107 protein-coding genes, 4 tRNA genes, 1 pseudogene and 1 riboswitch (2 of these 113 running past the window's edge) are annotated in these 114,559 nt (G+C 62.3%); of the genes and pseudogenes, 43 read left to right on the plus strand and 69 right to left on the minus strand.

The window, feature by feature from the left end:
- Both IB272_RS17295 and IB272_RS17300 read left to right on the plus strand, forming a co-directional pair.
- Positions 1-397: the 3' portion of a hypothetical protein gene (locus tag IB272_RS17295; protein ID WP_060522202.1), read on the plus strand. Its footprint begins 173 nt before the window's first position; 397 of the gene's 570 nt are visible here — the last part of the coding sequence; its start codon lies beyond the left edge, outside the window; its stop codon occupies positions 395-397.
- An 83-nt stretch (positions 398-480) separates the two neighbouring features.
- Entirely contained in the window at positions 481-948 is a 468-nt protein-coding gene (locus IB272_RS17300) for a DUF5680 domain-containing protein (RefSeq protein WP_034795326.1), read from the plus strand.
- 169 nt (positions 949-1,117) lie between these two features.
- Here the strand turns inward: IB272_RS17300 and IB272_RS17305 are convergent, their stop codons facing one another.
- From IB272_RS17305 to IB272_RS17430, 26 genes are all read right to left on the minus strand, one after another.
- On the minus strand, positions 1,118-2,428 hold the full coding sequence (locus IB272_RS17305) for a lipoprotein-releasing ABC transporter permease subunit (protein WP_113135670.1): 1,311 nt from the start codon (positions 2,426-2,428) through the stop codon (positions 1,118-1,120).
- 167 nt (positions 2,429-2,595) lie between these two features.
- A complete protein-coding gene (locus IB272_RS17310; protein WP_192444582.1) occupies positions 2,596-3,282 on the minus strand; it encodes an ABC transporter ATP-binding protein in 687 nt (228 codons plus the stop codon).
- A gap of 16 nt (positions 3,283-3,298) precedes the next feature.
- On the minus strand, positions 3,299-4,609 hold the full coding sequence (locus IB272_RS17315) for a lipoprotein-releasing ABC transporter permease subunit (RefSeq protein WP_060580865.1): 1,311 nt from the start codon (positions 4,607-4,609) through the stop codon (positions 3,299-3,301).
- A 19-nt stretch (positions 4,610-4,628) separates the two neighbouring features.
- Positions 4,629-5,957, minus strand: coding sequence for a proline--tRNA ligase (gene proS, locus IB272_RS17320; RefSeq protein WP_034803555.1), 1,329 nt, complete (start codon positions 5,955-5,957; stop codon positions 4,629-4,631).
- Between the two features lie 748 nt (positions 5,958-6,705).
- The gene (locus IB272_RS17325) at positions 6,706-6,975 is read right to left on the minus strand and encodes a DUF1467 family protein (RefSeq protein ID WP_034803557.1); all 270 of its coding nucleotides are present in this window, start codon (positions 6,973-6,975) and stop codon (positions 6,706-6,708) included.
- 130 nt (positions 6,976-7,105) lie between these two features.
- Complete coding sequence (mce, locus tag IB272_RS17330; RefSeq protein WP_034803559.1) at positions 7,106-7,510, minus strand: methylmalonyl-CoA epimerase; 405 nt, start codon at positions 7,508-7,510, stop codon at positions 7,106-7,108.
- A gap of 57 nt (positions 7,511-7,567) precedes the next feature.
- Entirely contained in the window at positions 7,568-9,235 is a 1,668-nt protein-coding gene (locus IB272_RS17335) for a ribonuclease J (RefSeq protein WP_192444584.1), read from the minus strand.
- Positions 9,236-9,260: 25 nt separating this feature from the next.
- On the minus strand, positions 9,261-10,025 hold the full coding sequence (locus IB272_RS17340) for a biotin--[acetyl-CoA-carboxylase] ligase (RefSeq protein WP_162727209.1): 765 nt from the start codon (positions 10,023-10,025) through the stop codon (positions 9,261-9,263).
- Positions 10,025-11,467 (minus strand): NADH-quinone oxidoreductase subunit NuoN, encoded by a 1,443-nt coding sequence (gene nuoN / locus IB272_RS17345; RefSeq protein WP_034803562.1) that lies wholly within the window; start codon positions 11,465-11,467, stop codon positions 10,025-10,027. Before nuoN ends, IB272_RS17340 begins: the two co-directional genes overlap by 1 nt.
- 19 nt (positions 11,468-11,486) lie before the next feature.
- On the minus strand, positions 11,487-12,998 hold the full coding sequence (locus tag IB272_RS17350) for an NADH-quinone oxidoreductase subunit M (protein ID WP_034803564.1): 1,512 nt from the start codon (positions 12,996-12,998) through the stop codon (positions 11,487-11,489).
- Positions 12,998-14,992 (minus strand): NADH-quinone oxidoreductase subunit L, encoded by a 1,995-nt coding sequence (gene nuoL / locus IB272_RS17355; protein WP_034803566.1) that lies wholly within the window; start codon positions 14,990-14,992, stop codon positions 12,998-13,000. The genes IB272_RS17350 and nuoL overlap by 1 nt, the downstream gene beginning before the upstream one ends.
- 7 nt (positions 14,993-14,999) lie before the next feature.
- Entirely contained in the window at positions 15,000-15,308 is a 309-nt protein-coding gene (nuoK, locus tag IB272_RS17360; protein ID WP_034803568.1) for an NADH-quinone oxidoreductase subunit NuoK, read from the minus strand.
- A gap of 28 nt (positions 15,309-15,336) precedes the next feature.
- Positions 15,337-15,951, minus strand: a complete 615-nt coding sequence (locus IB272_RS17365) for an NADH-quinone oxidoreductase subunit J (protein WP_034804235.1) — start codon at positions 15,949-15,951, stop codon at positions 15,337-15,339.
- Positions 15,952-16,089: 138 nt separating this feature from the next.
- Positions 16,090-16,581, minus strand: a complete 492-nt coding sequence (gene nuoI / locus IB272_RS17370) for an NADH-quinone oxidoreductase subunit NuoI (protein ID WP_025426590.1) — start codon at positions 16,579-16,581, stop codon at positions 16,090-16,092.
- A gap of 64 nt (positions 16,582-16,645) precedes the next feature.
- The gene (gene nuoH / locus IB272_RS17375; protein ID WP_034803570.1) at positions 16,646-17,689 is read right to left on the minus strand and encodes an NADH-quinone oxidoreductase subunit NuoH; all 1,044 of its coding nucleotides are present in this window, start codon (positions 17,687-17,689) and stop codon (positions 16,646-16,648) included.
- Between the two features lie 20 nt (positions 17,690-17,709).
- Positions 17,710-19,791, minus strand: a complete 2,082-nt coding sequence (nuoG, locus tag IB272_RS17380) for an NADH-quinone oxidoreductase subunit NuoG (RefSeq protein WP_060580868.1) — start codon at positions 19,789-19,791, stop codon at positions 17,710-17,712.
- Between the two features lie 109 nt (positions 19,792-19,900).
- Entirely contained in the window at positions 19,901-20,551 is a 651-nt protein-coding gene (locus IB272_RS17385) for an NADH:ubiquinone oxidoreductase (RefSeq protein WP_034803576.1), read from the minus strand.
- 7 nt (positions 20,552-20,558) lie between these two features.
- Positions 20,559-21,863 (minus strand): NADH-quinone oxidoreductase subunit NuoF, encoded by a 1,305-nt coding sequence (gene nuoF / locus IB272_RS17390; protein ID WP_034803581.1) that lies wholly within the window; start codon positions 21,861-21,863, stop codon positions 20,559-20,561.
- Between the two features lie 11 nt (positions 21,864-21,874).
- Positions 21,875-23,005: an NADH-quinone oxidoreductase subunit E gene (locus IB272_RS17395; protein WP_060580869.1), complete on the minus strand. Its 1,131-nt coding sequence runs from the start codon at positions 23,003-23,005 to the stop codon at positions 21,875-21,877.
- A gap of 16 nt (positions 23,006-23,021) precedes the next feature.
- Positions 23,022-23,279: a hypothetical protein gene (locus IB272_RS17400; RefSeq protein WP_060580870.1), complete on the minus strand. Its 258-nt coding sequence runs from the start codon at positions 23,277-23,279 to the stop codon at positions 23,022-23,024.
- A complete protein-coding gene (locus tag IB272_RS17405) occupies positions 23,279-24,469 on the minus strand; it encodes an NADH-quinone oxidoreductase subunit D (protein ID WP_060522193.1) in 1,191 nt (396 codons plus the stop codon). Before IB272_RS17405 ends, IB272_RS17400 begins: the two co-directional genes overlap by 1 nt.
- Before the next feature lie 57 nt (positions 24,470-24,526).
- Entirely contained in the window at positions 24,527-25,132 is a 606-nt protein-coding gene (locus tag IB272_RS17410) for an NADH-quinone oxidoreductase subunit C (RefSeq protein ID WP_034803588.1), read from the minus strand.
- An 18-nt stretch (positions 25,133-25,150) separates the two neighbouring features.
- Complete coding sequence (locus IB272_RS17415; protein ID WP_034803591.1) at positions 25,151-25,729, minus strand: NADH-quinone oxidoreductase subunit B; 579 nt, start codon at positions 25,727-25,729, stop codon at positions 25,151-25,153.
- A complete protein-coding gene (locus IB272_RS17420) occupies positions 25,720-26,085 on the minus strand; it encodes an NADH-quinone oxidoreductase subunit A (RefSeq protein WP_034803593.1) in 366 nt (121 codons plus the stop codon). The genes IB272_RS17415 and IB272_RS17420 overlap by 10 nt, the downstream gene beginning before the upstream one ends.
- 299 nt (positions 26,086-26,384) lie before the next feature.
- A tRNA-Asp gene (locus tag IB272_RS17425) sits at positions 26,385-26,461 on the minus strand.
- Between the two features lie 76 nt (positions 26,462-26,537).
- A tRNA-Asp gene (locus IB272_RS17430) sits at positions 26,538-26,614 on the minus strand.
- Between the two features lie 458 nt (positions 26,615-27,072).
- Between IB272_RS17430 and IB272_RS17435 the strand changes: the two genes are divergently transcribed.
- Positions 27,073-27,148, plus strand: a tRNA-Val gene (locus IB272_RS17435).
- 225 nt (positions 27,149-27,373) lie between these two features.
- On the opposite strand, the gene IB272_RS17440 is transcribed toward IB272_RS17435, so the two are convergent.
- The 3 genes from IB272_RS17440 to IB272_RS17450 form a co-directional block, all read right to left on the minus strand.
- The gene (locus IB272_RS17440; protein WP_034803594.1) at positions 27,374-27,772 is read right to left on the minus strand and encodes a cupin domain-containing protein; all 399 of its coding nucleotides are present in this window, start codon (positions 27,770-27,772) and stop codon (positions 27,374-27,376) included.
- An 87-nt stretch (positions 27,773-27,859) separates the two neighbouring features.
- Positions 27,860-31,315, minus strand: coding sequence for an AAA family ATPase (locus tag IB272_RS17445; RefSeq protein ID WP_192444586.1), 3,456 nt, complete (start codon positions 31,313-31,315; stop codon positions 27,860-27,862).
- On the minus strand, positions 31,315-32,595 hold the full coding sequence (locus IB272_RS17450; protein ID WP_060580872.1) for an exonuclease SbcCD subunit D: 1,281 nt from the start codon (positions 32,593-32,595) through the stop codon (positions 31,315-31,317). The genes IB272_RS17445 and IB272_RS17450 overlap by 1 nt, the downstream gene beginning before the upstream one ends.
- Before the next feature lie 379 nt (positions 32,596-32,974).
- Between IB272_RS17450 and IB272_RS17455 the strand changes: the two genes are divergently transcribed.
- Both IB272_RS17455 and IB272_RS17460 read left to right on the plus strand, forming a co-directional pair.
- A complete protein-coding gene (locus IB272_RS17455) occupies positions 32,975-34,813 on the plus strand; it encodes a methyl-accepting chemotaxis protein (RefSeq protein WP_089044033.1) in 1,839 nt (612 codons plus the stop codon).
- Positions 34,814-35,041: 228 nt separating this feature from the next.
- On the plus strand, positions 35,042-35,518 hold the full coding sequence (locus tag IB272_RS17460) for a MarR family transcriptional regulator (protein ID WP_034803611.1): 477 nt from the start codon (positions 35,042-35,044) through the stop codon (positions 35,516-35,518).
- Positions 35,519-35,613: 95 nt separating this feature from the next.
- Here the strand turns inward: IB272_RS17460 and IB272_RS17465 are convergent, their stop codons facing one another.
- From IB272_RS17465 to IB272_RS17505, 9 genes are all read right to left on the minus strand, one after another.
- Positions 35,614-37,821, minus strand: coding sequence for an esterase-like activity of phytase family protein (locus IB272_RS17465; RefSeq protein WP_192444588.1), 2,208 nt, complete (start codon positions 37,819-37,821; stop codon positions 35,614-35,616).
- 67 nt (positions 37,822-37,888) lie between these two features.
- Positions 37,889-38,803 carry a DMT family transporter gene (locus IB272_RS17470; RefSeq protein ID WP_060580962.1) on the minus strand — a complete coding sequence of 305 codons (915 nt, stop codon included), beginning with the start codon at positions 38,801-38,803 and terminating at the stop codon, positions 37,889-37,891.
- Positions 38,804-38,890: 87 nt separating this feature from the next.
- Positions 38,891-39,073: riboswitch (FMN riboswitch) on the minus strand.
- Positions 39,074-39,197: 124 nt separating this feature from the next.
- Positions 39,198-39,473, minus strand: coding sequence for a DNA-binding protein HupB (hupB, locus tag IB272_RS17475; RefSeq protein ID WP_034803616.1), 276 nt, complete (start codon positions 39,471-39,473; stop codon positions 39,198-39,200).
- A gap of 220 nt (positions 39,474-39,693) precedes the next feature.
- Positions 39,694-42,114 carry an endopeptidase La gene (lon, locus tag IB272_RS17480; protein ID WP_060522188.1) on the minus strand — a complete coding sequence of 807 codons (2,421 nt, stop codon included), beginning with the start codon at positions 42,112-42,114 and terminating at the stop codon, positions 39,694-39,696.
- A 384-nt stretch (positions 42,115-42,498) separates the two neighbouring features.
- Positions 42,499-43,776 (minus strand): ATP-dependent Clp protease ATP-binding subunit ClpX, encoded by a 1,278-nt coding sequence (gene clpX / locus IB272_RS17485; RefSeq protein ID WP_034803621.1) that lies wholly within the window; start codon positions 43,774-43,776, stop codon positions 42,499-42,501.
- A 284-nt stretch (positions 43,777-44,060) separates the two neighbouring features.
- Positions 44,061-44,693, minus strand: a complete 633-nt coding sequence (locus IB272_RS17490; protein WP_034803630.1) for an ATP-dependent Clp protease proteolytic subunit — start codon at positions 44,691-44,693, stop codon at positions 44,061-44,063.
- A gap of 287 nt (positions 44,694-44,980) precedes the next feature.
- A complete protein-coding gene (locus IB272_RS17495; protein ID WP_060580873.1) occupies positions 44,981-46,540 on the minus strand; it encodes a phospholipase D family protein in 1,560 nt (519 codons plus the stop codon).
- Between the two features lie 19 nt (positions 46,541-46,559).
- Positions 46,560-47,417, minus strand: coding sequence for an endonuclease/exonuclease/phosphatase family protein (locus IB272_RS17500; RefSeq protein ID WP_034803635.1), 858 nt, complete (start codon positions 47,415-47,417; stop codon positions 46,560-46,562).
- Between the two features lie 159 nt (positions 47,418-47,576).
- Complete coding sequence (locus IB272_RS17505; protein WP_060580874.1) at positions 47,577-48,224, minus strand: VOC family protein; 648 nt, start codon at positions 48,222-48,224, stop codon at positions 47,577-47,579.
- 205 nt (positions 48,225-48,429) lie between these two features.
- Between IB272_RS17505 and IB272_RS17510 the strand changes: the two genes are divergently transcribed.
- Positions 48,430-49,668 carry a cytochrome P450 gene (locus IB272_RS17510; RefSeq protein WP_060580875.1) on the plus strand — a complete coding sequence of 413 codons (1,239 nt, stop codon included), beginning with the start codon at positions 48,430-48,432 and terminating at the stop codon, positions 49,666-49,668.
- Between the two features lie 35 nt (positions 49,669-49,703).
- Here IB272_RS17510 and IB272_RS17515 read toward each other — a convergent pair whose 3' ends face one another.
- From IB272_RS17515 to IB272_RS17525, 3 genes are all read right to left on the minus strand, one after another.
- Positions 49,704-50,048: a cupin domain-containing protein gene (locus tag IB272_RS17515; RefSeq protein WP_060522184.1), complete on the minus strand. Its 345-nt coding sequence runs from the start codon at positions 50,046-50,048 to the stop codon at positions 49,704-49,706.
- A 50-nt stretch (positions 50,049-50,098) separates the two neighbouring features.
- Positions 50,099-51,382, minus strand: a complete 1,284-nt coding sequence (locus IB272_RS17520; RefSeq protein WP_060580876.1) for an O-acetylhomoserine aminocarboxypropyltransferase — start codon at positions 51,380-51,382, stop codon at positions 50,099-50,101.
- Between the two features lie 204 nt (positions 51,383-51,586).
- Positions 51,587-52,015 carry a CoA-binding protein gene (locus IB272_RS17525; RefSeq protein ID WP_034803659.1) on the minus strand — a complete coding sequence of 143 codons (429 nt, stop codon included), beginning with the start codon at positions 52,013-52,015 and terminating at the stop codon, positions 51,587-51,589.
- Positions 52,016-52,201: 186 nt separating this feature from the next.
- On the opposite strand from IB272_RS17525, the gene IB272_RS17530 reads away from it, so the two are divergent.
- A complete protein-coding gene (locus IB272_RS17530; protein WP_034804240.1) occupies positions 52,202-53,038 on the plus strand; it encodes a DMT family transporter in 837 nt (278 codons plus the stop codon).
- A 3-nt stretch (positions 53,039-53,041) separates the two neighbouring features.
- On the opposite strand, the gene IB272_RS17535 is transcribed toward IB272_RS17530, so the two are convergent.
- Entirely contained in the window at positions 53,042-53,863 is an 822-nt protein-coding gene (locus tag IB272_RS17535) for an enoyl-CoA hydratase (RefSeq protein WP_192444590.1), read from the minus strand.
- A gap of 167 nt (positions 53,864-54,030) precedes the next feature.
- Between IB272_RS17535 and IB272_RS17540 the strand changes: the two genes are divergently transcribed.
- From IB272_RS17540 to IB272_RS17555, 4 genes are all read left to right on the plus strand, one after another.
- Positions 54,031-54,462: a PaaI family thioesterase gene (locus IB272_RS17540; protein WP_043611470.1), complete on the plus strand. Its 432-nt coding sequence runs from the start codon at positions 54,031-54,033 to the stop codon at positions 54,460-54,462.
- A gap of 224 nt (positions 54,463-54,686) precedes the next feature.
- Positions 54,687-55,151, plus strand: a complete 465-nt coding sequence (rplM, locus tag IB272_RS17545) for a 50S ribosomal protein L13 (protein WP_057252379.1) — start codon at positions 54,687-54,689, stop codon at positions 55,149-55,151.
- A gap of 2 nt (positions 55,152-55,153) precedes the next feature.
- Positions 55,154-55,621: a 30S ribosomal protein S9 gene (gene rpsI / locus IB272_RS17550; protein WP_034803667.1), complete on the plus strand. Its 468-nt coding sequence runs from the start codon at positions 55,154-55,156 to the stop codon at positions 55,619-55,621.
- Between the two features lie 102 nt (positions 55,622-55,723).
- On the plus strand, positions 55,724-56,062 hold the full coding sequence (locus IB272_RS17555) for an antibiotic biosynthesis monooxygenase (protein ID WP_060580878.1): 339 nt from the start codon (positions 55,724-55,726) through the stop codon (positions 56,060-56,062).
- Between the two features lie 36 nt (positions 56,063-56,098).
- Here IB272_RS17555 and IB272_RS17560 read toward each other — a convergent pair whose 3' ends face one another.
- A complete protein-coding gene (locus tag IB272_RS17560; RefSeq protein WP_060522181.1) occupies positions 56,099-56,572 on the minus strand; it encodes an Lrp/AsnC family transcriptional regulator in 474 nt (157 codons plus the stop codon).
- A gap of 113 nt (positions 56,573-56,685) precedes the next feature.
- Here IB272_RS17560 and IB272_RS17565 point away from each other — a divergent pair, with 113 nt between their 5' ends.
- The 3 genes from IB272_RS17565 (at position 56,686) to argC (ending at position 59,645) form a co-directional block, all read left to right on the plus strand.
- On the plus strand, positions 56,686-57,477 hold the full coding sequence (locus IB272_RS17565; protein WP_034803671.1) for a phenylalanine 4-monooxygenase: 792 nt from the start codon (positions 56,686-56,688) through the stop codon (positions 57,475-57,477).
- 127 nt (positions 57,478-57,604) lie between these two features.
- Positions 57,605-58,567 carry an agmatinase gene (gene speB / locus IB272_RS17570; protein ID WP_060580880.1) on the plus strand — a complete coding sequence of 321 codons (963 nt, stop codon included), beginning with the start codon at positions 57,605-57,607 and terminating at the stop codon, positions 58,565-58,567.
- Positions 58,568-58,712: 145 nt separating this feature from the next.
- Positions 58,713-59,645 carry an N-acetyl-gamma-glutamyl-phosphate reductase gene (gene argC, locus IB272_RS17575; protein WP_060580964.1) on the plus strand — a complete coding sequence of 311 codons (933 nt, stop codon included), beginning with the start codon at positions 58,713-58,715 and terminating at the stop codon, positions 59,643-59,645.
- A gap of 77 nt (positions 59,646-59,722) precedes the next feature.
- Here the strand turns inward: argC and IB272_RS17580 are convergent, their stop codons facing one another.
- Positions 59,723-60,826 (minus strand): COX15/CtaA family protein, encoded by a 1,104-nt coding sequence (locus tag IB272_RS17580; RefSeq protein WP_060580881.1) that lies wholly within the window; start codon positions 60,824-60,826, stop codon positions 59,723-59,725.
- Positions 60,827-60,999: 173 nt separating this feature from the next.
- On the opposite strand from IB272_RS17580, the gene IB272_RS17585 reads away from it, so the two are divergent.
- From IB272_RS17585 to IB272_RS17595, 3 genes are all read left to right on the plus strand, one after another.
- On the plus strand, positions 61,000-61,212 hold the full coding sequence (locus IB272_RS17585) for a DUF2842 domain-containing protein (RefSeq protein ID WP_034804246.1): 213 nt from the start codon (positions 61,000-61,002) through the stop codon (positions 61,210-61,212).
- Between the two features lie 33 nt (positions 61,213-61,245).
- Positions 61,246-61,986, plus strand: coding sequence for a metallophosphoesterase family protein (locus tag IB272_RS17590; RefSeq protein ID WP_060580882.1), 741 nt, complete (start codon positions 61,246-61,248; stop codon positions 61,984-61,986).
- A 173-nt stretch (positions 61,987-62,159) separates the two neighbouring features.
- On the plus strand, positions 62,160-63,383 hold the full coding sequence (locus IB272_RS17595; protein ID WP_246810374.1) for a GNAT family N-acetyltransferase: 1,224 nt from the start codon (positions 62,160-62,162) through the stop codon (positions 63,381-63,383).
- A 57-nt stretch (positions 63,384-63,440) separates the two neighbouring features.
- On the opposite strand, the gene IB272_RS17600 is transcribed toward IB272_RS17595, so the two are convergent.
- A complete protein-coding gene (locus tag IB272_RS17600) occupies positions 63,441-65,624 on the minus strand; it encodes an exopolysaccharide transport family protein (protein ID WP_060522175.1) in 2,184 nt (727 codons plus the stop codon).
- A 203-nt stretch (positions 65,625-65,827) separates the two neighbouring features.
- On the opposite strand from IB272_RS17600, the gene IB272_RS17605 reads away from it, so the two are divergent.
- Genes IB272_RS17605 through IB272_RS17625 form a run of 5 tightly spaced genes read left to right on the plus strand, consistent with a single transcriptional unit; the run spans position 65,828 to position 71,640 of the window.
- Complete coding sequence (locus tag IB272_RS17605; RefSeq protein ID WP_034804249.1) at positions 65,828-66,403, plus strand: polysaccharide biosynthesis/export family protein; 576 nt, start codon at positions 65,828-65,830, stop codon at positions 66,401-66,403.
- Between the two features lie 5 nt (positions 66,404-66,408).
- Positions 66,409-67,581 (plus strand): glycosyltransferase family 4 protein, encoded by a 1,173-nt coding sequence (locus IB272_RS17610; protein ID WP_113135665.1) that lies wholly within the window; start codon positions 66,409-66,411, stop codon positions 67,579-67,581.
- A 59-nt stretch (positions 67,582-67,640) separates the two neighbouring features.
- Positions 67,641-69,203, plus strand: a complete 1,563-nt coding sequence (locus tag IB272_RS17615) for an undecaprenyl-phosphate glucose phosphotransferase (protein WP_060522173.1) — start codon at positions 67,641-67,643, stop codon at positions 69,201-69,203.
- Positions 69,200-70,444, plus strand: coding sequence for an O-antigen ligase family protein (locus tag IB272_RS17620; protein ID WP_060580885.1), 1,245 nt, complete (start codon positions 69,200-69,202; stop codon positions 70,442-70,444). The genes IB272_RS17615 and IB272_RS17620 overlap by 4 nt, the downstream gene beginning before the upstream one ends.
- Before the next feature lie 2 nt (positions 70,445-70,446).
- Positions 70,447-71,640: a glycosyltransferase gene (locus tag IB272_RS17625; protein WP_060580886.1), complete on the plus strand. Its 1,194-nt coding sequence runs from the start codon at positions 70,447-70,449 to the stop codon at positions 71,638-71,640.
- Between the two features lie 95 nt (positions 71,641-71,735).
- Here the strand turns inward: IB272_RS17625 and IB272_RS17630 are convergent, their stop codons facing one another.
- On the minus strand, positions 71,736-72,029 hold the full coding sequence (locus tag IB272_RS17630) for a hypothetical protein (protein WP_034803714.1): 294 nt from the start codon (positions 72,027-72,029) through the stop codon (positions 71,736-71,738).
- A gap of 335 nt (positions 72,030-72,364) precedes the next feature.
- Positions 72,365-72,441 (minus strand) — tRNA-Pro (locus IB272_RS17635).
- A 373-nt stretch (positions 72,442-72,814) separates the two neighbouring features.
- Here IB272_RS17635 and IB272_RS17640 point away from each other — a divergent pair.
- Positions 72,815-72,979 (plus strand): hypothetical protein, encoded by a 165-nt coding sequence (locus IB272_RS17640; RefSeq protein ID WP_089043959.1) that lies wholly within the window; start codon positions 72,815-72,817, stop codon positions 72,977-72,979.
- A 191-nt stretch (positions 72,980-73,170) separates the two neighbouring features.
- Here IB272_RS17640 and IB272_RS17645 read toward each other — a convergent pair whose 3' ends face one another.
- The 6 genes from IB272_RS17645 to IB272_RS17670 form a co-directional block, all read right to left on the minus strand.
- A complete protein-coding gene (locus IB272_RS17645) occupies positions 73,171-73,707 on the minus strand; it encodes a MerR family transcriptional regulator (RefSeq protein ID WP_060580887.1) in 537 nt (178 codons plus the stop codon).
- 139 nt (positions 73,708-73,846) lie between these two features.
- Entirely contained in the window at positions 73,847-74,185 is a 339-nt protein-coding gene (locus tag IB272_RS17650; protein ID WP_034803721.1) for an integration host factor subunit alpha, read from the minus strand.
- A gap of 92 nt (positions 74,186-74,277) precedes the next feature.
- Positions 74,278-75,249 (minus strand): beta-ketoacyl-ACP synthase III, encoded by a 972-nt coding sequence (locus IB272_RS17655; protein WP_034803724.1) that lies wholly within the window; start codon positions 75,247-75,249, stop codon positions 74,278-74,280.
- A 4-nt stretch (positions 75,250-75,253) separates the two neighbouring features.
- Positions 75,254-76,312: a phosphate acyltransferase PlsX gene (plsX, locus tag IB272_RS17660; protein ID WP_034804255.1), complete on the minus strand. Its 1,059-nt coding sequence runs from the start codon at positions 76,310-76,312 to the stop codon at positions 75,254-75,256.
- A 202-nt stretch (positions 76,313-76,514) separates the two neighbouring features.
- Positions 76,515-77,066: a DUF177 domain-containing protein gene (locus IB272_RS17665; RefSeq protein WP_034803727.1), complete on the minus strand. Its 552-nt coding sequence runs from the start codon at positions 77,064-77,066 to the stop codon at positions 76,515-76,517.
- Between the two features lie 88 nt (positions 77,067-77,154).
- Positions 77,155-77,694 carry a ubiquinol-cytochrome C chaperone family protein gene (locus tag IB272_RS17670; protein ID WP_034803730.1) on the minus strand — a complete coding sequence of 180 codons (540 nt, stop codon included), beginning with the start codon at positions 77,692-77,694 and terminating at the stop codon, positions 77,155-77,157.
- A gap of 138 nt (positions 77,695-77,832) precedes the next feature.
- On the opposite strand from IB272_RS17670, the gene IB272_RS17675 reads away from it, so the two are divergent.
- A complete protein-coding gene (locus IB272_RS17675) occupies positions 77,833-78,339 on the plus strand; it encodes an outer membrane protein assembly factor BamE (RefSeq protein WP_034804258.1) in 507 nt (168 codons plus the stop codon).
- Between the two features lie 68 nt (positions 78,340-78,407).
- On the opposite strand, the gene IB272_RS17680 is transcribed toward IB272_RS17675, so the two are convergent.
- The 4 genes from IB272_RS17680 to ribH all read right to left on the minus strand — a co-directional run bounded on the left by IB272_RS17680 (position 78,408) and on the right by ribH (position 82,914).
- Complete coding sequence (locus IB272_RS17680) at positions 78,408-80,543, minus strand: sodium-translocating pyrophosphatase (protein ID WP_060522169.1); 2,136 nt, start codon at positions 80,541-80,543, stop codon at positions 78,408-78,410.
- A gap of 195 nt (positions 80,544-80,738) precedes the next feature.
- On the minus strand, positions 80,739-81,944 hold the full coding sequence (locus IB272_RS17685; RefSeq protein ID WP_113135675.1) for an MFS transporter: 1,206 nt from the start codon (positions 81,942-81,944) through the stop codon (positions 80,739-80,741).
- A gap of 29 nt (positions 81,945-81,973) precedes the next feature.
- The gene (gene nusB, locus IB272_RS17690) at positions 81,974-82,456 is read right to left on the minus strand and encodes a transcription antitermination factor NusB (RefSeq protein WP_034803740.1); all 483 of its coding nucleotides are present in this window, start codon (positions 82,454-82,456) and stop codon (positions 81,974-81,976) included.
- Entirely contained in the window at positions 82,453-82,914 is a 462-nt protein-coding gene (gene ribH / locus IB272_RS17695) for a 6,7-dimethyl-8-ribityllumazine synthase (protein ID WP_034803742.1), read from the minus strand. The genes nusB and ribH overlap by 4 nt, the downstream gene beginning before the upstream one ends.
- A gap of 230 nt (positions 82,915-83,144) precedes the next feature.
- On the opposite strand from ribH, the gene IB272_RS17700 reads away from it, so the two are divergent.
- From IB272_RS17700 to IB272_RS17715, 4 genes are all read left to right on the plus strand, one after another.
- Positions 83,145-83,837, plus strand: coding sequence for an HAD family phosphatase (locus IB272_RS17700; RefSeq protein ID WP_060580888.1), 693 nt, complete (start codon positions 83,145-83,147; stop codon positions 83,835-83,837).
- Positions 83,838-84,028: 191 nt separating this feature from the next.
- Entirely contained in the window at positions 84,029-84,529 is a 501-nt protein-coding gene (locus IB272_RS17705; RefSeq protein ID WP_060580889.1) for a cupin domain-containing protein, read from the plus strand.
- Positions 84,530-84,553: 24 nt separating this feature from the next.
- The gene (locus IB272_RS17710) at positions 84,554-85,129 is read left to right on the plus strand and encodes a GNAT family N-acetyltransferase (protein WP_192444594.1); all 576 of its coding nucleotides are present in this window, start codon (positions 84,554-84,556) and stop codon (positions 85,127-85,129) included.
- 282 nt (positions 85,130-85,411) lie between these two features.
- Positions 85,412-85,762: a hypothetical protein gene (locus IB272_RS17715; protein WP_034803749.1), complete on the plus strand. Its 351-nt coding sequence runs from the start codon at positions 85,412-85,414 to the stop codon at positions 85,760-85,762.
- A gap of 73 nt (positions 85,763-85,835) precedes the next feature.
- On the opposite strand, the gene IB272_RS17720 is transcribed toward IB272_RS17715, so the two are convergent.
- From IB272_RS17720 to IB272_RS17750, 7 genes are all read right to left on the minus strand, one after another.
- Positions 85,836-86,456: a riboflavin synthase gene (locus tag IB272_RS17720; RefSeq protein ID WP_060580891.1), complete on the minus strand. Its 621-nt coding sequence runs from the start codon at positions 86,454-86,456 to the stop codon at positions 85,836-85,838.
- A complete protein-coding gene (gene ribD, locus IB272_RS17725) occupies positions 86,456-87,559 on the minus strand; it encodes a bifunctional diaminohydroxyphosphoribosylaminopyrimidine deaminase/5-amino-6-(5-phosphoribosylamino)uracil reductase RibD (protein ID WP_060580892.1) in 1,104 nt (367 codons plus the stop codon). Before ribD ends, IB272_RS17720 begins: the two co-directional genes overlap by 1 nt.
- Positions 87,560-87,577: 18 nt before the next feature.
- Entirely contained in the window at positions 87,578-88,051 is a 474-nt protein-coding gene (gene nrdR, locus IB272_RS17730; RefSeq protein WP_034803756.1) for a transcriptional regulator NrdR, read from the minus strand.
- 10 nt (positions 88,052-88,061) lie between these two features.
- Positions 88,062-89,357, minus strand: a complete 1,296-nt coding sequence (gene glyA, locus IB272_RS17735) for a serine hydroxymethyltransferase (RefSeq protein ID WP_034803759.1) — start codon at positions 89,355-89,357, stop codon at positions 88,062-88,064.
- A gap of 184 nt (positions 89,358-89,541) precedes the next feature.
- Complete coding sequence (locus IB272_RS17740) at positions 89,542-90,870, minus strand: murein L,D-transpeptidase (protein WP_034803761.1); 1,329 nt, start codon at positions 90,868-90,870, stop codon at positions 89,542-89,544.
- A gap of 493 nt (positions 90,871-91,363) precedes the next feature.
- Positions 91,364-91,876: a MarR family winged helix-turn-helix transcriptional regulator gene (locus tag IB272_RS17745; RefSeq protein WP_034803764.1), complete on the minus strand. Its 513-nt coding sequence runs from the start codon at positions 91,874-91,876 to the stop codon at positions 91,364-91,366.
- Positions 91,877-92,006: 130 nt separating this feature from the next.
- A complete protein-coding gene (locus IB272_RS17750; protein WP_034803767.1) occupies positions 92,007-92,444 on the minus strand; it encodes a DUF6163 family protein in 438 nt (145 codons plus the stop codon).
- Here IB272_RS17750 and IB272_RS17755 point away from each other — a divergent pair.
- The 5 genes from IB272_RS17755 to IB272_RS17775 all read left to right on the plus strand — a co-directional run bounded on the left by IB272_RS17755 (position 92,443) and on the right by IB272_RS17775 (position 96,072).
- Positions 92,443-92,631 (plus strand): hypothetical protein, encoded by a 189-nt coding sequence (locus tag IB272_RS17755; RefSeq protein ID WP_060522162.1) that lies wholly within the window; start codon positions 92,443-92,445, stop codon positions 92,629-92,631. The genes IB272_RS17750 and IB272_RS17755 overlap by 2 nt on opposite strands.
- On the plus strand, positions 92,628-93,644 hold the full coding sequence (gene hemB / locus IB272_RS17760; protein WP_060580893.1) for a porphobilinogen synthase: 1,017 nt from the start codon (positions 92,628-92,630) through the stop codon (positions 93,642-93,644). The genes IB272_RS17755 and hemB overlap by 4 nt, the downstream gene beginning before the upstream one ends.
- Positions 93,645-93,732: 88 nt before the next feature.
- Entirely contained in the window at positions 93,733-94,197 is a 465-nt protein-coding gene (locus tag IB272_RS17765) for an RDD family protein (protein WP_034803777.1), read from the plus strand.
- Positions 94,198-94,383: 186 nt separating this feature from the next.
- Positions 94,384-95,172 carry an arginyltransferase gene (locus IB272_RS17770; protein WP_034803779.1) on the plus strand — a complete coding sequence of 263 codons (789 nt, stop codon included), beginning with the start codon at positions 94,384-94,386 and terminating at the stop codon, positions 95,170-95,172.
- 3 nt (positions 95,173-95,175) lie between these two features.
- Positions 95,176-96,072: a DMT family transporter gene (locus IB272_RS17775; RefSeq protein WP_060580894.1), complete on the plus strand. Its 897-nt coding sequence runs from the start codon at positions 95,176-95,178 to the stop codon at positions 96,070-96,072.
- A 126-nt stretch (positions 96,073-96,198) separates the two neighbouring features.
- On the opposite strand, the pseudogene IB272_RS17780 reads toward IB272_RS17775, so the two are convergent.
- Positions 96,199-96,501, minus strand: a pseudogene (locus IB272_RS17780) (helix-turn-helix domain-containing protein); the annotation flags it as partial.
- Positions 96,502-96,665: 164 nt separating this feature from the next.
- A complete protein-coding gene (parC, locus tag IB272_RS17785) occupies positions 96,666-98,942 on the minus strand; it encodes a DNA topoisomerase IV subunit A (protein WP_034803783.1) in 2,277 nt (758 codons plus the stop codon).
- 446 nt (positions 98,943-99,388) lie between these two features.
- On the opposite strand from parC, the gene IB272_RS17790 reads away from it, so the two are divergent.
- From IB272_RS17790 to groL, 5 genes are all read left to right on the plus strand, one after another.
- Positions 99,389-100,588 carry a hypothetical protein gene (locus tag IB272_RS17790; RefSeq protein WP_034803785.1) on the plus strand — a complete coding sequence of 400 codons (1,200 nt, stop codon included), beginning with the start codon at positions 99,389-99,391 and terminating at the stop codon, positions 100,586-100,588.
- Positions 100,589-101,172: 584 nt separating this feature from the next.
- A complete protein-coding gene (locus IB272_RS17795; protein ID WP_226020675.1) occupies positions 101,173-102,501 on the plus strand; it encodes a cytochrome P450 in 1,329 nt (442 codons plus the stop codon).
- Positions 102,488-103,495, plus strand: coding sequence for a hypothetical protein (locus IB272_RS17800; RefSeq protein WP_060580896.1), 1,008 nt, complete (start codon positions 102,488-102,490; stop codon positions 103,493-103,495). Before IB272_RS17795 ends, IB272_RS17800 begins: the two co-directional genes overlap by 14 nt.
- A gap of 135 nt (positions 103,496-103,630) precedes the next feature.
- Positions 103,631-103,864 (plus strand): hypothetical protein, encoded by a 234-nt coding sequence (locus IB272_RS17805; RefSeq protein ID WP_060580897.1) that lies wholly within the window; start codon positions 103,631-103,633, stop codon positions 103,862-103,864.
- Positions 103,865-103,959: 95 nt separating this feature from the next.
- Positions 103,960-105,585, plus strand: coding sequence for a chaperonin GroEL (groL, locus tag IB272_RS17810; protein ID WP_060580898.1), 1,626 nt, complete (start codon positions 103,960-103,962; stop codon positions 105,583-105,585).
- A gap of 22 nt (positions 105,586-105,607) precedes the next feature.
- Here the strand turns inward: groL and IB272_RS17815 are convergent, their stop codons facing one another.
- Together IB272_RS17815 and aspS are read right to left on the minus strand one after the other, a co-directional pair.
- Positions 105,608-105,811: a hypothetical protein gene (locus IB272_RS17815; RefSeq protein ID WP_060580899.1), complete on the minus strand. Its 204-nt coding sequence runs from the start codon at positions 105,809-105,811 to the stop codon at positions 105,608-105,610.
- Positions 105,812-106,009: 198 nt separating this feature from the next.
- The gene (gene aspS, locus IB272_RS17820) at positions 106,010-107,797 is read right to left on the minus strand and encodes an aspartate--tRNA ligase (protein WP_060580900.1); all 1,788 of its coding nucleotides are present in this window, start codon (positions 107,795-107,797) and stop codon (positions 106,010-106,012) included.
- A 327-nt stretch (positions 107,798-108,124) separates the two neighbouring features.
- On the opposite strand from aspS, the gene IB272_RS17825 reads away from it, so the two are divergent.
- The 4 genes from IB272_RS17825 to IB272_RS17840 all read left to right on the plus strand — a co-directional run bounded on the left by IB272_RS17825 (position 108,125) and on the right by IB272_RS17840 (position 113,321).
- Positions 108,125-109,366: an MFS transporter gene (locus IB272_RS17825; protein WP_060580901.1), complete on the plus strand. Its 1,242-nt coding sequence runs from the start codon at positions 108,125-108,127 to the stop codon at positions 109,364-109,366.
- 93 nt (positions 109,367-109,459) lie between these two features.
- Complete coding sequence (locus IB272_RS17830) at positions 109,460-110,860, plus strand: multicopper oxidase family protein (RefSeq protein ID WP_060580902.1); 1,401 nt, start codon at positions 109,460-109,462, stop codon at positions 110,858-110,860.
- Between the two features lie 77 nt (positions 110,861-110,937).
- Positions 110,938-112,110 carry a ribonuclease D gene (gene rnd, locus IB272_RS17835; protein WP_060522151.1) on the plus strand — a complete coding sequence of 391 codons (1,173 nt, stop codon included), beginning with the start codon at positions 110,938-110,940 and terminating at the stop codon, positions 112,108-112,110.
- A 161-nt stretch (positions 112,111-112,271) separates the two neighbouring features.
- Positions 112,272-113,321 carry an adenylate/guanylate cyclase domain-containing protein gene (locus IB272_RS17840; RefSeq protein WP_034803810.1) on the plus strand — a complete coding sequence of 350 codons (1,050 nt, stop codon included), beginning with the start codon at positions 112,272-112,274 and terminating at the stop codon, positions 113,319-113,321.
- A gap of 46 nt (positions 113,322-113,367) precedes the next feature.
- Here the strand turns inward: IB272_RS17840 and IB272_RS17845 are convergent, their stop codons facing one another.
- Positions 113,368-113,775: a DUF2000 family protein gene (locus IB272_RS17845; RefSeq protein WP_060522237.1), complete on the minus strand. Its 408-nt coding sequence runs from the start codon at positions 113,773-113,775 to the stop codon at positions 113,368-113,370.
- On the opposite strand from IB272_RS17845, the gene IB272_RS17850 reads away from it, so the two are divergent.
- Positions 113,774-114,559, plus strand: the 5' portion of a protein-coding gene (locus IB272_RS17850) for an AraC family transcriptional regulator (RefSeq protein ID WP_113135661.1). The gene runs 111 nt beyond the window's last position; 786 of the gene's 897 nt are visible here — the first part of the coding sequence; its start codon is at positions 113,774-113,776; its stop codon lies off the right edge, out of view. The genes IB272_RS17845 and IB272_RS17850 overlap by 2 nt on opposite strands.

Here is a 114,559-nt window from a genome sequence, read left to right on the forward strand (position 1 = left end):
CGGCATCTATCTCTACCTCACCGGCGACAACGGCGCGCTGGCATTAAAGTCGGCCATTCCGAACAAGGTCTGGGGTCAGTTCGAACTCGTCGGCCAAGCGCCGTCGATCGAGGCGCTGCCGAGCGGCTCGTTGCTCATCACCAGTCAGAACGATGCCATCGGGCGCGACCGCTGGGAACAGAAGCTGACGGTCGCCTATCGCAACTTCGACTTCGTCGTGGCGGGCTACACCTACTCGTCCTACGATACGCTCGATCCGGACAACACCGCGCAATGCGACCTCAACGTGCTGACGGGCAAGGGCAAATCGAACGACAAGCCAATCACCGCGAAAGGCGAGCTCATCCTTCTCAAGGACTGGAGCGACGATCGCGGGCAGAAGGCGTGCGGTCTGTAATAACTGGGTGATTGTTCTCTATTTGTTCTTTACAACTTCAGCGGATCGCGACATCCTCCGGCGCGAACGTATGAGGAACAATCATGGCCGCGCTCGAAGCACTCAGAGAATTCATCGTTGAAGCCAAATCAAAAACCTATGTCGGCGGCGGCGGGCAGCGACCGTCGTCACGCCCGGGTTCCCACGACATCGGCTACGAGCGGGATAGCTGGCGCTACCTCGACAGCTATTTCGGCGGGACCGATTTCGCAGGCCAGGAGACCGTGTGGCAGAATGACGAGCCGCACTGGGCGATGAACTACTTCGGCCGGATCATCCGTCCTGACCTCATAAACGGCGAAAAGGCAGGCGTCGTCATCAGGGCGGCGCTTCAGGCGATGTACCGCGACAAGCGGCATTTCCTCGGCGGCACGGAGTTCCGGCACGCCCATGGCTACTACATCGACAACAGCCGCGGCGACACCTCACATTTTTCCGGGCATGAGGTCATCTTCGTCGACGGCGAGGAAGCCTACGAGCTCGACTATCGCGGCGGTCTGATCAGGCGTTGAGGGCAAGGCCCGCAGCAAGTGACGCAAGAGCGCGCAGCGGTTCGCGAATCTGAAGGATCGCGGCGCGCTTTGGACGCCAAACGCCGCGGATCGCCGGCGAAGCTTGGTAATCGCTGTGTCAGACGCACGCATTCATTCAAGAAACGACGTTGCAAGTCACAGCGTGGGGTCAATCGTAACGCAAGGCTTGCACCGGATCGAGGCGCGAGGCGCGCCAGGCCGGAAAGATCGTGGCGAGGAAGGAAAGGGTCAGCGCCATGACGACGACGAGTGCGGTCTCGTCTGCGTTCATATCGGCCGGGAGCTGGTTGAGGAAATAAAGCTCAGGGCTGAATATCGTCGTTCCCGAGATCCAGGAGAAGAACTGTCGGATGGATTCGATGTTGAGGCAGACGACGACGCCGAGCGCCACGCCCGCGACCGTTCCGGCAACGCCGATTGCAGCCCCCGTCATGAAGAAGATGCGCATCACCGAGCCGGAGGTCGCGCCCATGGTCCGCAGGATCGCGATGTCGCTGCCCTTGTCCTTCACCAGCATGATCAGGCCGGAGATGATGTTGAGTGCCGCGACCAGCACGATCAGCGACAGGATCATGAACATCACGTTGCTCTGGACCTCGAGCGTCGAGAAGAAAGTCTTGTTGCGGTCGCGCCAGTCGGTGATGAAGATTTGCCGTCCGGCCGCATCCTCGATCGGCTGGCGCAACTCCTCAACGACATCAGGATGCTCGACGAAGATCTCGATCGACTGGACCAGTCCCTCGGCGTTAAAGAACAGCTGCGCTTCTTCAAGCGGCATGAAGATGATCGTCGCGTCATACTCCGACATCCCGATCTCGTAGATTGCCGAGACGGTATAGGCCTTCACACGCGGGTTCATGCCGAGCGGCGTCACGTCGCCGTTGGGCGAGGTCAGCGTGATGGTACCGCCGACCGTTATGCCAAGCTGTTCGGCCATGCGCGAGCCGATCGCGACACCGGAGCCGGAGGCAAAGCCGACGAGATCGCCGGACTGGATGTGGTCAGAAACCGACTTCATCTTGCTCAAGTCGTCGGCGCGGATGCCGCGCACCAGCGCGCCGGTCGAACTGTCACCGACCCCTTGCGCCAGAACCTGGCCTTCGACCATCGGGATCGCCATGGTGACGCCTTTGACGCCCGAGAATTTAGTCGCCAGTTCCGGATAGTTGTTGAGCGGACCGTCGATCGGCTGGACGATCATGTGGCCGTTGATGCCGAGGATGCGGGAGATGAGTTCGGTGCGGAAGCCGTTCATGACGGCCATGACGATGATCAGCGTCGCCACCCCGAGCATGATGCCGATGAAGGAGAAGCCGGCGATGACAGAGATGAAGGCTTCCTTGCGTCTGGAGCGAAGGTAGCGCCACGCCACCATACGCTCGAAGGCGGAAAAGGGTCGGCTGGAGGACTTTTCAGGCCGCTCCGCGGCCTGCACCCGATCTTCGGTCACGGCGGTCATCCTGCCTTCCTTCGCCTCATCACTTCGTTGCGACCAGCTTGTCGATCACCGCTTCGACGATCATCGAGGGCGGTCTAGATTTACGTCGAGAGACTGTAGGTGCGCCAGCGAGAGGCAGGCTGACGTGGCGGCGTCCGAGTGGTCGTCGCATCCGCCCTCCGGCACACTCAATTCATCTCGACGACCTTGCCGTCTTCGATCGTCACCCGCCGATCCATCAGTCCGGCGAGCTCGTGATTGTGCGTCGCGATCAATGCCGCGAGGCCCGACTGCCGTGCCAGCGCTTCCAGCGCCTCGAAGACATAACCGGCGGTCTCCGGATCGAGATTGCCTGTCGGTTCGTCGGCAAGGAGAACGAGTGGCGCGTTGGCAACGGCGCGCGCAATCGCAACGCGCTGCTGCTCGCCGCCGGAAAGTTCCGCCGGGCGGTGATCGGCGCGGTGGCCGATGCGCATATAGTCGAGCAACGCCCCAGCCCGCTCCGCGGCTTCCGCCTTGGGCAGACCGGCGATCAACTGCGGCATCATGATGTTTTCGAGCGCCGAGAACTCAGGCAACAGGTGGTGGAACTGGTAGACGAATCCGATCTCGTTGCGACGGATCGCCGTGCGCCGATCGTCATTGAGCCCGCCGCAGGACACCCCGTTGACCAGCACCTCGCCGCTATCGGGGCGTTCCAGCAGACCCGCCACATGCAGCAGCGTCGATTTTCCGGTCCCTGACGGCGCGACCAGCGCCACAGTCTCGCCGCTTCTCAGCGTGAAGTCCGCACCCTTGAGGATGGAAAGGAACGTCTCGCCTTCCCCATAGTGTCGTTCGACGCCGGAAAGCTGCAGTGCCACGCGCGCATTCATTGAGGTGATGTCCTTGTCATTCGTAACGCAGGGCCTGCACCGGATCGAGGCGCGAGGCGCGCCAGGCCGGAAAGATCGTGGCGAGGAAGGAAAGGGTCAGCGCCATGACGATGACGAGTGCAGTCTCGTCGGCGTTCATGTCGGCCGGAAGCTGGCTGAGGAAATAAAGCTCAGGGCTAAACAGCGTCGTTCCGGAGATCCAGGAGAAGAACTGTCGGATGGATTCGATGTTGAGGCAGACGACGACGCCGAGCGCCACGCCCGCGACCGTTCCGGCGACGCCGATGGCAGCCCCCGTCATGAAGAAGATGCGCATGACAGAGCCCGAGGTCGCGCCCATGGTCCTTAAGATCGCGATGTCGCTGCCCTTGTCCTTCACCAGCATGATCAGGCCGGAGATGATGTTGAGCGCCGCGACCAGCACGATCAGCGTCAGGATCATGAACATCACGTTGCGCTCCACCTGTAGCGCGGAGAAGAAGGTCTTGTTGCGGTCGCGCCAGTCGGTGATGAAGATCTGCCGTCCGGCCGCGTCCTCGATCGGCTGGCGCAACTCCTCGACGACATCTGGATGTTCGACGAAGATCTCGATCGACTGAACCAGTCCCTCGGCGTTGAAGAACAGCTGTGCCTCTTCAAGCGGCATGAAGATGATTGTTGAATCATATTCCGACATGCCGATCTCGTAGATCGCCGAGACGGTATAGGCCTTCACACGCGGGTTCATGCCGAGCGGCGTCACGTCGCCGTTGGGCGAGGTCAGCGTAATCGTTCCGCCGACCGTTATGCCAAGCTGCTCGGCCATGCGCGAGCCGATCGCGACACCGGAGCCGGAGGCAAAGCCGACGAGATCACCGGACTGGATGTGGCCGGAAACCGACTTCATCTTACTCAGGTCGTCGGCGCGGATGCCGCGCACCAGCGCGCCGGTCGAACTGTCACCGACCCCTTGCGCCAGAACCTGGCCTTCGACCATCGGGATCGCCATGGTGACGCCTTTGACGCCCGAGAATTTAGTCGCCAGTTCCGGATAGTTGTTGAGCGGACCGTCGATCGGCTGGACGATCATGTGGCCGTTGATGCCGAGGATGCGGGAGATGAGTTCGGTGCGGAAGCCGTTCATCACCGCCATGACGATGATCAGCGTCGCCACGCCGAGCATGATGCCGATGAAGGAGAAGCCGGCGATGACAGAGATGAAGGCTTCCTTGCGTCTGGAGCGCAGGTAGCGCCACGCCACCATACGCTCGAAGGCGGAAAAGGGTCGGCTGGAGGACTTTTCAGGCCGCTCTGCGGCCTGCACCTGATTTTCAGTCACGGCGGTCATCCTGCCTTCCCTCGCCTCGTCACTTCGTTGCGATCAGCTTGTTGATCGCCGCTTCGACGGTCATCGTCTCGCGCTCGCCGGTCTTGCGGTCCTTGACCTCGACTTCGCCATTGGCGATCGAACGCGGTCCGACGATGATCTGGACCGGAACGCCGATCAGATCAGCCGTCGCGAACTTCGCACCAGCGCGGTCGTCCCTGTCGTCGAGCAGCGCCTCGAATCCAGCCTTGCCGAGTTCAGAATAGAGCGTCTCGCAGGCGCCGTCGCAAGCGGCATCGCCCGCTTTCATGTTGATGATGACGCCATCGAACGGCGCGATCGACTTCGGCCAGATGATGCCGTTGTCGTCATGCGAGGCTTCGATGATCGCCGGCACCAGACGGGTCGGGCCGATGCCATAGGAGCCCATGTGCACTGCATGCTCCTTGCCGTCGGGGCCGAGAACCTTGGCGCCCATGGCTTCGGAGTACTTGGTGCCGAAATAGAAGATGTGGCCGACTTCGATGCCGCGGGCCGACAGTCGGTCGCCCTCGGCAACCGCGTTGAAGGCTGCCTCGTCGTGCATTTCCGACGTCGCCGCATAACGCGAGGTCCACTTGTCGAAAATCGTCTTCAGGCCGGCAACGTCATCGAAATTCGTGTCTTCGCCCGGAATGTCGAAGCCGAGGAAATCCTTATGGCAGAACACTTCGGACTCGCCGGTGTCGGCGAGGATGATGAATTCGTGGCTGAGATTGCCACCGATCGGGCCGGTATCGGCGCGCATCGGAATGGCGCGAAGGCCCATGCGCGCGAATGTGCGCAAGTAAGCGGCAAACATCCGGTTATAGGCGTGTTCGGCCCCTTCCCGATCGAGATCGAAGGAATAGGCGTCCTTCATCAGGAATTCGCGCGAGCGCATGGTGCCGAAGCGCGGACGGATCTCGTCACGGAACTTCAGCTGGATGTGGTAGAGATTGAGCGGCAGGTCGCGGTAGGACTTCACGTAGGAACGGAAGACGTCCGTGATCATTTCCTCGTTCGTCGGACCGTAGAGCATCGGCCGGTCCTGCCGGTCCTTGATGCGCAGCATTTCCTTGCCGTAGGCGTCGTAGCGGCCGCTTTCCTGCCACAGCTCGGCAGACTGGAGGGTCGGCATCAGAAGCTCGATCGCGCCGGAGCGGTTCTGCTCCTCGCGGATGACCGCGTTGACCTTGTCGAGAACCCGCTTGCCCAGTGGCAGCCAGGTATAGATGCCCGAAGACTGCTGCCGGACCATGCCCGTGCGCAGCATGAGGCGGTGGGAAACGATTTCCGCTTCCTTGGGATTTTCCTTCAGGATGGGCATAAAAAAGCGGGACAGGCGCATGACGGGTTCCAGAACTTGATGAACGTCGCACTATCGGCGGATTCGGGCGAAATGACGTTGAGCGAGATGCCGGCTTCACCTTTTGATTGATAAAGGCGACCGCTGCTTCTCGGGTCGGGCTCTCCATTTTCCATCACCGGCAAAGCCGGCAGGAACCTTTAGGAGCCTTGCGTTCATAGCTGCTTCGCCGGCGGAAGAAAACCCTGCTCTCCGTTGTCACGGGCAGAGAAAGCATCCACGGATTTTCAGGGGGAACTCGACGCCGTTCCTGCGTCAAAAGAGCACGCTAGTAACAAGATTACGACAGTAATTGTCAACGGGAATATTTTACCCGACTGTAGCAAAAATGCAAAAAAACAGGATGACAGAGCCCAATGTTTGGGCTAGTTTCGGCTCACAAAACAGGCATGAAGACTAAATTCTTGCCGACTTTCGCGGTCAAGTCTTGGGAGGATAAGATCTTAGGCGCGCTTCGTCGCTGCCGCCGGAAACGGATTAAAGATCACGCGAAACTTGAAAAACAAGGCTTTTAGCCTTGTTTTTTTTTGCTTTTCAGCAAGCGACAGACGCGCGAAGCACCTTGCAAAATTGAACTATGTCAATTTCACGGCGGTCAATCCTGCAATTGCCCGGGTTTTGCCCGCGGGCATGCGCGCAGGCTCCGTCAAGGTACAGATGTGCCCATCAAATTGCACAGAACATGTCGCATTGAGAGCGACCGGCTCACACGGCGGCCGCGATGAACTTATCAATCAAATTTTGGGTAGAAACGCGGAATGGAATCTATGCCGTAGCCGAGCCTGACGGACAGGATATACCAGGCAAGTTGAATGACGGCCGCAATCACCGTCGTCAAAAGCACGACACGCTTGGCGTTGAACTTCGCCGGGGCGCTCTCGACACTCCCCGGAACGACGCTGTTTTCTTCAGCCTGAGTGCGCACGCCGAGGGGCAGCACGGCAAAGAGCGTGATCCACCAGATGATGAAGTAGATGGCAAAGGTCGAAAAAAGCGGCATTTCAAGCTCCCGGTGAAGGCGATCGGCAAGACAGCGAGCAACCCGCGTTTCGCCGCGACTTCCGCGACATTCCGTCCGCCTTATAGCGCTGACCGCCCGATCGCACAAACCGGCATCGCGCGATCTACTGTCACACCTCTTCGAGTTCGATCAGCGTACCCTGAAAATCTTTGGGATGCAGGAAGAGCACCGGCTTGCCATGGGCGCCGATCTTCGGCTCGCCATCGCCCAACACTCGCGCTCCGGCGGCGCGCAACGCGTCGCGCGCCGACAGGATGTTCTCTACCTCGTAGCAGATGTGATGCATCCCGCCCGAAGGGTTCTTCGCCAGGAAAGCGGCAATCGGTGAGCCCTCGCCGAGCGGCTCCAGCAGCTCGACCTTGGTGTTTGCAAGCGTGACAAACACGACGGTGACGCCGTGTTCGGGCAAAGCCTGTGGCTCGGTGACGGAGGCGCCGAGCGTCGAGCGATAGCTTTCGGCGGCGGAGTGAAGATCCGGCACTGCGATGGCGATGTGGTTCACTCTTCCAAGCATTGCGATCTCCCGCTTTGACGTCCGGTTCCGCTTACATGGTCACGGGCGACCGGCCAATCAGACTTTGGTGACAAACACCGTGACGATCGGCTTCTTGCCCCAGATCTGGTTGGCGGTGCTGCGCACGGCGCGGCGGACCGCCTCCTGCAGCATTGCCAGATCCTTGCGCTTTGCCCGCGGAATGCTCTCGACGGCGCCAAGAATGGCGTCATAGAGCGTGTCCTCCATGTCCTCGCCCTCGTCGTCGAACTCCGGCAAGCCGATCGCGACGATATCCGGGTCGCCCAGGAATTCGTAGCGGCTGTCGAGAACGACGTTGACGGCGACATGGCCGGCGAAGGAGAGCTTGCGGCGTTCGCCGATGCCCATCTCCTCGAAATCGCCGATGAGGCTGCCATCCTTGTAGATGCGGCCATGGGGCGCTTCGTCGATCACTTCGGCGGGACCTGGCGCAAGACGCAGCATTTCGCCGTTCCTGAGACGCGGAACGCTGGCGATGCCGGACTGCCGGCCCAGTTCGCCATGCGCCGTCAGATGCGCCGCCTCGCCATGAACAGGTACGAGGATCTGCGGCCGCAGCCACTGGTACATCTGCTGCAGCTCGGTGCGACGCGGGTGGCCGGATACGTGCACCAGCGCCTCGCTGTCGGTGATGATGTGGATGCCCTGTTCCACCAGGCCGTTCTTGATGTCGTTGATCGCCTTTTCGTTGCCCGGGATCGTGCGTGAGGAAAACACGACCGTGTCGCCAGCCGAGAAGGCGACATTTCGCATCTCGTCACGGGCGATCTTGGCAAGGGCTGCCCGCGGCTCGCCCTGGCTGCCAGTCAGGATGACCACGACCTTGTCGCGCGGCACGTAGCCGAACTCGTCTTCGGCGAGGAAAGGTTTGATGCCTTCCATCAGCCCAAGATCCGTAGCGACGGCGACGACCCGCTTCATCGAACTGCCGAGCAGAAGCACATCCCTGCCGGCCTCTTCCGCCGCTTCGGCGATCGAGCGGATGCGCCCGACATTCGAGGAGAACGTCGTGATCGCCACCCGACCCTCAGCGTTGGCGATGATCTTCGTCAGACTTTCGGAAACCTCCTGCTCCGACGGCGAAACGCCGTCGCGCATCGCATTGGTGGAATCGCAGACGAGCGCAAGCACACCTTCATCGCCGATCTGGCGGAAGCGTGTCTCGTCGGTCAACGGTCCGAGCGACGGATGAAGGTCGATCTTCCAGTCGCCGGTATGAACCACGGTGCCGACCGGCGTGCGAATGATCAGCGACATTGGCTCGGGGATCGAGTGGTTGACGCCGACGGCCTCAATCTCGAAGGGGCCGACATTGATACGGTCGCCCTGCTTGAAGATCGTGATGGGGATCTCGCCCCGGCTCTTCTCGAAGTCCCGCTTGGCTTCGAGCATGCCTGCCGTGAACGGCGAGGCATAGACCGGCACATTGAGACCGGGCCACAGGTCGTTCAGACCGCCATAGTGGTCCTCGTGCGCATGGGTGATGATGATCGCCTTGAGATTGCGGCGCTCTTCGGCGAGAAAGCCGATATCGGGGAGCACGAGGTCGACCCCCGGGAGCTCTGGCCCCGGGAAAGTCACACCGCAATCGACCATGATCCACTGGCGGCTGCCCGGCCGTCCGTAGCCGTACAGGCCAAGATTCATGCCGATTTCGCCGACGCCGCCGAGCGGCAAGAACACCAATTCTTCTTCTTGCGCCATGTCGTGTTGCGCCCCTGTTCCAAATTTATCCGAAAAATACGTCGCCGGCGGCAATCGCCTGCGTCATGCCGTTGCCGGTGTCGAGCACCAGCCGTCCGGCCTCATCAATACCGGCAAAGCGCCCTGAAAGCGACCGGTCCGGCAGGTTCACGGTTATCGTTTCACCGATGCCGCGGGCTGCTGCCCGCCATTGTTCGATCGTCGTGGCGATACCGGCGCCCCGATCCCAAACCTGCAGGGTCTCCGCCATCGTCAGGAACAGGCGCGCAAACAGTTCGTCGGGCGAAACCGACGCTCCTTCATTGGCCAGCGACGTCACCGGATAGAGCCCTTCATCCGGCTGGACCGCGATGTTGATGCCGCAACCGATGACCAGCGCCCGGCGCCCGTCCGGGAGGCTTTCGCCTTCAAGCAGGATACCGCAGGTCTTCTTGCCGTCGATCAGGATGTCGTTCGGCCACTTGATCTCCACCGGCGCCGAACCCGGCGGCATCACCTGGCGGATCGCCCTGTGAACGGCGACGGCGACAGCAAGCGGCAAAGAGTGCAGGTGCTCGACCGGTGCCGGCTCGATGAGGAGAAGCGAAGCGTAGAGATTGCCCGGTTCGGAGAACCATGCCCGGCCGCGACGTCCGCGCCCGCCGGTCTGCCTGATGGCCGTGACCCAGAGATTGCCCGGGTCACCCTGGCGCGCACGCGCCAGGCATTCACTGTTGGTCGAACCAACCGCATCGAGAGCGACGTGCCGGAAATCGTCGAGCGAGATCCGGCCGCCACTTTCAAAGGCGATCAAAAGAAGGTCCGCGCCGCGACTTCAGCGGCGTTTCCGAGCGGGCCGCCGATGAGCACGTATCCGAGAACGAACAGGCCCGAGAGACCGAACACCAGCCGCAATTCGCCGGCGGTGCGGGCGAACTCGCCCTTGGCATCGTCGAACCACATCACCTTGATGACGCGCAGGTAGTAGTAGGCGCCGACGACGGATGCGAGAACGCCGATGATGGCGAGCGCATAGAGCTGGGCTTCAATGGCCGCCATGAAGACGAAGTACTTCCCGAAGAAGCCTGCCATCGGCGGGATGCCGGCGAGCGAGAACATCAGGACGGTCAGCACCGTCGCCATGAAGGGGTTGGTCTGCGAGAGACCGGCGAGATCGTCGACGTTCTCGACGTTTTCGCCTTCCTTGCGGCGCATCGCCAGGATGCAGGCGAAGGTGCCAAGCGTCATGACCATGTAGATGAGCATGTAGAGCAGCACGCCGCGAACACCAGCCATGGAGCCGGCAGCAAGGCCGACCAGCGCGTAGCCCATGTGGCCGATCGAGGAATAGGCCATCAGGCGCTTGATGTTCTTCTGGCCGATCGCCGCGAAGGCACCGAGCAGCATCGATGCGATCGAGATGAAGACGATGATCTGCTGCCAGTCAGCAACGACAGGCTCGAAGGCGTTGATGACGATGCGAACGAGGATCGCCATGGCGGCGACCTTCGGTGCCGCCGCGAAGAAGGCGGTGACCGGCGTTGGCGCGCCTTCATAAACGTCAGGCGTCCACATGTGGAACGGCACGGCCGAGATCTTGAAGGCTAGGCCGGCGAGTACGAAGACCAGACCGAAGATCAGGCCGAGCGAGCGGCCTTCAGCCGTCAGCGCAGCCGCGATCTGGGTAAAGCCGGTGTGGCCGGTGAAGCCGTAGATCAGCGACATGCCGTAAAGCAGCATGCCCGAAGAAAGCGCACCGAGGACGAAGTACTTCAGGCCGGCTTCCGTCGAGCGGATGCTGTCGCGGTTGATGGCAGCGACGACATAAAGGGCCAGCGACTGCAGTTCCAGCGACAGGTAGAGCGAGATCAGGTCGTTGGCCGAGATCATCAAGAGCATGCCGAGCGTTGCCAGCACCAGAAGCACCGGGAACTCGAAACGGTCAATCTGGGCGGAGCGCGCATGGCCGACCGTCATCACCAGGGCGGTGATGGAGCCGATCAGGGCCAGAACCTTCATGAACTTGGCGAAGGGGTCCGACAGGAAGGCGCCGCCATAGGCTTCGCCTTCACCGGTCTTAAGCACGAGCCAGAGGCCAGCGATGATCAGGAGGGCAACCGCAAGACCGGTGACCGTCGACGCCGACTTCTCGCCGGAAAACACGCCAATCATCAGCAACGCCATCGCGCCGACCGCGAGGATCAGCTCGGGGATCGAGAGTTGCAGGCTTGCAAGGAGGGTTTCAGCAGTCATGTCCAATCACGTCCTGTGGTCATTGCACCGAAAGCGCAACGTTTTGCGCTGCCTGCAGGGCTGCGGAGTAGTTGTTGACGAGCAGATCCACGGAGGCCGCGGTCGCATCGAAGATCGGTGCCGGATAGACGCCGAAGAAGATCGTCAGGATCACCAGCGGATAAAGGATGGCCTTTTCGCGACCGGAAAGATCGAGCAACGACTTCAGGCTTTCCTTCTCCAGGGCACCGAAGACGACCCGGCGATAAAGCCAGAGGGCGTACGCTGCCGAGAGGATCACGCCCGAGGTCGCAAAGAGCGCAACCCAGGTGTTGGCACGGAAGGCACCGACGAGGGTCAGGACTTCGCCGACGAAGCTGGACGTGCCCGGCAGGCCGACGTTCGCCATGGTGAACACCATGAAGGCGACGGCGTACTTCGGCATGTTGTTTACGAGGCCGCCATAGGCGGCGATTTCGCGGGTGTGCAGGCGGTCGTAGACAACGCCGACGCAAAGGAAGAGCGCGCCGGAGACAATGCCGTGCGACAGCATCTGGAAGATCGCACCCTGCACGCCCTGAACGTTGGCGGCAAAGATACCCATCGTCACGTAGCCCATGTGCGCAACGGACGAATAGGCGATCAGCTTCTTGATATCGGTCTGCATCAGCGCCACCAGCGAGGTGTAGATGATGGCGACGACCGAAAGCGTGAAGACGAACGGCGCGAAGTAATCTGAGGCCAGCGGGAACATCGGCAGCGAGAAGCGCAGGAAGCCGTAACCGCCGAGCTTTAGCAAGACGCCGGCCAGAATGACCGAGCCCGCCGTCGGCGCCTGAACGTGTGCGTCGGGAAGCCAGGTGTGGACCGGCCACATCGGCATCTTCACCGCAAAGGAGGCGAAGAAGGCGAGCCACAGCCAAGTCTGCATCTGGCGCGGGAAGTTATAGGCCAGTAGCTGCGTGATGTCGGTCGTACCGGCCTGCCAGTACATCGCCATGATCGCGAGCAGCATCAGCACTGAGCCGAGCAGCGTATAGAGGAAGAACTTGTAGCTGGCGTAAACGCGGTCCTTGCCGCCCCAGACACCGATGATGAGGAACATCGGGATGAGACCGGCTTCGAAGAACACGTAGAAGAGCACGATATCGAGCGACACGAAGACGCCGATCATGAACGTTTCCAGGACCAGGAACGCGATCATGTAGGCCTTCAGCCGCTTCTCGATCGACAGCCAGCTCGCCAGTACGCAGAACGGCATGAGGAAGGCCGAGAGCACCACGAACAGCATCGAGATACCATCGACACCGAGATGGTAGGAAATGCCGGTGCCGAGCCACTCGTGCTTCTCGATCATCTGGAAGCCCGGGTTCGAGGAATCGAACTGGTACCAGATGTAGACCGACACGGCGAAGGTGAAGATCGTCGTCAGCAGCGAAACGTTCAGGATATTCCGGCGGCCGTAGGCGCTGTCTTCCCTTGTGAGCAAGAGAAGCAGGACGCCGACGAGCGGCATGAAGGTGACCGCGGAAAGTACGGGCCAATCGGTCATCAGAAGGAACTCCTGAACATCATCCAAGTAACAAGCGCGGCAATGCCGATCAGCATCGCAAACGCGTAGTGATAGAGGTAACCAGTCTGCAGGCGGACAACGCGGTCAGTGACGTTGAGCACACGTGCGGCAATGCCGTTCGGGCCGTAGCCGTCGATCACGCGACCGTCGCCTTCCTTCCACAGGAAGGTGCCGAGCCACTTGGCCGAGCGTACGAACAGGAAGTCATAGAGCTCGTCGAAGTACCACTTATTGAGCAGGAACTGGTAGAGGCCACGGTGCTGCTCTGCCAGATACTTCGGCAGTTCCGGCCGGCGGATATACATGTACCAGGCCGTGAAGAGGCCAAGCGCCATGGCGACAAACGGGCTCCACTTAACCCACTTCGGCACGTGGTGGTACTCATGCAGGATTTCGTTTTCCGCCGAGGTGAACAGCGCACCCTTCCAGAATTCGGCATAGCCTTCGCCGAAGAAGTGATCGTGGAAGATGAAGCCGGCGACCAGCGCACCGACGCCAAGGATATAGAGCGGCACCAGCATGACCTGCGGCGATTCATGCACGTGATGCATGACATCCGAGGAAGCGCGCGGCTTGCCATGGAAGGTCATGAAGGTCAGGCGCCACGAATAGAAGCTGGTGAAGAGTGCCGCGACAACGAGCAGCGCATAGGCGAAACCGGAAACCGAGCTGTGGGCGGCATAGGCGGACTCGATGATCGCGTCCTTCGAGAAGAAGCCTGCGGTACCGATGATCGTGCCAGGGATGCCGACGCCGGTCAGTGCGATCGTGCCGATGAACATCATCCAGTAGGTAACCGGAATGTGCTTCCGGAGACCGCCCATGTAACGCATGTCCTGCTCGCCATCGACGGCGTGGATGACCGAACCGGCACCCAAGAACAGCAGAGCCTTGAAGAAGGCGTGCGTGAACAGGTGGAAGATCGCCGCGCCATAGGCACCGACGCCGAGGGCCACGAACATGTAGCCGAGCTGCGAGCAGGTCGAATAGGCGATGACGCGCTTGATGTCGTTCTGGACGAGGCCGACGGTCGCCGCGAAGAAGGCGGTGATCGCGCCGATGATGGTGACGACGGTCAGCGCATCCGGCGACAGCTCGAACACCGGCGACATGCGGGCGACGAGGAAGACGCCGGCGGTAACCATGGTTGCGGCATGGATAAGAGCCGAAACCGGGGTCGGGCCTTCCATGGCGTCCGGAAGCCAGGTGTGCAGCAGGAACTGCGCCGACTTGCCCATCGCGCCCATGAAGAGCAGCAGGGATGCGGCGGTGATGGCGTCAGCCTTGTCGAGGTGCATGCCGAACAGGGTGACGACGGCCTCCCCTGCTCCCGCACCTTCGGCCGGCAGATAGGTCTTGGCGGCAGCGAAGATCGTTTCCAGGTTGACCGAGCCGAACAGCACGAAGACCAGGAAGATACCGAGCGCGAACCCGAAGTCACCGACCCGGTTGACGATGAAGGCCTTCATCGCAGCAGCGTTGGCCGACGGCTTCTTGTACCAGAAGCCGATGAGCAGGTAGGACGCAAGACCCACGCCTTCCCAGCCGAAGAACATCTGCACCAGGTTGTCCGACGTGATGAGCATCAACATCGCGAAGGTGAAGAGCGACAGATAGGCAAAGAAGCGCGGACGATGCGGATCGTGGTGCATGTAGCCGATCGAATAGACATGCACGAGGGTCGACACCGTGTTGACGACCACGAACATGACCGAGGTCAGCGTATCGACGCGGAACGCCCATTCGACATCGAAGGTGCCGGACTGGATCCAGCGCAGCACCGACACCTTGATCATTTCCTGGTGGCCCATGGCGACGTCGAAGAAGACGTACCAGGAGAGCGCAGCGGCAATGATCATCAGACCGCTGGTGACATATTCCGATGCCTTGGCGCCGATCGAACTACCGAAGAGGCCGGCGATCAGAAAGCCGATCAAAGGCAGGAAGACGATAGCCTTGATGATGGTATCCATAGCCCAATCAGCCCTTCATCATGTTGACGTCTTCAACAGCGATCGAGCCGCGGTTGCGGTAGAAGACGACGAGAATTGCAAGTCCGATGGCCGCTTCCGCAGCCGCGACGGTCAGGATGAACAGGGCAAAGACCTGGCCAGTGATGTCATTCAGGAACGCCGAGAAGGCGACCATGTTGATGTTGACCGCAAGAAGAATGAGTTCGACCGACATCAGGATGACGATGACGTTCTTCCGGTTCAGGAAGATGCCGAAGACGCCCAGCGTGAACAGGATGGCGCTGACGGTGAGATAGTGGGAAATTCCGATTTCCATTTTTTTGTTCCTCGATCTCGCGTCCGACTTAAATGCCCTGGCCGGGCTTGACCGTGACCACTTCGACGGCGGTCTCGGGCGTGCGGGCAACCTGCTGCGGGATGTTCTGGCGCTTGATGTTTTCGCGGTGGCGCAGGGTCAGCACGATCGCGCCGATCATGGCGACGAGCAGGACCAGGCCGGCGATCTGGAAGAAGTAGACGTAGTGCGTGTAGAGCACGTCGCCGAGCGCTGCCGTGTTCGTGCGGTCGGCGACCGCCGGGATCGGCATCGAAATCGACTTGGCGATCTCAGGCGAGAACGTCGCACCGCCAACCACGATGATGAGCTCGGCTGCAAGGATCAGACCGATCAGCGCGCCCACCGGCGCATATTCAAGCACGCCGGCCCGCAGTTCCGCGAAGTCGATGTCGAGCATCATGACCACGAACAGGAACAGCACCGCGACCGCGCCGACATAAACGACCAGCAGGATCATCGCGAGGAATTCGGCGCCAGTCAGCAGGAACAGACCTGCCGCGTTAAAGAAGGTCAGGATCAGGAACAGAACCGAATAAACCGGGTTCCTGGCCGCAATAACCATGAATGCCGACGCCACCGCGATGAAGGCAAAGAGATAGAAAAAAAGAACCTGCAGACCCATGATCGGTGCCTTCTTCGTCTTGCACGGCGTGAGGCGCTTCTGGCCCCACTCCACAGGCAAAGCCGGACACGCGTCCGGCCGTTGCCCAAACCTATGTCACATGCACCGCCCTCCCCGGGGCGGCGCTACGCTCTGGCCTCAGCGATAGGGCGAGTCCATTGCGATGTTGCGTGCGATTTCCCGTTCCCAACGGTCGCCGTTGGCGAGGAGCTTGTCCTTGTCGTAGTAAAGCTCTTCGCGCGTCTCGGTGGCGAACTCGAAGTTCGGGCCCTCGACGATGGCATCGACCGGACAGGCTTCCTGGCAGAAACCGCAATAGATGCACTTCACCATGTCGATGTCGTAGCGAACCGTACGGCGTGTGCCGTCGTTGCGGCGCGGGCCGGCTTCGATGGTGATTGCCTGTGCAGGACAGATCGCCTCGCACAGCTTGCAGGCGATGCAACGCTCTTCACCGTTCGGATAACGGCGCAGCGCATGCTCGCCGCGGAAGCGCGGGCTGACCGGTCCCTTTTCGAAGGGGTAGTTCAACGTCGCCTTCGGCTTGAAGAAATAGCGCATCGACAGAAAGAACGCGCCGACGAATTCCTTCAGGAACAGCGAGCTGACGGCTTGCGAAAGACCGGCCATCATTTACCTCCAGAGTTGCCGGCCTGGGAGCGACCGGCGGTATGCTGCCAAACGTGAGCCATCGTCATGCGGCTCCCGTCAGCTTGAGAACGAACGCAGTGATCACGACCATTGCGAGAGAGATCGGCAGGAAGACCTTCCAGCCAAGACGCATCAGCTGGTCGTAGCGGTAACGCGGCACGAAAGCCTTCACCATCGCGAACATGAAGAACACGAAGGATGCCTTCAGCACGAACCAGATGATGCCGGGTACCCAGTTGAGGAACCAGACGTCCACCGGAGGCAGCCAGCCACCGAGGAACAGGATCGTCGTCAGCGCGCACATCAGGCAGATGGCGGCATATTCGCCGAGCATGAACATCATGTAAGGCGTGGAGCCGTACTCGACCATGAAGCCGGCGACGAGTTCGGATTCCGCTTCGGGAAGGTCGAAAGGCGGGCGGTTCGTTTCGGCCAGCGCCGAAATGAAGAACACGATGAACATCGGGAACAGCGCCAGCCAATGCCAGTCGAGGAACGACGCCGGCAGGCCGAGGTTGGTGCCGATGCCGCTCGACTGCGCGTTGACGATGTCCGTCAGGTTCAGCGAGCCGACGCAGAGCAGGACGGTGACGATAACGAAGCCGATCGAGACTTCGTAGGAGACCATCTGTGCTGCGGAGCGAAGCGCGCCGAGGAAGGGATATTTGGAGTTCGACGCCCAGCCGCCCATGATGATGCCATAAACTTCAAGAGAAGATATGGCGAACACGAAGAGGATGCCGACGTTGATGTTCGCGATCACCCAGCCGGCGTTGAGCGGGATCACGGCCCAAGCGGCGAGCGCCAGCGTCACGGAGACGAGCGGGGCGAGCAGGAAGATCGCCTTGTTGGCGCCGGCCGGGATAACCGGCTCCTTGAAGACGAACTTCAAAAGGTCGGCGAAGGACTGGAAAAGTCCCCAGGGGCCTACCACATTCGGACCACGGCGGAGCTGAACTGCAGCCCAGATCTTACGGTCTGCAAGCAGGATGTAGGCGATGAAAAGCAGCAGCGCGACCAGGAGCAGCAGCGACTGGGCGACCATGATGATCGCGGGCCAGACATAGGTCGAAACGAAAGCGTCCATGATACTCTATTCCCTCGCGCTCATTCCGCCGCAGCTTTGAAATTGTTGCGTGCCAAAGCCGAGCATTCGGCCATGACGGCGGATGCGCGCGCTATCGGGTTCGTCAAATAGAAGTCTTTGACCGGAGACGCAAACACGGATTTGCCCATCTCACCGGCTTTTTGACCAAGTGCGGCAATTTCGTCGCCGTTGCCGCTCGCGATCGCGTCAATATCGGCGAAATGCGGGTGGGCCGCATAGAGCTTCGAGCGCAATTCGCCAAGCGAATCAAAGGGCAGCTTCTTGCCGAGCACGTCGGAGAGCGCGCGGATGATCGCCCAGTCCTCGCGTGCGTCGCCCGGTGCGAAGCCGGCGCGGTTGCCGACCTGAACGCGGCCTTCGGTGTTGACCCACGTGCCGGACTTTTCGGTGTAGGTCGCGCCCGGCAGGATGACGTCGGCGGCATGTGCGCCGTTGTCGCCGTGCGAGCCGATATAAACCGTGAAGCTGGACTTGCGTTCCGCAAGGTCGATCTCGTCAGCGCCGAGCAGGAAGAGAACGTCGGAGGCGGTGACCATCTCGGCCGCCGTCTTGCCGTTCGCGCCCGGAACGAAGCCGAGGTCGAGACCACCGACGCGGGAAGCGGCCGTGTGAAGAACGGCAAAACCGTTCCACTCGGCGGTAACCGCACCGACGGCGCCTGCGAGCTTGGCGGCGGCAGAAAGAACGGCAGCGCCGCCCTCCCCTGCAACAGCACCCTGGCCGATGAGGATCATCGGGCGCTGCGCCTTCCTCAAGGTCGCTGCAAACTTGCCCTTGCCCGAGACGAGCTCGGCGAGCGTTTCGGTGCCGGCGCCGAGATACTCGTATTCGTAACGCAGTTCGCCCGGCTCGCCGATCACGGCGATCGGGAAGTTGCCCATGCGGTAGCGCTTGCGGATGCGAGCGTTGAGAACCGAAGCCTCAAAGCGCGGATTGGAGCCGATGATCAACAGCGCGTCAGCGCTTTCGATGCCAGCGATCGTCGGGTTGAAGAGGTAGCTGGCGCGACCGAGCGACGGGTCGAGTGCGGCGCCATCCTGGCGGCAGTCGACACTCTCGGAGCCGAGCGCTGCGATCAGCTGCTTCAGCGCGTACATTTCTTCGACCGAAGCGAGGTCGCCGGCAATGGCGCCGATCTTGTCGCCGGAAGTCTGGGCGACGGCAGCCTTGACCGCCTGGAAGGCTTCGCCCCACGTTGCCGGCTGCAGACGGCCGTCCTTCTTGACGTATGGACGATCGAGGCGCTGCGTCTTCAGGCCATCCCAGATGAAGCGGCTCTTGTCGGAGATCCACTCTTCGTTGATGTCCTCATTGACGCGCGGCATAATGCGCATGACTTCGCGGCCGCGGGTATCGACGCGGATCGCCGAACCGAGCGCGTCCATCACGTCGATGGATTCGGTCTTGTTCAGCTCCCACGGACGGGCGGTGAAGGCAAACGGCTTCGAGGTCAGCGCACCGACCGGGCAGAGGTCAACGACGTTGCCCTGCAGTTCGGAGGTCATCGCCTGCTCGAGATAGGTGGTGATCTCGGCGTCTTCGCCGCGGCCGATCAGGCCAAGTTCGGCAATGCCGGCAACTTCGGTCGTGAAGCGAACGCAGCGCGTGCAGTGAATGCAGCGGTTCATCACGGTCTTGACGAGCGGGCCGATATACTTGTCTTCGACGGCGCGCTTGTTTTCCTGGTAGCGCGAGCTGTCGATACCGAAGGCCATGGCCTGGTCCTGCAGGTCACATTCGCCGCCCTGGTCACAGATCGGGCAGTCGAGCGGATGGTTGATCAGCAGGAATTCCATCACGCCTTCGCGCGCCTTCTTGACCATCGGCGTGGTCGTGAAGACTTCCGGCGCTTCGCCGTTCGGGCCCGGACGGAGGTCGCGCACGCCCATGGCACAGGAAGCGGCGGGCTTGGGCGGCCCTCCCTTCACTTCGATCAGACACATGCGGCAGTTGCCGGCGACCGAAAGCCGCTCGTGGAAACAGAAGCGCGGAACTTCAGCCCCGGCCTCTTCGCACGCCTGAAGCAGCGTGAAATGATCCGGTACCTCGATCTCTTTTCCGTCGACTTTCAGCTTTGCCATCTTCGTACTCAATCCTGTCTTCCGTCCGTCGGCCCATCGGCGACGCACAATTCCAACACAGCCTTGCTGCTTGCGGGCGATGGCCGTCCCCGGTCCCCGCCCTGTTGTCTCAAGCGCCTTTCAGCGCCTTGGCCTGTCCAACCCAATCGTCCCGCTTGATCCGCCCGCCGAAACCGAGTTCGTCGTCGAAGCGGGCGACATCCGCCTCGCTCCAACCGGCGATGTCGGCAAAGCCGCTGATGCCCTTCGCGTTCAGCACCTGCTCGAGCTTCGGGCCGATGCCGGAGATCCGCTTGAGGTCGTCGGTGGCTTTCGCCTTGGCGCGCGTCGCGCGAACCTTGACCACCTTTTGAGCGGCAACCTTCTCGACCACCGGCTTTGCGGCTGCGCGCTTGGCAGGCGCGGACGGCTTGGCGACCGGTTCCGGCTTTGCGTCGGCCTGCACCGTCTTTGCGACAACGGCAGTCGTCGTGTCAGACGATGCGGGCTCTGCCCGCTTCTGCGCCGCCTCGACGGCCCCTTGCATCGCGCCGATCATGGCGCCTGCAATCTGGGTCGTGAGACCGAAGCCGATCGCGGTCGCTGCTGCAACTGCGGCTGCCGGGTGAACCATCAGCGGATGCAGCGGCACCTGTGAAAGGCCCTTCATCCATTCGCCCATGCCGAACGGGTCGGCCGGATCGCCGCCAAGCGGACGTGCGAACGGAATGCCTGCTTCGGCCTGTCCCTTCATCTGTCCCTCTTCGCGTGCGCCGGCCATCGTCGGGTTACTCCGCCGCTTCCAGAACCGCGCCATGCGACGACGCATTGCGCGTATATTCGTCGATGCGCTTTTCCATTTCCGGGCGGAAATGCTTGATCAGACCCTGGATCGGCCAGGCAGCTGCGTCGCCGAGCGCACAGATCGTGTGGCCTTCCACCTGCTTGGTGACGTCGAACAGCATGTCGATTTCGCGCTTCTGGGCGCGGCCCTGAACCATGCGTTCCATGACGCGCATCATCCAGCCGGTGCCTTCGCGGCACGGCGTGCACTGACCGCAGCTCTCGTGCTTGTAGAAGGCCGAGAGACGCCAGATCGCCTTGATGATGTCGGTCGACCTGTCCATCACGATGACGGCGGCGGTTCCAAGACTGGAACCGACCTCGCGCAGACCGTCGAAATCCATGATCGCGTCCTTCATCTGCGCGCCGGGCACGCAAGGAACGGACGAACCGCCGGGAATGACGGCGAGCAGGTTGTCCCAGCCGCCGCGAATGCCGCCACAGTGCTTTTCGATCAGTTCATGGAACGGGATCGACATAGCGTCTTCGACCGTGCACGGGCGGTTGACGTGACCGGATACCGAATAGAGCTTGGTGCCGTGGTTGTTCGGGCGACCGAAACTCGTGTACCAGCCGGCGCCGCGGCGCAAGATCGTCGGGGTTACCGCGATCGACTCGACGTTGTTGACGGTCGTCGGGCAGCCGTAGAGGCCCATGTTGGCCGGGAACGGCGGCTTCAGGCGCGGCTGGCCCTTCTTGCCTTCAAGGCTTTCGAGCAGAGCCGTCTCTTCGCCACAGATGTAGGCGCCGGCACCATGGTGCACGTAGATGTCGATGTCGTAGCCGAGCTTGTTGTTCTTGCCGAGCAGGCCATAGGCGTAGCATTCGTCGATCGCCGCCTGCAGCGCCTCGCGCTCGCGGACGAATTCGCCGCGGACGTAGATGTAGGCGACATGGGCACCCATGGCGAAGCTGGCGACGACGCAGCCTTCGATCAGCGTATGCGGATCGTGACGCATGATGTCACGGTCCTTGCAGGTGCCGGGCTCGGACTCGTCGGCATTGACGACGAGGTAATGCGGACGGCCGTCGCTTTCCTTCGGCATGAAGGACCACTTGAGGCCCGTCGGGAAGCCGGCGCCGCCACGACCGCGAAGGCCGGAAGCCTTCACTTCGTTGACGATCCAGTCACGGCCCTTTTCGAGCAGCTGCTTGGTGCCGTCCCAGTGGCCGCGCGCCATGGCGCCCTTCAGGGACTTGTCCTTGAGGCCGTAGATATTGGTAAAGATGCGGTCTTCATCTCTGAGCATAATTCACCTCTTTACCGCGGCTTCTTGCCGAAGACCTTGATGTATTCGGCTTCGCCGCCCTTGGCGAGCGCCTTGGCCTGCTTGACCCAGTCGTCGCGTTCGATGCGGCCCTTGAAATTCAGGTATCCGTCGACCCACTCGCGCTCCGCCTTCTTCCACGAAGCAACTTGCGCGTAGGTGTAGATGCCCAGTTCGTTGAGCGTACCCTCGATCTTCGGACCGACGCCCGAGATCAGCTTGAGATCGTCGGTCGCTGCCGGCTTCTCGATGCCGGCCGGACGGTTCTTGTCCTCCAGCGACGGCTTGCCGGAGACGGCAGCAGCCTTGGCCGGCTTCGACTTGTCGATAGTGTCGCCTTCCACCTTGGCGTTGGCAGCGGCTTCCGCCTTTGCCGTCGCCGGGGTCTTCAGCGATGCGTCGGTCACGGCCGACGCGGCCTTGGCGCGGCCGGCATTCGACGGCGGCACGGAGACGGCCGGAGCATCGCTCACCTTCTTGGCGGCGCTGGCCGCAGCCTTGGCCGGAGCCGCATCCGCAAGCATGAGGGTCGTCGGGCCGCCTTCCGGAGCCGAATAGATGCGATCGATCTGCGGACCGGGGGTGATTTCAGCACCCTTGCCTGCTTCGAAACGGTCGATGATCTGCTCGAGTTGCTCGGGCGTCAGGTCTTCGAAGGTGTCCTTGAAGATCATGACCATCGGCGCGTTGACGCAGGCGCCCTGACATTCGACTTCTTCCCAGGAAAGCGTGCCACTCTCGTTCAGGGTGAAGGGATCATGGGCAATCTTGCTCTTGCAAACCTTGATCAGGTCTTCGGCGCCGCGCAGCATGCAGGGCGTCGTACCGCAAACCTGAATGTGGGCGCGCGTGCCGACCGGCTTCAACTGGAACTGGGTGTAGAAGGTCGCAACTTCGAGCGCGCGGATGTACGGCATGCCGAGCATGTCCGCGATGGACTCGATGGCGGCCTTCGTGACCCAGCCGTCCTGGTCCTGAGCGCGCATCAACAACGGGATGACGGCAGACTGCTCACGACCCTTGGGGTACTTATTGATCGTTTCCTTCGCCCAGGCGGCGTTCTCCTTGCTGAAGGCAAAGCTCGCTGGCTGGACGGTGTCTTCGGCTAGTCGACGAACGGACATTCTAGTGGACACCTTATCAGTTAATCGAACCGCACCGCGATTTCGTCACCGAGACGAATTCGCAGGCATAGGCTGACTGGTCTTTCTGCAAAAATACGATGTAGCGCGTGCCATTGGCGACCGCGGCCTTGATCTCGTAGCCCTTGGCAACGAGATCGGCCATCGAGCCCCCGCGCATGCCGCCCGACGTCGCGCCGCTTTCGACCTGCTCCTGTGCAGAAACGGTCGATGCAAACGCGAGAAGAGCGAGCGTGGCCAGGGGCGCGAGACGCATCAGCGGTCCACCTCACCGAACACGATATCGAGGGAGCCCAGCACGGCCGAAACGTCGGCAAGCTGGTGTCCCCGACAGAGGAAATCCATCGCCTGCAGATGCGCATAACCTGGGGCACGGATCTTGCAGCGATAGGGCTTGTTGGTGCCGTCGGAGACGAGATAGACGCCGAATTCGCCCTTCGGCGCTTCGACGGCGGCGTAAACTTCGCCGGCCGGCACGTGGTAGCCTTCGGTATAGAGCTTGAAGTGGTGGATGAGCGCTTCCATCGAACGCTTCATCTCGCCGCGCTTCGGCGGAACGATCTTGCCGTCGAGCGACGAAACCGGACCGACCTTGGCATCGCCGAGCAGGCGATCGACGCACTGGCGCATGATGCGGGCCGACTGGCGCATTTCGATCATACGGATCAGATAACGGTCGAAGCAGTCGCCGTTCTTGCCGATCGGGATATCGAACTCGAGATCCGAATAGCACTCGTAGGGCTGCGAACGACGCAGGTCCCAGGCAGCGCCCGAGCCACGCACCATCACGCCCGAGAAGCCCCAGGCCCAGGCATCGTCGAGCTTGACGACGCCGATGTCGACGTTGCGCTGCTTGAAGATGCGGTTGCCGGTCAAGAGTTCGTCGATGTCGTCGACGGTCTTCAGGAACGGATCGATCCACTTGCCGATGTCTTCGACGAGTTCGTGCGGCAGGTCCTGATGGACGCCGCCCGGACGGAAGTAGGCCGAGTGCATGCGCGCGCCGCAGGCACGCTCGTAAAACACCATCAGCTTTTCGCGCTCTTCAAAGCCCCAGAGCGGCGGCGTCAGCGCGCCGACGTCCATGGCCTGCGTCGTGACGTTCAGAAGATGCGAGAGGATGCGGCCGATTTCCGAATAGAGGACGCGGATGAGCTGGCCGCGGATCGGAACTTCGGTCGCCGTCAGCTTCTCGATCGCCAGCGCGTAGGCATGCTCCTGGTTCATCGGCGCCACGTAGTCGAGGCGGTCGAAATAGGGCACGGCCTGCAGGTAGGTCTTGGTCTCGATCAGCTTTTCGGTACCGCGATGCAGCAGGCCGATATGCGGATCGACGCGCTCGACGATTTCGCCATCAAGCTCGAGCACCAGACGAAGAACGCCGTGCGCCGCCGGATGCTGCGGACCAAAGTTGATGTTGAAGTTGCGGACGTTATGTTCGGTCATACCGATTGCTCCAGGTCGGACGGCAGCCGTTCACCGGCTACCGCGGACCACTTAGTCTCACCGTGCTTTCGCCTTCTCGTCGCCGGGCAGCACGTAGTCCGTGCCTTCCCAGGGAGAGAGGAAGTCGAAGTTGCGGAATTCCTGCTTCAGTTCGACGGGTTCGTAGACGACGCGCTTTGCTTCGTCGTCGTAACGCACCTCGACAAAACCGGTGACCGGGAAGTCCTTGCGCAGCGGATGTCCTTCGAAACCGTAGTCCGTCAGGATGCGACGCAGGTCAGGATGGCCGGTAAACAGGATGCCGTACATATCGTAGGCTTCGCGCTCGAACCAGTCGGCACCGGGATAGACCGGCGTTGCCGACGGAACCGGCTCGTTCTCGCCGGTTGCGACCTTGACGCGCACGCGCAGGTTCTGGCGCGGCGACAAGAGATGATAGACAACGTCGAAACGGTCCGGCCGCTGTGGCCAGTCGACGCCGCAGACATCGACGAAATTGACGAAGGCGCACTGCACATCGTCACGAAGGAACGTAAGCAGCGCGATCAGGTTCGCCGACGTCGTCGTCAGCGTCAGCTCGCCATAGGCCAGCGATGCGTCGGAGATCAGCGCACCGCGCGTTTCGCGCAAGTAGGACGCAAGCTCATTCAGGGCTTCACTCATATCAAAGACCCCCTGCCCTTAGCGCTCGATCGTGCCGGTCCGGCGGATCTTCTTCTGCAGCAGGAGCACGCCGTAAAGCAGCGCTTCTGCCGTGGGAGGACAGCCTGGCACGTAGATGTCGACGGGAACGACGCGGTCGCAACCGCGAACAACCGAATAGGAATAGTGGTAGTAGCCGCCGCCATTGGCGCACGAACCCATCGAGATGACGTAACGCGGCTCCGGCATCTGGTCATAGACCTTGCGGAGCGCAGGCGCCATCTTGTTGGTCAGCGTGCCGGCGACGATCATGACGTCGGACTGGCGCGGCGAGGCGCGCGGCGCAAAACCGAAGCGTTCGGCGTCGTAGCGCGGCATCGACATCTGCATCATTTCGACCGCGCAGCAGGCGAGACCGAAGGTCATCCACATCAACGAACCGGTACGGGCCCAATTGATGAGCTCGTCGGTCGAGGTGACTAGAAAACCCTTGTCGGCGAGCTCATTGTTGATCTCGCCGAAGAATGCATCATTGCTGCCAATCGGCTTGCCGGTGGAGGGATCGATGATCCCTTTCGGCTTGGGCGCAACGAGCGTGGTGCCGGAGGTCAGTTCCATTCCAGCGCTCCCTTCTTCCATTCATAGATAAAGCCGATCGTCAGCACTCCGAGGAAGACCATCATTGACCAGAAGCCGAACCAGCCCAGCTCGTGGAACGAAACCGCCCAAGGAAAGAGGAAGGCAACTTCGAGGTCGAAGATGATGAAGAGGATCGACACGAGATAGAAGCGGATGTCGAACTTCATGCGGGCGTCGTCGAACGCATTGAAGCCGCACTCGTAGGCCGACAGCTTTTCCGAATCAGGAGCCTTGAAGGCGACGGCGAAGGGAGCAATCAGAAGCGCCACACCGATCACCAATGCGATTCCAATGAAAATCGCGATCGGAACGTAGGAACCGAGAAGTTCAGTCATTGTTATCCGTCCCTGCCTGCGGGAGGGCGCATGGGAGAGCGCCAGAACAACAAATCTCGCAGGCCGAAAAATATGTTGCAACGCCGGAGTGGTTAGCGCAGCCCGCGCCGTCGCGCAAGCCTTGAGGGGCCATTTAAACCGCTTCGCAACACAGGATCGGACGGGTGATACCGACAAAGCGCGGATTCGCAGGCCGACGCGAACTTTACGGTAAAACAAAGCGAGACGAGACAGATTGCCGCAGCGCACAATCCGGCCCTAGGGCCGGCGCAATTCACAGGAAGGACGGAGAGAAGAAATGGCGCGAGTGACGGGGCTCGAACCCGCGACCTCCGGCGTGACAGGCCGGCACTCTAACCGACTGAGCTACACCCGCGCATGATGACCGCGAACGATCATTAGTATCACCATCGGCCCTCGTTGAGAACGCCTAGGCAAATCCAGATCAAGAGTGGCGCGAGTGACGGGGCTCGAACCCGCGACCTCCGGCGTGACAGGCCGGCACTCTAACCGACTGAGCTACACCCGCATCATCTTGACTTGGTTGAGGCGTTTCCGCCCCGCATCGAGCAGCAGCGCCGTTCGATGAGCGGCTAACTAAGCGGTTCGGATTGGGGTGTCAAGCGTGTTTGAAGACAAATCCGTGACGGAGTGAAAATTGATCCACAGGGCGATAAAAGGATCGAAATCGGAATGGACCAATGGCGCCTGCCGCCACCGGCCCGTCGTCACCTATCCCAACACGCACTCGTCGATGCGCGTACACGGAGGCTGATTCCGGATTGCCTCCCCTCCCTCCCCCGTTCGCCGTTACCGAGGCACCGTCCGCGCATTTTGTCCACAAGCACGAAGCCCGCAGTTTCAGGGTGTCGCGCAACCGCCAACAAAAAAAATCATAAAAACGATACAAATGCTCTTGCGGTTTTTTTCGGTTACGCCTAGATCACGGCCACCGACGCGGCGGACTGATCCGGTCCAAACGCGGAAGGGCGATTAGCTCAGTTGGTAGAGCGCCTCGTTTACACCGAGGATGTCGGGAGTTCGAGTCTCTCATCGCCCACCATTTTCTCCCACAGAAAATCATCACCAAATCTGCTCAAATTGCTGTTCGCGTTATCGCGTGCCGTTTGCGATAGGCCTGCCGCTTCGAATTGCTTTGGCTTTAGAGCTCAGCCGTCAACGGTCGGGAATCAGGGATTCGACGGCCTCGATCGCGATACCCGCCACCGTCAGCCTCGCCGGAGCAGCAAACCCGCCAAATCCCAACGTATCGATAGGCCCACCGGCGCTACCCGCCGCGATACTGCTCGTCGCTGACATGCTCCAGCCAATCCACAGCCTTGCCGTCGAGCGCTTCCTGAATCGCAAGATGCACCATGGCCGTATCGGGTGCTGCACCGTGCCAGTGCTTTTCGCCCGGCGGGAACCAGACGACATCGCCCATACGAATCTCTTGCACAGGGCCACCCCAGCTTTGCACGAGACCACGGCCGGCGGTGACAACCAGGGTCTGGCCGAGCGGGTGCGTATGCCAGGCCGTCCGAGCGCCGGGCTCGAAGGTGACGCTGACAGCGCGGACGCGCGCCGGGTCTGCGGCCTCGATCACCGGGTCCTGGCGTACCGTGCCGGTGAAGTATTCCGCCGGGGCGCGCATCGAAGGTCTCGATCCACCGGGTATGATGTCCATATCTCGTTCCTCCCATTTTCGTGTGTGGCGCTCGTCGTCAGCGAAAGTGCGCTACGGCGGACAGGCCCGACCTCGCCCGCGAGCCTATCATAACCTGTGGATTGTCACAGTCGGACAGGCCTCACGGGCGATCTCGCAAAGATGCTCGTGGTGCGTCAGATAGATCACCTGGCCGACGCGGGCCATTTCGGCCATCTGCTCGAAGGCGCGGCCGGCGCGTCCGTCGTCGAAGGTCTCCATGATGTCGTCGGCGATGAAGGGCAGCGATTCGCGCGCGGCTGCGATTTCGTGATAGCCGGCGATTCTGAGCGCCAGATAGAGCTGAAAGCGCGTGCCCTTGGAGAGATCCTTGGCAAGCTTCGACCCGCCGGCCGACGCATTGGCGATCAGGAACTCCTGTCCCCGGTCGGACTGCGCCGACAGGCCGGAATATTCTCCGCCGCTGATCCGGCTGAAGGTCTCCGACGCGCGCCGCATCATTGCGCTGCGATGCCGCTCGCGGAAAAGCCGGAGCGCGGTCTCGGCGGCGATGACGCCGGCGCGAAGCCGCAGATAGGCAAGCGCCTTGTTTTCGATGTCGAGCAGCAACGTCCGCCGCTTCTGTTCGAGTTCTGCGACCGTGTCGCCGCCTTCGACAGCCGCGAGCGCCTTTTCTCTTTCCCGCATCTCCGTATGCAGTTCACTGACGTCGCGGTCGCTTTGTTCGAGTGCGGCATCCAGCCGTGCCAGCTCCAGCCGCACCGCCGTGTCATCGAGTTCCGCGAGCAAAGCCTCCGCCTGCGTGCTCTCGGCGACATCAAGGCGGGAGGCAAGATCCGCCTCCGATTCGGCGATGCGTTCACGCAGGCGCTGCTGTTCCCGGCCGGCCTCGAATAGCTGCGCGGCCTCATCGAGCGTTTCGCAGTCGAAGAATTCAAGCACCTGCCGCCTGCGCGCCACATGGAGCTCCCGCTCCGCACAGGCGGCACGCCGCTCTTCCTCCAGGCGGGCGATTTCGGCGAGGAAGGTTGCGCGGCGATCCGAAAGCCGCTGCGCCTCGGCGGCGCGCGTCTTCAACGTCATGTAGGTCGTCAGTGTGTCATCAGCGGCCGTCCCGCAGGCAAGCTCGGCAATGGCGCGGTCGAATTCAACCTGGTCCTTGCGCATGCCGGCGATGCGATATTCGAGGTCGGCCTTGCGCTGCGTCAGCTTATCGAGCTCCTGCAGGATCGTCAGCATCGGACCGGTCTGCTCTGGCGTCAGCGGTTCGCTCCGCGCGGCCAGCCAGCTTTTGGCAAGAAGTTCCGACCATTGTTCTTGCCACGCGTCCATCGCGTCTTCAGCCAGATCGAGCGCCGACTGCCGGCTTTCCAGAAGCGTTCGCGCCCGCTTTGCCGCCTCACGGGCTGCGTTGCGGGCGCCGTCCAGCGCGCGCGCCTGCGACACCGCCTGCTCGGCGGCAAGGAGAAGGTTGTCGAGCCGCTCCGGCAGGCGTCCGTCGATATCTATGGCCGCAAGCTCCTCGCGCAAGCCGGCAATCGCTTCGGCCTCCTCGGAATGGGCGCGATCGAAATCCTGGCGCGCCGCGCGCAAATGCGCGCGCAGGTCCAGCGCCGCAAGCCGTGTGGTCAGCCAAGCCTCCAGCTGCGTCAGACGCATCACGCTAGGTAAGCCGCAGGCCAAGACGGCTGTTGCCAAAACCTGCGCTTGCGTCGCCGCGTCGGCCAGAGATTGCTTCTCCTGCTGACGCAGCGTCTCGATCCGGGCACGCCGCTCGGCGATCGACAGCGACAAGCCGCGCATGTCGGCAAGCTGCGCCGTGTCCGCAAGGCGTCGCGCGGAAACCTCATCGTCTTCGCTCATCGCCTGCTCGAAGGCAGTGGCCGTTTCCAGAGCAAGCTCCGCCTTGTGCTGGCGCCACGCTTCATTGCGGCGCTGACGCAGTGCTGAGGCCGAGAAATCGTCCATCGTGCCGCCAACGGCGGACAGCCCGGCCAGCCGCGCCTCGTCCCCCGCCAGCAACTCCTGCTCGGCGGCGATGCGGTCGACAACTCGCAAATGCCGCTCCTCCTGACTGGCAGCTGCCCTGCGCCAGGTCTCCAGCGTTGCCGGCGACGGGACGTCGAGCGCGAGCAGGTCATCGGCCGTTCCGGCAAAGGGCCTCAGCAGCACGAGCTTGTCGGCGAGTTCCGCATCCAACCGGTCGATGGCCTGTTGCGCCGCCTGCTTGCGCAGGACGCAGTCACTGCGCCGCAGCAGCGACAGCTTTTCGGCAAGCCCGGAGACGTCCGCTGCCCCCTGCTCTTCGAGCCGTAGCATATCGCCTTCAGCGTCCCGATCCGATTCGACGGCGCTCTGCAGCTCCAGGCGAGCCGAAGCGACACGCTCGACGAGGGCCGAGTGCCGGCGCGCCAAATCCTGAAGCTGCGCGCCGGTCCCGGCCGCAAGTAAAAGCGACGCGGGATCGCGGTCGGCCGGTTCGCCGAGCCGCAACAGGCAGCCAAGAATTTCTGCCCCGGTCCGCGCCAGATCCTCCAATCGAGACGGCATGTCGCGCGCCGCGGTGACATAACGCGCATCAAGCGCGGTTCCCTGAAGCGCGGTCAGGCGCTCGATCAGGCAGAGGCCTTCCCTGTCGAGCGGCATTTCCTCGAGCGCATCGCGGCGATGCTGCATCTCGCTGTCGATCTGTCGTAGCCTGATCTCGGTCTCCGCCTCCTGGCGCCGAAGCGCCGGCAGTTCACTCGCCCACTCCGCTGGCGGTACCGGCAGCGGCGGAGCGCCCGCCAGTTCCGTGCGGAGGGCGCGCAGCCTGCCGAAATGGGGCAACGCTTCGACCTCGGCTTTCAGGCGGGCCCGCGCCAGCCGCAACTCGGCTCGACGCGTGATCTCTTCATCGTGGCGTTCACGCGCCAGCGTCAGCGTTTTGCGCAGCGCCGCATATTCGCGTGCATTGATATCGAGCGCATTGCGTTCGACCCTCAGGGCCTCAAGCTCGCCTTTCAGTTCCGCAAGCTGATGCTTGCGCGCCTGTGGCCGGTAGAAGCCGTCGGCCTGCCCGCGCAGGGCTGCAAGGATCGCCGTGCTGTCCGGAAGGCCCGAGCTTGCCGAAAACAGCAGCGACCCGAGTTCGCCTTCGCTTTTCAGGATCGCCTCGCCGCCCTTCTCGATGCTCTCGTCGTCCAGCGAGAACATCATTTGGTAGGTGTCGCGATCGATCGCGCCGAGCGCTCCGGAAAACAGGTTGTCGGGCAAGGGCTGGTCGTCGAGGCCGACCAGCGAGTTCGTCTTTCGCTTGATCCGGAAGACCCGATCGCTGCGGCCGGCCGCTTCGATCGTGCCGCCCACGCGCATCGTCTGGTAAGGGTGCAGGAAGCCGTAGGGGCTCGAATGCTCGATGCCGAAGAGCAGATCCAGGAATCCGGAAAACAGGGTCGACTTTCCAGCCTCGTTGGGGCCGTAGACGATGTGGAGGTCGGGAGTGCCGGGCACGCCATCGCCGAAGTCAAGGCGACGATCGGTAAACTTGCCGTAGCGGACGAGATCGAGCGCGCTGATCCGCATCAGTGGCCACCCTCGCCGGCGCCACCGCCATGAAGATGGGCGAGCACCTCGGCGGTTCCCGACACACCGGCTTCAAACGCCAGCCGCGCGACCGCCTCTTCGTCCGGTGCCAGCGATTGGCGAAGCTCGGGCGGAAGCTGTTGCAGGACGTCTTCCACGGCCGCCAGCACGTCCTGGCGAAACCCGTGCGCCGGCAAGACGTCCGCTTCGACGAGCGCCGCCAGCTCTTCGACGGGATCGAGCATGGCGCCCGGTTTTTCGGTCCGGGCGTTGCCGCAGGTGAGTTCGACCTTCTCGATCCAGCAGCCGGCGATGCCGGCGGCGATGTTGTCGATCTCCGCCCGCAACAGGTCCGCGTCACGGCGAAGGCGCCAGGCCAAGGGCGTCGCGCCGGCGAGCGTCAGACGCAGGATGACGTTCTCTGCCGCCGCTTCACCACAGGTGCGCGAAAGCGCCTGCCTGACGGCATCGAGCATGTCGCGCCATTCCGTGATGCCCGTCAGATCGACACGAAGGCGTTCGAAGCTGGCGATGCCGATCGCCCGCTCGGCAAGACTGACATGGCCGTCGTCGTCGACCGTGACGAACGACACGCTCTTCACGCCGACTTCATTGATGTCGCGACCCTGCGGCATACCCGGCATCACGATGAAGGGCTCTGCCGCATGGACCTGCCGCTGGTGGATGTGGCCAAGCGCCCAGTAATCGAAGCCATGGGCAACGAGATCGGCGACGCTGCAGGGGGCATAGAGATCGTGACCCGCGGCACCTGCGAGGCTCGTGTGCAGCATGCCGATGTTCACCGCGCCGGGCACCGGCGGCTGGAAGGCCGGAAGCAGGCTTTCGGGCGCATGCGGGCTGGCGAAGCTCACGCCGTGCACATAGACGTCGCGACCGCTTGCCAGCGTCTTGGCGACCACCGCCTTTGCCCTGCCCTTGAAGACGTGGGCGGATGGCGGCAGGGTCAGTTCATTGGTGACCTGCGACTGGGCGTCGTGGTTGCCGCGGATGATGAAGACGCGGATGCCGTGTTCATCCAGCCGGCGCAGTTCCCGCCCGAGAAACAGGGCCGTGTTCATCGACGTCTGGCTGCCGTCATAGAGATCGCCGGCAATCAGCAGGGCATCGGCCTCTTCAGCGATGCAGAGATCGACGATCTTGACCAGAGCCTGCCGCGACGCCCCGCGCACGATCTCTGCGAGGTCGGCATTTCTGAGGGCGAGGCTGCGGAGAGGCGAATCGAGATGCAGGTCTGCGGTATGGACGAAACGGAAGGGCATGGCCGACCATGGCCGTCCCGCCACCGCCCGTCAATCAGCCGTCACACGTCATCCACTTGCGAGATGCGCAGGCTCCCGGCAAGCATATTTCAGCCTGCTGAAGTAAAGGCGGCGCTAATACAAATGCGGTTGGCGGCGATTGTTAACATCGTCTGTTCAAGACATCGCGGCGCTACCTGCAAATATCAGATTATACTCACTTTAATCGATTAGGGCTTTTGTAACATCTTGTTCGATAGGTTTGCCCCGGCTGCGTTTCAAGCGCGTCCAGGCACCGGAATGATTCCTGCTTCGGCTATCCGCTCCGTCATGACGATCAAGAGCCGGAATGACTTAATTCAAGTACAGTTTTACGGACGGCCGTCCTTCCGGGGGTACCATGTCACGGCTCAAGATTTCCCACACGCTTATTGCCCTTTTCCTCGTGGTCGCCGTTATCGTTTCGGCGCTTGCCGTTTCATCTCTCGGCGGCATCAAGATGATGAACGAGCGCAACAACGAGATCGCCACCACCTGGCTACCGCGCGTCTCGCTTTCCCGCGCGCTCGAAACGCAGCTTTCCGATACCCGCATGGCGTTTGCCCGCCATCTGATTTCCCTTACGCCGTTTGAAAAGAAGGCAGCGGAAAAGGTCATCGGTGAGACCGTCGCAGGCTTCAACAAGCTCGCCGACGAATATTCGAGCCTGATGGTCACCGATGCCGACAAGGCGGCGCTCGACAATGTCCGGACTGCCTATCAGGCCTATCTCTCCGTCGCCGAAGGCATGGTCAAGCTCTCCAACAACCTCGAGAACATGAAGGCGCAGAGCGTCTTCAAGGTCGAGATGCGCGAGACCGAAGGCAAGGTCGACGAGGCGATCAAGGAAATGCGGGCGCTGAACCTCGCCGGCGCGGATGCCGCCGTTGCCGCAAGCTCGGCCACGCATGACCAGATCCGCATGATCGAGATCGGCGTCATCGCCCTTGCCGCCGTCATCGTGCTCGGCGCCATCCTCTATGCCGTGCGCGGCATCGCTCGCCCGATCCAGATCATCACCCGCTCGATGGCACGCCTTGCCGAAGGTGACACCGACAGCAGCATCCCCTATGGCGCCCGCAAGGACGAAATCGGCGAGATGGCCCGTGCAGTCGAGGTCTTCCGCCAGGCGGCGATCGCCAATCAGCATCTCGAAGCCGACGCCCAGACACAGCGCGCCAAAGCGGAAGCCGAGCGTCTGCGCGTGACGGAAGAAGCGGAAGCAGCAGCCCAGCGCCGCCTTCAGGAAGCCACCGCCGGTCTTGCGAGCGGCCTGCGCCGCCTTGCTTCGGGCGATCTCGCCTTCCAGCTCAACGAACCCTTCTCGCCCGATTTCGAGCAGCTGCGTCACGACCTGAACCAGGCTGTCGCCCAGCTCGCCGACACGCTTGCCGCCGTCTCGTCAGCATCGGGCAGCATCGACAGCGGTGCCCGTGAAGTCAGCCAGAGCGCCGACGACCTGTCGCGCCGGACCGAGCAGCAGGCAGCGTCTCTGGAGGAAACGGCGGCAGCACTCGACCAGATCACGGTCAATGTCGGCAATTCGTCAAAGCGCACTCACGAGGCCCGCAGCGTTGCCGGCCAGGCCAACGAAAGCGCCCGCAAGTCCGGCGCGATCGTGTCGGGCGCGGTCGATGCGATGGGCCGCATCGAGCATTCGTCGAGCCAGATCTCCAACATCATCGGCGTCATCGACGAGATCGCTTTCCAGACCAACCTGCTGGCGCTCAACGCCGGCGTCGAAGCAGCACGTGCCGGTGATGCCGGTAAGGGTTTCGCCGTCGTCGCTCAGGAAGTGCGCGAGCTTGCCCAGCGCTCGGCCAACGCGGCCAAGGAGATCAAGGATCTGATCCGCAACTCCGCCGTTGAAGTCGAAAGCGGCGTCCGTCTCGTGCGCGAAACCGGCGAGGCTCTTCGCACGATCGAAGGCTTCATCGTCACGATCAACCAGCATATGGACGCGATCGCCGTCTCGGCACAGGAACAGTCCGCCGGGCTCTCCGAGGTCAATACGGCCGTCAACCAGATGGACCAGGTCACCCAGCAGAACGCGGCGATGGTCGAGGAAGCCAATGCGGCAAGCGCGACGCTTGCCCAGGAAGCCGGCCGTCTGCGCGAACTGATCGCGCGCTTCACGCTCGCCGAGGCTGGCGGTCACGGCTACGCCCAGTCGACCAACGGCGCGCGCTGGGCCGCCTGATCGCGATCGGAGACGACGCGCAAGTCGTGTGACGCGCAAACGGTCGCCTGTCGCGAGAATTTCTTGCCGCATCAAGTGAAACGGCCGCCAGAAATGGCGGCCGTTTCTTTGTAGGCGATGGAGTTACCGTGAAACGCCGGAGGTTTGTGTCGACAAATGCGGCAATTATAACTATCACTAATGTTACTGCCATTTCACATGGCACCTCATGAAATTCCAGCGACGATCATGAAGAAGACATTTGAAGTTTCCGATAGACTGTTCGAGCTTTACCACCGGGTTCACCGGCTGGTGAACGAATCGATGACCGAGGAAGGCGTGTCGCTGGCGCGCAGCAAGTTCCTCTTCTTCCTCAGCAAGCTCGGCCCCTGTCGTTCGACCGACATCGCCTGCGCGCTGAACTTCGCGCCGCGCACCGTCACTGAAGCGATCGACGGCCTGGAGCGTGACCGCCTGGTCATGCGCAAGCCCGATCCTGAAGACCGGCGCGCCAAGATCGTCTCGATCACCGAAACGGGCCGCGTCGTACTGGAAGCCGCAGAGCACCCGCGCAAGCAGCTGCTCGAGGAGATCTTCTCGGCCCTCGACGACGAAGAACTCGACGCGCTCTTTGATATCGTCGGCAAGCTGGTCGACCGGACGGACGAGATCCGCAAGCGCAAGGATGAGGCCGAAGAGGCAGCGCAGATCGCGATCGCCCGCTAGGAGCGTTCTCGCTCGTCGCAAATCACAAGTGCCGAAACAGAAAGAGGCCGGGACGTCATGTCCCGGCCTCTCCCGTTTTCTCCGGGCGGTAACGCTTACATCGCGTTGATTGCGCCAATGGAGAAGAACAGGGTTTCGCCAGAGGAGTCGTCGACGCCGTCATTGTCGGTGACGACATAGCCGTTGCCGGCGGCATCGACGGTGAAGCCTTCGACCTTGTCGACGACGTAGCCATTCAGCGCCTTCAGTTCCGGAATGAGATCACGAACCTCTTCCTTCTTGACGACGGGCAGTTCACCGCCAAGGGCAGCTGGCTTCAGTTCCGAGAGCGCAACGCGATAGATCTTCTTCAGCTTGGCAGCCTGACCGATCAGGTTGTCGCGCTCGATGACATAGGCATAGTCGCCGTGGACGGAAATTTCCGACAGACCAACCCAGCCGTCACCGGCCTTTTCGAGCGGGTAGCGCACGGCGCCCCATTCTTCGCTCTTCAGGTTGTAGGAGACGAGCTTGACGAAGCCCTTCTCGTCATCCTTCCATTCGCGCTGAACCGCCATCCACAGCGTCTGCTCGTCGCCTTCGCCGACAACGGTGATGCCTTCGAAGCCAAAGCGGGTTTCGCCGGCACGCAGCGCTTCCGGCAGGGCGATTTCCTTCTTGATCTCGCCCTTCTTGTTCACGTGGAAGATCGCGTGGCTGTAGAGCTTGTCGGAGTTGCCTTCCGACGCGAGCCAGAAGCCCCCTTCCCCGTCATTGGCGATGCCTTCGATGTCGAGCTTCTGCGCCGGTGCGCCATCGCGGGTGATGGCGAGCGCTTCGGTGATCAGCGCCGGCTTCTGGGTGGCATCGATGGTGAAGATCGTGGGCTGCGACGAGTAAACCGAATCGTTGACGGCGCGCAGGAAGCCGGGCTTGTCGGCGACGGCGGCGAGACCGGAGAGTGCGCCGAAGCCGATCGGCAAGCCATCCTTCTCGGCGGAGCGGATCTGCGGATAGACCGCTTCGCCCTCGGCACGCTCATAGATCATCACGTGCGAGCGCGCGCCGCCGTCCTCGACGAGATCGACTTCGTTTGCGGTCGCAAAGAGATTGCGCGCGGGGATCGCGACGGCGCCTTCCGGCGAGATGCCCGACGGCAAGAGCTGCAGCAACTCAGGCTCGGCGCCCGTATCCTTGTAGACGCCGACGATCGAGGCACGTTCGGACAGAACGAAGAACAGGTTGTCGTCACCGAACTTCGCCGCTTCCAGGCCCTCGGGCTCAACGCCCTTGGCCGAAGAGCGCTTCTCGGGATAGTGTCCGATGGCGGCAATCGCATGCTCGAAGCTCGCGCCCGATTCGAAGAGCACCTTGCCGGTGGTGTCGAAGATCGTGAAACCGCGCGAACCGCCTTCATAGTCGCCTTCGTTGGCAACGACGATGCGGTTGTCGTCGAGCCACTTCACCGCGTCGGGCTCGCGTTTGCGGCCCGGCTGCTCGTCCTTGAAGGCAATCGCGCCGTTGCGCTTGGTGTCGATGTTCTTGAGGTCGACCGTGCCGGCAGAGAAATGCGTCTTCACCGTTCCCGTCTTGCCGTCGATGATGACGATGTGGTTGTTCTCCTGCAGCGTCAGCGCGATCTCGTCCTTGCCGTTGAAGGAAACGAATTCCGGCTCCGGGTCTTCACCGGCGATTTCGGCAAGACCGGTCAGCGTCACGCGCTTCAGCGAACCGCAATCGGCAACACCATCCTTCAACGACAAGATGACGAGGTCGCCGGCCGGCATCTGCGGGATCTTGCCGTCGTTCAGCTCTTCATCGCGCTCGTTCTCGATGGCGATGGCCGCCAGCGTGCGGTCCTTGTTGACGGCGATCGAATCCGGCTGGCCGCCGAGATCGCAGGTCGCATCGACTTTCTTCGAGGCCAGATCGACGATCGCAAGAAGCCCCGAAGGCTTGACGAAGCTTTCGCGCGTGTTGACCGCGACGAGTGCCTTTGCACCGGCGATGGTGACCGAGGTCGGCTCGCCGTCAAAAGAGACCGTGCCGGCTGCCTTCGGCGCCTTGGCATCGGTGATGTCGATCAGGCCGACGCGCTTGCCGGGGCTGTCGGAATAGACAAGCGTGTTGCCGTCTTCGCTGGCCGTGATGATTTCGGCAGATGTCGGCGCCTTGCGCGCATCGCCTTCCGGCAGGTTATCGGCAACAGCAAAGGATGCAATGCGGTTGAAGACGGGCTCGGCCGCCGCAGGAAATGCTGCGGATGCAAGAAGAACGGCCGCAAGCGCGGTCACGCGCGAAGTGATGGTCATGAAATCCCCCATGTGCGAACACTGAAAACATGGGGGTTCTGCGCGATGCCGATGACAGCCGAATGACAACGCTTGGGTTTTACACCGTTCCGGTTGCAGGCGCGGCGCGCTCGCGCCGCATCTCGTTGCGCATGATGAACAGCGAGGCGCCAAGGATCAGCACTGCGCCGACCCAAAGATATCCTGTCGGCGCGTAACCGAAGACCAGCCAGCCCGCAAAGACGTTAAGCGGCAGCTTCAGATCGTCGAAGGGCTGCACATAGGCAGCGTCGGCAACAGTATAGGCGAGCGTCAGCAGATATTGTGCGACTACGGTCAGTATCCCGGCGAGCAGCAGGAAACCGAGTGCTGCCCCATCCGGCATGGTGAAGCCGGCCGAAAGCGCGATGGCGCCGTTGATCGGCGTCAGAAGCACAAGCAGCCATACGGTGATCGTTTCGGGGCGCTCGAGACTTGTGAGGCTCTTGGTGATGAGCGACGAAGCGCCCCACAACAGCGCCGACAGGATCGGCAAAAGGGCGGCCCAGCTGAAGCTGTCCGACCACGGTTCGAGAATGATCATCGCCCCGGCGAAACCGACCGCGGTTGCGGCCCAGCGCGCCGCGCCGACGCGTTCGCCGAGAAACAGGCGGGCGCCGAGGATGATGAAGAACGGCGAGGTCATGACCAGCGCGATCGCCTGCCAGATCGGCACGTGCGCCAGACCGGAGACCCAGGCCCCCACACCGAAGGCGGCCAGCACCACGCGCGCGACGTGACGCCAGGGATAGTCGGTGCGCATGGCCGACAGCCCGACGCGTCGCAGAAACGGCAGTGAGAAGAGGAAGGCGAAGGCATATTGCCAGAACGCCATGGCGGTGGCTGGAAAACCGAGCTTCATCGTCAGCCATTGGGTGACGACATTGAGGCCGGCGAAAGCGATCCCGGCCAACACCATGAAGCCAGCTCCGGCCATGGCGCGCGAGGAGGAAAAGCCGAGGGAAGTCTGATTCATGTCATGCACCCTGAAAGCGGACCAAACACAAATCAGGACGCATGAGCGCACGGCACGACGCCGGGCATCCCTGCCCTTCGTGCCAGCGACCATTCTCTTTCATCCGGACTATGACCGTCGGCTCCGGAGTTGCACCGGATCTGCTGACCCTCTCCCCAAAAATCGAGGAAAGGCGCTCGCGGGCTTGGGCCACCTTCGCGCGTCTCCAAGACGCCGCGCTGTCATGCCCTTACCGCCGGTGGGGACTTTCACCCCGCCCTGAGAATGGGCAAGCCCTAGAGCAAATGACGGACACCCGCAAGGGCTGCCCCAAAAATGCGAAAGGGTCCGGCTTGCGCCGAACCCTCGAATACCTGGACTGCCGGCCTCGTGTCCGGCCGCCAAGCAAATCTCATCAGCCGTTGACGGCATCCTTCAGGCCCTTGCCGGCCGTGAACTTCGGCACGTTGCGTGCCGGGATGTCAACTTCCGCACCCGTGGACGGGTTACGGCCCTTCGAGGCTTCGCGGCGCGAAACCGAGAAGTTGCCGAAGCCGACCAGGCGAATGTCGCCGCCGTTCTTCAGCTCAGCCTGGATGGTCTCGAAAACTGCATCAACTGCAGAAGATGCGTCGGTCTTGGAAAGTCCGGCCTTCTCAGCAACGGCAGACACGAGCTCATTTTTGTTCATGTTTCCACCCCTTTCAGATTGGTTCGAAACGACTGTGTTTTAAGGCGCGGCGGCTTGCGCTTCGCCCGCGTCTTGCCTTTCCCAATTGCGCCTAATCCCTTGGAATGCAAGGCTTGCAGGGCGCTTTTACAACAAAAAAGACCGGCCAATGGCCGGTCTTCCCAATTTTTCTGCAAAATGAGCGCCGCGCGAGCCGGCTGCACCCATTTTCAAGCGCCCGTCAGTGGGCGACGGAGGAGCCTGCTTCGTCCTGCGAATCAACCGGTGCTACGGTTGCCGGCTCGTTTGCCGGGTCCCAATCGATCGGTTCCGGCATGCGCACCAGAGCGTGTTCGAGCACTTCGCCCACCCGCGAAACCGGGATGATTTCGAGCGCGTTCTTCACGTTGTCCGGGATCTCGGCGAGATCCTTGGCGTTCTCTTCCGGGATCAGCACCTTCTTGATGCCGCCCCGCAGCGCTGCCAGGAGCTTCTCCTTCAGGCCGCCGATCGGCAGCACGCGGCCGCGCAGCGTGATCTCGCCGGTCATTGCAACATCCTTGGAGATCGGGATGCCGGTCATGATCGACACGATCGTGGTTGCCATGGCGACGCCGGCCGACGGGCCATCCTTCGGCGTCGCACCTTCCGGTACGTGCACGTGGATGTCACGCTTGTCGAACAGCGGCGGTTCGATGCCGAAGTCGATTGCGCGCGAGCGGACATAAGAAGCCGCCGCGGAAATCGATTCCTTCATCACGTCGCGCAGGTTGCCGGTGACGGTCATGCGGCCCTTGCCGGGCATCATGACGCCTTCGATCGTCAGAAGCTCGCCGCCGACCTCAGTCCATGCGAGACCGGTGACAACACCGATCTGATCGTCACGTTCAGCTTCGCCGTGGCGGAAGCGCGGAACGCCCAGATAGTCGTTGATGTTGGCAGCGTTCACTTCGACCTTCTTGGCCTTGCCCTTGATGATCTCGGTCACGGCCTTGCGGGCGAGCTTCATCAGCTCGCGTTCGAAGTTACGCACACCGGCTTCGCGGGTGTAGGTCTGGATGACCGCCATCAGCGCGCCGTCTGTGACCGAGAATTCCTTCGGCTGCAGCGCGTGGTCGCGGATCGCCTTCGGCAGCAGATGCCGCTTGGCGATTTCCAGCTTTTCCTCTTCCGTGTAGCCGGCGATGCGGATCACTTCCATGCGGTCCATCAACGGCGCCGGGATATTCAGCGTGTTGGCGGTGGTGATGAACATCACGTTGGACAGGTCGTATTCGACCTCCAGGTAGTGGTCCATGAAGGTCGAGTTCTGTTCCGGATCCAGCACCTCGAGCAGCGCCGACGACGGATCGCCGCGGAAGTCCTGGCCCATCTTGTCGATTTCGTCGAGCAGGAACAGCGGATTGGACCGCTTCGCCTTCTTCATCGACTGAACGACCTTGCCCGGCATCGAGCCGATATAGGTGCGGCGGTGGCCACGGATCTCGGCTTCGTCACGAACGCCGCCCAGCGCCATGCGCACATATTCGCGGCCGGTCGCCTTGGCGATCGACTTGGCGAGCGAGGTCTTGCCGACGCCCGGAGGGCCGACGAGGCACAGGATGGGGCCCTTGATCTTGGTCGAACGCGCCTGCACGGCGAGATACTCGACGATGCGCTCCTTGACCTTGTCGAGGCCGAAATGATCGACGTTGAGCACTTCCTCGGCATGGTTCAGGTCGGTCTTGATCTTCGACTTCTTGCCCCAGGGCAGGCCGAGCAGCCAATCCAGGTAGTTGCGAACGACGGTGGCTTCCGCCGACATCGGGCTCATCTGGCGCAGCTTCTTCAGCTCTGCATCAGCCTTTTCGCGCGCTTCCTTGGAAAGCTTGGTCTTGGCGATACGCTCTTCGAGCTCGGCCATCTCGTCGCGGCCGTCTTCGCCGTCGCCGAGTTCCTTCTGGATCGCCTTCATCTGTTCGTTGAGGTAGTACTCGCGCTGGGTCTTCTCCATCTGGCGCTTGACGCGCGAGCGGATGCGCTTTTCCACCTGCAGGACGGAGATCTCGCCTTCCATGAAGCCGAGCGCCTTTTCCAGGCGCATCTTCACGCTGGTGGTCTCCAGCATTTCCTGCTTTTCGACGATCTTGATCGACAGGTGCGAAGCGACCGTGTCGGCCAGCTTCGAATAGTCCTCGATCTGGCTGGCAACGCCGACGACCTCGGGAGAGATCTTCTTGTTGAGCTTTACGTAGCTTTCGAATTCGGAGACGACCGAGCGGCTGAGCGCCTCGATCTCGACCGGATCTTCCTCCGGCTCGCTCAGGCTATGCGCCGCAGCCTCATAGAATTCCTCGCGCGGCGTGTAGCCGTCGATTTTGGCGCGCGCGCGGCCCTCGACCAGTACCTTGACGGTGCCGTCGGGCAGCTTCAGCAGTTGCAGAACGTTGGCGATGGTACCGACTTCGTAGATCGCGGACGGTTCCGGATCGTCGTCGGTGGCGTTGATCTGGGTGGCAAGCATGATCTGCTTGTCGGTGCCCATGACTTCCTCAAGCGCACGGATCGATTTTTCGCGGCCGACGAAAAGCGGCACGATCATATGCGGGAAGACTACGATGTCGCGGAGCGGCAGGACCGGGTAGGTCGCGCTTTCAGTCGCCGGTGACGTTTTGTTCGTCATGTCATTTCCTTTCCGTCCCGATTTCGGGCCCGTATCCGGGAGCCCCACAGGCACTCCCGGCTGTCATATTTTCCACATGAAAGTGGAGTGCGACCGCGTCCATTTCAAGGCTCGACGCAGACATCCACAAACAGTGGCCGGGTCCTTCTGACTACGCATCAATGCTGTTGCGGACCTTGCGACGGACTACAAGCTCATGGACCGCAACCATTAAGGTCCTTCATTGAATCGTCACATCATTGCGTTGTTTGCGGCACTTTAGCAACAATCGAATTGTGAAATCTGCGCCCCGGCGCAGGTGTCTCAACAGCTAAGTGTGAACACATGAAGCAGACATGAAAAAGCCCGCACGAGGCGGGCTTCTCAAAGGGTAATTCAGGACGCTCAGGCCGAAACGTTGGTCTTTTCGTCCGACCGTTCCGAGTAGATGTAGAGCGGCCGGGCAGCGCCCTTGACCACCTCGTCCGAGATGACCACTTCGCGCACGCCTTCGAGCGTCGGCAGCTCGAACATGGTGTCGAGCAGGATCTTCTCCATGATGGAGCGAAGGCCACGGGCACCGGTCTTGCGCACGATCGCCCGACGCGCGATCTCGCGAAGCGCGTCCTCGTGGAAGGTCAGTTCGACGTCTTCCATCTCGAACAGGCGCTGGTACTGCTTGATCAGAGCGTTCTTCGGCTCGGACAGGATCTGGATCAGCGCATCTTCATCGAGATCTTCGAGCGTCGCCAGAACCGGCAGACGACCGATGAATTCCGGGATCAGGCCGAACTTGACGAGATCTTCCGGCTCCAGTTCGCGCAGAACTTCGCCTACACGGCGATCCTCCGGCGAGCGGACCGTTGCGCCGAAACCGATCGAGGTCTTCTCGCCACGGGCGGAGATGATCTTGTCGAGGCCGGCAAAGGCACCGCCGCAGATGAACAGGATGTTGGTCGTATCCACCTGCAGGAATTCCTGCTGCGGATGCTTGCGGCCGCCCTGCGGCGGTACCGAGGCAACCGTGCCTTCCATGATCTTCAGAAGCGCCTGCTGCACGCCCTCGCCCGATACGTCGCGGGTTATCGACGGGTTGTCGGACTTGCGCGAAATCTTGTCGACTTCGTCGATGTAGACGATGCCGCGCTGGGCGCGCTCGACGTTGTAGTCGGCAGCCTGAAGCAGCTTCAGGATAATGTTCTCGACGTCTTCACCGACATAACCGGCTTCGGTCAGCGTCGTTGCGTCGGCCATGGTGAACGGCACGTCGATGATGCGGGCGAGCGTCTGGGCGAGATAGGTCTTGCCGCAGCCGGTCGGGCCGACCAGCATGATGTTCGACTTCGCAAGCTCGACGTCGCTTCCCTTGGCGGCGTGCGCCAGGCGCTTGTAATGGTTGTGAACGGCGACCGACAGGATGCGCTTCGCCTGCTGCTGGCCGATGACGTATTCGTCCAGAACCTTGATGATTTCCTGAGGGGTCGGAACACCGTCGCGGGACTTGACCATCGAGGTCTTGTTCTCTTCGCGAATGATATCCATGCACAGTTCGACGCATTCATCGCAGATGAACACGGTCGGTCCGGCAATCAGTTTTCGGACTTCGTGCTGGCTCTTGCCGCAGAACGAACAATAAAGTGTATTCTTCGAGTCACCGCCGTTGCTTCCGCTGACCTTGCTCATTTCCACTTCCTTCCAGCACGCCGGACACTTTCAAGATAAGTATCGCGGACCACTCAATTTGCCCTGAGCCTCAACCTCAAACAGGGCTTCCGGGAGTACTCACCGCCCCAGGCGTAAACGCCCGACGCAGTCGCAACGACTCTCCCAACTCCGAACGAACACTACGCTGACAGATTCCAACATAGCATTAATGGTTCATATTACCGGCTTTACCCTGTCGATAAAGCCCTTGAGCCATTACAATTGTGTCACAATTACATCTATCCCGACACAAATGCGCGTTATCAGGCCTGCTCGCCGCCCTCGATCTCTTCGCGCGAGGTCAGAACCTTGTCGACAAGGCCCCAGCTCAGAGCTTCGTCCGCATTCATGAAATGATCGCGATCGAGCGTCTGCTCAACCTCTTCATAGGTCCGTCCGCAGTGCTTGACGTAGACCTCGTTGAGGCGGCGCTTCATCTTCAGGATGTCCTTGGCGTGGCGCTCGATATCCGAGGCCTGGCCCTGGAAACCGCCCGAGGGCTGGTGAACCATGATGCGCGCGTTCGGCGTCGCGAAACGCATGTCCTTGTGGCCGGCGGCCAGGAGCAGCGAACCCATCGAGGCAGCCTGACCGACGCAGAGCGTCGAAACGGCCGGCTTGATGAACTGCATCGTGTCGTAGATCGCCATGCCCGACGTGACGACGCCGCCCGGCGAATTGATGTAGAGCGCGATTTCCTTCTTCGGGTTTTCTGCTTCAAGGAAAAGAAGCTGGGCGCAGACGAGCGTTGCCATCTGGTCTTCGACCGGGCCGGTCACGAAGATGATGCGCTCCTTCAGAAGGCGCGAAAAGATATCGTAGGAACGTTCACCGCGGTTGGTCTGTTCAACAACCATCGGCACCAGTGCCAGGGCGGTATCAACGGGATTTCTCATATCGAACCTTCATCAATCGGGTTCGCAAAACCTTTGCGAACCGGGAATCACGGGATTTACCTTCTGCTCCTACATAGAGTGTCAACACCCTTCACTTCAAGTCGCGAAGCTTCGATAAGCTTAATCGAAGGTCCGCTTTGCTTCGAAGTTCGGCCGTCCTCCACACATGGTTGGCGATAGAACATTTTTCCATCGATATCCTCGGTTGAGGCCATGGACGCAAACTCTGCACACAGGCTTCGGCGATATCGGTAAACGAAGGGGAAATCCGCGAACCTGGGCGCTGTTCACAGCTGCGACTCGATCGGCAGCACACGGATTACCCCGGCGATCATGCGCCTTGCCAGGCTCGCGTCCGGCTCGTGGCGCACCAGCCGCTCGGAGCCATTGGCGCGATCACGCCAGACAAGACGCGATCCTTCGATGTCGACCCGGTAGCTGATCGACGGCGAAGTTTCCTCCTCGAACATGGAAGCCAGTTCGCCGGCGAGTGCCACATCCTGAAAGACGACGCCCATTTCCGTGTTGAGTGAAGCTGAGCGCGGATCGAAGTTCATCGAGCCGACAAAACCGTTCAGGCCGTCGACCACGAACGCCTTGCTGTGCAGGCTCGCGTTGCGGCGTCCGAACAATGTCATGCGGTGTCCCTCGGCGACATCGCCCTGCTCCTTCAACTCGAAGAGCGCGACGCCGGCCCGGATGAGCTTCCGGCGATATTTGACATAACCGCCGTGAACGGCGGCAACGTCGGTCGCTGCAAGCGAATTGGTCAGGACCGCCACGCGAGCGCCGCGCGAAACAATGGCGGCGAGCTCCCGCGTGCCGGCAACGCCGGGAATGAAATAGGGCGAGATTATCCGCAAGTCCCGCGTGGCTGCCTCGATCAGCGGAAAGAGTTCGCGCAACAGCCAGTTCTGGCGCCGCTGCATCAGCGCCTTTTCCGGCGGATCGGATGCCAGACGGATCTCGGAACTCCAGTGAAGCCGCCGTGTGCCTTGGTAGATCTCCGCCTCGTCAACCGCCTTGTCGACGCGCTCGAGATAGAACCGGCCTGCCGGCGTGCGCGCCAATCCTTCGACGGAATCGCGCAGTGCCGGCAGATACTGCTTGCGCGGCGTGCGCAGCGCCGCGATCGGGAGCACGGATGTGCTGTTCCAGTAGCGGTCGAACATGGCAGACGCCTGCTCCAGCACGGGTCCGACCATCCAGACATCGAGGTCACGGAAATTGGAGAGCTCGGCGGCATCGAAATAGGCGTCTCCGATGTTGCGGCCGCCGGCTATCGCAACGCGGCCGTCGGCTACCCAGAGCTTGTTGTGCATGCGGCGCGTGGCGCTGAAGGCGCGGATCGCCATTTCGAAGCCGCGGCGAAAGCGGTCGGTGCGCGCCCGGCTCGGATTGAAGAGCCGTACGTCGATATGGGGATGGGCGTCGAGTGCGATGCACATTCGGTCATGGATGCCCGCATTGATGTCGTCGAGCAGCAGCCGGACGTGCACGCCACGGTCCGCGGCGGCCAGGATCTCGCGGGCGAGAAGAAGACCGGTCAGGTCGCCCTTCCAGTAGTAGTACTGCAGGTCGAGGCTGCGTCCGGCGCGCCGTGCTGCGTGCGCTCGGACCACCAGGGCCTCGATATTATCGGAAACAAGCGCCACCCCATTGGCACCCGCCTGCCCCGCAACGAGCGGCGCCACATATCGGTCGAGCTCCGTGCCGGCATCGGCCAGCGGGAGTGCGCTTGACGGCGGCCCGTGCGGGCGGCGGCCGAACCGGCCGTAGACATAGAGAACCGTCGCCACAACCAGTCCGAGGATGGCGGCAACGGTGAACAGGATAGAGGATCCCATCGAAAACTCGCCCGTGCCTTTAGGCCGCCCCCGTACGCCCGGCTTCGACCCGTCGGCCGTCTCTTTGTTCCGGCTGCGCCGCCTTCAGGTCGATCGAGGCCTTTACCGGCAGATGATCCGAGGCGATCCGCGCCAACGGTGAATCGTGCACGGCGACCGACGTCACCAGGCTATGCGGGTTTCCGAGCACACGGTCGAGCGGCAACAGGGGAAAGCGTGAGGGAAAACTGGCGACCGTCGCGTGGGACGGATCGAATACCGGGCTGAGGAAGGACAGCGATGAACGCCGCCCCATCCGCCATTCATTAAGGTCGCCGATGAGCAGCGTCGGCCGCCCGTTCGCGTCGGACGCTGCCTCGAGGATCGCCTCGGCCTGCTGGGCACGCGAATGCCGCAGAAGTCCTAGATGGGCGGCGATGATGCGCAGCGGCCCCACTTTCAGATCGAGATCGACGACCAGCGCACCGCGTGGTTCCACGCCGGGCAGCTTGAGCTGCCGCACGTCGGAAACGGCGCCCTCACGCAGCAGCAGGACATTGCCGTGCCAGCCATGACCCTTGGTCGAAAAGCCGGAAATCGGCACCGAAACAAGGTGTGCCTCGCGGCGCAAATGCTCGAGATCGAGCAGACCGGCACGCTCACCGAACCGCTGGTCGGCCTCCTGAAGCGCGACGATATCTGCGCCCAACTCACCGATGACATTGGCGGTACGACCGGGGTCGAAGCGCCCGTCGGTGCCGACGCATTTGTGAATGTTGTAGGAGGCGATGACGATATCGCCACGGCTGACCGCGGCTTCGCGATGAACGACGGTGGGGCGTCTCTTGCGGATCGCAGCGACGATCCCCGCCGATAGACTGGACTGGTTTTTTCCCATGCCGCTCCCTGCTTGCTGGCCGCATCATGCGCAAATAGGTCGCCTGGTGCCACAGAAAAAGGGAGGAAAGCGGAAGTTTGTTCCCCGCGGATAGCACGCCTGGAGATACGGACGCCGGCAGCAAACGCGCGCTACCGGCGCCCCTTCCCGCGCTTTCGTTCAATCGGCCGGCCCTGCAAACAGGATCAGATTTCCGTCGGGATCGAGCACGATAAATGTCCGTGCGCCCCAGGGTTCCGTGCGCAACGTTTGGTGAAAAGAGACCCCGGCCGACTGGTAGCTCAGGAACAATTGCTTGATGTCATTGGCGGTATCGAGGGCGATGGAGGCGGAAAGTAGGTGCTCGCGCTGCCGGATGTCGCCGACGAAGACGGGTTCGCAAACGAGACGCAGAGCGAGCCGAGCATTGTCCCGGATCACCTGCCCATAGAAGGGCGGATCGCCGTAGACGAAATCGACCGCAAAGCCGAGCTTCTCTGTGAAGAAGTCGCACGCAGCGCTGATATCGGCAACGAACAACTGCGCGGCTGTCGATTGCAGCACCGGCTGCGGTGTGGCGGGTTTGGATTGCATGGTCATTGTCAGGGCTCCTGATTTGAGCGCCTGCCAACTGTCGAACCCCGATTGACGCGCGATCAGTTCTTGCGCGTCGGCGAGCTTGAACTCCGACTTGAGAATGGTCTCGTCGTCAAGATCGCGGAAGCGCGGCAAGGCAGCCCTGATCTCGGCCGCGACCGGATAGTATTGGTCGCGATGCCATCTGAGGTATTGCTTCGCCTGCTTCTTCAGGTTTTCAAGGTTTGGCATGGGCGCAACTACGGTCTGTGTTCCGTAGGCGGGCGTTGCCCTTTCAGCCCTCTGCCGATGCGCCCTACGCAGCCAGCAGAGATTGGCCGCCATGGCACGTGCTGTCAACGCCCCGATGGCGGCGGGTGCCGATATCCGCCCTTGCCGGCCGAACCGCGGTTCCCTTAGACATAGGGACCATTGAAGTCCGCGAAGAGCCGCTGCCATGCCTGCCATTTCCATCGACCGCACGCTGAGGCGCGTTTCCATCGACGCGCGGGATCCTGCCTTCTACCGTGATCCGCTCGCAGCCTATGCCGAGATCCATGCGCAGTGCCCGGCCTTCTTCTGGGAGGAACGTCAGCAATGGTATTTCGCCGGCTACGACCTGGTGAACGCGCTTTTGCGCGACCGACACTTCGGCCGGCAGATACTGCATGTGGCGACACGCGACGAACTCGGCCTGCCGCTGCCGAAGCCGCATCTGAAGGATTTCGACGCGCTCGAAGAACATTCGCTGCTGGAACTCGAACCGCCGGCGCACACGCGGCTGCGCACGCTCGTCAACCGGGCCTTCGTCTCGCGGCAGATCGAACAGCTCCGGCCGGACATCGAGCAACTGTCGCATGCCCTCATCGACGGCTTTGCCGATGACGGCGAGGTCGAACTGCTGAAAAGCTTTGCCGAAACGCTTCCCGTGACCATCATCGCCCGCATGCTCGGCATTCCCGTCGAAGCGGCGCCCGATCTGCTCGACTGGTCGCATCGCATGGTTCGGATGTATGTCTTCAACCCGAGCTACGAAACCGAACTCGATGCTAACCAAGCCTCCGCAGATTTTGCCGACTATCTGCGCGGCATCATCGCCGAGAAGCGCCGCACCCCCGCAGACGACCTGCTGACGCACATGATTACTTCGGAAAAGGATGGCGAGCGGCTGTCGGAGGCGGAGCTGGTCTCGACCACCGCCCTCCTCCTCAATGCAGGTCACGAGGCGACCGTGCACCAGATCGGCAACGCGGTGAAGACAATCCTGCAATCCGGACTTCCGGCGAAAGACCTCTTTGCCACGGAGAGGGCAACCGCGCTGACGGTGGAGGAGTGTCTGCGCTTCGCGGCACCGCTGCATATTTTCCAGCGTTATGCGCTCTCGGATATCGAACTCGATGAAGGCGTCACTCTGCGAAAGGGCGACAAGATCGGCCTGCTGCTCGGAGCGGCGAATGTGGACCCGAAGAAGTTCACCGGACCGAACGCGTTCCGGCCGACGCGCGACGAAGGCGCCAATGTCTCTTTCGGAGCGGGCCTGCATTTCTGTATCGGCGCGCCGCTTGCCCGGCTGGAGCTCAATCTGGCGCTGCCGATCCTCTTTCAGCGCCTGCCGAACATGCGGCTGAAAAACGAGCCCGAGGTCAAGGACGCGTTCCATTTTCACGGCCTGGAACGCCTCGACGTCGTCTGGTGACGAGCACCGAAGACTGATCTCCGGTGCTCGAGCGATCACAGACGGATGACATAGTCCTTGCGGGTCGTCTCCACGACCTCCCAGGTGCCCTCAAAGCCGGGCCGCAGGATCATGCTGTCGCCGGCGCGCAGATGCGCCGCTTCGCCGCCATCCTGCGTGACGATCGAATAGCCTGAGAGGATGTGGAAGTATTCCCACTCCTCGTAGACGATCCGCCATTTGCCGGGCGTCGATTCCCAGACCCCGGCATAGAGACCGCCTTCGGCCTCCTCAAGGTTCCAGGTCTTGAACTGCGGCGCGCCTGAGATGAGCCGGTCGGCCGCCGGCGTACCGATTTCCGCCTCGACGGTGGACAAGTCAAACTTCTGCATATTCGTCATCTTGGCACCTTTGCGAAGAGCGCGCTGACGCGCCCTTCGCGGCTAGTGTTTCAAAGCTTTGCCAACGACTGTTCGAGATCGGCGATGATGTCCGAGACATCCTCAATGCCGACCGACAGGCGCACGACGTCAGGGCCGGCACCGGCCGCCACCTGCTGCTCGGGCGTCAGCTGGCGGTGCGTGGTCGAGGCTGGGTGAATGACGAGCGAGCGCGTGTCGCCGATATTGGCGAGGTGCGAGAACATTTCCAGCCCCTCGACGAAACGCTTGCCCGCCTCGTAGCCACCCTTTAGCCCGAAGGTGAAGACGGCACCGGCGCCCTTCGGCGAATAGCGCTGCTGCAGGGCGTGGTTCGGGTCGTCCTCCAGCCCGGCATAGTTGACCCAGGAAATCTTGTCGTGCGTCTTCAGCCACTTGGCGACCGCAAGTGCGTTGTCGCAATGGCGCTGCATGCGCAGCGGCAGCGTTTCGGAGCCCGTTACCAGCATGAAGGCATTGAACGGCGAGATCGCCGGACCGAAGTCGCGCAGGCCGAGGACGCGCGCGGCGATGGCGAAGGCGATGTTACCGAAGGTCTGATGCAGCACGACGCCGGCATACTCCGGACGCGGTTCGGACAGCATCGGATACTTGCCGGACTTCGACCAGTCGAAGGTGCCGCCATCGACGATGACGCCGCCCATGGAGTTGCCGTGGCCGCCGATGAACTTCGTCAGCGAATGCACGACGATATCGGCGCCATGCTCCAGCGGCCGCAACAGGTAAGGTGTGGCCATGGTGTTGTCGACGATCAGCGGCAGGTCGTGCTTGCGGGCAACCTCGGCGATGGCGGCAATATCAACGAAGGTGCCGCCGGGATTGGCGAGGCTCTCGATGAAGATCGCCTTGGTGCGCCGATCGATCTTCGCCTCAAAGGAAGCCGGATCGGCAGGGTCGGCCCAGCGGACCTGCCAGTCGAAGGACTTGAAGGCGTGGCCGAACTGGTTGACCGAGCCGCCATAAAGCCGGTTGGCGGCAATGAAATTGTCGCCCGGGCTCATGATCGTGTGGAAGACGAGGAGCTGTGCGGCGTGGCCGGAGGCGACGGCGAGCGCCGCCGTGCCGCCTTCGAGCGCGGCAATACGCTCTTCGAGCACTGCCTGCGTCGGGTTCATGATGCGGGTATAGATGTTGCCGAACTGCTGGAGACCGAAGAGTGCCGCCGCATGGTCGGTGTCGTTGAAGACGAAGCTCGTCGTCTGGTAGATCGGCGTCGCCCGTGCACCCGTGGTCGGGTCAGGTTGCGCCCCCGCATGGATTGCGAGCGTGTTGAAACCAGGATTGTCTTTCGTCATTTCGTCCCTCCCGTGACCAGAGCGCGGCCGCCAACCGGCGCGCCGGAGACGCTCTATCACCTTGAATCTACGCGTGAACCGCTATCGAACCTGCGCAGTTGCACGCGCAAGCCGCGGCACTATTCCAGAGCCTTCGCATGCGGTCAAAGAGGATTTTTCAAGAACTGACGGTTGTATGGTCCGCCGGCGATGTGCCGCCCGAGATCAGCCGATCAGGCGTGGGTACTCGATCGCCGGACAGCGGTCCATGACCACCTTGATGCCGGCGGCTTCCGCTTTCGCCGCAGCGCCGTCATGGCGCACAGAGAGCTGACCCCAGATCGCCTTCGGCAGCGTCTCCAACGCGAGAATCTCGTCGACGAGCGCCGGCAGGGCGTCGGCAGCGCGGAAGACGTCGACCATATCGATCGGCTCCTTGATATCGGCGAGCCGGCCGACCACGGCCTGGCCCTGGATGCTCTTGCCGACATGCCCGGGATTGATCGGGATCACCCGATAGCCCTTGCGCAGCAGAAACGCCATGACCCGATGGCTCGGACGCTCAGGATTGGGCGAAGCGCCGACAAGGGCGATCGTCTTGGTCTCGCGCAGGATGTCTGCGAGATAATAGTCCGGGTAAGCGTCGTGGTTCATCTGCAGCTTCGGATCCGTTCGTGTTAAACGGTCGTATAATGATGGCGAGGCCGGCCAAGTCAACCGTGCGGCCCGCTCGTCCCCCGCCAAAGATTGCCGCTTCCGCAAGACTTTCCGGTTGCTTTTGCGCCCGTGCGGCGCGACAAGCGTCTCAACGCCCGCTACACCGTTTCCGAGGTTTCAATCTTGCCGCTTGATGTCATTGCGCTCGTCCTGTTCGGGGCGTTGTTGCACGCGACCTGGAATGCGTTGGTCAAGGCGGGAACGGAAAAGTCGCTCGACGCTGCGATGATCGCGCTCGGGGCCGCGGCCGTCGCCATCCCCTTCCTGCCGTTCATGCCGTTGCCCAAACCGGAAGCGTGGCCATACATCCTGGTTTCGGCACTGTTCCAGTTCGCCTATTTCCAGCTCGTCGCCGCATCCTATCGCGCCGGCGACATCGGCCTTGTCTATCCGCTGATGCGCGGAGCGGCGCCGTTGATCGTCGCGATGACCAGTGGGGCGTTGATCGGCGAAAAGCTCACCTTCGGAACGATGATCGGTATCCTAACGATCTCTGCCGGGGTGCTGACGCTCGCCTTCGAGTCGCGCAAGGGCGGCAAGAACGCGATCGTGCTTGCGCTGCTCAATGCCTGCGTCATCGCAAGTTACACCTTTGTCGACGGCATCGGCGCGCGCGTCTCGGGCAATGCGATCTCCTACACGCTGTGGATGGCGCTGCTGCCGCCGGTTCTGCTTTTCACCTGGGCCTTTGCCCGGCGCGGCATCAAGCCGGTCGCCCGCCACGTCTACAAGAACTGGTGGCGGGGCCTCATCGGCGGCGCCGGCTCGATCGGCGCCTATGGCCTGGCGCTCTGGGCGATGACCAAGGCGCCGGTTGCAACCGTCGCGGCACTCCGCGAGACCTCGATCCTCTTTGCCGTGGTGATCTCGGTCGTGTTCCTCAAGGAACCGGTTAGCGTCTGGCGCATCGCAGCGGCCTGCGTCATCGCGCTCGGCGCCCTGCTCCTGAAGCTCGCCTGAGCGTCAGTCTTCCTTCCATTCCGGCATGCGCTTGCCGAGGAATGCGCCGATACCGTCCTCGGCATCACGCGCGAGCATGTTCTCGACCATGACGCCGACGGCATAATCGTAGGCCTCTGGCAGGTCCATCTCCGCCTGGCGATAGAAGGCCTCCTTGCCGATCTTCAGCGCCTGTGGCGACTTCGAGGCAATGACTGCTGCGTATTTGTCGACCACCTGGCGCAGGTACTGTTGCGGTACGATGCGGTTGACGAGACCGAAATCCTTGGCGGTCGAAGCGTCGATGGTCTCGCCGGTGAGCAGCATTTCCATCGCCTGCTTGCGATGTGCCGCACGCGTGAGCGCGACCATCGGCGTCGAGCAGAAGAGGCCGATATTGACACCGGGCGTGCAGAAGGTGGAGCTGTCGGTGCAGATCGCGAGGTCACAGCTTGCGGCGAGCTGGCAGCCAGCTGCCGTTGCCAAACCATCGATCTCGGCGATGACGGCCTGCGGCAGCCGGGTGATTTTCAGCATGAGATCGCCGCAGAGGCGGATCGTCCGTTCGAAGAAGGCCCTGCCCCGGTCGTCGTCTTCGCGGTGCGCAGTCATTTCTTTCAGATCGTGACCGGCGGAAAACAGCTTGCCCGTGGCGGCGAGCACGACGACCCTGATGTCCTTGGCGGTGGCGACCGCATCGAACTCGGCGTGCAGCGCCTCCATCATGGCGATCGACAGCACGTTGGCCGGCGGGTTGTTGAGTGTCAACCGCAAGACGGGTCCAGACTGTTCACGCAGCAGCAGGCCGTTCGGCTCTTCCTTCTTGAACGACACGACGTCGGCCATCTTCTTCTCCTGAAACTTGAATTTGGTTGGTGGTACGCCGGCCACGCGTGCCGTGCAAGCCGACAGGCACACCCCCGTGACGCATTCCGCCTACGACCATTTTCCGCCTTGCGTCCGGCCACCAGCCGGTTTCAGGTGACGGACAGACATGTTGAAGGATAGAATGCATGACCATCGAGCCGATCATGACCGTCGACGACCTCAACCGATTTCTCGACACGGATTTCCCGCAGGTCCATACCGACGGCAAGGTCTTCCATGTCACGGCTGTTGGACCCGGCTTTGCCACCATGCGGCTCGATCCGAACGAACGGCATATCCGGCCAGGCGGCACGGTTTCCGGCCCTACCCTTTTCGCGCTCGCGGACGTCTCGGCCTATATCGCATTGATCGCCCATATCGGACCGGTTGCGCTTGCCGTCACCACCAATCTCAACATCAACTTCCTGCGCAAGCCCGAGCCGGAACCGCTCGAATGCACCTGCCGCATCCTCAAACTCGGCAAGCGGCTCGCCGTTCTCGACGCGTCGATCGTCAAGGTTGGCGACGACGACCTCGTTGCGCATGCCACAGCGACCTATTCGATTCCGCCGCGATAATTTGTGGTATCAAAATACCATACATATAACATATTGTTTTTGCTTATCTTTATTTCCATGCCGCAGATTTCGCGTTCTTGACGCTTGTTTCGCACTTGCGTATAAGCTGCCGCAGATCGCGGTCCTCTGAGGGCCGCTTTCTCTTTTGCCCGGGAAACCGGACAAAACCAAGCAACAAGAAACGCCCAGCGGTTCGCCGCTCGGGTCCAAAGAAAGATTTTGATATGGCAACCTTCGTTCAGAAGCCTGCAGAGGTGGAGAAGAAGTGGATCATCATCGACGCCGAAGGCCTCGTTGTTGGTCGCCTCGCTTCCCTCATCGCAAACCGCCTGCGCGGCAAGCACAAAGCTACCTTCACCCCGCATGTTGACGACGGCGACAACGTCATCGTCATCAACGCCGAGAAGGCAGTTCTGACGGGCAAGAAGTACACCGACAAGAAGTACTACTGGCACACCGGCTACCCCGGCGGCATCAAGGAGCGCACCGCGCGCCAGATCATCGAAGGCCGCTTCCCGGAGCGCGTCATCGAGAAGGCCGTCGAGCGCATGGTTCCGCGCGGTCCGCTTGGCCGTCGCCAGATGAAGAACCTGCGCGTATACGCAGGCGCCAACCACCCGCATGAAGCACAGCAGCCGGCCGTCCTCGACGTCGCCAAGCTGAACAGCAAGAACACAAGGAGCGCCTGATAATGGCTGACCTTTCCGCTCTCAAGGAAATCGCCACGACCGCGGAACCGGCTGCTCCGGTTCACGTCAAGAAGGTCGACGCCCAGGGTCGCTCCTACGCGACCGGCAAGCGTAAGGACGCTGTCGCCCGCGTATGGGTCAAGCCGGGCACCGGCAAGATCACCATCAACGGCAAGCCCTACGCGGCTTACTTCGCCCGTCCGGTTCTGCAGATGATCCTGCAGCAACCGATCGTCGCTGCTGCCCGTGACGGCCAGTTCGACATCGACGCGACCGTTGCTGGCGGTGGTCTTTCCGGCCAGGCCGGTGCCGTTCGTCACGGCATCTCCAAGGCACTCACCTACTTCGAACCGGGCCTGCGCTCGGTCCTGAAGCGCGGTGGCTTCCTCACCCGCGACAGCCGCGTGGTCGAGCGTAAGAAGTACGGCCGTGCGAAGGCACGTCGTTCGTTCCAGTTCTCGAAGCGTTAATCGCTTCAACTGCGACACTTGGAAAGGCGGGGCTTTGCTCCGCCTTTTTTTGTTATCATCCGCCGCACCGTTTCCCGCAACGTCGACCCCTCGAGGCACAGCATGACAAGCTCCCCCGTCGCCAAGACCCCCGAGCCGCCCTATTACATCGTCACGTTCGCCTCGCGGCGCACGGCAGGCGACCACGGCTACGACAACATGGGAGACGAAATGGAGCGACTTGCGCGCGAGCAGCCGGGTTTTCTCGGTCTCGAAAGCGTGCGCGGCGCCGACGGCTTCGGCCTAACCAATTCCTACTGGGCGGATGAGGAGAGCATCGCGGCCTGGAAAAACAATGTCCGCCACCTGACGGCCCAGCGCCTCGGCCGCGAGCGCTGGTACGAGGATTATCAGGTTCGTGTGGGCAAGATCGAGCGCCAATACGGTTTCGAACGCCCCTAGTTCTGCGGCTGCGCACGGTCGCCGCCGGCAAGCGGGCTAAATCGGCAACTCCGTCGTCGACTTGAGTTCGCGCAGGACGAAGCTCGACACCACGGTGCGCACATGGGGATTGCGCATCAGATAGCGCGTCATGAAGGTATCGTAGCTTTCGACGTCATTGGCGCGGATCTTCAGCATGTAGTCGAATGTGCCAGATAGAGCGTAGCACTCCATGATCTCCGGCCGGTCGCGCACGACGGCGGAAAAGGCGGCAATCGCCTCGTCGTGATGATCTTCGAGCGTCACATGGGCGATGATGCAGAGTTTCAGGTCGAGCTTTGCCGGATCGAGCAGCGCCACGCGCTTGCGAATGACGCCATCCGTCTCCAGTTCCTGCAGCCGCCGCCAGGCCGAGCTTTGCGACATGCCGGCTTTCTCCGCGAGATCGGAGAGCGACTGGCCGCTATCGGCCTGAATGAGCCGCAGCAGCTTTCGCACGGGCTGAAGACTTTCTTTCACATCAGCAGGCATTTCGAATTTTCCTCCCGCGATCAGGCGTCCACCTGGCAACTGTGGAACAAATACTCGCTCCATCCGCGATACAATTGCAACAGGAGAGTTCATCTGACGAACGAGGAGACGTCATGACGAAGGAAAGCAGCTACACGGCCAAACTGCCGGAACCGGACGGCACCTATCACTATACCCCGGAAGAAGATGCGATCTGGGGCGAGCTGTACCAGCGGCAGATGAAGCTTCTGGCCGACAAGGCGTGCGACGAATACCTCGAGGGAGCCAAGACGCTCGATCTCGGCCCTGACCACGTGCCGCAGTTGAAGGACGTGAACCGCCGCCTTGCCGAAACCACCGGCTTCGGTGTCGAAGGTGTTCCCGCCCTCATTCCGCCGTCCCGCTTCTACGAACTGCTGTCCCAAGGCAAGTTTCCGCTGGCGACCTTCATTCGCCGCCGCGAGCATATCGATTACATCGAAGAACCCGACATCTTCCACGAGGTCTTCGGTCACTGCCCGCTACTGACCAACCAGAGCTACGCCAACTTCGTCCGTCGCTTCGGCGAAAAGGCGGTTTCGCTAGGCAAGGGCTATTCCTGGCACATGTTCCGGATCTTCTGGTTCACCGTCGAGTTCGGGCTGATCAACACGTCGAAGGGCCGCCGCTGCTATGGCGCCGGCATCGTGTCTTCGCCCAACGAGACACGCAACGCGATGGGGACTCCAGGCGTCGAGTTCCGCCCGTTCGACTTGATGACCGTGCTGCGCACGCCCTATCGCATCGATATCGTCCAGCCGATCTATTACGTGATCGACAGTTTCGCCCAGCTGGAAACGATCATCGAAGAGGATATCGCCGCGCGCATCACCGAAGCCAAGGCGCTTGGCGATTTCGCCCCGACCTACGAAGCCAAGGCCTCGTAATCGCCGAAGAAACGGCCGGCAGGGCCTTGCCTTGCCGGCAACGATTGTCCAACCTTCCGCCACCACAGGTTTGAGCGGGATGCGCGCAGAGGATGCGCGCTTTCCGGCTCCGAGGCAGAGGCGGGATATGGCGAACAGGACGATCGATCATGCGCTGACGGCGCGCTCACTCACATCGGCGGCATCCGATCCGACCCATGCCGGCATTCTCTCCTTCATGCGCCGCAAATATTCGAAGCAGTTGAAGGGTGTCGATGCCGTCGTCTGGGGCATTCCCTTCGACGCCGCCACTTCGAACCGCCCCGGCGCTCGCTTCGGGCCGCAGGCGATCCGCCGCGCCTCGGCAATCTTCGACAACGATCCGCAGTACCCGTTCGACCGCGATCTCTTCGCGGAGATGGCGACGGTCGACTATGGCGACTGCCTGCTCGACTACGGCAATCATTCGAAGACGCCGGCAACGATCGAACGCGAAGCGACCAAGATCATCAGGAGTGGCGCCTATCTGCAGACGCTCGGCGGCGACCACTTCGTCACCTACCCGATCCTGAAGGCGCAGGCGGCTCTGCACGGCCCCCTCGCCCTCGTACAGTTCGACGCCCACCAGGATACCTGGCCGGATGAACGCGGGCGCATCGACCACGGCTCCTTTGTCGGCCGTGCGGCGCGCGAGGGCCTGATCGATACAGACGCCTCGATCCAGATCGGCATCCGCACGCACGCGCCTGAGGATTGCGGCATCCACATTCTCTATGGCTACGACGTCGAAGAGATGAGCGCTGCCGAGATCGCCGAGACGATCATAAGGCAGGTTGGCGAGCGCAAGGCCTATCTGACCTTTGATATCGACTGCCTCGACCCGGCTTACGCGCCCGGCACCGGCACCCCGGTCGCCGGCGGCCCGTCGAGCGCCAAGATCCTTTCGGTGCTGCGCAAGCTCGGGGCGCTGACGGTGGTCGGCAGCGACGTCGTCGAAGTGGCGCCAGCCTACGACCATGCCGACGTCACCGCAATCGCCGGTGCGACGGTCGCGATGTATATGCTGGGCCTGCATGCGGAGAAGCTTGCCGAGCGTGCGCCGCTTCGCTGAGCGCTGCCGTTGCGATGATTGGCCGCTGCTTATATAGGAACAGGTGGGTTTGGCGGCGTTCCGCCGGCTCGTTGAGAAATTGATTCAATTCTATGCCAGAATGATTCCGGAACGGCTTCTAACTGTCTGGCAGAACGGGAAAATCATGAAACCGAAGATCTTCATCGATGGCGAACACGGCACCACGGGCCTGCAGATCCGCACGCGCATGGCCGGCCGTAGCGATCTCGAACTGCTTTCCATTCCGGAAGCGGAACGACGCAACGCCGCGATGCGAGAAGATCTTCTGAATGAAGCAGACATCGCCATCCTCTGCCTGCCGGACGACGCCTCGCGCGAGGCGGTTTCGATGGTCTCGGGCAACAACAAGGTCCGCATCATCGACACGTCGACCGCGCATCGCATTGCGCCCGACTGGGCCTATGGCTTTGCCGAAATGGACAAGGCGCAGCCGGAGAAGATCCGCAGCGCCCGTTGCGTCGCCAATCCCGGTTGCTATCCGACCGGCGCGATCGGCGTGATCCGGCCGCTGCGCCAGGCCGGCATCCTGCCGGACGGCTATCCGGTGACGGTCAACGCGGTCTCCGGCTACACAGGCGGCGGCAAGCAGATGATTGCGCAGATGGAAGACGAGACCAATGCGGATCACATCAGCGCACCGCACTTCCTCTACGGCCTGACGCTCAAGCACAAGCATGTGCCCGAGATGAAGATGCACGGGCTGCTCGACCGCGCACCGGTCTTTGCGCCCTCGGTCGGCAAGTTCGCGCAGGGCATGATCGTCCAGGTGCCGCTCTATCTCGAAGACCTCGCCGCCGGCACGACGCTGGAGACGATCCATGCTGCAATCGTCGCGCATTATGCCGACCAGTCGATCGTCGAGGTCGTGCCGCTCCAGGAGAGTGAAAAGCTCGGCCGCATCGACGCCACCGAGCTTGCCGGCAAGGACACGATGAAGCTTTTCGTCTTCGGCACCCCTGGCGGCAACCATGTGAACCTCGTCGCCCTGCTCGACAATCTCGGCAAGGGCGCTTCGGGCGCGGCGGTCCAGAACATGGACCTGATGCTGTCGGCCTGATCGGCACTGAGCTCAAAACAAAAGACCCCGGCGAGCCGCTCGCCGGGGTCTTTTCTTTTTCCGGAGCTCGTCCGGCGTCAGTCGCGCAATTCGATCGCCGTCGACCGCGGATACTCGCCGTAGAAACCGCGCCAGTGGGCGATGGCAAAGCCAAGCACCACAAGCGCGCCACCCTGGTGCGCCACGCCCCAGCCGACCGGCACCTGCAGCACCAGCGTGGTGATGCCGATCACCGCCTGCACCGAGACGAGCAGGAACAGGAGCACGGCGCGGCGCGCATGGGTGGTTTCGGGTGCTGCCCGCAGCGAGGCAATCATGTGCATCAGTGCGAAGGCAAAGAGCACATAGGCGCCAATGCGGTGGACGAACTGGACCGTCTTCGGGTTCTCGAACAGGTTGATCCACCAGGGCTGCTGCAGGAACAGGTCCTGCGGGATGATCGCGCCATCCATCAGCGGCCAGGTGTTGTAGCTGAAGCCCGCATCGAGACCGGCGACGAGCGCGCCGAGATAGATCTGGAACAGACTGAAGATGGCGATGATCGACGCCATCTTGCGCGAACGGTCGGTGGGCGCCGTGTCATTCGAATGCGCGCTCAGCCCGCGGAAGATCCACATACAGGCGGCAAAGATCAGACAGGCGATGACGAGATGCGTCGCAAGCCGGTACTGGCTGACCTCGGTGCGCTCCACAAGGCCCGATGAAACCATCCACCACCCGATGAACCCCTGGAAACCGCCAAGCGCAAGGATACCGAGCAGCGGCATGCGCAGCTTGCGCTCGACCTTTCCGGTGAACCAGAAATAGGCAAGCGGCAACGCGAAGATCAGGCCGATGGTGCGGGCAAGCAGACGGTGCGCCCATTCCCACCAGAAAATCGTCTTGAACTCGTCGACCGTCATGCTGCTGTTCATCTGCTGATACTGCGGAATGCGCTGGTAGAGCTGGAATTCCTCTTCCCACTCGGCGACCGTCAGCGGCGGGATCACGCCATGGATCGGCTTCCACTCGGTGATGGAGAGGCCCGATTCGGTAAGCCGCGTCGCGCCGCCGACGAGCACCAGGGCAAAGAGGGTGAACAGCACAACTGCCAGCCAGCCGCGGATCTGCCGGCGGTTGCGGTCGGTCCTGCCGATCTCGTTTCGAAGCATTTGTTCAGTCGCCATTTCGACGCCGGCCATCATGTTCCCTCTGGTGTCGCAGTGTTGTCGGCGGTGCAACCGGACGGATCAACGGTCGCACCTTCAGGAAAGCCGTTGATTTGCACCAGAGCTGCATGCAAAACAAGGCCGAAACCTTTGCGGCATGCGGTCGCGGCCGCTCCGCGCGCATTTGCCCATGTGAAAGATATGAAATGCCCGTACGCCTCAGAAAGCTGATCGGCACGATCCTGATCATCATCCTCGTCGTCGTTTATGCGCTGGCCGCCGTCACCTTCGCCTCGCTGCTGCTCGGCGCTGCCCCCTGGTACGTGCATCTGGCCTACTTCTTCTTCACCGGCCTGCTCTGGATATTGCCGGCTATGCTGATCATCAAATGGATGGAAAAGCCCGCCAAGGATCGTTGATCCTCAATCCGGTAGCCATTCGGGGGGACGCCCATGCGACTTGCAGTTATCGCTGACATCCACGGCAACGATCTTGCGCTCGAAGCGGTGCTCGCCGACATCGATGCGCAAGGGATCACCGATATCGTCAATCTTGGCGACCATCTGAGCGGCCCCCTCAATGCCGCACGCACGGCCGACATCCTCATCAAACGGGCGATCCTTTCGATCCGAGGCAATCACGATCGCTATCTTTTGACCATGGATCCGCATGAAATGGGGCAATCTGATCGCGCAGCCTATGATCAATTGCAGCCGCAGCACCGCGAATGGCTGGCCACCCTACCCGTCGCACACGTCCACGAGGAAGCGTTCTTCCTGTGCCATGCGACGCCGACCGATGACGAGACCTACTGGCTGGAGGCCCTGACGGCCGATGGCACCGTCCACATGGCGCAGCATTCGGCCATCGAAGCGAAAGCAGCCGGCGTCGACTATCCGGTTATCCTGTGCGGCCACACCCATATCCAGCGCGCCGTGCGGCTTTCCGACGGCCGCCTCGTCGTCAATCCCGGCAGCGTCGGCTGCCCCGGGTATGACGACGACCAACCGGTGCCGCACAAGGTCGAAGCAGGCTCCCCGGACGCCCGCTACGCGATCATCGAGAAATCGGCCTCGGGGTGGCACGTCACCTTCCGCAATGTCCCCTATGACTGGATGGCAATGTCCCAGCTTGCGGCCAGCCGCAACCGCATGGAATGGGCAAAGGCGTTGGCCACCGGCTTTCTCGATTGAAATTTGCGCGCGCTTCACATTCCTCGCTTCACGCTTTGCTAACCGCGTTCGCCGGTTATTCCCAATCGGCTTCATAAGTATTCCCGAATTAAAGCGATCGTAGCGGGCTTGAGGTTCAATCTCTCCGCAACAAGGACCGGACGGCACCTGCGATGACGAACTCGGAACTCACCATGGACGGCTCCGGCGACCGCCGCGCGCACGCGTCCTTGCGTGCAGATCCGACCGATGCCGCCGGCCGCTTCGAAATCTCGCTTCACCGCAATATGGAGGCGCTCGAATCCGAGTGGCGCGTGCTCGACGGTCTTCCTGAGAACTCGCTGCATCATGCCTATCAATGGTGCAGCGCCTGGGCTGCGACCCATGTCAGCGACCTGGCCCTTCTGCGCGTTACCTTCGATGGCGAACTCCTGCTCGTCCTGCCGCTGGAAGTGGCGCGCGGACGCTTGTTTCGAACGGCAAAGCTGATCGGAACCGAGCATAGCAACCTCAACACCGGGCTCTTTGCCCCCAACGCCGCGGCGATCATCAGCACGCCCGCGCTTGCCGACGCGCTTGCCCGCGCCATCTGTGGCGCACTGCGCGGCCTTGCCGACATCGTCATGCTCGATCGTCTACCGAGCGACTGGCGCGGCGCCCCCAGCCCCTTCGCCCTGCTTTCGGGCGTTGCCAATCCCAACCCGTCGTTTCAGCTTCCCCTTCTCGGTGGCATTCAGCCGACACTGGCCCAGCTCAACGCCAAGCGGCGGCGCAAGAAGATGCGCATTTCCGAGCGACGGCTAGCTGAAATGGGCGGCTACGACTATGTGGTCGCGCGTACGGGTGACGAGGCCCACGCGCTGCTTGATACCTTCTTTCGGCAGAAGGCGACGCGTTTTGCTGCGCTCGGCCTTCCCGATGTCTTCCAGGACAAGGAAACGCAGGCGTTTTTCCATGCGCTCGCCGCCCGTCTGGGCGACGACGTTCAACTCATGGAACTCAATGCCATCCGCCTGCGGGGCGAAAACGACGGCCGCATCGTCGCTGTCGCCGGACTTTCCCGCAAGGCAGATCACGTGATCTGCCAGTTCGGGTCGATCGACGAAGCTTTGGCCGGCGATGCCAGCCCGGGTGAATTGCTGTTTTACCGCATGATCGAGCGCCTATCGGGGGAAGGCGTGCGCCTGTTCGATTTCGGCGTCGGCGACCAGCCCTACAAACGCTCCTGGTGCACGATCGAGACACCGCTGCGCGACATCGTGTTGCCGGTGACGTTCGCCGGCCGGCTCGCAGGCCTGCGGCATCACCTCGTCGTGAGGGCAAAAAGGGCGATCAAGGCGAACCGGGCCGTTTATGCCCGCATCCAGCGCACGCGACGGCACAGGCAAGACAAGACCTTCGACAGCAGCGCCGACTGATAACCTAGATAAGAGGACGGGGCCCAGGCGCGTTGTCGCCGGTGGCCGGCGAGACCATTATGCCGCGTCGCGGTCCGGGTATTCGGGGTCCGATTGTACCTGGCCAGTCATCAGCACAATGTCGCGATAGCCCGCTGCACCGAATCCGGTCAGCACCTCGACGATCCGCTCATCGCTCACCGACGGCGCCGACAGGATGATTTCCGCGCCATCGCGGCCAGCGATCTTCTCAACAGCCATTTCATCGGCAGGGCCGCATTCGAGCAGGACGAGATCATAGGCGTTGGTCAAGGCGTCGATGATCATCTTCAGCCGGTCGATGCCGCGCATCGCCTGACGCGGATCGGCATCGCCCTGAGGAATGATGTGCGCGTCGGAAAAACGGTCGGCGTGGATCGTGTCCGTGAAGGGCACCTCCCCCGCCAGCAGGTTGGTGATCCCAGGAAGCTGTTGCGAGCGCGCCATCAGGCGTGTCGGGCAGGCAGAACCCGTCAGGTCGATCAATACGACCTTCAGCTCCTCTTCGGCCAGCAACCGGGCGAGCATCACGGTGGCGGTAGAACCCTCGTCTCCGCCGGGCGAAACCGAAATCGCAACGCGCACGTTGGTGGCGCGCAGATGCTCGGCGACGGCCTCGATCGAGAAATCCGCCTCGGCTGCCTCTTCCTCCATGTCCGGTGCAAGCGACACGTCCATAGCAGGCAGCAAGTCGACGGCGTCATCTGCGGCGGGCGCAATTGCAGGCGAAGCCTGAGCCATCTCGACCGGCGGCAAATCGGCGACGCTTGCGGCCAGCGCCGGACGCGGGTGGACCGGTGCCCGTTCGCCCGTAGCCGCGACCGGCCGCAAGGCTCGTCCGCTGAAAAGCTCGCCGAGCATGATGCCAATGCAGGTCAGGAGGAACGTGGCAAGCGCTGCGACGATCGTGATCGGCAGCACTTTCGGGAAGCTCGCGCCGGTCGGAACCACGGCACTCGAAATGACCCGCGCATCGGCCGGCGTCGCATTCTCCACCGTGCGCGATGTCGCTTCGCGATAGCGCGCGAGATAGGTCTCCAGCAATTGTCGCTGCGCCGTTGCCTCGCGCTCGAGCGCGCGCAGCCCCACCTCTTCTTCGCCCGCCCGAGCCGACTGCGCCTTCAGCGCATTCAGCTGCTGGGTCAACTGCTGCTCACGCAGTTCACCGACCTTCGCCTCGTTTTCGAGGCTCGTCAGGATCTTGCGGGTCTCGGAGCTGATCTGGCCGCGGATGCCTTCGAGCTGCGACTTCAGCGCCTTCAGGCGCGGATGACCGTCGAGCAGGGTCGTCGAAAGATCGGCGACCTGCGCCTGGAGATTGGCCTCGGTTTCCTTCAGCCGCTGGATCATCTGTGAACCGACGACGTCGGCGATGGTGTCCGGCGCGCGGCCGCTCGCAAGCGCCGAACGCACCCCGGCGGCACGCGCCTCCGCATTGGCACGCTCGCCGCGCACCCGGGTCAGCTCCGTCGAGATGTCCGTGAGCTGCCGCGTCGCGAAGTTGGTGGTTTCGCCGGTCGGCAGCAGATCCGACGAGGCGCGATAGGCCGCCACCTTCGCCTCGGCGTCGCGCACCTTCTCGCGCAGATTGGCGATCTCCGGTTCGAGCCAGCGTGTCGCCTCGGAATTGGTGTCGAGTTTCGCACCGCTCTGGAGCGCCAGGAAGACCTTCGCCATCTCGTTGGGCACGGCGGCCGCAAGCTGGCGGTCCTTCGAGGTGAAGCCAATCGCGATCACCCGCGATTTCTCCACCTGGTAGACCTGGAGCTTGTCGGAGAATTCCTTGAGCACCCTCTCCTCGGGCGGCATCTCCAGCGGGTTCTTCTTCAGCCCGAGCATGACGAGAAGATCCGAAAGCGCCGATGGCGCCGACGACGGGTCGAATTCCTTGAGCTCATAGAGCTTCATGTTGCGGGCGACCTGCTTGATGAGATCGGCCGACTTGAGCACCTGTACCTGGCTGAGGATACCGGATTCATCGAAGACGCGGTCGGCGCCCGCCTGGGAAGCCTGGTTGGGGCCGCTGAACTCCGGCTCGCGCGATTCGATGAGTACACGGGTTTCGCTCTGGTAATCCGGCGCGATCATCTTTGCTGCGCCGAAGGCAAGCGCCGCCACAGCGACGGTGGCGAGCAAAACCTTGACGCGCCGATCCCAGACGGCGCGAAACAGGCCGCCGAGGTCGATATCCACATCCTGCTGTGCGCTGCCGCTTCCCGACATGCTAGTCGCTCCGAACCTTCAAATCTCGCCGGACCGTAAAGGAACATGGTAACGCAAGGGTTAATGCGATCAACCTGCGGATGATAAAGACGGGGCGGTATCGCCAGGTCTCCGCGAAAATTCTACCGCGAGTTTACCTGCTATTAACCCTAACGGACCGATAACGTCACAAAAGCTGGTCGTTTCCGGAGCCTATGAACCGCATGTCCACCGCAGCTATCAAGACGGGTCTCGCGATCACGGCGGCAGCGCTGTCGATGTTGCTCGGCGGCTGCACGAGCTACCAGCCCGCACCCAAGGCCTTCAGCGAAGCCACGATCCAGCCCTATCGGCTCGACAGCGGCGACCGCCTGCGCATCAACGTCTTCGAACAGGCCGGTCTCAGCGGCACTTACACGGTTGATCAGGCCGGCTACGTCGCCTTCCCACTGATCGGCACCGTCGCCTCGCGCGGCAGGACCCTGCCTGAACTCGAGGGCATGATCGCCGCCAAGCTGAAGCAGGGCTATCTGCGCGATCCAGACGTCACGATCGAGGTCGATCGCTACCGTTCCGTCTTCATCATGGGCGAAGTCGGCCAGGCTGGCCAATACGCCTATGTGCCCGGCATGACCGTGCAGAACGCGATCGCTGTCGCCGGCGGCTTCTCTCCGCGCGCCAATCAGTCGAACGCCGACATCACGCGCAAGATCAATGGCCGCATCATCACCGGCCGGGTTCCGATCACCGACGCGGTTCTTGCCGGCGACACGATCTATGTTCGCGAACGCCTGTTCTGATCTCGATGCAACAAGAGCGGCCTTTGCGCATCATCCACTGCTTCAGGTCGCCTGTCGGCGGGATATTCCGCCACGTGCGCGACCTGGCCGAGGCGCATGCCAAGGCCGGCCATGAGGTCGGGATCCTCTGCGACAGCACGACAGGCGGCAGTCACGAGGATCGGTTGTTCGACGAAATCCGCCCCTATCTGGCGCTCGGCCTCATACGGATGCCGATCCATCGCTCGGTCGGGCCGTCGGATTTTGCCGCGTTGTGGCGCGGCTACAAGGAAATCAGAAGTTTGCGACCGGATGTGTTGCATGGGCACGGCGCCAAAGGCGGCGTCATTGCCCGGCTCATCGGTTCAGCCTTGCGGGTCAACAGGTATCGCGTAGCCCGCCTCTATTCGCCGCATGGCGGCAGCCTGCACTACCGTCCAGGCTCTATGACAGGCCGGCTGGTCTTCCCGGCGGAGCGGATCCAGCAGCGGATTACAGACGCCCTCGTCTTCGTCTGCGATTTCGAGCGGCAGACCTATTTCGCAAAGGTCGGCGCGCCGAGTGAGCGCAACGAACTGATCTACAACGGCATCGACGACCGGGAGTTCGAGACCGTCCCGCCTGGGCCGGATGCGGTCGACTTTCTCTATATCGGCATGATGCGGGACCTGAAGGGTCCCGATCTGTTTGTGGAAGCTTTCGCCCAGACCGAAAGGCTTGTCGGCAGGCCGCTGTCGGCGCTGATGATCGGCGACGGCCCGCAGCAGCAGGAATACAGCGATCTGGTGCTGCAGCAGGGCCTCGCCCGCCGCATCCGCATGCAGCCGGCGATGAAGACGCGCGAGGCCTTCGCGCTGACGCGCAACATCGTCGTTCCCTCGCGCGCCGAGTCCATGCCCTATATCGTGCTCGAGGCGCTTGCGGCGCGGAAGCCGGTCATCGCCAGTCGTGTCGGCGGCATCCCGGAAATTCTCGGACGCGACAGCACCGCACTTGCCGAACCCGCCAATGCCCGGTCGCTCGCCGACATCATGGCCCGCGCAATCACCGAGAAGGACTGGGCGGCACGTGTGATGCCCGATCCGAGCACGTTCAAGTCGCAATTTGCAGCTTCGGTAATGTCGGCGGATATGCTAAGCCTCTATCGGGAATTGTGCCGTTACCAGCCGCCCGCCGATAGCGTGTTGCCCACAACGTAAGCGTTTCTTAGTGGCTTTCTGCTATCCCGGCTGAGGGACTTCAGCGCCGGAAGACAGCCATGAACAAGTTTGACCGCCCGGGTTCGTTCGATCCCGAAGCGCTTCGCAAGAAGATTTCGGAAATCCGCGCCCGCGCGCCCGGCGAAATGCCGGGCGAAACAACGACCACGGATCTCAATCCGCTGGCGCGGCAGATCGCCGAGCAGTTCAGCGCCGATACCTATTCGCCTGCGATGATCATGGGGCTGATGCGCCTGTTCGAATTCAGCGCGCTCTTTACGATCGGCTATGCCATCAACGCGCTCTATGTCCAGCCGGGCTTCGAACAACTGCCGCTGTACCTGGCAATTCTCGTCGGTGGTTCCGCATTGGCGGTCGCCGCCATGCAGATCGCCGACACCTATCAGATCCCGGCGCTGCGCGCCTGGCTGCGGGTGATCCCGCGCATCCTCGCCTCCTGGGCCATCGCGTTTGGCGGCATCGCCATCGCGCTGTTCTTTCTGAAATCCGGTCACCAGTATTCGCGCGTCTGGTTCGGCGGCTGGTTCATCGGCGGCGCAATCTTTCTGATCGCGGAGCGCGCCTTCATCGCCTATTCCATTCGCCATTGGGCCCGGAACGGTACGATGGAACGCCGCGCGGTCGTCGTCGGCGGCGGCCAGCCGGCCAAGGACCTGATCCGCACGCTCGAGGACCAGCCCGACAACGACATCCGCATCTGCGGTATTTTCGACGACCGCGACGAGCGCCGCTCGCCCAATGTGATCGCCGGCTACCCGAAGCTCGGGACGGTCGACGAACTGGTGGAATTCGCCCGCCTGGCGCGCATCGACATGCTGATCATCTCGCTGCCGCTGACGGCGGAGAAGCGCATTCTCCAGCTTCTGAAGAAGCTCTGGATCCTGCCGGTCGACATCCGGCTCGCCGCCCACGCCAACAACCTGCGGTTCCGCCCGCGCAGCTACTCCCATGTCGGCGATGTCCCCATGCTCGACATCTTCGACAAGCCGATCGCCGATTGGGACTCGGTCGCCAAGCGCGGCTTCGACATCTTCTTCAGCCTGGTCGCCCTCGTGCTTCTGTGGCCGATCATGCTCGGCGCGGCGATCGCCGTCAAAGCGACGTCCCCGGGCCCGATCATCTTCAAGCAGAAGCGGCACGGCTTCAACAACGAGACCATCGAGGTCTACAAGTTCCGCTCGATGTATACGCATATGAGCGACCCGACGGCCCGCAACGCCGTGACCAAGCGCGACCCGCGCGTCACCCCCGTCGGCCGTTTCATCCGCAAGTCCTCGATCGACGAGCTGCCGCAGATCTTCAACGTGCTGAAGGGCGAGCTGTCGCTCGTTGGGCCGCGGCCGCACGCCGTGCTCGCCCAGACCCAGAACCGAACCTATTCCGACGTCGTCGAAGGCTATTTCGCCCGCCACCGCGTCAAGCCCGGCGTCACCGGCTGGGCGCAGATCAACGGCTGGCGCGGCGAGATCGACAATGACGACAAGATCCGCCTGCGCACCGCCTTCGACCTGCACTACATCGAAAACTGGTCGTTGCTCTTCGATCTCAAGATCCTGTTCCTGACGCCGTTCCGGCTTCTCAATACCGAGAACGCCTATTGAGCACCGTCGATTCAGGTCGGCTCCCGATCGCTCGCCCCCAGCTCGCGGCGCTCTCGCTGCTTGGCTCCGGGCTCGTCGCCTTTGCCGTGTTTCTCTCCGGTTTCGTCATTTTCGAGCCGGCGCCCTATGAGCTGTTCCTGGTCGCGCTCATCGGCCTTTGGGCGCTCGTGGGCCTCAAGATCTCGCGCAGCGTCGCCCCGCTGCTGACGCTTCTGACCCTGTTCATGGTTGGCGGCATCCTGTCCCTGACGGTCATGACCGACCTGACGAAGGGGCCGATGTACATGGCGGTCTCTGGCTTCCTCGCGCTCTCCTCGGTCTTCTTCGCAGCCATCATCGAGGATCGCCACGAACGCCTGCGGCTGATCTTCAATGCCTGGACGGCGGCAGCCATCATCACCGCCCTGCTCGGCATCCTCGGCTATTTCGGCGCCGTGCCGGGCGCGGAAAGCTTCACGCTCTATGGCCGCGCCAAGGGCGCGTTCCAGGATCCGAACGTGTTTGGCCCGTTCCTCTCGGTGCCGGCCATGTACCTCATCCACGGCATCCTCACGCAGCCCATCCAGAAAGCCCCCCCGAAGATCGCCGCGCTGATGGTGCTGGCGCTTGGCGTCTTTCTTTCGTTCTCCCGCGCAGCCTGGGCCCTCAACCTCTTCTGTGTCGTCGCCTTCGTCTTCGTCATGCTGCTCAAGGAGCGAAACGGCCTCTTCCGCCTGCGGATTCTGGTGTTGGCTCTCGTCGGCGGAATCATGGTCGTCGGCGCGCTCCTCGTGGCATTGCAGTCCGAGCAGGTCGCGACACTCTTTTCCAGCCGCTCGCAGCTGGTGCAGGATTATGACGGAGGCCACCTCGGCCGCTTCGATCGCCATCGCCTCGGCTTCCTGATGTCGATGGAAAAGCCGCTCGGCATCGGCCCGATGGTCTTCAGCACGATCTTCCCGGAGGATGAGCACAACGTCTGGCTGAAGTCGCTGACGTCCTACGGCTGGCTCGGCTTTGTCAGTTACGTGACGCTGATCGTCTGGACGCTCTCGCTCGGCTTTCGCTTTCTGCTGCTCAACCGCCCATGGCAGACCTATCTGATGATTGCCTGGGTCGCCGTCCTCGGCCATGTCGGGGTCGGCAATGTCATCGACACGGACCATTGGCGCCACTTCTATCTGCTCATCGGAATCATCTGGGGATGCGCCGCCCTTGAATATCGCCATCGCCGGCAGGCGCGCGCCGGCCGGAGCTCCTGACCATGGAACATGTGGTTCCGCGCCGGTCGCCGGCCCCTCCCCTCAAGCTCCTGCAGGTGCTGGAGCCGAGTGGCGGCGGCTCGGGCCGGCACTTTCTCGATCTGTGCCGCGGCATGCACAAGCGCGGGCATCACGTCGAGGCCGTCTATTCGCCGGTGCGCGCCGAGGAAGGTTTCGTTCGTGAACTGAAGGCAATCGGCCTGCCGGCCGTACACGCCGTCAACATGAAGCGCGCACCCGGACCGTCTGACTTCGGCCGCTTTCTCGAACTCCGGCGCATCATGCGGGCCAGCAGTTTCGACATCATCCATGGCCACAGTTCCAAGGCCGGTGCGCTGACACGCCTGCGGCTGCCTGGCTCTCATGTTCCGCGGATCTACACGCCCCACGCTTTTCGCACGCTGGACCCGACGCTCGGCCGTGGTGGACGGCTGATCTACGGCACGATCGAATGGGCGCTGGCCCGTTTCTTTACCGATCACCTGATCTGCGTCTCCGACGACGAGTTCCACCATGCGCTCTCGCTGCATATGCCCGAGAAGCGCATGTCGGTGATCGTCAACGGCGTGGCACCGCCCTCATGCGAAATGGCGCAGACGCTGCGCGCCAGCTTCGGTATCGCGCCCGATGCCTTCGTCTTCGGCTTCGTTGGACGACTTTCTGCCCAGAAGGCGCCGGAACGGCTGATCGCAGCGTTCAAGAGTGTTGCCGCTTCCGTCAGAAACAGCCACCTGGTCATGGTCGGCAGTGGCGAGCTCGAAGGTGACCTTCGCAAGGCGATCGCCGAAAGCGGACTGCAGAACCGCATGCATTTGACCTCCGCCTTCACCGGCCCGCAAGCCGTTCCCGCCTTCGACCTCCTGGTGATGCCAAGCCGCTACGAGGCCATGTCCTATGTGATGCTCGAAGGGGCCGCCGCCGGCAAGGCGATCATCGCAACCGACATCGGTGGCGCACGCACGGTGATCGAGGACGATCGGAACGGTTATATCCTGCCCAATAGCGACGACACGTCCGCGCTCACCAAGACCATGATCCAGGCGGCGGAGCCCGAAACCTTCAAGGCCCTGTCGGCTAGCGCCGAAAACCTGAAGGACCGCTTTACGCTCGCCGTCATGCTCGATCGCACAGAGGCCCTCTACCAGAAGGCGGCCTCAAAGCGGCAGACGGTCGACCTGCTCCAGTCAACCAGGTAGCGCAGAAAGAACGGCGTGATTGCCGCTCTGTATTCTCGGGAAACAGAAAAAGAGGCCCTGCTGAAGGACCTCTTTTGCTGCGGTCGCAGGAACGCTTAAGGCGTCGACCCTTCTGCGCCCGAACCGCCACCGGTATCGGGATTTGAACTCGGCGCCCCGGTATCACCGTTGGCGTTTGCGGTGCCGGTATCAGGGTTGGAGCTCGGAGCACCGGTGTCCGGGTTGGAACTCGCTGTACCCGTATCGCCCGGCGAGCCGGTGGGCTGGCCCGGAACGAGGATGACGGCGTCGTCTGCACGGGCAGTGCCGGACGCCGAGATGAGCGGCATTGCCGTCAGGGCCGAAAGCCCGAGCAACGACGCGGCAAAAATCTTCGAAAACGTCTTCATTACATTTCCTCCTTTGGCAGACAGACACCCGCCATGAGGCCATTCCATCACTTTCGCGAGGACGGCGATCGACCCCAGCCGCGTGGACCATCGCACCGGAACGAGGCATTTTAGCGATTTCCGATGGGCGATAAATTTTGTCAGGCGCAAGCGACAAAACCGCATCCGATCTCGGAGCAGACACGGTGGGCCAAAGCAAAACAAATCAGCAGGCGTTTGAGATTTTTGCCGGGGCAATGGGTGCCCGAATGCGCGATTTTACGCGTGGAACTGCTGGCTACCGCCAGCCGCCAATTGCGGTAGCGCTGCTGTATGACTGAAATCAAAGAGGAAAATGGTCGGAGCGGCGGGATTCGAACCCACGACCCCTTGACCCCCAGTCAAGTGCGCTACCGGGCTGCGCTACGCTCCGAACCGAGGAAACCCCTATATAACCAACGCTTAGAGCGCAAGCGGGAAAATGCGGCCTGGATCGAAAAAGGAACAAACGGCGTGGAAAAGTATGCTTGGGAACTGAAAGTCCGACGGGACTTCCGCAAACTCACAGCATGGCGTCGCACCTGTGATGCGACCGTGGAGCGCCACTGGGTGTCTGCAAGTTCCGATGCTGCTTGACGAGGAACTCACCGCCCGGCCGTCCGTCTACCGAACCTTCACCAAAACGAGATCCCGTCGCTCGAAACTTGCTGCCTAACGCAACGTGAGCTTGCCATCATGGATGAATTGAGGGACAGTTTGATACTGGCCCTTGAGGCCTGGAGCGTCTCCCCTTCTAGGAGAAAACCATGCCTCTTAAGTCCCTTATGGCCCTCACCGCGCTTGCGCTTCTCACGCTCTCCGGCTGTGCGACCTCCGGTTCGACCAACACGACCTATGCGCAGTGGACCGGCCCCTACCCGGAGCCCGACGTCTCCGCGGCGAGCCCCGGCGGCTTCCGGATCTCCTACTGACGCTTTTCAATGCTTGCTGGAATAGTCGCGCGGGCGCCCTGCGGACGGACGCGCATATGCCCCCCGTCGGCGGGCACCCCGCCGACGGCACCATCTTGGCAATCGTGTAAAAGGTGTCTGTGGAGGCAACCGCATTCGGCAGACGTTCGGCCGTGCGGAACCGGTCTTGATAATCGCCTGAAATGGCTTTCTCAGCGCACCTGATCGAGAAGCCGCTTGCATTCCAGGAGGTCGTAGAGCGCCTCCTGAAGCAGGGCGCGATCTTCCTTGCCAACGGACGAGGATTTTCCGAGCGAGATCTCCGGCACGTCGTCGCTGTTGCCGCCGAAGGAGAAGAAACGGCGGCTCGCCGGCGCCTTGGCGCGGCCGACGATCTGATCCTCCTCGGAAAGACCAGCCTTCGGCGGTGCCGGCTCCTCGTTGCTGGAGGCTGCCAGCGCCTCGACGGTCGCGAGATCGCCGCTTGCAATCGCCGCGACGAACTTGTTGCCGTTGGTCTTCAGGAGCTTCTGCACGCCCTTGATCGTATAGCCGTGATCATAGAGCAGATGCCGGATACCCTTCAGAAGGTCGACATCCTCCGGCCGGTAGTACCGCCGGCCGCCGCCGCGCTTCATCGGCTTGATTTGCTGGAAGCGGGTTTCCCAGAAACGCAGGACATGCTGCGGCAGATCGAGATCGTCAGCGACCTCGCTGATGGTGCGAAAAGCGTCCGGGCTCTTTTCCATATCGTTCCCAATCCATGCCGTGCGACTCAGGCTCGAAAGCCATAGTGAGCCGATACCGCGCCAATGATGGCACGAATCGGCTCCATTTCAACGGCTTATGGATGGGTTTTCAACCACATTTGTGGCTGTCGTCAGGCGTTCACGAAACGGGAGATACCGGTTTCTGCTTGGCCCTGCGGCCCAGATGCGCCTTCAGGACGCGCTGCTTCAAGACATTCGACGCCTTGAAGGTCATCACGCGCCGGGGCGAAATCGGCACTTCCTCGCCGGTTTTCGGGTTTCGCCCGATGCGTTCGTTCTTGTCGCGGACCTGGAAGGTCGCGAAAGAGGACAGCTTCACACTCTCGCCACGCACGATTGCGTTGCATATTTCGTCAATGACGGTTTCCACCAATTCGGCAGACTCTGTCCTCGACAGACCCACCTTGCGAAAAACCGACTCAGCCAAGTCCGCCCGTGTTACTGTTTTTCCGCTCATCTTCCCCCACCAACGTCTGGTACGCCGATCAGCGTCCGAAGACTATTGCCCTTGCCTTTTGCGGTCAAGCGTCTGTTGCTTAAGCAATTTCTTTACCAGCGGAGAAGCACGGAGCCCCAGGTGAAGCCGCCGCCCATGGCCTCGAGCAGGACGAGGTCGCCCTTCTTGATCCGGCCGTCGCCCGCCGCCGCATTCAACGCCAGCGGAATGGAGGCTGCGGAGGTGTTGCCATGGAGATCGACCGTGACCACAACCTTATCGAGAGGGATGCCGAGCTTCTTGGCGGAGCCGTCGATGATGCGCCGGTTGGCCTGGTGCGGCACCAGCCAATCCAGATCTTCGGCCGTCGTCCCGGTCGCCTCGAAGGCAGCCTCGATCACATCGGTGATCATGCCGACCGCGTGCTTGAAGACTTCGCGGCCTTCCATCTTCAGATGGCCGACCGTCCCCGTGGTCGAAGGGCCGCCATCCACATAGAGCTTGTCGCGATGTGCGCCGTCGGAGCGAAGCTTCGCCGTCAGCACGCCCCGGTCGGCAATGGTGCCCTCGCCTTCCTGGGCTTCCAGGATGATGGCGCCGGCGCCGTCACCGAAGAGCACGCAGGTCGTGCGGTCGTTCCAGTCGAGGATACGCGAGAAGGTCTCCGAGCCGATCACCAGCACGCGCTTGGCAAGCCCACCGCGGATATAGGCATCCGCCGTGGTAACCGCGTAGACGAAGCCCGAGCAGACCGCCTGCATGTCGAAGGCCGCGCCATGGCGCATGCCGAGGCGGTCCTGGATGTTGACAGCCGTTGCCGGAAACGTGTTGTCGGGAGTGGAGGTCGCCAGGATGATCAGGTCGATATCATCAGGGGTAAGCCCCGCATTGGCGAGCGCAGCACGCGCGGCACCTTCGCCGAGCGAAGCCGTGGTTTCGCCCTCGCCGGCGATATAGCGCTGCCGGATGCCGGTGCGCTGCACGATCCACTCATCGGACGTATCGACCTTGGATTCCAGCTCCTGATTGGTGACCACGCGCTTCGGCAAAGCTGCGCCGAAACCGCGAACGACGGAACGGATCATCTATTCAAACCTCATCATTCATGCCGGCGGAAAGGGCCTTGGGCGGTTCGCCGCCATGGTACTTCGCCAGATCGAGCTCGATCTTCGACTTCAGGCCATTCTTCACCATGTCGTAGCCGACATCGATCGCGGCTGCAAAACCCTCGGCATCTGCACCACCATGGCTCTTGATCACGACGCCATTGAGGCCGAGGAACACGCCGCCATTGACCTTCCTCGGGTCCATCTTCTCCCGCAGGCGGTCGAATGCGCCCTTGGCCAGGATGTAGCCGATCTTGGCAAGAAGCGTGCGCGACATCGCCGCGCGCAGATATTCGGCGATCTGGCGCGCGGTGCCTTCGGCGGCCTTGAGTGCGATGTTGCCGGAAAAACCTTCCGTGACGACGACGTCGACGGTCCCGCGACCGATGTCGTCACCCTCGACGAAGCCGTAATAGTCGAAGCCGTCGATGTTGGCTTCACGGATCAGGCGGCCGGCTTCCTTGACCTCTTCCTGTCCCTTGATTTCCTCGACGCCGACATTCAGCAGCCCGACCATCGGCCGCTCGATCTCGAACAGCGCCCGTGCCATGGCGCCGCCCATCAGCGCGAAATCCATCAATTGCTGCGCGTCCGCGCCGATCGTCGCGCCGACATCGAGCACGATGCTCTCGCCTTTCAGCGTCGGCCAGATGGCGGCGATCGCCGGCCGTTGAATTCCCTGCATGGTGCGCAGACAGAAGACCGACATGGCCATCAGCGCGCCGGTATTGCCGGCGGAAACGACGACATCTGCCTCGCCGGCATTGATCGCGTCGATCGCTTTCCACATGCTTGACTTGCCGCGGCCGCGGCGAAGCGCCTGGCTCGGCTTCTCGTCCATGGCGACTGCAATCTCGCAGTCGTAAAAGGTGCTGTTGGCCTTCAGCTTCGGATGTTTTTCAAGGAGGCCCGCGCACTGCGCTTCGATGCCGAACAAAACGAACTTGATGTCCGGATGACGTTCAAGCGCCCTTGCGGCGCCGGGGATGACGACTTCAGGACCATAGTCGCCCCCCATCACGTCAAGTGAAATTCTGACCACGCGTGTCTTATCCTTCATTTCTGCCACACAACACGTGCCGCCGCGGCGTACTCAACGGAAACGCATTGACGAAACATATTGCTTCTGACGCTTGAGCCAAGCACGCGGCAGATCGCTTTAGCGGCTCTTCTGGCCGGTTTGGGGCCAAAATACTGCTTTTCCTTTGCGTGACAACCGAATTGTAGATGACGCTTTCGCGACCTCAGTCCTTTTTCCAGTCCTTCAGGACCGCAAAGGGGTTCGGCTTCTTGTCATCGGCAGATGTGCTCTCGATGCGCTCGCCGAACGTCACGCCGGGCTTACGGGGATAAGGCTCGATCGCGAGTGCAACCTGCTCGCTGACGACGACGCCGGCGTCGATGGTGTCGCCGATAAAGGTATCGGGAATATCGGGGCCGTCAGGGTCGAGAATCATCTCGCCACCGTCATTGCTCGCCTGGCGGGCAAGCCGCGAGCCCTCGGGCACGAAGATCGCTTCGACAGGTTCGTCGATATCGGCTTCGACCGGCTCAAGAGTGACGACACAGCTCTGCACGACGCGGGCCCTGACGTCGCCCTTGATCTTCACGCCATCCTTCTTCCAGCGCGCGATCTGCAGGTCGGCTTCGAGCGACAGAACCTCGTTAATGTTCCAAAGCGCGGCAAGCGCCTTGCGCTCGCGCTCGTTGGCGGAGAGATGCACGCTGACCGCGTTCGCCGAAATGTGCCCTACTTTCACCGGATAAGAAAAGGCCGCCTGACTTTCGTCTTTCATGATTGGATCCTTCCTCGCGCGGGCTACCTGGCACCCATCGCGAACGCAGCCGCCAACCGGCTGCCGGTGGCGACGCTCTTGTTTTCTATTACGCCCCAGCCGGCGGAATGTGCAACTGGCCGATTTCGACGGCGTCTTCCGCGACATCGACGAGCTGGGCCTCAACCGCCAGCAGATAGCCAGCGAGCGCAACCATCGAAGGCGCCGCGTCGCCGCCATCAGGGTGGAAGTTGCGCCTGAGCGCTGCCGCCAGGGCCTCGACGTCCCTTGCTTCCAGCGCCGCCGCATAGGATTCGAGTCGACCGTAATACATGCCGGCCAACTTCTTCATCTTCTTCGGCACGCCGGCGTCGCCGACACCGAGCTCGCGGATCGAGTGATCCACATCCTCGAAGAAGGCATCGATGATCTCCTGGGCGATTTCCTGGCCAGGCCTTGCCGAAGCACGTGTGCGGCGGAAATAGAGGATCAGCGTCGCCGACAGCATCTCGAACCGGCCCATGACCGTGTCCGGAACATCGAGGTCGGTGTAAAGGTAGGGCTGGCGTGCCGCCGCCGTCAGCAATGCATATTGCCGCTCGACAATCGCGGTGTTGCCACTTTTTCTTTTAAACAGTCCAAAAATCATCACAAAGCTCGGGCTTGGCTTTCTCGAAATGCGCGCAAGCGCCCATGACGTTGTTGCATGACAGCCGAAGCTGGTTTACCGAAGCAGGCACGAATTGCAATGGCGGATCTGCCATCGTTTCTCCAAGGGGAGCTGTCGTTGACGAAGCGGTATTTGAGAAAAAACTTTAAGACCCTCGGCCGCGTGGCGGTCGTAGCCACCATCGCCGGTTTTACCCTTTCCGCCTGCCAGTCCGCCAATGTCGGTGAAGTTCTCCATCAGGGCTATGTGGTTGATCAGGAAACGCTAAACCTCGTTCCGGTCGGTTCCAGCCGCGAGCAGGTGCTGCTCTCGCTCGGCACGCCGTCGACGACCGCGACCTTCGACAACGAAGTGTTCTACTACATCTCGCAGACGCGCAAGCGCCCTGTCGCCTTCATGAAGCCCAAGCTGATCGACCAATCGATCCTGGCCGTCTATTTCGACAAGGAAGGCACCGTCAGCCAGCTGGCTCACTATACGCTGAAGGACGGCAAGGTCTTCGACATGCTGACACGCACGACGCCGACAGGTGGCAAGGAAACGAGCTTCCTCGGCCAGTTGCTGACAGGCCCCGGCGCCGGTCAGGCCGCGGCGCGCAGCCTGTTCAAGGATTTCGGCAACTAATCCTCCCCATTCCAAACAAAGGCCCGCGGAACGATGTTCCGCGGGCCTTTGTTTGCGCATCGATGCGATCAGGCGAGGACGGCCAGAAGCAAGAGCGCCACGATGTTGGTGATCTTGATCGCCGGGTTCACGGCCGGCCCGGCCGTGTCCTTATAGGGGTCGCCGACGGTGTCGCCGGTTACCGACGCCTTGTGGGCGTCGGAGCCCTTCAGATGGCGTTCGCCGTTCTTGTCGACAAACCCGTCCTCGAAGCTCTTCTTGGCGTTGTCCCAGGCACCGCCGCCCGAGGTCATCGAGATCGCCACGAAGAGGCCGTTGACGATGACACCGAGCAGAGAGGCACCGAGAGCCGCGAAAGCCGAAGCCTTCGAGCCCGAGAGCAGCAGCACGCCGAAATAGACGACAATCGGCGCCAGCACCGGGAGCAGCGAAGGAATGACCATTTCGCGGATCGCCGCTTTTGTCAGAAGGTCGACGGCGCGGCCATAGTCCGGCCGTTCGGTCCCCTGCATGATGCCGGGCTTCTCGCGGAACTGGCGGCGAACCTCCTCGACGATCGACCCGGCCGCACGGCCGACCGCAGTCATCGCGATACCGCCGAAGAGGTAGGGAATGAGGCCGCCGAAGATCAAACCCGCGACCACATAGGGGTTGGAGAGATCGAAGGAGATCTGCCCGACATCGGCGAAGTACGGATACTTGTCGCCATTGGCGGCAAAGTAGCTGAGGTCGTTCGAGTAGGCGGCGAAGAGCACCAGCGCGCCGAGACCGGCCGAGCCGATCGCGTAGCCCTTGGTGACGGCCTTGGTGGTGTTGCCGACGGCGTCGAGCGCGTCGGTGGATTTACGCACTTCCGGCGGCAGATGCGACATTTCCGCGATGCCGCCGGCATTGTCGGTGACCGGACCGAAGGCGTCGAGCGCCACGATCATGCCGGCAAGGCCAAGCATGGCGGTGACGGCGATGCCAGTGCCGAAGAGGCCGGCAAGCTGGTAGGTCGCGATGATGCCGCCGACGATGACGATCGCCGGCAAAGCCGTCGATTCCAGCGAGACGGCCAGGCCCTGGATCACGTTGGTGCCGTGACCGGTCACCGACGCCTGGGCGATCGAGTTGACCGGCCGCTTGTTGGTGCCGGTATAGTATTCCGTGATCACCACGATCAGGGCCGTTACGATCAGGCCGAGAATACCGCAGAGGAACAGATTCCAGCCGGTGATCTCCTTGCCGGCGACGGTGCCGATCGTGCCCCAGCCGATGGTGAAGGACGTGGCGGCGCCGAGACCGAGGATCGACAGGACACCGGTCACGATCAGGCCCCTGTAGAGCGCACCCATGATCGAGTTGTTGGACCCGAGCTTCACGAAGAAGGTGCCGACGATCGAGGTGATGATGCAAGCCGCGCAGATGGCGAGCGGATAGACCATGACGGTCGCAAGCACAGGCGTGCCGGCAAAGAAGATCGCCGCCAGAACCATGGTCGCCACGACCGAGACCGCATAGGTCTCGAACAGGTCGGCTGCCATGCCGGCGCAGTCGCCGACATTGTCGCCGACGTTGTCGGCGATGGTTGCCGGGTTGCGCGGATCATCCTCGGGAATGCCGGCTTCGACCTTGCCGACGAGGTCGCCGCCGACGTCGGCACCCTTGGTAAAGATGCCACCGCCGAGACGGGCGAATATCGAAATCAGCGATGCGCCGAAGCCGAGCGACACCAGTGCGTCGATGACTTCGCGCGAGGCGGGCTCATGACCCAGGCCGGCCGTGAGGACGACGTAGTAGACCGAGACGCCAAGGAGCGCGAGGCCGGCCACAAGAAGGCCGGTGATCGCGCCGGATTTGAATGCGATATCGAGGCCGGAGGCGAGGCTCACTGACGCCGCCTGGGCAGTGCGGACGTTTGCCCGGACCGAAACATGCATACCGATGAACCCCGCGGCGCCCGAAAGGATCGCACCGATCAGAAAGCCGAAAGCGGCGGCGGGAGAAAGAAGAACCCAAGCGGCGATGAATACGACGACGCCGACAATGGCAATGGTCTTGTATTGACGCGTGAGATAGGCCTGCGCCCCTTCACGAATGTAGCCTGCGATTTCTTGCATGCGGGCGTTCCCCTGGTCGGCGGCAAGCACCGACTGTGTTGCCCAGATGGCATAAGCCACCGCGAGCAACCCGCATGCGATAACGCCCAATAAAATGGTCATTTCGCATTACCCTCCGTTACAACCCGCGGACTCACTCCCGGCCGCAGGCCCCTCAAAACCGCGAATCACGCACCACCTCCTCAAGCAGCACCCCTCACGGCGCGGCCAGAGTGCGGTTGCAACAGGAGATCGTCAAGCCCCGAGAAACGCCACTGGCGGCGCCTCGTTCGCTTTAGATTTCAGGGGAATGGAGCGTTAGGCGGCGGGCTTGCGCGGCGCCCGCTTCAGAAGCAGCAGGAGGATAAGGCAGACGATGGTTACCGGCCACACGACCGCGTTCAGCATGTCCCAGCCATAGGCGGTGAGCACCTTGCCCGAGGCAAACGACGACAGCGCCACCGTGGTGAACAGGATGATGTCGTGGAAGGCCTGAACCTTGTCGGCCTCCTGTGGGCGATAGCTGCTGGCAACGATCGCCGTCGAGCCGATGAAGCCGAAATTCCAGCCAAGGCCGAGCAATACGAGCGCGCCCCAGAAGTTCCAGAGCTCGATACCCATATGCGCAACCGCCGCGCACGCCATCAGCAGAAGGAGGCCGCAGCCGACGATGCGCTCGGCGCCAAAGCGGCTGATGAGCATGCCGGTGACGAAGCTTGGCGCGAACATCGCCAGCACGTGCCACTGGATGCCGAGCGTGGCGAGTTCGGTCGAGAAGCCGCAGCCGATCACCATGGCGACCGGCGCCCCGGTCATCATGAAGGTCATCAGTGCGTAGCTGGAAATGCCGCAGATCATGCCGGTGGCGAAGCGTTGGCTGCGGACAATCTCGCCGAGGGGACGGACAGACTGATCGTGGTGGGCACTCACCATTGCGCCCGGCTCGGGCAGCCGCAGCGGCGCGAAAAACAGGGCTGCAACCAGGCAAATCGGCATCAGGACGACGAAAGCCCCGGCAAAGGAAACCGGCGCGAACAGGTCGCCAGCAAAAATGACGATCTGCGGACCGAGAACGGCCGAAACGATGCCGCCACCAAGGATCAGCGAGATTGCCTTGGGCTTGTAGAACGACGGCGAGGCGTCGGCGGCGGCGAACCGCAACTTCTGCGTAAAGCCGTTCGACGAGCCGAGCATCGCAAGGGCGAAGGCGAAAAGCCAGAAATTCTCGCGGAAGAGCGCGACGGCGGCGAGTGCTGCCCCGGCGGCCGCGATTGCGGTCCCGCTCATGAAGGCGAAGCGGCGGCCGATCAGGCGCGACAACACCGCAACCAGCACGACGCCGAGCGCCATGCCGACGTTAAAGGCGGTGAGCGGCGCGGTGGCCAGCGACTTGTCCTCCGCCAGCATCTGGTAGCCGGCGACACCGCCGACCGAAAAGCAGATGGGGCCGACGACGCCAAGAACGGCCTGTGCGGCTGTCAGGAGGTAAACGTTGCGGCGTGTTTCGCGAAGGGTGTTCCCCATGTCCTCAGCAGCAGCCGCAACCATCGACTTTACTTCCTCGGTTCGCCGCGGACCTGCTTGGCAATGCGGTCGAGAACGGCATTGACCAGCTTGGGCTCATCATCCGAGAAGAAAGCCTTGGCGATCTCGACATACTCCGTGACGATCACCGGAACCGGCACGTCCTTGCGCTCGAGCATCTCGAATGTGCCCGCGCGCAAGATGGCACGCACGGTGGAATCGAGGCGCGACAGAGCCCAGTCGTCCTGGAGGGCCGAGCCGATCAGCGGATCAAGCTTGCGCTGGTCGCGCACGACACCGGCGACAATCGACCGGAACCAGGAGGCGTCAGCCTTCAGGTAGGTGTCGCCGTCGACATCCTGTCCGAGGCGATGCGCTTCGTATTCAGCAACCACCTCGAGGACACCGGTGCCGCCGATGTCCATCTGATAGAGCGCCTGCACCGCAGCGAGGCGTGCTGCGCCGCGCTGGTTGACCTGCTTCAGCGGTTGATCCGAGGGGGTTTTCGTCACTTTTCCGTGCCCAATTTCTTCTTAAGTTCAATCATGGTCAGTGCCGCACGCGCAGCAAAGCCACCCTTGTCGCCTTCCGACCGGCGGGCGCGCGCCCAGGCCTGGTCGTCGTTCTCCACCGTCAGGATACCATTGCCGATCGCAAGGCTCTCGCTGACGGCGAGGTCCATGATCGCGCGCGAAGACTCGTTCGCGACGATGTCAAAATGGTAGGTTTCGCCGCGAATGACCATGCCAAGGGCCACGAAACCATCATATTCGGTGCCGCCCTCGTCGGCGCCGTCGAGTGCCATGGCAATCGCCGGCGGGATTTCGAGCGCACCCGGAACCGTCACGATATCATAGGTGGCCCCGGCTGCGTCCAGCGCATGCTTGGCGCCGTCGAGCAATGCATCGGCCATATCGTCATAGAAACGCGCTTCCACAATCAGGATGTGGGCTGCCGTGGTCTCTGCCATGGATCACCTGTCTTTGAGAGTTCCGCGCCGGATGCGACCGGCTGAGGCGGCGGTAAAACCACGCCCAGCGCCGAATGGCAAGCAAATTCCGCCGCAGACGGCCTTTTGCCGCGTTTACAGGGCCGCAACATGCGGCCGTTGCCGCTGCAAAATGCCAATGCCGTGGGTCTTGCGCGGCCGCGTTGCTGGCTCCAAGTTCGAAGCCGTCGATATCAAGCTGGATTTTTCGTATGCCCGAAATCGGTTCGACCAACATCGTCCTGCCCATGAAACCTCTTGGCGTCGTCTTCGACATGGACGGATTGCTCTTCGACACCGAAGCGCTCTACCGCGACGCGATGATCCAGACAGCGGCAGCGCTCGGTCACAACATGCCTGTCTCCCTTTATCTCGATACGATCGGGCTTTCGGCCGAGGCGACACGCATGTTGCTTCGCGGTCGTTTCGGCGATGCCTTCGACCTCGCTCAGTTCTGGGAGCGTGCCTCGGCGCAATTTGCGACAATGGCGACGACCGAGCTGCGGCTGAAGCCTGGCGTCGTCGATCTCCTCGACCTGCTTGACGGCATGGGCCTGCCGTTTGCGATTGCCACCTCGTCACAACATCACGACGTCCAGCGCAATCTCGACCGGCACGGATTGCGCGATCGCTTCCCGACGGTCGTTGCCTATGGCGACTACGATCATGGCAAGCCGCACCCGGCCCCCTTCCTGACGGCTGCAAGTCGGCTCGGTATCGCGCCGCAGTATTGCCTCGCTCTCGAAGATAGCCACAACGGCGTGCGTTCGGCTTCGTCTGCCGGCATGATGACGGTCATGGTGCCCGATCTCCTGCCACCGACCGGAGAAATGAAAACCCTTTGCGTTGGGATCGCCAGGTGTCTTCACGAGGTCGCCACGGCGCTGAGCGGCAGACGAACGTGACCGCGCAGCTCGGCGTTAAACCAACGCGCGATAGCGCCCAGATGCTTTCGCCAATGGATTGCAACACTAGGATGTATTCCTGTAACCATCGTCGCTAATTTTAGCGATCGCAGGTTGACGACGGGACGAACGCGCGACACGGATAGAACGTATTAGCGTTGCCGCGACAACGGTACGCGAGGGAGGAACATGTGACCGATACTAAAAAGCCGATCGTTAATCCCAAATACCTAGAACTCGACCACTGGACGCAAGGCACCTTTTTCGAATCCCGCGACGCCGCCTTCGGCGCGCTACTCGGCCTCAAGGATCTGGGCATCGGCTACGGTGAAGTACCGCCGGGCAAGTCCGGCTGCCCGTTCCACAATCATCACGTCGAAGAAGAACTTTTCATCATCATCGAAGGCGAAGGCACGTATCGCTTCGGCAGCGAGCGGTATCCGGTCGGCCCCGGCGACATTCTGGGCGCCCCTGCGGGTGGACCGGAAACGGCCCACCACCTGATCAACACCGGCTCGGTGCCGCTCAAGTACCTTTCCATCTCGACCAAGGCGGCCACGGAAATCTGCGAGTATCCGGACTCCGGCAAATTCCTTGCCAGGACGCGTGGTTCCGATGGCCAAAGACGCTTCCTTTTCACCGGCCGTCCGGAAAGCGATGTCGACTACTGGGACGGCGAGCCCGGCGCCTGATTTCATCACAGCTTAGGATCGAATATGCATAGCGTTCCCATTATCGAGACCGACCGCCTCATCCTGCGCCCCTACCGCCGTGACGATTTCCCCGCCTATTCCGCGCTGTTCGGCGATGCCGACGTGATCCGCTATGTCGGCGGGGTGCCGTTTACGCGCGAACAGTCCTGGACGCGATTCCTGCGCCAGGTCGGCATGTGGCACTATTTCGGCTTCGGCTTCTTTGCCATCCAGGACCGGGAGACCGGGGGTTTTCTCGGCGAGGCCGGCTTCCACGACGTGCACCGCGCCATCACGCCTTCGCTCGAAGGGACGATGGAAACCGGATGGGCATTGTCACCGAAAGCGCACGGCAAGGGGCTGGCGACGGAAGCCGTCAGTGCGGCGCTCACGTGGGCCGACCACCAGTTTCCGAAGCTACGCAAGACCTGCATCATCGACGTCGGAAACCGCGCTTCGATCCGGGTCGCGGAGAAGCACGGCTTCAAGGAATTCTGGCGAACGACCTATCACGGCAACCACGTGATCATGTTCGAGCGCCACCAGAAGGCAGCAGCCGCGACAGGCGACCGAAGGGCTCGCGCGCACGCCGAAACATGAACAATTTTTAATTGTTTTCCCGATGCCAGCGCCATGGAAAGGGCCACATTCCGGCCCAGTTTCCTAGTCGTTGGCACGACGCGCCCTCCCCAAGAAGGGAGCAAACGCCGACCAATCAGTCGAAACAGTCCAGCGCCTTTGCTTGCGGGTGACAACGCCCGCAAACGAACCCTGCTGGCCGCCGCAATGGGCGATCCTCACCGGCCCGGAAACCCGCAAGGTTCCGCGTTCCCGTAACGGGTCGGCTTGCGCCTTGTTGCCGGCAAACAAAGGAGCATGACCATGAACCGCATAGCCAAGCTTTCCGTCATCGCTGCTCTCTCCGCCCTTTCCTTCGGCGGCGTCTCCTATGCTGCGAGCGCAGCCATGAACTGGCCGGCCGAAATCGACCACACCGTTCGCGATTTCAAGGGCGATCATTTCAACGTCGTCGACGTGGATACGCTGAAGGAATCGAGCCAGACGCGCATGTGGATCAACGAAGCGACGCCGCAACAGATTTCGTCCCTGCACGCGGCCGTCGAAGGCAACAAGCCGCTTGCAGCCAAGCTCAAGGCGCAGAATGTCGAGATGAACAACATTGCCGGCGCCGAACAGGCAGCCGATGGCAGCCTGACCCTCTACGTGCGTTGAGTGTCAATACCTCCCGAAACCAGAACCGCCCCCGATTGGGGGCGGTTTGCATTCGGCAAAAGAGGAAGTCGGCTTACTCCGGCTTTGGTGCCGGGAATTCGGCGAGGCGCGCCGCATAACGCGCCATGGTGTCCACCTCGAAGTTGACGAAATCGCCGGCCTTGCGCTCACCCCAGGTCGTGACCTCCAGCGAATGGCGGATCAGGAGCACGTCGAACTCGGCGCCGGCGACCTTGTTGACCGTCAGCGACGTGCCGTCGAGCGCGACCGATCCCTTCGGCGCGACGAATTTCGCCAGATGCTCAGGCGCCCGCAGACGAAAGCGCACAGCGTCGCCTTCCGCTTCCACCGACATTATTTCCGCCTTGTCGTCGACATGGCCGGAAACCAGGTGGCCGCCGAGTTCGTCGCCGATCTTCAGCGAGCGCTCGAGATTGATGCGCGTTCCCTTCGTCCAGCCGGCGATCGTCGTCAGGCGGAGCGCCTCTTCCCAGGCCTCGACCTCGAACCAGCGCTCGTTGCTGCCGGCTTCAGGCAAAGCCGTCACCGTCAGGCAGACGCCGGAATGGGCGATCGAGGCACCCATGTCGATGGTCTTCGGGTCGTAGCTCGTGGCGACACGCAGCTTGATGCCTTCTTTCAGCGGAGTGACGGCATCGACGGTGCCGATATCGGTAACAATGCCTGTGAACATCAGTTCTCTCTTTCGTATTCCTCGAACAGATCGTCGCCATACCGTGCCTCGGCGACGCGCCGGAAACCTGCCGGCACGGACTTACGGTCAAATGGGGATGCAATGCCGTTTTCGCCAATGGTCCCCGGTCCGGTGTAGAGCTGGATACGGTCGACCAGATCAGCATCGAGAAAGGCGCGTGCAGCCACAGCACCACCTTCGACCATCAGCGAGGAGATACCGCGGGAAGCGAGTGCAGCAAGAAGGTCGGCGATCGAGCCGGCTTCGAGCACCTCGACACCGGCGGCCTCCAGGGGCGCCTTGCGTGCCGCTCGGCCATCATCGATATCCGCATCGCCGGATCCGTCGCTGGAGACCACGATGACGGGGACCTCCCGCGCCGTTAACACCAGCTTGGAGGAAAGCGGCAGGTCGAGCCGGCGGTCGAGAACGATGCGCAACGGCGAGCGATGTTCGAGCCCCGGCAAGCGCACGGTCAGTTCCGGATCGTCAGCCGCAGCCGTGCCGATCCCGACCAGGATCGCGTCGGTCTCCGCGCGCAGCATCTGTACCTGCCCGCGCGAAATCGGACCGGTGATGCGCACTTGCCCCTCGCCCTTGCGGCCGATCATGCCATCGGCCGAAACCGCAAGCTTGAGAGTCACATAAGGTCTCTTGCTGACCTGGCGCATGAGGTAGGCTTCAAGCGCGTGATGCCCTTCCTCGGGGAGCACACCGATATCGACGGTGATGCCAGCATCGCGCAGGCGCACGACGCCACGCCCGGCAACCCGCACGTCCGGATCGAGGATCGAAATCACCACGCGGGATATGCCGGAGGCGACAAGCGCATCGGCGCAAGGCGGCGTCTTGCCGTGATGGGAGCAAGGCTCCAGCGTCACATAGGCCGTAGCACCCCTCGCCTTCGCACCGGCCTCCGTCAGTGCCTGGGTTTCGGCATGCGGGCGGCCGCTCCGCGCGGTTACGGCCCGGCCGACGATAACGCCGTCCTTGACGATCAGGCAGGCGACGGAGGGATTGGTGGATGTCTGTCCGAGATGGTGGCGAGCCAGCCTCAGCGCCGCGGCCATGAACCTCTCGTCTTCACGGTTGGGCGCTGTCATGGCTCTATCCAGCGTAATCTACTCGCCGGGATCGCGCGCGATCTTGGCGCTGATCTCGGTGATGACCTTCTCGAAATCCTCCGCATGGGAGAAATCGCGATAGACCGAAGCGTAGCGCACGAAGGCCACGTCATCGAGGCTCTTCAGCGCTTCGAGCACCTGCAGGCCGATTTCTTCCGAAGGGATCTCGGTCTCGCCGGAGCTTTCAAGGCGACGGACGATACCGGAAACCGCCCGCTCGATGCGGTCGCGATCGACCGGACGCTTGCGCAGCGCAATCTCGAAGGACCGCAGAAGCTTGTCCCGGTCGAAAGGAACCTTCCGACCGGTTTTCTTGATGATCATCAGTTCACGCAACTGCACCCGTTCGAAGGTCGTGAAACGACCTCCGCAATCCGGACAAATCCGGCGGCGGCGAATGGCATTCCCGTCCTCTGCCGGACGGGAATCCTTCACCTGACTGTCTTCAGAACCGCAATAGGGGCAGCGCATGGGCGACCGATCACATGTAGCCGTACATCGGGAAGCGGTCGGTCAGCTTGATGACCTTGTCGCGAACACCGGCTTCGACGGCGGCATTGCCCTCGTCGGAGTTGGCGACCTTCAGGCCATCAAGAACCTCGACGATCCGCTCGCCGATTTCCTTGAACTCGGCTTCCTTGAAGCCACGGGTCGTGCCGGCCGGCGTGCCGAGACGGACACCCGAGGTGACGAAGGGCTTTTCAGGATCGAACGGAATGCCGTTCTTGTTGCAGGTGATGAAGGCACGGCCAAGGGCGGCTTCCGCGCGCTTGCCGGTTGCGTTCTTCTTGCGCAGGTCGACGAGCATCAGGTGGTTGTCCGTGCCGCCCGATACGATGTCGAGGCCGTTGGCCTTTAGCGTTTCGGCGAGCGTGCGGGCGTTCTTGACGACCTGAGCCGCATAGTCCTTGAACGACGGCTGCAGCGCTTCGCCGAGTGCCACGGCCTTGGCGGCGATGACGTGCATCAGCGGACCGCCCTGGAGACCCGGGAAGACGGCCGAGTTGATCTTCTTGGCGATATCTTCGTCGTTGGTCAGAATCATGCCGCCGCGCGGGCCGCGGAGCGACTTGTGCGTCGTCGTCGTTGCAACGTGGCAATGCGGGAACGGCGACGGATGCTGGCCACCGGCAACGAGACCGGCGATGTGCGCCATGTCGACCATCAGCCAGGCGCCGACTTCGTCTGCGATCTCGCGGAAGCGCTTCCAGTCCCAGATGCGCGAGTAAGCGGTGCCGCCGGCGATGATCAGCTTCGGCTTGTGCTTGCGCGCCTGCTCGGCGACGTTGTCCATGTCGAGCAGGTGATCGTCTTCACGCACGCCGTAAGAGACGACGTTGAACCACTTGCCGGACATGTTGACCGGCGAACCGTGCGTCAGGTGACCGCCCGAGTTGAGGTCGAGGCCCATGAAGGTGTCACCCGGCTGCAGGAGCGCCAGGAACACGGCCTGGTTCATCTGCGAACCGGAGTTCGGCTGAACGTTGGCGAAGTTGACGCCGAAGAGCTTCTTGGCGCGCTCGATCGCCAACTCCTCGGCGATGTCGACGAACTGGCAGCCGCCGTAGTAGCGCTTGCCCGGGTAGCCCTCGGCATATTTGTTGGTCATGATCGAGCCCTGGGCTTCGAGCACGGCGCGGGAAACGATGTTCTCGGAGGCGATCAGCTCGATCTCGTGGCGCTGGCGACCCAGCTCCTTTTCGATCGCACCGAAGATGTCCGGATCGCTGTCGGCCAGAGAGCGGGTGAAGAAGGCGTCATTCGTCTGTGCAGTCATCGGCGCGAGGCTCCTCTCAAGGGTGGCAGTTCTTTAGCTTCCTCGCACGGCGAGAGCAATATCCGCTGTGCGGTTTGCGTCATTTCCCCCATCTGCCGCGCCGAAATATCGCGGCGCTCAACCCATGAAAAAGCCGCGCTCCCAAGGGAAGCGCGGCTCGAAGAATTCCGTGTCGCAAATTCGCTTATTGCGGCAAGGCGTCCTGGTCGACCGAGCCGGGCGACTGCTCGACGCCATAGGGGGTCTGCAGCGCCAGTTCGGTGGCACCGTCGCGCTGATAGATATCGTCGCGGAACTGCACGACGCCGTCCTTGGCGGACCAGGCGGTGATGTAGGTGAAGAAAACAGGGACTTCCTCGGCGAGCGTGATCGGCGTGTTGACGCCGGTCTTGATGGTCGCCTCGATCTGCTGGCGCGACCAGCCGGGCGTTTCCTTCAGAAGCCAGGTCGAAAGGTCGCGCACGTTCTGTACGCGCACGCAGCCCGACGATTCGAAGCGCATCAGCTTGTTGAACAGGCCCTGCTGCGGCGTGTCGTGCATGTAGACCTGATGCTCGTTGTGGAAGTTGATCTTCGTCGACGACATCGCGTTGATCTTGCCCGGGTCCTGGCGGAACATCAGGTTCGGTGCCTTCTCGGCGTTCCAGTCGACGGTTTCCGGCGACACTTCGCCGCCGCTGCCATCAAACAGGCGGATCGAGTTGCGCGCCAGATAGGTCGGATCCTTACGCATCAGCGGCATGATATCCTTCTGGATGATCGAGCGCGGCGCGGTCCAGTAGGGGTTGAGGATGACCTCGTAAATCTTCGAGTTCAGGATCGGCGACTGGCGGTCGATCTTGCCGACGATCGCCGTGTGGCGCAGCGCCACGCGGCCGTTCTCGACCGCTTCGATGTAGGCCGCAGGGATGTTGACCATCACGTAGCGGCGGCCGAGGTCGCCCGACATCGACTGCAGGCGCACGAGGTTGGTCTGGAGCTGGCCGAGGCGGGTGTTGGCGTCGACATTGATCGCCTTCAGCGTGTATTCGCCGATGACGCCGTCCGCCGGCAGGCCGTGGCGGGCCTGGAAGCGCTTGACCGCGCCTTCGACGTAGCTGTCGAAGGACGAGGAGATGCCGGCCGAACGCGGCAGGTCGCCGGAAACCATCAGGCGCTGGCGGAGCTGCTGCACGGACGGATCGGTGACGCCGAGTTCAAGCTTGACGCTGGTCTGGACCGACGGCCAGCCGCCCTGGGACACGATGTTCTGATAGTCGAAGATCGCTTGCTGCACATGGGCGATCGTTTCCGGGCCGAAAACCGGCGTGTTCGAAACGACCGTCGTCGCGGTTCGCGATGCCCCTTTCGCGTCGAACTGGTCGTCCCAGGAGCCGCGGCGAGGCGAATTGATGATCTCGTTCAGGGCGTCCTGTGCGCTTGCCGCGCCGGCGACTGCCACGGCGCCGAAGGTCGCTGCCGAGCGCAAGAAGGCGCGGCGCGAGAATGCATCAATTCCATTCTTTTTCGACATAATCCTACCATCCCAATGCGTCGGCACGCGCCCTATGCGCTGACACGCACGTTGCCGGAGCCCTAACACGATCGTGGTTAACAAAGGTCAACCAACGAGCCACCCTGCCCTCACATGTCTTCACGATGCCGCGAGTGAGGACCCTCATCCGGCAGGCGAAACGCGAAACGAATCCACACGCAGGAAAACACGTGGGCGCACCTACCGCATGTCGTCGTCGCTGTCATAGCAATATGGCCAATTCGTGTCTGGGCGCGAGCGAACGGGGACATGGCATGCCTTTTGCTTTTCGCTGGACGCGACTGGGTTGCAGCCGAACCGGAAACGGCAACATTTTGATTTACTAATGTTTTTGGTTTGAAAAATCACGCGAACGCGAGGAAAGCGTGCCGCAGCGGTGCAGCTTTTCGGCAACAGAACGGGGTGCCGCAAATGGCAAAGGTCGGACACGCAGGGATTGCGCCCGACCCTTGAACTGGAGGTTTTGGCCTGATTACAGGCGATACATGATCGAGTCGTTCCAGAAGCGATCGAGGCGCTGCAAGAGCTTGTTCATCTGGGTGAACTCGTCCGAGCCGATGCCGCCGACCTTCTGGATCGAGCCGACGTGGCGCTCGTAGAGTTTGGCAACGGTTTCGGCGATTTCCTGGCCGTCTTCCGTCAGGCTGATGCGGACCGAGCGGCGGTCGACGCGGGAGCGCTGGTGGTTGATCAGGCCGAGATCGACGAGCTTCTTGACGTTGTAGGAGACGTTCGAGCCGAGGTAGTAGCCGCGGGAGCGAAGTTCGCCGGCGGTCAGTTCCGAGTTGCCGATGTTGAAGAGCAACAGGGCCTGAACGGCGTTGACGTCGCTGCGACCTTCGCGGTCGAACTCGTCCTTGATGACGTCGAGCAGGCGGCGGTGCAGACGCTCGACGAGGTGAAGGGATTCCATATAGAGACCGCGGATGGTTTCTTCCTGGGGGTCTCGGGGCTGAACTGCCTGCGGCTTCATCTTGGTGTTCATTTGACTGCCTCACTGTTTTGTTTGGCGGTGTCTGTTTGTCTTCCCGCCTTGAGTGAGACCCTATCGAATACGTCTAAAATTCTACTTAAACCGCAGCCTTAACAAGAGCTTGCCATTTGGCGACCCTGTCTCAGGGTGAATCAACCCTTACCTGCCTGGCGAGCCGCCAGCGCTGGTAGAAGATCGCCGCGCGGAAAAGAACGAAGGTAACGGCAACCGCCGCATGCAGCACGACCAGCAGCGGACGGCCGCCGAAACTGGCCGGATAGAACTCGTACATCACGATCTCGATGGCTGCCGCAACCACCCAGACGACCGGCCCCCAGGAGACCAGCAGCCACAGGCCGAGGGCGGCGACCGGATAGATGACGGCAAGTGCGGTTGCGGCCGCCCGCCACTCCGGCGTCAGGAGATCGAAGCGTCCGGCGCCGCCATGGGAAAAGCCGATCAGCATGGCCCAGTAGTTCAGCGCGAACCAGATGCATGAGGCGGAGACCAGACGCAGAAAGAGACCGAAGAGGATCTCGGTCAGCGACGGTTTCGGCACATGGGCAGAATCATGAAGCATGGCCGGCAAGATAGGGCGGGTCTTTGCCATCCGCCAGCGGCATCGCGCCGTCCCCTCCCCCATGGCTCCTCTTAAAGAGAAGAAATGCCGCAGCCCGTTCGCCGGCCGCGCGGTTCCCAATGGCGGCCAGCCCATGATAAAGCGCTTGGCTATCGACGATTTTCACGGGAAAGGCGCGGCGCGATGAACGACAGGACAAATCTTGTGGACAGGGTCACCGGCCACCGCCGCATGCGCCGCAACCGCAAGGCCGACTGGACGCGCCGGCTGGTGCAGGAAAACCGCCTGACCGTCGACGACCTGATCTGGCCGATCTTCATCGTGCCGGGCGAGAACATCGTCCAGCCGATCGACGCGATGCCGGGCGTCAACCGCATGAGCATCGACAAGGCCGTGGAAGCGGTGAAGGAAGCGGCCGATCTCGGCATCCCGGCGATCGCTACCTTCCCCAACATCGACCTGTCGCTGCGCGACGATACCGGCTCCAACAGTCTTGCCGCCGACAACCTGATCAACCAGGCGACGCGCGCCTTCAAGAAAGCCGTGCCTGAGATCGGCATCATCACCGACGTCGCGCTCGACCCCTTCACGAGCCACGGCCATGACGGCATCCTGCGCAATGGCGAGATCGTCAACGACGAGACGGTCGAGACGATCGCAAGGGCGGCCGTCGCCCAGGCGGATGCCGGCTCCGATATCATCGCCCCCTCCGACATGATGGACGGACGCATCGGCGCCATCCGCCAGGCGCTCGACGCTCACGGCCACCAGAATGTCGGCATCATGTCCTATGCGACGAAGTTCGCCTCCGGCTTCTACGGTCCCTATCGCGAGGCGATCGGCACCGGCGGCCTTCTGAAAGGCGACAAGAAGACCTATTACATCGACCCGGCCAACGGCACCGAAGCGATCCGCGACGCAGCCCTCGACGTCGAGGAAGGCGCCGACATGCTGATGGTGAAGCCAGGCCTTCCCTATCTCGACATCTGCTGGCGGATGAAGGAAGCCTTTGGCCTGCCGGTCTTTGCCTATCAGGTGTCCGGCGAGTATTCGCAGGTGAAGGCGGCGGCTGCCAACGGCTGGATCGATGGCGAGAAGGTGATGCTCGAAACGCTGCTCGCCTTCAAGCGCGCCGGCTGCGACGGCATCCTCAGCTACTTCGCGGTCGAAGTGGCCCGCATTCTCGCCAAAGGCCGCTGAAACGTACCGCTTGATCCCGGCTCCGATCCTTGTTTTGCAGGGAATGCCATCCCATATCCTTGCTGCAACCAAACGAGGCTTTTGACCGATGACCATGCACAACGAAGAACTGAGGCTGCCGAGCAATGACTGGCGCGCCTATCAGGGCGTGCTGTCGCGACGCGTCTTTGCCTTTCTGCTCGATTACGCGATCATCGCGCTCCTCTGGATCCCCGCGGCGGTCGTCGTCTTCTTCCTCGGCATCTTGACGCTCGGCCTCGGCTTCATGCTTTATCCGGCGCTCTTTGCAATCGTCGCCATGCTCTATTTCGGCCTGACGGTCGGTGGCCGCGAACAGGCCTCTCCCGGTATGCGCTTGATGGGCCTGGCGATTGCTCGAACTGATGGACGCCCGATGGACTTCCTGACGGCGATCGTCCACCTCGTCATCTTCTGGATCGCCAACGCGCTGCTGACGCCGCTGATCCTGCTGATCGGCCTTTTCACCGACCGCAGCCGCCTGCTGCACGACCTGCTGATCGGTACCGTCACGGTGCGCCGCGACATGTATTGAAACCGGCGCAGGCATAGAGCTGAAGCGTAAGGCGGTGTTTTCCGCCTCACCGCCGCCACCTATTGTGGTCACCATTAAAATATCGGCCGGCGCAGGCGGAAGCGGCAAACGAGTGAGTTGACGTTTTCCATTCTTGCGCCATGCTACTGTCATGAACCACAGCGCGAAGAGTGACCTCCGCACTCGATGAACACACAGACCGCACCGTCTCCGCAATTTTATCTGACTGCGCCGGCAGCCTGCCCTTATCTGCCGAACGAGATGGAGCGGAAGGTTTTCACCCACATGGTGGGCGAGCGCGCGCCCGAGCTCAATGATCTCCTGACGCAAGGCGGCTTCCGACGCTCGCAGAACATCGCCTATCGCCCGGCTTGCGAGACCTGCCGCGCCTGTATTTCGGTGCGCATCCTCGCCAACGAGTTCAAGCCCACCCGTTCCATGCGCCGGGTGCTTGCCGCCAATCACGACGTGATCTCGGCGGAATATCCGGCCGAGCCGTCGAGCGAGCAGTACAACCTCTTCCGCCGATACCTCGACCGACGCCACCAGAAGGGCGGCATGTCGGACATGTCGGTGCTCGACTATGCGATGATGGTCGAGGACACCCATGTGCACACCAAGATTATCGAGTATCGCCTGAGGGTCGAAGGCGATGGTGTCAGCGAGAAGGCACGCGGGCCGCTGATCGCTGCGGCGCTCACCGACCGCATGGGCGACGGACTGTCGATGGTCTACTCCTTCTTCGACCCGACGCAGGAAGAGCGGTCGCTCGGCACCTTCATGATTCTCGATCACATTCGCCGCGCCCGGGAGCGCGGCCTTCCCCACGTCTATCTCGGCTACTGGGTGAAAGGCTCGCGCAAGATGGGGTATAAAACAAAGTTTTTGCCGCAAGAGCACCTCATGGCCCGTGGCTGGGAGCGCTATGAAGGCGGAGACACCACCCTGGAAGCCGCTCCTACGAAAACGGGTTAGAAATTGAGTTCATCTTCCGATGCCGCGATGCACCGGCGCGGCCTTGCCATCACCGGCCTCGGCGGCCTTGCCCTCTCCTTCGACATTCCGCTCATCCGATCCGCCGGCGGCGACGTCTGGTCGCTGCTCGCCGTGCGCAGCCTGTCGACTTTCGTGATCGCGCTCGGCGCCTGGTTCGTACTCAATCGGGTGCTCGGCCGGAAGATTTCGCTTCTGCCGGGCAAGATCGGCCTTTTGGTCGGCGTCTTCTACGGAATCAATTCCTGCACGTTCCTGCTCGCCGTCTTCAACACCTCGACGGCGAATGTGGTCTTCATCCTCGCCTTCACCTCGATGTTTGCCGCCATCCTCTCCTGGATCTTTCTGAAGGAAAGGCCATCGAACGCGACGCTCGTGACCATGCTGGTCATGGTGCTCGGCGTCGGGCTGATCGTCCAGGACGGACTGGAAAGCGGTCACCTCTTCGGCGACGCCATGGCGGCATCCTCCGCCTTTCTGCTGGCAAGCGCGATTACGATCAGCCGTGCGAGCAAGCGCGACATGGCGCTGGTGCCGCTGGTGACGGCGATCTTCCCGGCGGCCGTCGCTCTCCTGATGCTGCCGGCCGGCGGCTTCACGATCGCCGCCCCCGGCTACATCCTCTTCAACGGCCTGGTTATGATCCCGCTCGCCTTCTTCTGCCTTGCGACCGGGCCGCGTTATCTCTCAGCCCCGGAAGTGGGCATGTTCTATCTGCTAGAGACTATTCTCGCGCCGATCTGGGTCTGGATGGTCTTCGCTGAAACGCCGACAACGCAGACGCTGATCGGCGGCTCGATTCTCGTCTTCGCGCTGATCGGCCATTCGCTTTGGCAGTTGCGCAGCCGCTCGCTGAGAGCGGCCGTTGCCTGCGCCGAGTAACGCTGTTCAAGACTTGTCGTCGCGCTGACCGCTGGGCCGCGGACGACGCTGCTTGTGGTCGACGCCCCGATCGCGCACCGGCAGCGGCTCCTGCGGCTGTCCCAGCGAAGCCGGGCGGACGCCGGGCATCTCTACGCGCATGACCCACAGTTCGCGGTTGGTGTTGATCCAGGTGGCCGCGACGCTCAACGGCGCCGGATTGCCGATCAAGGCGTCGCCGTCGCGCCGTTTGAGGCGGGTGACGAGGCCTGCAGCCTCCAGGAGCGCGATGTGCGTCTCCAGCTCTTCGCGGGTTACCGCGACGGCTACGGCAATATCGGCGACGCGCGCCTCACCGGCAAAAAGGATCTCGAACATCCGGCGGCGGACCGGGTGGGCAAGGGCCAGCAGGACGTCATCAAGGGCTGTGGCATTCGGCATCGCTGTCATCCCTGTTGGACGCGCAGTGATCCATTATAGCCTTCCGGCTTACAAGCGCCAGTTGCGCCTGCGTTTCATTTGGATTTCCAATGATTTAAGAGATTGCGCCAAACTGCGCCAAAACGAAACAGGAGCCACGCGGCCTCTCGACCGCATGGCTCTCCTTATCCCGGTCAGCCGCTGAACTTGCCGCTGCGCGGGAAGCCCTTCGGAACGACGCGGCCGGCAGAAGCGCGGTCGCCCTGCCATTCGATCAGTTCGTCCTTGGTCTTGGTAAAGACCCGGCCGGCGCTGTCTTCCCAGACGAGACCGTCGGCGATCGTAAAGCAGCGAATGTCGGAGATGCCGCCATCCTTGTAACGCTGCAGCCGCACGCCCTTGCCGCGTGCCATCTCGGGGATCTGAACGAGCGGGAAGACGACCAGCTTGCGGTTTTCGCCGACGACGGCCACGTGATCGCCCTTGACCGGAACGACCAGCTTCGCTTCGTCGCTGGCCGAGACGTTCATCACCTGCTTGCCCTTGCGGGTATTGGCGACGATATCGCTTTCGGTGACGACGAAGCCGTTGCCGGCGACCGAGGCGACGATGAGCTTGCGCGCCGGGTCGTGAACGAAGGCCGTCAGGACGTCCTGATCGGTCTCCATGTCGACGATGATGCGCAGCGGCTCGCCATGGCCGCGACCGCCGGGCAGCTTGTCGCCGCCGAGCGTATAGACCTTGCCGCCTGTCGTGAAGACGAGAATCTTGTCGGTCGTCTGCGCCGGGAACGCCACCTTCAGCGCGTCACCCTCCTTGAACTGGAGCGACGACGTGTCGGAGATGTGGCCCTTCAGCGCGCGGATCCAGCCCTTCTCAGAGATGACGACGGTGATCGGTTCCTTCTCGATCATCGCCTGCTGGATCGCCTCTACGTCGGCTTCCGGCGCATCGGCAAAGGTGCTGCGGCGCTTGCCGATCTCGGTCGCCTTGGCAAACTTCTTTTTGACTTCGCCGATTTCCCAGGCGACGGTCTGCCATTGCTTTTCGTCGGAGGCGAGCAACGCCTCGATCTCGGCCTTCTCCTTCGAGAGCGCATCGAACTCGGTGCGGATCTCGAATTCCTCGAGCTTGCGCAAGGAGCGCAGGCGCATGTTGAGGATCGACTCGGCCTGGAGATCGGTGAGCGAAAACCGCTCCATCATCACCGTCTTCGGCTCATCCTCTTCGCGGATGATGCGAATGACTTCGTCGATGTTCAGATAGGCGACGAGGTAGCCGCCGAGGATTTCGAGCCGGCGGTCGATCGCGGCCAGCCGGTGGCGCGATCGGCGCTGCAGCACTTCGCGGCGATGCGCCAGCCATTCCGACAGCACTTCGTTCAGCGCCATGACGCGCGGCACGCGTCCGAGCGACAGCACGTTCATGTTGAGTGGGATGCGGCTTTCGAGCTCGGTCAGCTTGAACAGCGATTCCATCAGGATTCCGGCATCGACCGAGCGGGTCTTCGGCACGAGGACGATGCGGATGTCTTCGGCCGATTCGTCGCGGATGTCTTCGAGCAGCGGCAGCTTACGGGCGACCAGGAGCTCGGCAATCTTTTCGATCAGGCGGGACTTCTGCACCTGATAGGGGATTTCGGTGACGACGATTTGGTAGCCGCCGCGCCCAAGGTCTTCCTGCGCCCAGCGGGCACGAACACGGAAACCGCCGCGGCCGGTGCGGTAGGATTCGGCCATGCTTTCCCGGCCTTCGACGATCACGCCGCCAGTCGGGAAGTCGGGCCCTTCGATGCCGCCCTTTTGCGGGTTGGCCGGATCGTAAAGCAGATCCTCGACGGTCGCGTCGGGATGGCGGATGAGATGCAGCGCCGCGTCGCAAAGTTCATGCGCGTTGTGCGGCGGGATCGAGGTGGCCATGCCGACGGCGATGCCGGTCGCGCCGTTTGCGAGCAGGTTCGGGAAAGCGCCGGGGAGCACGGTCGGCTCCTGGTCTTCCTCGTTGTAGGTCGGGCGGAAATCCACCGCGTCCTGGTCGATGCCTTCCAGGAGCAGCGAGCAGACGTCCGTCATCTTCGCTTCGGTGTAACGCATCGCCGCGGCGTTATCGCCGTCGATGTTGCCGAAGTTGCCCTGGCCGTCGACCAGCGGATAGCGGATCGCGAATTCCTGCGACAGGCGCACCAGCGCGTCGTAGATCGAGGCGTCGCCGTGCGGGTGGAACTTACCCATCACGTCGCCGACGATACGCGCGCATTTCTTGAACGAGGAGTTGGGGCGCAGCCCCATCTCGCTCATCGCATGCACGATACGACGATGCACGGGCTTCAGCCCGTCTCGGACGTCCGGAAGTGCGCGGTGCATGATGGTCGACAAGGCATAGGCGAGGTAACGCTCTTCCAGCGCCGCCTTGAGGTCAACCGGCTGAATGTGATCGTCCCCGCCTGACGGGGGATTGAGGCTTTGTCCCATAGGTTCTTGCTAGCGCAACAAACCCGGAACGGCAAGGTTTTCAGGGCTTGCGCTTGTGGAGAACCCCCTCGCCCCAAATAACCGGCTCTCGCACCGATCCGCTTGCCCCGGCGCAATGTTCGTGCAACGGTCGCGCCGCTATGCGTCGGAGGCTGCCGCCAGGTAACGTCCCGGAAAGCATGCCCGAGCAGGAAGATGTGCGGTTCGCCCAAGCGAATATAATTTCGCCCTGTTTCGTAATAGCTTCGGCTGGAGTTGATTTGGACGATTTGCAAGGGGGATCGCAGGACGCGCATTGGCAGACGGAACTGGCGGCCGCGCGCCGCCGACAAAGACGAATGCTGCCATGCGCCTACAGTTGACGCCCTCGCCAAGGGAACCAGATCAGCGACGCCTTATCTTCTTAAACAGCTACACAATCAAAGATTTTCACGAAGGAACTCGAAATGATGCACACGCGCAAGATCCGCCTGATGATGGCGAGCGCCGCGCTTCTCACGCTGACCGGCCCGGCCTTCGCGCTCGATGGCGCCGATTTGATGAAGAAACTCGACGCGGCGACGAACGCGAACGGCACCTCGATCACCTATGACAAGGCCGAAGTCGACGGCGACAAGGTGACGGTGACCGGCGTGAAGCTGAAGGTCGCGAGCCAGCCGGGCGACGCTGTGGACCTGAATATCGGGGACCTGACCTTTGAGGGCGTCGAGGAGACCGAAGGCGGCGGCTATTACGCCGAAACTGTTTCGTTCCCCGACGTCAATGTCAGCCAGGACGAGGGTGCCATTTCCGTCAAGGACATCCTGCTCTCCGGCCTGACGATCCCGGCCAATGCGACCGGCGGAACGATCAACGACATCATTCTCTATGAAAGCGCCAGCACCGGCCCGATCGCCGTCAGCTCCAAGGGCAAGGAAGTCTTCTCGCTCGAAAGCACCGAAGCCAACCTCGCGCGCCAGGAAAATGACGCCGGCTTCGACTTCGACGCGACCGCTTCCGGCATCAAGGCCGACCTGTCGTCGGTCGAGGACGCCAAGACCAAGGAGGCGATCGAAAAGCTCGGCCTCACCACTATCGACGGCGCCCTGACCATGAAGGGCAGCTGGGAAGTCGAAAGCGGCAATGTCGCGCTCGAAGAATATGCGCTCGACTTCAAGAATGTCGGCCGGCTGAACTTCGCTCTCGACATCTCCGGCTACACGCTTGCCTTCGTCAAATCGATGCAGGAAGCGATGAAGGCTGCCGAAGCCAATCCGAACAAGGAAGAGGCCAACCAGGCCATGGGTCTCGCCATGATGGGCCTCATGCAGCAGCTGACCTTCAACAGCGCCGAAATCCGCTTCGACGACGCCTCGATCACCAAGAAGGCGCTCGACTATGCCGGCTCGCAGCAGGGCGTGACCGGTGAGCAGATGGCACAGTCGCTGAAGGGCCTGGTGCCGATCATGATGGCGCAGCTCAACGTGCCGGAACTGCAGAACCAGGTGTCGGCTGCGGTAAACGCCTATCTCGATGGCCCGAAGAGCCTGACGATCAGCGCGGCACCGGAAAAGCCGGTTCCGTTCCCGATGATCATGGGTGCCGCCATGGGCGCGCCGAACACCATCCCGTCGGTGCTCGGCGTCAAGGTAACGGCGAACGACTAATCGTTCAGGTCTCTCCCGGCCTCAGCCGAGCCCGGGAGAAGCCGACATCACGACCAACCTTGCGCGCCGAGACAGGCGCGCAAGGTTTGATGGCGCCGCACCGGCCTCCCATGTGGCCCACGGCATTCACTCAACGGACTTCGCCGGCCGAAAACTGCGCCGCCGCCCTCCCGTGAAAGAACAAGCATCGCCCTTACTTGCGAACCGCATAGTCGGATCACGTTGCAAGCCCTTGTGGAGCACGCATCGGCTGCGGGGCTCTTTTCTTCCCGGTGAGCTATTGCTTGCACCAAGAAATTTTCACCGTAAGGCGATAGCGTTTTTCATCGAAATCGTGCATGCCACCCTCAGGCAATTCAGAATCCGACTTCCAACGAACTTGAGAGCATCTAGGCCTCGAAGGGGACGTCTCGGACTTTGTGCAAATATACAAATACATGCCCGAATATCGTCTCCACGTTACGGCAGATCGGACGTAAATGCTCGCCTGGCTCCAGCAGTCTGTAAATTTCACTGAAGAATTGTTGGAGGGGAGATTCGCCCCCGTCCGAGCTGACTACTATACGGGCCCGCCCGGTAAGCCGTTGCGGCTGCTGCTCCAGGCGCGAACGGATTTCCTATCGATCTGGCGGGCGAGCGACTATACCGAAACGATCTCGCAGACCCGGATCCTTGGGCGGCAGATCATCGTCGTCAACTCGCCCGACCTGATCCGGCAGGTCGTCGTCAAGCGTCATGAAAACTTCGAGCGCAAGAGCCCGCAGATGCGCCGGGCACTCGAATTCCTGCTGGGCGACGGGCTGTTTATTTCGGACGGGGACACCTGGAAGCAACGCCGGCCGCTAGTGGCGGACATCGTCCACGCCAAGCGGGTCCCCTCTTTCGGGCCCGTCATGGAAAATACGACCAGCGAACTGGTCGAGCGCTGGAACCGCATGCCCGATGGCGCCGAGGTCAACGCGTTGCACGAAATGGCGGGGCTGACCGCCGAAATCATCGCGCGCAGCGTCTTCGGTAACCAGCTCGGCGACGGTAGCGCGGCGGCGGTGACCGAGGGCTTCACCAGCTATCAGTCGCTGGTCGATTCCATCAACATCGGTTACTTCCTCGGCTTTGACGACGGCCTGCCGGTGCTGCGCACGCCGAGCCTGCGTCGTTCGGTCAAGCGCATCCACGCAACCATCGACAAGGTGGTTGAGGATCACCTTGCCGGACGCGGCGACCACAATTCGATGGTCGAGCTGCTGATCCGGCGCCAGCAACGAAACCCGGAACTGAAACTCGACCTCGTCGCCTTGCGCAACGAGGCCGCGACCATCTTCATGGCCGGGCACGAGACGACGGCGGCGACGCTGACCTGGACCTGGTATCTGCTTTCGAAGGCAGGCTGGGTCGAGAAGGCCGTTCACGACGAAATCGCCAGGGTCTGCGGCGACCGGACACCGACGATCGACGACGTGCCTCAGCTCGAATGGTGCCGGGCAGTTATCGAGGAGACGCTTCGCCTCTATCCACCGGTTCCGATCCTGGCGCGGCAGACCCGCGAGGCGGATATGATCGGCGACGTTGCCGCAGAGCCGGGCTCGCTCGTGCTGATCGTGCCGTGGCTCCTTCACCGGACTGAAAGCCTCTTCCAGGATCCACACCACTTCCATCCGGAACGGTTCACCGAAGGCCGGCGCCCGACGCCCTACAGCTTCATCCCCTTTGCCAGCGGACCGCGCGTCTGCCCCGGCCTGCATTTCGGGCTGACCGAAGCGATCCTGTGCCTGGCGATCATCGCGCAGCGCTACCGGGTTCGTGTGAGCCAGCGCCACGCGGTCGAACCGATCTGCCGCCTGACCCTCAGGCCGAAGAATGGCCTGCCGGTCACCTTGCACAAGCGAGAGGCCCCGTCGCATGGCGCCGGATGATCCGCACGCGGCGCAGCCCATTGGCAAGCGCAGGGCCTGGATCTTCGCCGAGGAAAGCGCCCCGCGGCTCGCCGATGCACTGGCGGGTGGCGACAGGGCGCGGGCCTTCCGGCGCTATTGGATCACCGACAACATCTGGAACGTCGCCAACATCGCCGCCCATTTCGGCATGAAGGTGCTGCCGATGGACGCCTGCTCCAGGCTCGGGGCGGCGCTCGGTCTCTTCATGGTTCCGCGCTTCCACAAGGTGGCGACGCGCCGCGCCCGTGAAACCATCGAACAGTTGCGGCCGGACCTTGACGCCCCGCAACGCGAGGCACTGTTTCTCGAAAACTGTCGCGCTCAGGGACGGTTGATGACGGAGTTCTCCGTCGTCAACCGATTGCAGCAGCGGCCGGAGCGGCTAAAGACCGAGGGCCTTGCACCCATCCGTGAGGCGGCGAACCGCGGCCCAGTCATTCTCGTCGGCCTGCATCTCGGCAACTGGGAAGTGGGCACGATTGCATTCCGCAAGCTCGGCCTCCAGCCGCATGCCTTCTACGTGCCGCCCAAGGGCCGGGCCAAGGCGTGGATCGCCGATCGGGTGCGCAGCAAGGCTGGCTTGCAGTTTCTGCCTCCGGGAATGGACGGGATCCGGCCGGCACTGAAGGTTCTGAAAGGCGGCGGCGTTGTCAGCATCTTCTGCGACGAGGGGTTCGGCGGCATGATCCGCGGGCCGTTCTTCGGCCGCCGGCCGCATCAGGAGGGCAACATCGCCATCGCCATACGGCTGGCGCGCATGACGGGCGCTACGATCTGCCCCTGGTACGGCCTTCGCACCGACGACTTCCGCTTCGAATGCACGGCCTTGCCGCCGATACGTTTGCCGGCGGAGGAGCGCCCCAATGCCCGGCTGCTGGATGACATGCAGTTGCTGAACGACACGATCGAGCCGGTCGTCCGCGCCCATCTCGACCAATGGTATTTCCTCGATAACGCGCTACGGCCGCAGTGAGCTTACTCGCGCCTTTTTTAACGCCTGCACGTCGCGGCTTTGCGATCGGCGCTTGATGCCGGCCGGGTCTGGCCTATTTATTCCGCCAAGGACCGAAATCCCTGTTCCTGACCGATAAGACGGAAGGAGAAACCCATGGGACTGAAGCAGGCGGACATTACAGCCATCCTTGGCCCGGTTGACGAGACGCTGATGGCCGAACTGCTTGCGACCGGCGCGACGGCCGGCGAGCTTGCGGAGGCGATCGCCTGGGTCAACAACGATGAAGCGCTGATCGGGGAAGGCCGCCATCTGCCGGCCGGCCGAGTTGCGGCGCTGATCGATATCTTGACCCCGGACAACGAAGAAGTGCGGAATTTGGGACTGTAGTCGCGAAAGCCGGTTGCCGGGTACGTCCGATTGCAAGCCGCCTTCCGGGCGGCTGGGTGCGTGAGGCCATATGTTCGTGTTGAGGGAGGTCCACAATGGCTGCCAAGGAAGTCAGGTTCAGTAGCGATGCCCGCGATCGGATGTTGCGCGGCGTCGACATTCTCGCCGATGCGGTCAAGGTCACGCTCGGCCCGAAGGGACGCAACGTCGTCATCGAACGCGCCTTCGGCGCGCCGCGCATCACCAAGGACGGCGTGTCGGTCGCCAAGGAAATCGAGCTCGACGACAAGTTCGAGAACATGGGCGCGCAGATGCTGCGGGAGGTCGCATCGCGCACCAGCGACGTGGCCGGCGACGGCACAACGACGGCCACCGTGCTCGCACAGGCCATCGTCAAGGAGGGCGTCAAGGCGATCGCGTCCGGCATGAACCCGATGGATCTGAAACGCGGCATCGATCTCGCCGTCGATGCGATCGTCGCAAAACTGAAGACCCATGCGCGCAAGATTTCCAACAATGAGGAGATCGCGCAGGTCGGCACGATCTCGGCCAACGGCGACGCCGAAATCGGAAGCTATCTGGCAAAGGCCATGGAGCGTGTCGGCAACGAAGGCGTGATTACGGTCGAGGAGGCGAAGACGGCCGAAATAGAGCTGGAGATCGTCGAAGGCATGCAATTCGACCGCGGCTATCTCTCCCCCTATTTCGTCACCGACCAGGAGAAGATGCGGGTTGAATTCGAAGACCCCTACATTCTCATTCACGAAAAGAAGCTTTCCAACCTGCAGGCGATGATCCCGATTCTCGAAGCAGTGATCCAGGCAAGCCGGCCGCTGTTGATCATCGCCGAGGATGTGGAAGGCGAAGCGCTGGCGACGCTGGTCGTCAACAAGCTGCGCGGCGGGCTGAAGATCGCCGCCGTCAAGGCGCCGGGCTTCGGCGACCGGCGCAAGGCGATGCTCGAGGACATCGCCATCCTGACGGGCGGGACCGTCATCTCCGAAGATCTCGGCATCAAGCTTGAAAACGTGGCGCTCGCCAATCTCGGGCGGGCCAAGCGGGTGATGGTCGAGAAGGAAGACACCACCATCGTCGATGGCGCCGGCACCAAGGCGGACATCGACGGGCGCGTCGGCCAGATCAAGGCGCAGATCGAGGAAACGACCTCCGACTACGATCGCGAGAAGCTGCAGGAACGGCTGGCCAAGCTTGCCGGCGGCGTCGCGGTGATCCGGGTGGGCGGCTCGACGGAAGTGGAAGTGAAGGAAAAGAAGGACCGGGTCGACGATGCGCTGCATGCGACGCGGGCCGCGGTGGAGGAAGGCATTCTGCCTGGCGGCGGCGTCGCGCTGCTCCGCGTCGTCCACGCGCTCGATGGGCTCAAGCCCGAAAATGACGACCAACGCGTCGGCGTCGAGATCGTCCGGCGGGCGCTGGAGGCGCCGGTGCGCCAGATCGCCGAAAACGCCGGCGCCGAAGGCTCGGTCATCGTCGGCAAACTTCGGGAGATGAGCGACTTCGCCCAGGGTTGGAACGCGCAGACCGGTGAATATGGCGATCTCTACCGCATGGGCGTCATCGATCCGGCGAAAGTCGTGCGGGCGGCGCTGCAGGATGCGGCGTCGGTCGCCGGCCTGCTTGTGACCACCGAAGCGATGGTCGCCGAAAAACCGAAGAAGAACGTACCCACGCCACCGCCCGGCCCGGGCATGGATTTCTGACCCGCGCCAGTCGGTCGGTCGCCTAGCCGGACGGCTGCCGGTGGCGCCCGACCTCGTCGATCGCAAGTTCAGCGATCGGCAAGAGGTCCGCTTCGCCGGCACCGTCCTGCGCCTGCACGGTCATGCCCTGGAGAATAGCGCCGACGAAGCGCGCGAGGCCGCCGGCCTCGGTATCCGCACGTAGTTCTCCGTCCTCTATGCCCTGCCGGAAGCGCGCCTCCAGCAAGGCCAGCGCTCAGTGCGCAGGGCAGAAGATCACCGTCGTCGCCATGACGAACACGACCTTCGAGGGCATGTGGGGTCCGTTCACCCGCGAGGTTCGCGACGCCGTCTACGGCAGGCACTGAACAGAGATGGCGCAGGCAAAGAAAAAGCCCGGCGAGACGATCGCCGGGCTTTCCTTTTGGGTCAGGTCCGCTCGACCTCAGTCCTTCTTCTGCGGAATCGGGCGGATCGCCAGTTCGCGCAGCTGGGCCGGCGTCGCTTCGGACGGTGCGCCCATCAGGAGGTCGACGGCCTGCTGGTTCATCGGGAAGATCGAGATCTCGCGCAGGTTCTTGGCACCGACGAGCAGCATGACGATACGGTCGATTCCGAATGCCATGCCGCCATGCGGCGGTGCACCGTACTGGAAGGCGCGGTAGAGGCCGCCGAACTGATCTTCGACTTCCTGCTGCGACTTGCCGGTCAGCTCAAACGCCTTGACCATGACTTCCGGAAGCTGGTTACGGATCGAGCCCGAGGCGATTTCGAAGCCGTTGCAGACCATGTCGTACTGGTAGGCCTTGATCGACAGCGGATCTTCGCCGTTCAGCGCTTCCAGACCACCCTGCGGCATCGAGAAGGGGTTGTGGGCGAAGTCGATCTTCTTTTCGTCTTCCAGCCATTCGTAGAACGGGAAATCGACGATCCAGCAGAATTCGTAGCGGTCGCGGTCGACGAGGTTCAGTTCCTCGCCGGCGCGGGTGCGGGCTTCGCCAGCAAACTTGTAGAACTTGGCGGGGTCACCGGCGACGAAGAAGCAGGCGTCGCCGTCGTCGAGGCCGAGCTGGGTGCGGATCGCATCCGTGCGCTCTTCGCCGATGTTCTTGGCGAGCGGACCGGCGCCTTCGAGCTTTTCGCCCTCCTTGCGCCAGAAGATGTAGCCGAGGCCGGGCTGACCCTGGCTCTGCGCCCAGGCGTTCATGCGGTCGCAGAAGGCGCGCGAGCCACCGGTCTTGGCCGGGATGGCCCAGACTTCGACCTTCGGGTTAGACGCGATCATGTTCGCGAAGACCTTGAAGCCGGAACCGGCGAAGTGTTCGGTAACTGCCTGCATCTCGATCGGGTTGCGCAGGTCCGGCTTGTCGGAGCCGTATTTGCGGATCGCCGTGTCGTAAGGAATGCGCGGGAACTTTTCCGTCACCGGCTTGCCGTCGGCAAACTCCACGAAGATGTCGCGGATCACCGGTTCCATCGTCGACCAGACGTCTTCCTGCTCGACGAAGCTCATTTCCAGGTCGAGTTGGTAGAACTCGCCCGGCAGGCGGTCGGCGCGCGGGTCTTCGTCGCGGAAGCACGGGGCGATCTGGAAGTAGCGGTCGAAGCCGGCGACCATCAGCAACTGCTTGTACTGCTGCGGCGCCTGCGGCAGGGCATAGAAGCTGCCGGGATGAATGCGCGACGGCACGAGGAAGTCGCGCGCGCCTTCCGGCGACGAGGCCGTCAGGATCGGGGTCGTGTATTCGGTGAAACCGACGTCGCCCATGTGGCGGCGCATCGACGAGATGATCTGGGTGCGCTTGACGATGTTCTTGTGCAGCGTGTCGCGACGCAGGTCGAGGAAGCGGTACTTGAGGCGCACGTCTTCCGGATAGTCCGGCTCGCCGAAGACCGGCAACGGCAGTTCCTTGGCGGCCGAGAGAACCTCGATCTCCTGCGCATAGAGTTCGATTTCGCCGGTTGGCATGCCCTTGTTGACGGTGTCGTCCATGCGCGCCTTGACGAGGCCGTCAATGCGCACGACCCATTCGCCGCGAACGGTCTCGGCCGCCTTGAAGGCGGGGCTGTCGGGATCGGCGACGACCTGGGTGATGCCGTAGTGGTCGCGCAGGTCGATGAAGAGCAGGCCGCCATGGTCGCGGACGCGGTGGACCCAGCCCGAAAGGCGAACGGTGGAACCGACGTCCGACTTGCGGAGGGCGGCACAGGTGTGGCTGCGGTAACGGTGCATCGTCTTATCCCGGAATTGCAAAGAGCCGCGCAAGCTCGTGGGACACAGCGCGCGGCAACATGGTCAAAATCGGGCGGAAAAGCGCATGATGCGCAGCCTTTGTCAAGCTGCAGCGCCCGCTGCCGCCCCGGATGGAGGTGCGTTGTAAACGAAGGCAAGAGCCAGTCCAAGACCGCTTGTGACAGAAGGCGGCCGAAATGCCGCGAAAAGAACGGCAATCGTCACAATTCGGGACTGTCCGGCGGCAGAATGCGGGGCTACACATGAGCAAGGCCCGATAGTAATCCCACCCGAGTCGTGGCCGCCTGCCCGGATGTCGCCTGCCCCATGTCCCAGATTCGCCCGCTTATCCCCCTCCTCGTCACCGCAGGCATCCTCATCGGCGGCAACGGCCTGCAGGGCACTTTCATCTCGCTGCGTGCACTCGAAGAAGGTTTCTCGACATCGCTGATCGGCGTTATCGGCGCCGGCTACAATATCGGCTTCGCGCTTGGCTGCGTCTACGTCACCCGCATCCTGCGGTCGATCGGTCACATCCGCACCTTCTCGGCGATGGCGGCGATCGCTTCGGCCGCGGCCATCTCGATGGTGCTCGTTATCAATCCGCTGATGTGGTTCCTGATGCGGCTTCTTGCCGGCATCTGTTTCGCCTGCCTGTTTGCGACAGTCGAGAGCTGGCTCAATGCCAGCGTCACCAATGCCAACCGGGCCCGCACGCTTTCGGTCTATCGCCTCGTCGACCTCGGCTCGGTCACGGCCGCACAATATGTCATTCCTGGCATCGGGCTTGGCGGCTTCGAGCTTTTTGCCATCATCTCCATGGCGCTGACGCTGTCGCTGGTGCCGATCTCCTTTGCCGACCGCTCGAGCCCTGTGGCCCCGGAGGCGATCCGCTTCGACGTCAAGGCGCTGTGGAACATCTCGCCGCTTGCGACCGTCGGCTGCATCGTCGTCGGTCTGACCAACGCCGCCTTCCGCTCGCTCGGGCCAATCTATGCGCAGGGTATCGGCCTGTCGGTGACGGCGATCGCCACCTTCATGAGCGCCGGCATCATCGGCGGCGTCGTGCTGCAGTATCCGCTCGGCCACTATTCCGATCGGTTCGACCGCCGCCTGATCATCCTGATCGCCACCTTCGGCTCGCTGCTCGCAGGCTTGTTTCTCGCCTTCGGCGCCGGCAACGACGAATGGCTGAACTTTGCCGGCATCTTCCTGTTCGGCGCCTTTGCCATGCCGCTCTATTCGCTCTGTTCGGCCCATGCGAACGACCACGCGGCCGAGGGGCAGCATGCGCTCGTCTCCGCCGGCATGCTGTTCTTCTGGTCGCTGGGCGCGATCATCGGGCCGCTGTTTGCCTCCTTCCTGCTCGAGATCTTCGGGCCGCAGGCGCTGTTCATCTACACGGCAGCGATCCTCTTCCTGTTCATGCTCTACACCCTGCAGCGCATGACGGCGCGCGGGCCGGTGCCCGCCGGGGAGCGCGCCTTGCCGTTCCGCAATCTCCTGCGCACCTCGTCCTTTTTCAACAAGCTCGCCGCCGGCAACAACCACAAGCGCAAGGATCGCTGACCTGCGGCAAGATGCGCGCGATCCGGATAATTGCTGAACACAATAATCAGGTTTAGAACCGGGGCACCTCAAACAGCAGCCGAGATTGCCGAAATGCCCGTCATCAGCCGCCGCACCTTCCTCCAAGGCTCCGCTGCTCTCGGAGGCGCCTTCGCGCTCGGCGCCGGCATGGCGGCGCGCGCCGGCGCCGCACCCGATCCGCAGATCCTGATGGCACAGCTTGCCGAAGCCCAGATCGCCAAGGATGGGCTTACGCCCAAGGTCATGACCTACGGCTTGGGTGAGGCTCCAAGCAGCGGCATGCCGCCCGTCTTGCGCATGCGCAAGGGCGAGCCCTATGCGGCCCGCCTCTTCAACCGGCTGGACGAGCCGACGACGGTACATTGGCACGGACTGCGCATTGCCAACGCCATGGATGGCGTGCCGGAACTGACGCAGCCTTATGTCTATCCGGGCGACCGTTTCGACTATGTGTTCACCCCGCCGGATGCCGGCACCTTCTGGTATCATCCACATTGCAACACGCTGACCCAGATGGGTGCCGGCCTGACCGGCATGATCGTCGTCGAAAACCCGGACGATCCGACGTTCGATGCCGAGATCGTGCTCAACCTGCGAGATTGGCGGCTCGGCACCGGCGGCGCGTTCATCGACGCATTCAAGCCGCGGGATGCGGCCCGCGGCGGCACTTACGGCACGGTGCGCACCGCCAACTGGCAGCAGGAGCCTACTTACGATGCACCGGCCGGCGGCCTGGTGCGCGTACGCATCGCCGCAACCGACGTCACCCGCATCTATACGATCGGCCTTGAGGGCGCTGAGGCGATGGTCATCGCGCTCGACGGCAATCCGGTCGACAAGCCCTTTGCACTTGATCGCTACGATTTTGGGCCCGGCCAGCGCGTCGATCTTGTCGTGCGCATGCCCGACGGCGAGGGTCAGACGGTTGCGCTCGGCAACCTGCGTGGATCGCATCCCTGGACGATCGCGCGCTTCCGGTCAGCCGGAGCGTCGCTCAAGCGCGATCTTCGGGATGTCAGCCCCCTGCCTGCCAACCCGATCGCGGAAGCCGACCTCTCCACCGCCACCCGCGTGCCGCTCGAACTGACGGCGACGGCCGAGCACAAGGCGACGCCTTCGATCTGCGGTTCGCTTGGCTACACCTTCTGGGCGATCAACAAGGTTCCGTGGCCGGGCGACACGCCCGATCCGATCGCGCCGATCGAGGAGATGAAGCTCGGCAAGAGCTATGTGCTGGAGGTCGCCAACCGGACGCCGCATGCGCACCCGATCCATCTGCACGGCCTGAGCTTCCGCATTCTCAATTCCAACAAGCGGACTTTCCTGCCGCCGCCGACCGATACGATCCTGCTTTTGCCCGATGAACAGGCGGAAGTGGCGCTTGTGGCGGACAATCCGGGCGATTGGGTCGTGCATTGCCATATCATCGAGCACCAGAAGACCGGCATGACGGGTTATTTCAAAGTCGTCTGAGATTTCGATTGTGACAGATGCCGCGAAGAGTTACACGAAATTCCAAGCCGCATTTTCGCCACAGTGATTTAAATCTGATGATTGAAACAACAGCAGACCTTGAGGCCGCCTGCCAGCAGCTGGCCCTATCAAATTATATTACGATCGATACCGAATTTCTTCGCGAGACGACTTTCTGGCCGGAGCTTTGCCTGATCCAGATGGCGAGCCCGGACCTTGCCGTCATCGTCGACCCGATGGCGAAGGGCATCGATCTTGCGCCCTTCTTCGCGCTGATGGCCAACCCGGAGGTCATCAAGGTGTTCCATGCCGCGCGTCAGGACATCGAGATCATCTTCCATCTCGGAAACCTTATTCCGCATCCGATCTTCGATACGCAGGTCGCAGCGATGGTTTGCGGCTTTGGCGACAGCGTTTCCTATGACCAGCTGGTCAACCGCGTCACCGGCACGCAGATCGACAAGTCCTCGCGCTTTACCGACTGGAGCCGCCGTCCGCTGACCGAAAAGCAGCTCGACTATGCGCTGGCCGACGTGACGCATCTGCGCGACATCTACAAATACCTGGCGGCAGAACTCGAACGCGAAGGCCGTTCGCTCTGGCTGACCGAAGAGATGGCCATTCTCGAAGCCCGCGACACCTACGACCTGCACCCTGACGACGCCTGGCAGCGGCTGAAGATGCGGGTAAAGAAGCCGATCGAGCTCGCCGTGCTGAAGACGGTCGCCGCCTGGCGCGAGCGCGAGGCACGCGCCCGCAACGTGCCGCGCGGCCGCATCCTCAAGGATGACGCCATTTACGAGATCGCCCAGCAGCAGCCGAAGGATGCGGAAGCACTGGCACGGCTCCGGACCATCCCCAAGGGCTGGGAACGCTCCACCGCCGGAACGGCGGTCGTCGAGGCCGTCAACGAGGCGCTGGCGATCCCGAAGACCGATCTGCCGAAGCTTCCGCGCCAAAGCCATGCGCCGGAAGGTGCTGCGGCCGCTGGCGAGATGCTGAAGGTGCTTTTGAAGCTGATCGCCGAGAAGCAGGGTGTCGCCGCGAAGATCATCGCCAACAGCGAAGATCTCGACAAAATAGCTGCCGAGGGCGAGAAGGCGGATGTCGCCGCGCTCAAGGGCTGGCGGCGCGAACTCTTCGGCGAAACGGCACTGAAGCTGATCAACGGCGACGTTGCCCTGCGCTTCGTCGACAAGAAGATCGAAGCAGTGGAAATCAGCGCCGAGATCACGTCCGCGTCAGCTTGAAAAAGGGATTGGGCGGGGACAAGTTTCCGCCTGAATCCAGCTCTAGCGAAGGGCCGGGCGGAACAGAATCACCATCGTATCAAACGATGTGACGTGAGCCGGCGCCTTGGGCAACGCCGACCGACACGGATGCCGCCTCTTCCGGTACCGGAGCTTTCTGCATGCGTTGGCGCTTTTCGACTTTCGAAGGACTTCTCTTGCTGCTGGTCGTCGCAGGCGCCGGCGCGGTCTACGCATGGGTTTTCTACGGCAAGGGCGCCCTGATCGGCGCGACCTATGCGCTCTTCATGTGCCTGCCGATCATCGCCTTCGAGCGACGCATCATTTTCCGGCGCCTGCATCGACGGATCCACGCCTTTTCCACGCCGGTCTTTTTCGTCGCGTCGCTGGTGATCTACTTCGTGCTTCTCGACATCGGATATGCCGCCGCTGGCCTGCTCATGCAGTCGGGCGGCGTCATGGAGGACCATTGGATGGACGCGATGATGCCGTCCAAGACGGTCCTAATCTTCGCGCTCGGCGTATCAGGTTCGCTCGTCTTCATCCTCAGGGTTCGCGAACTCCTCGGGCGCGACGTCTTTTTGAGCCTGCTCACCGGCCGCTATCGCAGACCGGTCGAGGAGGAACGCGTCTTCCTCTTCATCGACCTGGCCGGTTCGACCGCCTATGCCGAGAAACACGGCGACCTGCGGATGCAGGAGTATCTCGGCAGGCTGTTTGCGACGATCGCCGACCCGGTCATGCGCTACCGCGGCTCGATCGACGACTATATCGGTGACGCCGCCGTCATTACCTGGCCTTTCGATCGCGCCACCAACAATGCGGCGTGCATTCATTGCGTCTTCGACATTCTGGAAATGATCGATGCGGATGCGCGCCGTTGGCAAAAGGAGTTCGGCGAGGTTCCGCGGCTGCGCGCGGCGCTTCATGGCGGCACCATCGTCGCGGCGGAAATCGGGCTCGACCGGCACAAGATCACCTATTTCGGCGATACGGTGAACACCACCGCCCGGCTCGAAGGTTTCTGCAAGACGCTCGGCCACCAGGTACTGATCTCCACCGATCTCGCCCGCAAGATGCGTCTGCCGCATTATGTGCGGGTCGAGGATCTCGGCGAGCACGCCGTCAGAGGACGCGGGCAGAAGCTTGGCGTTCTGTCGTTGCGCGCAGGCAGCGCGGCTCCTCAGCTGGCATCGACCGCGGCCGAGTGATCCCGGCCGGCGCGCAGGGCATCGATCGGCCGGATCGCGATCGCCGTCAGCCGTGCAGCTTGGCACCCTTGGTGATCTTGTCGACCAGCTTCTTGTCCGCATGAATGGCAATGCCGGCGACTGCCGCGTCGTCCGGCCTGGTCTCGGCGAAAACCGCACGGTTGGCGTGGTCGTGACCGGTGGCAAACATGCCGTCGACATAGATCGAAGCTTTGACCTCTCTTTCGATCGCGCGCCGTTGAATGTTGCCGAGCGTCTTCCCATCTGCGGCAAGGACGATGATCGGCTGGATGCTCAAGGCGTTGTAGACGTTGCCGGCGCCATCGCGATAATCTTCGCCGATGATCCCGGGCTTCTGTCCGGCGATCCCGGTGGCGAGGAAGGCGGTGACGTTGAGCTTCTGCCAGGTTGCCAGGTCCTCGCGCAAGACGATTGCAAATTTGGTATCGAACATGACGGCCATCTCCATTTCAGCCCGACAGGGCGTGCCGGAAGACGCATTATCGGACGGCGCTGCGATCGATCTTGAACGATTGTGCGGCGCGCCCGGCGACGGCATTCGGGTTGCGCCTGCGGTCGATGGCATCGAGCGCATCGAGGCGCGCCTGCATGGAAAATTTTTCGAGCCGCACCGCCACGACACCTATGCCATCGGCGTAACGCTCGGCGGCGTCCAGACGTTTCAGTATCGCGGCGAAAGCCGCTTCAGCAATCCTGGAAGCATCATCATCCTCCACCCGGACGAGATCCATGATGGCGGCGCGGGAACGGAGATCGGGCTGCGCTACCGGATGATGTATCTGCAGCCGGAACGGCTACTCGCAGCCCTTGATGAAACCGACCGCTCCCTGCCCTTCGTCGCAGCCCCTGTCGTGGGCGACGAGGCGCTGCGGCAGGCGGTCGGCGAAGCCGTGATGGATCTCGACAATGGCATCGACGAATTGGCGCTCGACGATATCCTCGTGCGGATCGCCGAGGGGCTCTACCGTCATGCCGGCACCAAGGACGCCAAGCCCGCAAAGTTCGACACGCGTGCCGTTCTACAGGCGAGCGAATTCCTTCGCGCCAATCTCGAACGGCCCGTCGGCTCGCAGGAACTTGAGGCGGTGAGCGGGCTCGATCGCTTCACGCTCGCCCGGCAATTCCGCCGGGTTCTCGGCACCAGCCCCCATCGCTACCTGCTGATGCGCCGGCTGGAGCGGGCACGGCAGATTATCGCCCGGGGCGAAAGCCTTGCC

The sequence above is a fragment of the Ensifer sp. ENS08 genome, from assembly GCF_014852195.1.
Classification (GTDB): Bacteria; Pseudomonadota; Alphaproteobacteria; order Rhizobiales; family Rhizobiaceae; genus Ensifer; species Ensifer adhaerens.

Coding starts and splice junctions, on each gene's coding strand:
- IB272_RS17615 (WP_060522173.1), top strand. CDS start 67,641: ATGAACAAGTTTGACCGCCCGGGTTCGTTCGATCCCGAAGCGCTTCGC.
- IB272_RS17600 (WP_060522175.1), bottom strand. CDS start 65,624: ATGTCGGGAAGCGGCAGCGCACAGCAGGATGTGGATATCGACCTCGGC.
- IB272_RS17665 (WP_034803727.1), bottom strand. CDS start 77,066: ATGAAAGACGAAAGTCAGGCGGCCTTTTCTTATCCGGTGAAAGTAGGG.
- IB272_RS17510 (WP_060580875.1), top strand. CDS start 48,430: ATGCCTGCCATTTCCATCGACCGCACGCTGAGGCGCGTTTCCATCGAC.
- IB272_RS17465 (WP_192444588.1), bottom strand. CDS start 37,821: ATGGGGGATTTCATGACCATCACTTCGCGCGTGACCGCGCTTGCGGCC.
- IB272_RS17495 (WP_060580873.1), bottom strand. CDS start 46,540: ATGGGATCCTCTATCCTGTTCACCGTTGCCGCCATCCTCGGACTGGTT.
- IB272_RS17585 (WP_034804246.1), top strand. CDS start 61,000: ATGCCCGTACGCCTCAGAAAGCTGATCGGCACGATCCTGATCATCATC.
- IB272_RS17455 (WP_089044033.1), top strand. CDS start 32,975: ATGTCACGGCTCAAGATTTCCCACACGCTTATTGCCCTTTTCCTCGTG.
- hupB (WP_034803616.1), bottom strand. CDS start 39,473: ATGAACAAAAATGAGCTCGTGTCTGCCGTTGCTGAGAAGGCCGGACTT.
- groL (WP_060580898.1), top strand. CDS start 103,960: ATGGCTGCCAAGGAAGTCAGGTTCAGTAGCGATGCCCGCGATCGGATG.
- clpX (WP_034803621.1), bottom strand. CDS start 43,776: ATGAGCAAGGTCAGCGGAAGCAACGGCGGTGACTCGAAGAATACACTT.
- IB272_RS17440 (WP_034803594.1), bottom strand. CDS start 27,772: ATGGACATCATACCCGGTGGATCGAGACCTTCGATGCGCGCCCCGGCG.
- IB272_RS17805 (WP_060580897.1), top strand. CDS start 103,631: ATGGGACTGAAGCAGGCGGACATTACAGCCATCCTTGGCCCGGTTGAC.
- IB272_RS17765 (WP_034803777.1), top strand. CDS start 93,733: ATGACCATGCACAACGAAGAACTGAGGCTGCCGAGCAATGACTGGCGC.
- IB272_RS17365 (WP_034804235.1), bottom strand. CDS start 15,951: ATGGGTCTGCAGGTTCTTTTTTTCTATCTCTTTGCCTTCATCGCGGTG.
- rpsI (WP_034803667.1), top strand. CDS start 55,154: ATGGCTGACCTTTCCGCTCTCAAGGAAATCGCCACGACCGCGGAACCG.
- proS (WP_034803555.1), bottom strand. CDS start 5,957: ATGCGCCTGTCCCGCTTTTTTATGCCCATCCTGAAGGAAAATCCCAAG.
- IB272_RS17825 (WP_060580901.1), top strand. CDS start 108,125: ATGTCCCAGATTCGCCCGCTTATCCCCCTCCTCGTCACCGCAGGCATC.
- IB272_RS17750 (WP_034803767.1), bottom strand. CDS start 92,444: ATGCTTCATGATTCTGCCCATGTGCCGAAACCGTCGCTGACCGAGATC.
- aspS (WP_060580900.1), bottom strand. CDS start 107,797: ATGCACCGTTACCGCAGCCACACCTGTGCCGCCCTCCGCAAGTCGGAC.
- IB272_RS17700 (WP_060580888.1), top strand. CDS start 83,145: ATGCCCGAAATCGGTTCGACCAACATCGTCCTGCCCATGAAACCTCTT.
- IB272_RS17420 (WP_034803593.1), bottom strand. CDS start 26,085: ATGACTGAACTTCTCGGTTCCTACGTTCCGATCGCGATTTTCATTGGA.
- IB272_RS17400 (WP_060580870.1), bottom strand. CDS start 23,279: ATGCGTCTCGCGCCCCTGGCCACGCTCGCTCTTCTCGCGTTTGCATCG.
- rplM (WP_057252379.1), top strand. CDS start 54,687: ATGGCAACCTTCGTTCAGAAGCCTGCAGAGGTGGAGAAGAAGTGGATC.
- nuoK (WP_034803568.1), bottom strand. CDS start 15,308: ATGGAAATCGGAATTTCCCACTATCTCACCGTCAGCGCCATCCTGTTC.
- hemB (WP_060580893.1), top strand. CDS start 92,628: ATGAACGACAGGACAAATCTTGTGGACAGGGTCACCGGCCACCGCCGC.
- IB272_RS17325 (WP_034803557.1), bottom strand. CDS start 6,975: ATGCCGCTTTTTTCGACCTTTGCCATCTACTTCATCATCTGGTGGATC.
- IB272_RS17625 (WP_060580886.1), top strand. CDS start 70,447: ATGGAACATGTGGTTCCGCGCCGGTCGCCGGCCCCTCCCCTCAAGCTC.
- IB272_RS17605 (WP_034804249.1), top strand. CDS start 65,828: ATGTCCACCGCAGCTATCAAGACGGGTCTCGCGATCACGGCGGCAGCG.
- nuoF (WP_034803581.1), bottom strand. CDS start 21,863: ATGCTCAGAGATGAAGACCGCATCTTTACCAATATCTACGGCCTCAAG.
- IB272_RS17755 (WP_060522162.1), top strand. CDS start 92,443: ATGGCCGGCAAGATAGGGCGGGTCTTTGCCATCCGCCAGCGGCATCGC.
- IB272_RS17555 (WP_060580878.1), top strand. CDS start 55,724: ATGACAAGCTCCCCCGTCGCCAAGACCCCCGAGCCGCCCTATTACATC.
- parC (WP_034803783.1), bottom strand. CDS start 98,942: ATGGGACAAAGCCTCAATCCCCCGTCAGGCGGGGACGATCACATTCAG.
- IB272_RS17580 (WP_060580881.1), bottom strand. CDS start 60,826: ATGGCCGGCGTCGAAATGGCGACTGAACAAATGCTTCGAAACGAGATC.
- IB272_RS17720 (WP_060580891.1), bottom strand. CDS start 86,456: ATGTTCACAGGCATTGTTACCGATATCGGCACCGTCGATGCCGTCACT.
- speB (WP_060580880.1), top strand. CDS start 57,605: ATGGCGAACAGGACGATCGATCATGCGCTGACGGCGCGCTCACTCACA.
- IB272_RS17525 (WP_034803659.1), bottom strand. CDS start 52,015: ATGAACCACGACGCTTACCCGGACTATTATCTCGCAGACATCCTGCGC.
- IB272_RS17385 (WP_034803576.1), bottom strand. CDS start 20,551: ATGGCCGGCGCACGCGAAGAGGGACAGATGAAGGGACAGGCCGAAGCA.
- nuoH (WP_034803570.1), bottom strand. CDS start 17,689: ATGGACGCTTTCGTTTCGACCTATGTCTGGCCCGCGATCATCATGGTC.
- IB272_RS17460 (WP_034803611.1), top strand. CDS start 35,042: ATGAAGAAGACATTTGAAGTTTCCGATAGACTGTTCGAGCTTTACCAC.
- IB272_RS17630 (WP_034803714.1), bottom strand. CDS start 72,029: ATGAAGACGTTTTCGAAGATTTTTGCCGCGTCGTTGCTCGGGCTTTCG.
- IB272_RS17650 (WP_034803721.1), bottom strand. CDS start 74,185: ATGAGCGGAAAAACAGTAACACGGGCGGACTTGGCTGAGTCGGTTTTT.
- IB272_RS17830 (WP_060580902.1), top strand. CDS start 109,460: ATGCCCGTCATCAGCCGCCGCACCTTCCTCCAAGGCTCCGCTGCTCTC.
- IB272_RS17305 (WP_113135670.1), bottom strand. CDS start 2,428: ATGACCGCCGTGACCGAAGATCGGGTGCAGGCCGCGGAGCGGCCTGAA.
- ribD (WP_060580892.1), bottom strand. CDS start 87,559: ATGACAGCGCCCAACCGTGAAGACGAGAGGTTCATGGCCGCGGCGCTG.
- nuoN (WP_034803562.1), bottom strand. CDS start 11,467: ATGACTGCTGAAACCCTCCTTGCAAGCCTGCAACTCTCGATCCCCGAG.
- IB272_RS17540 (WP_043611470.1), top strand. CDS start 54,031: ATGACCATCGAGCCGATCATGACCGTCGACGACCTCAACCGATTTCTC.
- IB272_RS17680 (WP_060522169.1), bottom strand. CDS start 80,543: ATGACCATTTTATTGGGCGTTATCGCATGCGGGTTGCTCGCGGTGGCT.
- nuoG (WP_060580868.1), bottom strand. CDS start 19,791: ATGGCAAAGCTGAAAGTCGACGGAAAAGAGATCGAGGTACCGGATCAT.
- IB272_RS17645 (WP_060580887.1), bottom strand. CDS start 73,707: ATGGAAAAGAGCCCGGACGCTTTTCGCACCATCAGCGAGGTCGCTGAC.
- nrdR (WP_034803756.1), bottom strand. CDS start 88,051: ATGCGCTGCCCCTATTGCGGTTCTGAAGACAGTCAGGTGAAGGATTCC.
- mce (WP_034803559.1), bottom strand. CDS start 7,510: ATGCTTGGAAGAGTGAACCACATCGCCATCGCAGTGCCGGATCTTCAC.
- IB272_RS17405 (WP_060522193.1), bottom strand. CDS start 24,469: ATGACCGAACATAACGTCCGCAACTTCAACATCAACTTTGGTCCGCAG.
- IB272_RS17800 (WP_060580896.1), top strand. CDS start 102,488: ATGGCGCCGGATGATCCGCACGCGGCGCAGCCCATTGGCAAGCGCAGG.
- IB272_RS17640 (WP_089043959.1), top strand. CDS start 72,815: ATGCCTCTTAAGTCCCTTATGGCCCTCACCGCGCTTGCGCTTCTCACG.
- IB272_RS17470 (WP_060580962.1), bottom strand. CDS start 38,803: ATGAATCAGACTTCCCTCGGCTTTTCCTCCTCGCGCGCCATGGCCGGA.
- IB272_RS17450 (WP_060580872.1), bottom strand. CDS start 32,595: ATGCCCTTCCGTTTCGTCCATACCGCAGACCTGCATCTCGATTCGCCT.
- IB272_RS17715 (WP_034803749.1), top strand. CDS start 85,412: ATGAACCGCATAGCCAAGCTTTCCGTCATCGCTGCTCTCTCCGCCCTT.
- IB272_RS17520 (WP_060580876.1), bottom strand. CDS start 51,382: ATGACGAAAGACAATCCTGGTTTCAACACGCTCGCAATCCATGCGGGG.
- IB272_RS17300 (WP_034795326.1), top strand. CDS start 481: ATGGCCGCGCTCGAAGCACTCAGAGAATTCATCGTTGAAGCCAAATCA.
- nuoL (WP_034803566.1), bottom strand. CDS start 14,992: ATGGATACCATCATCAAGGCTATCGTCTTCCTGCCTTTGATCGGCTTT.
- IB272_RS17445 (WP_192444586.1), bottom strand. CDS start 31,315: ATGCGGATCAGCGCGCTCGATCTCGTCCGCTACGGCAAGTTTACCGAT.
- nuoI (WP_025426590.1), bottom strand. CDS start 16,581: ATGGCCGGTCTTTCGCAAGCCGTCAGCTCGCTGTTCCTGAAGGAATTC.
- IB272_RS17560 (WP_060522181.1), bottom strand. CDS start 56,572: ATGCCTGCTGATGTGAAAGAAAGTCTTCAGCCCGTGCGAAAGCTGCTG.
- IB272_RS17655 (WP_034803724.1), bottom strand. CDS start 75,249: ATGATCCGTTCCGTCGTTCGCGGTTTCGGCGCAGCTTTGCCGAAGCGC.
- IB272_RS17710 (WP_192444594.1), top strand. CDS start 84,554: ATGCATAGCGTTCCCATTATCGAGACCGACCGCCTCATCCTGCGCCCC.
- IB272_RS17845 (WP_060522237.1), bottom strand. CDS start 113,775: ATGTTCGATACCAAATTTGCAATCGTCTTGCGCGAGGACCTGGCAACC.
- IB272_RS17335 (WP_192444584.1), bottom strand. CDS start 9,235: ATGGCGCAAGAAGAAGAATTGGTGTTCTTGCCGCTCGGCGGCGTCGGC.
- IB272_RS17740 (WP_034803761.1), bottom strand. CDS start 90,870: ATGTCGAAAAAGAATGGAATTGATGCATTCTCGCGCCGCGCCTTCTTG.
- argC (WP_060580964.1), top strand. CDS start 58,713: ATGAAACCGAAGATCTTCATCGATGGCGAACACGGCACCACGGGCCTG.
- IB272_RS17500 (WP_034803635.1), bottom strand. CDS start 47,417: ATGGGAAAAAACCAGTCCAGTCTATCGGCGGGGATCGTCGCTGCGATC.
- IB272_RS17595 (WP_246810374.1), top strand. CDS start 62,160: ATGGACGGCTCCGGCGACCGCCGCGCGCACGCGTCCTTGCGTGCAGAT.
- IB272_RS17515 (WP_060522184.1), bottom strand. CDS start 50,048: ATGACGAATATGCAGAAGTTTGACTTGTCCACCGTCGAGGCGGAAATC.
- IB272_RS17415 (WP_034803591.1), bottom strand. CDS start 25,729: ATGGAACTGACCTCCGGCACCACGCTCGTTGCGCCCAAGCCGAAAGGG.
- rnd (WP_060522151.1), top strand. CDS start 110,938: ATGATTGAAACAACAGCAGACCTTGAGGCCGCCTGCCAGCAGCTGGCC.
- IB272_RS17315 (WP_060580865.1), bottom strand. CDS start 4,609: ATGACCGCCGTGACTGAAAATCAGGTGCAGGCCGCAGAGCGGCCTGAA.
- IB272_RS17565 (WP_034803671.1), top strand. CDS start 56,686: ATGACGAAGGAAAGCAGCTACACGGCCAAACTGCCGGAACCGGACGGC.
- IB272_RS17745 (WP_034803764.1), bottom strand. CDS start 91,876: ATGAACACCAAGATGAAGCCGCAGGCAGTTCAGCCCCGAGACCCCCAG.
- ribH (WP_034803742.1), bottom strand. CDS start 82,914: ATGGCAGAGACCACGGCAGCCCACATCCTGATTGTGGAAGCGCGTTTC.
- lon (WP_060522188.1), bottom strand. CDS start 42,114: ATGACGAACAAAACGTCACCGGCGACTGAAAGCGCGACCTACCCGGTC.
- IB272_RS17840 (WP_034803810.1), top strand. CDS start 112,272: ATGCGTTGGCGCTTTTCGACTTTCGAAGGACTTCTCTTGCTGCTGGTC.
- IB272_RS17685 (WP_113135675.1), bottom strand. CDS start 81,944: ATGGGGAACACCCTTCGCGAAACACGCCGCAACGTTTACCTCCTGACA.
- IB272_RS17770 (WP_034803779.1), top strand. CDS start 94,384: ATGAACACACAGACCGCACCGTCTCCGCAATTTTATCTGACTGCGCCG.
- IB272_RS17535 (WP_192444590.1), bottom strand. CDS start 53,863: ATGGCCGACGTCGTGTCGTTCAAGAAGGAAGAGCCGAACGGCCTGCTG.
- IB272_RS17505 (WP_060580874.1), bottom strand. CDS start 48,224: ATGCCAAACCTTGAAAACCTGAAGAAGCAGGCGAAGCAATACCTCAGA.
- IB272_RS17350 (WP_034803564.1), bottom strand. CDS start 12,998: ATGACCGATTGGCCCGTACTTTCCGCGGTCACCTTCATGCCGCTCGTC.
- IB272_RS17590 (WP_060580882.1), top strand. CDS start 61,246: ATGCGACTTGCAGTTATCGCTGACATCCACGGCAACGATCTTGCGCTC.
- IB272_RS17410 (WP_034803588.1), bottom strand. CDS start 25,132: ATGAGTGAAGCCCTGAATGAGCTTGCGTCCTACTTGCGCGAAACGCGC.
- IB272_RS17790 (WP_034803785.1), top strand. CDS start 99,389: ATGATGCACACGCGCAAGATCCGCCTGATGATGGCGAGCGCCGCGCTT.
- IB272_RS17670 (WP_034803730.1), bottom strand. CDS start 77,694: ATGATTTTTGGACTGTTTAAAAGAAAAAGTGGCAACACCGCGATTGTC.
- IB272_RS17395 (WP_060580869.1), bottom strand. CDS start 23,005: ATGTCCGTTCGTCGACTAGCCGAAGACACCGTCCAGCCAGCGAGCTTT.
- IB272_RS17490 (WP_034803630.1), bottom strand. CDS start 44,693: ATGAGAAATCCCGTTGATACCGCCCTGGCACTGGTGCCGATGGTTGTT.
- IB272_RS17610 (WP_113135665.1), top strand. CDS start 66,409: ATGCAACAAGAGCGGCCTTTGCGCATCATCCACTGCTTCAGGTCGCCT.
- glyA (WP_034803759.1), bottom strand. CDS start 89,357: ATGACTGCACAGACGAATGACGCCTTCTTCACCCGCTCTCTGGCCGAC.
- IB272_RS17310 (WP_192444582.1), bottom strand. CDS start 3,282: ATGAATGCGCGCGTGGCACTGCAGCTTTCCGGCGTCGAACGACACTAT.